The organism is Acinetobacter calcoaceticus (genome assembly GCF_900520355.1).
Taxonomy (GTDB): Bacteria; Pseudomonadota; Gammaproteobacteria; order Pseudomonadales; family Moraxellaceae; genus Acinetobacter; species Acinetobacter calcoaceticus_C.
In genome coordinates, this window is the sequence record NZ_LS999521.1 from 2132835 (window position 1) to 2248177 (window position 115343).

The following is a 115343-nucleotide window of genomic DNA, read 5'->3' on the forward strand; positions in this document are numbered from 1 at the left end:
AGATACTGAAACTAGACTTTTTGTTAACAGACAAAAAATTCCACTATCTTATTTTTCTAAAGCGTATTTAGTTATATCAAACTTTGCAGCGTGAAAAAGCACTATTTAACGAAATTTATCTATTTTTGTTGTAAAAAAAGCGCCCTATATAGAGCGCTTTTCATATCTATTTTTTATGCATTTTTAGCTTCATCAATATGACGATGCTCAGAATGCAAATATTCATCCGATTGCATTTCTAACAAACGTGAGCGAGTACGCTCAATTTCAAATGCTAACTTTTCGCCTTGATAAATATCAATAATACTATCTTGAGAAGTTAAAAGTAATTTTACGCCCCGGTCATAAAACTCATCGACTAGATAAATAAAACGACGTGTACCTTCAGACAAGAAATCTGTTAAATGAGGAACATTACTCACCAAAACCGTATTATAGATATTTGCAATTTCAATAAAATCTGCTGGGCTACGTGGTTTAAAGCAGAGTTCAGAAAACTCACACCACAATACATCCTCTGTATGCCCTAACGTCTCAACAATACGATTATTGATTACAATAGGCTCTTGAGAATGAGCTTGTGTATGAGTTAATGCACTAAAACGTTCCGACATCCAGTTTTGGACTTCATTACTTAATGGTGATTTAAATAATTGAGCTTGTTTTAATACGCGTAAACGATAATCCACACCTGCATCTACATTTAAAACAGCGCAATTCTTTTTAACCATTTCAATTGTTGGTAAAAAGCGATCACGGTGAATACCGTTTTTATATAAACCATCTGGTGCAATATTTGATGTTGCAATTAATGTCACGCCACGAACAAATAATTTTTGAAATAAATCACTTAGAATCATTGCATCCGTTACATTTGACACAAAGAACTCATCAAAACAAATAACGACTGCATCTTTATAAATTTGGTCAGCCACGATTTCAAGTGGATTACGTTGGCCTGAAAGCTTATTTAACTCTTTATGAACATGTTGCATGAAATGATGAAAATGCATACGTGTTTTACGGCGAAACGGCACTGACTCATAAAATTGATCCATCAGCCAAGTTTTTCCACGACCTACTCCACCCCACATATAGACACCTTTAGGTGAAGTTTGGCGGCGAAAACGACGGAAAGCCTTTTTAGAGGCTTTATAACGGTTTAAAAGTTCTTTCCATACACGATCTAATTCTTGCACTGCCTGTGCTTGCGCATCATCTGCCATAAACTGGCCTGAAGCTAAAGCCTCAGCATAGCGTTCTGCTGGGGAAGAAGGTGAGAATGCGGTACTATGAGAAGATTTTAAATTTAACATATCGTTTTATTTCAATTTTAACTGATAGGAGTATAGCGAACATTTTGTTCAACCACATTAGCTTTTAGCATCAAGAATTACGACGATGATTCTTTGCCATATTGTCGAGGACTTTGTCCAAACCATCGTTTAAATGCATGATTAAATGCTGCTGGTTCAGAATAACCGAGCAATTCAGCAATAACTTCTATTGAGTATTCCCTATATTCCATAAGCTTTAATGCCTTATTCTTGATAATTTGTTCACGAATTTGCTTATAACTCGTATTTAACTGTTGCAATTGATGCCTTAATGTCCTTTCAGGCATTTTCAATGCAAAAGCAGTTTCCGCCATGCTCGGGATAATTCCTTGCTGTAATTCAAGATAATCTTGCACACATTGTATGATATGTGGAGTTTGGTGATCTTGTTGATTTAATCTTGTTATTTCTGTAATACATTTTGATTCATAAATACGATGTGTAATGATATCCGCTGAAGGGATTTTGATTTCAAGCACATCCTTGCTTAGGCTAAATGCTGCATATTTACCATTAAAGTGCACATCATCGCCGTAATATGCAAAATAGCGAGATAAAGTATCTGAGTTAGTTGGTTTTTCAAATGGAAGTTCTATACGCATAGTGGGCATTTGTAATCCCATCATCGTATAAATATCTTGAATAAATTTATAAGTTCCTGAAACTTCACATTGCGCCCGTAACTGTCCCACTTGCGTTTTCAAATCAACAGGCAAATAACTTAAAATTGTACGCTCATCAGTCTCATATAGACCTAAAGCACCAAATAAATGAGTAAGTCTTTGATATTTTATTCCTTTATTTAATGCAGTTTGAACATCATTACTTGTTACAAGCAACATAAGCAATGGGCCGTAACCTGCTAAAGCATAATGCTGTCCAATAAATAAGCCCTTTTCAGGCTCAACATTTTCACTAATAATTTGTTGAATATCCCATTCTAAGCGATCATGAATTGTGGAACTCGGATCTAAAGCATCAACCTTAATTCCTATACCAGCCAAACGTGAGTCGACATCAATGCCTGCATTGCGCATTCCTTGAATTAAATACATTAAACCAAGTATCGACCGTTTCATTCTTCTATCAATTTCCCTAGACTCAAATGTTTTACTATAAAGACGAAAGAAAATTAATTGCCGAATCTATCAATTTTCACGTCGTTACAATCATGTTTAAACTGATCAAAAAACGTTAGTCTTGCATGCAATCCTCTTTTCAGCTTATGCAGGGTTTCCAATGCTAAACGCAAAGCAAGATACTATTCAAAAAACTAAAATCGCTATTATTGGTGCTGGATTTGGTGGCCTAGCAATGGCAATCCGTTTACTGCAAAATCAACAGCAAGACTTTATTATTTTAGAAAAATCAAATGATGTTGGTGGAACTTGGAGAGAAAATCGCTATCCCGGTGCGGCATGTGATGTTCAATCTCATATGTACTCCCTCTCTTTTGCACCCAAAACTGACTGGTCAAAACGTTACGCTGAAGCACCAGAGATTTTTCAATATATTCAAGATATTACAAAAAAATATAAGATTAAAGATTACTGTAAGTTTAACCATGATGTAACTCATGTCCAATATGATGAAGCACGTCACGTGTGGACTCTAGATTTTAAAAATCAACCTTCGATCGAAGCTCAATTTGTAGTTTTTGCATCAGGCCCGTTGCACATTCCGCAAATTCCCCATATTCAAGGCATCGAAAAATTTAAAGGTAAAGTTTTCCATTCATCACAATGGGAACATGACTATAACTTAAATGGTAAATCAGTCGCATCGATTGGTACAGGTGGTAGTGCAATCCAATATATTCCAGAAATAGCTGGAGATGTTAAGCAGCTCTATGTATTTCAAAGAACGGCAGCGTGGGTAATACCACGAGATGAACGCAAATACTCAGGTTTGAGTAAAGCATTATTCAAATCTTCTAATATTTATCGCCAAATTCATCGTAGTCGTCTTTATTGGAGTAATGAGTCACGCGTTGTTCCAATTGTTCAACCTCAAATTATGAAATATGGCCAAAAGTTGGCAGAAGCTTTCCTCCGCTTCCAAGTGAAAGACAAAGAAGTGGCCAAGAAACTCACCCCGGACTTTGTGATGGGATGTAAACGTATTCTTATTTCAAATAAATACTACCCTACATTTAACCGTAAAAATGTTGAGCTAATAACGGATAGCATTCAAGAAATTAAAGTAAACAGTATTATTACTAAAGATGGTAAAGAACGGCCTATTGACTGTTTAATTTACGGCACAGGTTTTATTACTGACCCGCGTATTTACTTAAAACATTTCACTTGTATTGGACGCAATCAAATCGAGTTAAAACAAGCATGGAAAGATGGCGCAGCAAGTTATTATGGCATTATGACTAAGAACTTTCCCAACCTATTTCAATTAGTCGGCCCTAATACAGTTTTAGGTCATAATTCGGTTATTTTTATGATTGAATCTCAAGTAAATTACATTTTACAACTGATTCAACTTGTAGAAAAGTCTGGTCAAAAAGCAATTGAGATCAAACCAGAAGTTCAAGATGCTTTTAACGAGCGGGTTCAAACTCAGCTTCAGGGGACTGTATGGCAAGCTGGAGGTTGTAGTAGTTGGTATCAATCTGCCGATGGGAAAAACTTTTCACTCTGGCCAACTTATACATGGAAATATTGGTTAGAAACACGCAAAGTTAATCCTAAAGATTACTTACTCTTAAATAAAAGCTCACAGAGCTATGCAGCTTAAAATGTTCAAGACATAATAGGTGGGTTAAAAACAATCCACCTATTATTATATGCAATCTTTTTATCTCATCATTCAAATTTTTTTAGCACTTGCTTCCGGCTATTTTCTAGCACCTAAATTATCTCTAAATATCCGACAGTTTATTTTCAAAATACTGCCCTATTTTTCTTATATTCTATTAGCAAGTGTCGCTTTAGAGTTAACACTAGCACTTGACCAAATTGAGAACCCTTCTGCCATACTTCCACCGGCTATAATCATTGCACTTACCACATCTTTTGGTTCTTTTTTTACGTGTTTATTGGCTTATACAATTTTTGATAAAGAAAGTGTAAAAGGAAAAATCTCACTTCAACTTTTTGTAAATGCTTTAAAGAATATTGCAAAAGCCTTTCTTTCCTTAGGCATCGGGGTTTTATTAGGAGCTATTGTCACTCAATTCAACTCACATATTGCATTTAATAGTTGGTATTTATTATTACTGTTTATTTTCTTAATTGGCATTGAGCTTGCCTTTACTCACTTTAATCGTACGTGGTTAAGCTGGAAAATTTTAATTGTACCTTTAGCTGCTTTTATAGGTTCATGTATTGCCGGTTTCTTCAACTACTTTTTGCTTAACAAGCATTTTGCACTAAATGAAACGTTAGCATTAGCGCAAGGTTATGGCTGGTACTCAATGTCAGGCATTTTATTTACGCAGTTACACTCGGCAGAACTAGGTGGCATCGCGTTATTAACTGATTTATTTAGAGAAATTGTTGCTATATTTTTAATGTATACAATGGGATGGCGTTTCCCACGCTCTGCTATCTCCAGTGCTGGCGCAACTTCAATGGACGTTACATTAGCAATGGTGAAACAGTCATGCGGTACACATTATGTACCACATGCCATGATGAGCGGCTTATTATTAAGCCTACTCGCCCCGCTATTAATTAGCTTATTCCTAAATTTTTAAGCAATTGAAGTAAGAATAGACTTCAACATTGCTGTTGGATCTTCTGCTTTAGTAATCGGTCGACCAATGACCAAATGTGTAGAACCATCAAGCATAGCTTGCTTCGGAGTTACAATACGTTTTTGGTCGTCCGCATTTGTTCCTTCTGGACGAATACCTGGTGTCACCAAAGAGAAGTCTTGTCCAATCAACTCGCGGAGAATTTTAGCTTCTTGTGCAGAACAAACCACACCATCCAAGCCACTTTCTTTAGTGAGTTTAGCTAAGCGCTTTACGTGCTCTACCGGTTCAACATCCAAACCAATATCTTTTAAATCTTCAAGCCCCATTGAAGTCAACACTGTGACCGCAATTAACTGAGTTTGATAGTTACCTGCTTTTAAACGCTCTACACAAGTTTCCATCATTTTACGACCACCTGAAGCATGGACATTTACCATCCACACTCCTAAGTCAGCTGCTGCACAAACAGCCTGAGCAGTAGTATTTGGAATATCATGAAATTTGAGATCAAGAAAAACCTCAAAATTTTGTTCTTGAAGTTTTTTTACAACAGATGGACCCTCATGAGTAAAAAGCTCTTTACCCACTTTTACACGGCATAAAGTAGGATCAAGTTGTTCAACAATTTTTAAAGCGTCATATTGGCTTTTTGCATCTAACGCAACAATGATACTCAAGAGACTTTCTTCCATCACATAAAATCAGCATCATTATAATAGACAAGTCATCAAGTAATAAAGGAATGTATAAGGAAGGCTTTCAAATTTAGAAACAATAATGTCAAGAGGGCTAATTTTTAGAAAAATAAAAAGAAGAATACACTGATAAATTAAGGAAGATACTACTCTTTATCGTAAATAAAGAGTAGTGTTCGAATTATAACGGAGTAGAGTTTTTATCTTGAGGATAAACATCTAAAACAGTTTTTTCATGTCTTACATTTGCAGCGGCTTCTGCTGCTGCTAATTGAGCACTTTGAATTTGTTCTTTTCTCAAATGGTCAATATCTTTACGAAGACGTTTAATTTCCCAGCTTTGTTGAAACACTCTGAAAACCTGTACACCTAGCAAAAGACCAACCACCGTTCCAAGTACTAATGTGAGTAGCAATAATAAGCCTAATCGCATAGCTGGAACTTGGGTAAATAACAAATCAACAGAAAGCTCTGTTGGATTTTGCAATACAAGTGCTAAAGAATAACCAAATACAACAATAAGCAATGCAATTAAAATATAACGCATAGGCACACCCACTTATAAATTTTTATTTATTTCCCGGATTCGTTGACTGCATCACGCAGTGCTTTCCCAGGTTTAAAATGTGGAACAGCTTTAGCTGCCACTTCCACTGATCTTCCCGTTTTAGGATTGCGACCAACTCTTGGGTCACGGTGGTGTAAAGCAAAGCTACCAAAACCACGGATTTCAATTCGATTATCAGTTGATAGGGCTTCTATCATTTGATCAATCATAATTTTAACCGCCTCTTCCACTAAAGGTTCAGCTAAGTGGGGGTTTTTTAGCGCAATGCGTTCAATTAAATCAGACTTATTAAGAGCTTCAGTAGTCATCTACGACCTCGTTATTTATTGCTACTCTATGTCGTCTGATAATAACCTGTTTAAATACAAAACGGTAGCGCAGTATGTTGAATACTAGGCTACCGTTTACAGTAATTTGTATAAAAAGTACAATTCCGTTACATGAAACTGTACTTTGTTAACTTATTACTTCATTTGTGCTTTGATCAAATCACCAATAGTCTTAGGACCATTTTCTTGATTTGTTGTTACTGTACGTAAAGTAGCAACTGCTTCTTTCTCTTCAGCTTCGTCTTTCGCTTTAACAGACAAGTTGATAGAGCGAGATTTACGATCAACGTTGATGATTTTCGCTTCAACTTCTTGACCAACTTCTAAGAATTTAGTTGCATCTTCAACGCGGTCACGGTTGATTTCAGAAGCTTTAAGAGTAGCTTCTACTTCGTCAGCTAACTTAACAGTTGCGCCACGAGCATCAACTGCAGTTACAGTACCTTTAACTAAAGTACCACGTTCGTTAGCAGCTAAGAAATCATTGAACGGATCGCTGTTCAATTGCTTGATACCAAGGCTGATACGGTTACCTTCAGCGTCTACAGACAAGATAACAGCTTCAACAGTGTCACCTTTCTTGTAACGACGAATAGCTTCTTCGCCTTGCTCGTTCCAAGAAATATCAGACAAGTGTACTAAACCGTCGATACCGCCATTCAAGCCGATGAAGATACCAAAGTCAGTGATAGACTTGATAGTACCAGATACTTTTTCGCCTTTCTCATGAGCTTTAGCAAACTCTTCCCATGGGTTAGCACGAGTTTGTTTGATACCAAGGCTGATACGACGACGTTCTTCGTCAACTTCAAGAACCATAACATCAACTTCATCACCAATCTGAACAACTTTAGATGGGTGGATGTTTTTGTTAGTGTGGTCCATTTCAGAAACGTGAACTAAACCTTCAACGCCTTCAGCGATTTCAGCAAAACAACCGTAGTCAGTTAAGTTAGTTACACGAGCTTTAACGATAGAACCTTTAGGGTAACGGTTCATGATCGCTAACCATGGATCTTCACCTAATTGTTTAAGGCCTAAAGATACACGGTTACGCTCACGGTCAAATTTAAGTACTTTAACAGTAACTTCTTGACCAACTTCAACAACTTCTGAAGGATGCTTGATACGTTTCCAAGCCATATCTGTGATATGGAGAAGACCATCAATACCGCCAAGATCAACGAATGCGCCGTAATCAGTAAGGTTCTTGATAGTACCTGTAACTGTTTGACCTTCTTCAAGTTGAGCAAGTAATGCTTCACGGTCAGCAGAAGATTCAGCTTCCATAACAGCACGACGAGATACAACAACGTTATTACGTTTAGCATCAAGTTTGATTACTTTAAACTCTAACTCTTTACCTTCAAGGTGAGTAGTGTCACGGATAGGACGAGTGTCAACTAATGAACCTGGTAAGAATGCACGAACAGGACCGATGTCAACAGTGAAACCGCCTTTAACTTTACCAGAGATAACACCAGTAACGATTTCGCCATCTTCAAAGATTTTTTCAAGTTTAGTCCAAGTTTCAGCACGCTTAGCTTTTTCACGTGATAAAACTGTTTGACCCATACCGTTGTCAAGAGCTTCAACAACTACGTCAACAGTATCACCAACCTGAACTTCAAGTTCACGTTGTTCATTTAAAAATTCAGCACGGTCAACAATGCCTTCAGACTTTAGGCCAGTGTCAACAGTTACCCAGTCGCTATCGATGTTTACAACAACACCTTGGATGACTGCACCCTTTTCAACGTTGAGGTTTAATTCACTTTCTTCAAAGAGGGCTGCAAAAGATTCGGTCATGATATACCTGATAAATTCCGCGGTCTTGGATCAGACAAGGCCGGTTTAGTTAAGTATCGACATAGTCTTTATAGACTGATCAAGCTATGCGTCAACTGATAATTCTAATTGCTAAATGGTACGGCTATCGACATACTCAACCATCAACTTAAATACCTGATCGATCGTTAATTCCGAACTATCAATGATATAAGCGTCTTTGGCTGGCTTGAGTGGAGCAACTTCTCGCTCCATATCTCTTTTGTCACGCGCCTGTATATTAGCTAAAATGTCGTTTATTTTAGCATCTAGGCCCATGCCCTGCAACTGTTTTACTCTTCGCTCGGCACGCGACTCAGCAGAAGCCGTTAGATAAATTTTCGCATTTGCTTCTGGAAAAATAGCTGTTGCCATGTCACGACCATCTGCAACCAAACCAGGATTTTGTGCAAAAGCTCTTTGTCGCTCAAATAATGCCTGTCTAAGTTCTGGAATTGCTGCAACTTTCGATGCATATTCACCAATCCGTTCTGTACGAATTGTTTGGGATACATCCTCGCCATCTAGAAAAACTAAAATTCCTGTTGTGGATGTTTCAAATTTGATATCTAGTTGACGTGCATATTGAATGCATTCATCGAGCTGACTGTCTAATTTCTCTAATAAATCATGTTTATGTAATGACAATCCTAATAAACGATATAAGGCACCCGAATCGAGTAAATGATATTGATAATGTGCTGCAAGTTTTGCGGCCAATGTTCCTTTACCCGAACCACTCGGACCATCAATAGTAATAATTTGAACTGTCATTGAACTCTCACTAAGAAGCAATTGCTTTAGCTAATCTCGAAAAGCCTAGTGTAATGGCTAGTTTTAGCTGTGCAAGGATTAATTTACTTACCACTGGAGCTTTTGCTGTTAACTCGATGCGGTATGTAACTAAAGTTATATATGGCGTAATTTCAGAAAACTCGATTCGACCTAAATGATGTTTAATCAAAGGATTGTCTATTAATTTATATTCAATACTTTTATTTTCTTCAAGTAATGTAATTTCTTCTTTAAGTGGCTTGATTGGACCAAATCCCATACGACGAACAGAGCCTAAACCATCAGGTCTTTTAGAATCTGCCGAGTCTTTCACACGTACAACTTGTAAAGGTGCAAAAGCAGTATTGTAAGTTGCATGTTTAGAGAGCAAGTTAAATACATCACTAAGAGGAGCATTAAATTCTTTTTTTACAGTAATTACATTACGCATTGAATATTTCCTATTAAATAGAATCATGGCAGTAAAATCGCGTTAGTTTGCCATAAGCTCGTGTTACTTTTTAATCATTTAAGGACGTTTTCTGTTGTTTTTCTTGTTTCTTTTGCTCACGTCTTTGTTTAAAAAAATGACTGAGTTGTTGGGCACATTTTTCTTGTAAACAACCTTGTTGAAAGGTAAATCTGTGATTGTAATAACCATGTTGTAGTAACTGACGAGCACTTACTAATGAACCTGCTTTAGGTTCTGTTGTACCAAAAACCACATGTTTGATTCTTGCATGTACTAATGCGCCTACACACATTGTGCATGGCTCAAGAGTGACATATAAAGTTGCATCTTCAGGCAATCGATAATTGTCTAATGATAAGCATGCTGCGCGGATAGCTTGAATTTCTGCATGTGCTGTTGGATCTAACAAACTAATTGGAGCATTATAGCCAGATCCAATTACTCGATTTTGGCTCACCACAACCGCACCAACAGGGATTTCACCCTGCTGTGCGGCTAATTCAGCTTGCTCGTATGCAAGCTGCATCCAATATTCATCACTATATTCAGTCATGTATTTTAGATGATCACACCATGTTGTCTAAGCAAAGCATTCCAGCTATCTATTGAAGTCACTGGCGGGCAATCAGCTAATATACCTCTTAAGCTTAGGTCTTCACATGGTTTCCATTCTGGTGATAAATCTTTATCAACTAAGCGCGCACGAACGCCTTCTACAAAGTCTGGATGACGAATTTTCCACTCAGAAATTTGAGCTTCTAAGTCAAAGACTTCATCCCAAGAATGTATTTGTTTACCCCATTGCCACAGCAACCAAGTAATTGCCGCAGTACTAGGAGATCCTTTTTGCAAGTTCTCACTTGCTTGGCGAAGCCAATCACTGCTCGCATCACGCAAACTAACAATAGCTTGATAATCTTGTTCAAAATTAAAGCCACGGCAAACGCTATGAATCACATCAAGTGAGTTTTGCAATGGACCTGCCGCAACAGGACGATGCAAGCTATTTAAAGTATCATCAATTGCGCGAAAATCCCCTGCAGGATAATGAGCCCAATTAATATTTAAAACTTTTTGCAAAACATTATCACGCTGTGCTTCACAAATATGAGTTGCCCAACCGATGCTATATGCTCCAGCGGCTGTCATGATTGAACCAGTTAAACCAGTAAACAAACCTATTGGACCACGATCTGCTAGGAAACGGCTCGCCCCGACATCTGGATATAAACCAATATTAATCTCAGGCATTGCCAAACGAGAATATGGGGTTACTAGACGGAATGGTGCTGCCATAAACAAACCCAAACCACCACCCATAACATAGCCTTCACCCCAAACAACCACAGGTTTAGCATAATTATGTAATAGTAAGTCTAAAGCATATTCTTGCTGGAAAAACTTATTTGCAGTATCTACTTCTTGATTTATAACAAGTTGACGCAATTTCCTAACATCACCACCAGCACAAAAAGCTTTTGGTGTAGTTGAATCTAACCAAATTGCTTTAACGCTCTCATCATCACGAAAATCTTCAAATACACGTAATAATGCCGTTACGATTGACTCATCTAAAGCATGCAATGATTTAGGGCGATTCAATCGTACTATACGCCAGCCGTTTTTTGCTTCTTCAACCACCAAGTCCGGGTGATAGTTATTTACATTGGGAGAGTTCATCATGCGTCCAATTGCCAGTCTATGGGCTCAATGCCATGTTGTTTCAAATATTGATTTGTTTTTGAGAACACTTTACATCCAAAAAAACCTCCTCTGTTTGCGGCAAGAGGTGATGGATGTGCGGCGGTTAAAACCAAGTGTCTATCTCTATTTATACGTTGTCCTTTGCGCTGTGCATAAGCACCCCACAAAATAAATACCACATGTTCTCTTTGCTCATTCAAAACATCAATGACTTCATCAGTAAATGCTTCCCAACCTTGCTTTTGATGTGAAGTTGGCTGTCCAGCCTCAACAGTAAGCACGCTGTTCAGTAAAAGCACCCCTTGTTTAGCCCATTTCGTTAAATCACCATGACGAGGAGCTGGAATACCCAAATCTGTATGTAATTCATGAAAAATATTACGTAAAGATGGTGGTAATGCAATACCTTTTTGAACAGAGAAACTTAACCCATTCGCTTGGTTCGGTCCATGATATGGATCTTGTCCCAGAATAACGACCTTCACATCAGCCAATGGTGTCGTATTTAAAGCACTAAAGATTTGTTTACTCGGTGGATATATTATTTTTTGTGCTTGTTTCTCTTGAAATAAGAAATCGCGCAAATTATCCATTTGAGGGCTTAACAAAAAAGGTGCTAAAGATATTTTCCAGCTTTCTTCTAATTGAACTTTACTGAGTTTATCTTGCTGTTGCTCAGTTAATTGCATTAATGTCATCCTAGATCAATTTTCAATTCTACAAATAGAGTAATTCGATTTACACTTCGACTTGCAAATCAACTTGAGGATTATTAAACTTCATCCCTTTTTTCAAGTCTTCATACATTTGCGGATTTGCCCACTCTATCTGAATTTGTTCTGAGAAAACAATTCCATCAAGACTTAAAATCCCCATTTGTTCGTTTTGAATATCCTCAATAAAGCTTTGAGCATATCCAGTATCGGTCTCATGAACAATAACTGAATAAACCTCAACATCACCTTCCCCATTTTGAGTGTTTGTTGATTGCAAAACTTGCTGAGCTAGATAAAAGAAAATACGAGAGAACTGTTCAGCGGATGGCGAAACAGGTAAAGAAATCCAACGAGCACTAAAAGTCTGACAAGCATCAATATATTGAGAATCATCTTTTTCCCAAAAACAGATTGCATGATCAAAGCTATCAATAAGGTCTTTTATTACTCCTTTTAAAAGCCCAAAATCATAAACCATTTGTCCATGATCTAATTTCGAAGCTTTAAGCAATAATTCGACTTTGTAGCTATGTCCATGAATTGATCGCTTACAACGATCCGATGTACAGTTACGTACAATATGTGCATTTTCAAACTTAAATAATTTACGAATTAACATGTGCCAAATCGATCATTCCTTCTAGGAATATTATTATAAAGCAAAAGACAAAAACTTCGCACCACTTTTCAATTAGAAACAATTAGCGAAAAGTATGATAAGACTTGTGAAGAAATATTGAAGATAAACATATAGAAAATTTATATTTATTCTATTATTTCCATTTGAGAAATTCCTAAAAATGGCTTTCCAATAATATGACAAAAACAAATAAATTACAATTTTTCAACTAGTTAAATGGCGACATATTTCTAGAATAAACATAAGCCTGCTTATCATTACGCATAAGTGCACTTGTAAATTGTCTTTTTCTATTATTAAGAATGACCTCAATTTGTGCTTGAAAAAAACTCGACTTTACATCCAACAGGCTATTCACCTCAGTTCTCTTTTGAGTATCGACTGTTGAAAAAGCATTCAATTGCCATAACTCATCAACATTTTGAAAGAATTTTAAATTTTGTTGGCGCATTTGAAGTTCTTTTTCTACCGCCCCTACATCCAATTTTTGATCAATACTCGCTAAGACTAATGGTGAAGCGGTATTAATATTCACTTTTGTATTTTCAGGTAATGCAGAAATATACGGTGCGATTAAATCATATTTCTTACCGTCAAAACCTCTTACTAATTTCAACTCTTCGATACGATGAAATTTAGCATTTGAAGCTAAATAGCTAGGATCAAGGCCTTCATAATAACTGCTTTCAGCACCCATAGGTCCAGATGGTTCTTCATCTGGATCTTGCCAATCGATAACTGCTTGACTTAACTCTGCTGGCAAGCCTACACGTACAAGTAAGCGCTCAAACCAGCTTTTGGCAGCTTCATTTACTTTACCTTCATTGGTCGTTAAATTGTTTAAGTTAAATTTCCCTGATTCGTCTATTAAACGCCCTGACACAGTTCCATCTTCTATTGGAAAAGGTGGCATTGGCTGTGCCCATGTTTCTTTTAAATGATCAACGCCACCAGCATTGTTTGTATCTTGAATTAATAACTCAGAAAAAAAAGCTTCTGCACTTTTTGCATAGAGTAATGACTGATTTTGACGCATTAAATAACCAGTGTTTTCCATCGTATTGGTTTGATGCTTTGCAATAGAGGCAGCTAAAATTGTAGCCAATGCAACCATAATCAAAATTGTGAGTAATGCTACACCTTGCTGGCTCTTTTTATTGTGCAACATTATGCCCCTCCTTCTTTGGAGAGCGATAAATTCCCTTGGTTTAAGCTATAAATCCACTCATAACTTACACCAGCAACCGTGAGTTGTATTTTTATTCCTTTCGGCAGTTTTCTAAACTCTTCAGGCTTTGTGGGATCAAGATTAATTTCTGGCCACTTTGTTACTTCTTGCGGTGTTAACACCATCATTTGAAACTGTTCGACCTGATTCAACAAAGTGCTAGATAAGGGCTGCTCTCTATTTGAAGTATTTAAATTGCTATATTTAAGACGATAAAGTTTTTTTTGATCAGGATCATACTGATATTCAATACGCTCAAAAGGTGATAAACCTTGTTTTAAAGGATCAGTAACACCAGCCTTACTAAAATAGAGCACTTGATTATCAAGCTCTAAGGCTGGATGAAGCTTCCCGCCTTGATTTGCCGATAAAGGTATAATTTGTAATGTATCTCGCAAAACTTGTTGATACGCATCTTGTAATTCAAATAGCTGCACTTCATGTTGAGCATTACGATCACGGACTTTTAATAAATAATCAAAAATCTTCCAACCCAACAAAGATAAAACAGCAAAAATTGCAATTGCGACTAAAAGCTCAACTAAAGTAAATCCTGAGGCACGAGTTAATCGAGCACTGCTCGATCGTGTCGCAAGATGAGAAACTGTGTTTCGAGTGTGAGAGTCTTTAAAGCGACGCTTTGTCCGAGCGCAAGACGAAGAGCTGTGCTCGGAGTAACCCCTCATCATCTGCTCCGATCGTGCCGCAAGACGTGAAGCTGTGCTTTGAAAGCGAAAATATTTATTTTTTATCATTATTTTGCTTTCATTGGATAATTAAAAAACACCAAATGGGTAATACCATTTTGAACTTTCCCTTTATCAGAATCATATAAGCTAACTTGCAAGTCTACTTTCTGAACATTCGGGCTGACTGTGGACTCAGCAGATTTATCAATTTGCCAAGTTTCACCTTGAGAAGTAACCTGCTTACTTTGAGTGCCTTGAAGCCATTCCTGATTAATCTCCATTAAAGCAACTTCATTCATTGCTACAAACTGTGCTTTTGTTCTAAGAATTGCATTCGAGGTAGATTGGGTATATTGCATGGCCACTTTAGTTAACGCGACAGCAGCTACTGCAAAAATTGCTAAAGCTACCATTACCTCTAATAGAGTAAAGCCTTTAGATTTCATTTATTTTACCCAAATGATCAATTTGTATTTCTGAACCAATTGTTTTTTGTTCAAAGTAAAACTGTATTTTAACTGTTTTAGCTTCACCATTTCCAAACCAAATTAACTGGGGAGCCTGTCCACCAACTAAATCTGTATTCGTAGCTTTTGAATAGGTTTGAACATCTAGAGGTTGTACTGTAAACGATACATGTTTAGGCAATTGGCGCGTAGTAAATTCTGGGTATTTCTGCCAGCGGTTTTTTAAATCTTGGACCTGTAATTTACTCTGATCGTGGTATTCATACAGTTCATAGGAAAATGGGGAAACATCAGTCTCACTCAGAGTAGATAAAGCTAAAACACGAGATTGATCAAGTGATTCTTTACCAATTTTATGTACATCAAGCAAAAATAATTCTCTTGCTTGCATCGCTTTCTTTTGGTCAACCCCACCTATGTTGAGTACAACGAGAGAGGTCATAATCGTCATAATAACAATCACCACCATCACTTCAATGAGCGTAAAACCTTTTTGTGATTTAGGCGGTGATTGAGATTTCATATCGACCTATTAAGCATATTGTTCAACAGCTTGTTTAGGTAAGGCTAATGCCTGATCAATATAAGCCACTCTTAACGTGTCCCTTGAACCTAAATACCGTTGGTAAAAACTTGAGTTGAGAATAGCTGCTGCGCCATGAGTTAATGACCAAATAGATGCAAGATAATCTCGGGTTGTCATATTGCTTTGAATCGATTCTAAATAGTGATCTGTCATACGAATGATAATTCGTAATCGCTGTTTACGCACTTGATAGAGTTCATTAAAAAGGTGATGTACACCTTGAGCCGTAATCGAAAGTTTTTCTTCAATTTGATGAAATAAAACTGTCCGCTCAGGATGATGTAAATGATGCAACATAAAAAAGGCCAAGTGTTCCGGAAAGGCCTTTTCCGTATCTTGAATCATTTCGAGTAACATACGTTCATTACGAATAATCAATAGCATGTACAATTCATCTTTACTCTGAAAGTGTTTGTACAAAGTTCCTTTTGCTAAATCAAGCTCAGCAGCCAAGACATCAAGTGTCATTCCAGCTTCGCCATTTTCTAGCAATAATTGCTCCGCAACCTGAAATATTAATACTTCTCTTGCTCGGAACTGAGCCTGACGATCCATCTTCACGCAATTACTCTCTTATATAGTTTCTATAACTTAAATCGCTTTTAGCAAGTTCTCAAAATTTTGTGAGGTAATCATTGCAATTTCCTCAACCGATTTATCATATACATCACTGAGCGCTTTGGCTACATAAGGCACATATTTTGGTTCATTTGTTTTACCGCGATATGGAACAGGTGCTAAATAAGGACTATCTGTTTCAATTAAAAGTCGATCTAGCGGAACTTGTTTAGCTACATCACGCAAGTCTTGTGCATTTTTAAATGACACAATACCTGAAAAAGAAATGTAATAACCACAATCCAGCACAGCCTTAGCAGTTTCCCAATCTTCAGTAAAACAATGCAAAATTCCATGCGTGGAGTTTTCTGCACGAATAATATCTACCGTGTCATGCTTTGCTGAACGCGTATGAACTACAACTGGTTTTTTTACAATTTTCGAAGCTTGGATATGCCTTGCAAAACATGCCTTTTGCGCTTCAACAAAATCTGTACTGTGATAGTAGTCCAGTCCAGTTTCACCCAGAGCCCACACCTTTTCTGATTGAGCTAACTCAATCAAATGTTCGGTTGTTGCACGTGCCATCGTATCTACATCCTCACAAGGATGCACACCTACCGTATAACCAACGTCTTCATGTCTATTTGCAATTTCTGCTAATGCAATATGGTCATCAAGATCAACGGAAATTGCCATAAATTTAGACACTCCTTCTGCTCGCGCTGCAGCGAGCGCAAGATCCAGGTCACCGTTATAAGGCGTTAAATCTAACATCGTTAAATGGCAATGCGTATCAACAAACACTTTTCTATCCTATTTGACTACATGGTATAACTTGGACGATCTAGAGACATACTACCAGCCAAAACTCTTTCTGCCTCAGCTTTATAGTAAATTCCCTTATCTCCACTTAATTGAATAGCGAAACCCTGAGGTTTAAATCCACTTTGCTTATGTGATATCCAAATTACTTTACCAGTGAGAGGAATTTTTTGAGATTGCTCAGGCAAAGTAGCTAAAATAAAAATTTCTTGTCCCATTTTTACTTTTTGTTTTGATGGTACAAATAGGCCTCCACCTTGCACATATCCCATATAGCTTGCTTGCAAAGTAGCTCTATCAGGAACATTTACCTGAATAATACCCCCCATTTGCGGCTGCATAATTTTCCCCTTAAATGTTCATTAACGTTATAAACAATTGATCTATAATAAGTTGACTTTGTACATTTTGCTCAACAAGTTTTTTTGCTTGTTGTAGTTCACTATAAATATTAAATAAGCTTTCTAAATCGTAATATGGCCTTAATTGATCAAAATCTAAATCCGTATTTTTCTGTGGCTGATTTAGCTTGACACAAATTAAATCTCCCAACAAGTACTCAAAAAGTACGATAAAATCGCTAAAACTTAATTCTTTTTGCCATTTTCCTGAGAAAAATAAAGGCATATTTTTTTGAGCTACAATTTTTAACCAGTCATTTAAGAAAATCTGTCGCTTTGTAAACCAATCACTTTTTGCAATTTCTATTGCTTGTAAAGGCATATCATTAGATAGACCAAGTAATAAATCAGGTTGTACTTCTGCAAGTTCAGATAAATGCTCATTCAAATATGAAGTAGCTTGTTCATATGAAACGCGATCTAAAGCAAAATGCTGCAATCGGCTACGAATAGTGGCGGGTAATTTAAGGTAGTGATCAGCCAATAAAATTAAAACAACGCGTTCACCAGGTTCTTCTAAAGTTTTTAATAGCGCATTTGAGGATGCCAAGTTAAGAGCTTCAGCAGGCTCAATAAGAATAACGCGCCAGCCCTCGCCGGTTTGTTGCACGAAAGGCAGTAAATCTCGAATCTTTTCAATTTTTATTTTTGCATTCTGCTTTTTATTTTCTTCATCTGTTGTGATATGAACATAATTCGGATGAGTGTCTGATTTTAACCATTGGCAGCTACTACACTCACCACAAGCGCCATGAGGCTGCTTATTGAGGCAAAGTACCCACGCCAAAAAATGCTTAGCAAAAGCATGTTTCCCACAGCCTTGCTTGCCATAAAATAATAGGCCATGTCCAATATTGGGGAACCTTGTTGTTAAGGTATCCCATGTTGTTTTTTGCCAAGGATAAACCTTTGAAGTTACATTCGGATTCATTAAAAATTAACGCTTATTCAAAAGATTCGACAGGCATTTTATTTAAGCGATCAAGATCAGCTTGAGTGTCCACACCAGGAGGTAAATTTGCTTGAGCGACAGCAATCGCAATACGATGTCCATTTTCTAAAACACGTAATTGTTCAAGACTTTCTAACTTTTCAAGCTTACCCATATCCCAGGTCACATATTCTTGCAACAAGCTCACTCGATACGCATATAAACCTAAATGGCGAAATGCTTGGTTATGTAAACTTGGCTCAGCTTGCCCAGCCCCATCACGGTCGTACGGAATAGTTGCCCTGCTAAAATATAACGCTTCATTTTGCTTAGACATAACTACTTTTACAATGCTATCACGTTGAAATTCATCTAAGGTATGAATAGACTCGCACAATGTAGACATTGAACAATTTGGTTTATCGACCAAGAGTTTTGCAACTTGTTGAACAAGTTGAGCTGGCAATAAAGGTTCATCTCCTTGAACATTTACAATAATATCATCTGCTGCCCACCCCTTAATACGAGCAACTTCGCTTAATCGGTCTGTTCCTGACGGATGATTAGGACTCGTAAGCACAACGTCCACACCATCTGCACGGCAAATCTCAGCAATACGCTCATCATCTGTTGCCACACATAGATCATCAAAACCTTCGACTTTTTTTGCTTGATCCACCACACGTAAAATCATAGGACGGTCATGAATAAACAACAATGGTTTACCTGGCAAACGCGAACTTGAGAAGCGTGCTGGAATGACGATGTGTTTCATTTTTTCTTCCTAAGATAATTGGATATCAAGTTTTTGCAGTTGCTGTTTTAAAACCTGATAACACTCTATAGACAGGATAGCTTTAACAGGAACAACCCAAATAGGCTGTTTAAATCCCGGATGTTTTTCAAGCAACGGTAATAATTTAACTGCATCTTTTTCAGTTGTAATAAGTGGCAGTTCATCATTAAAATTTAAATCATTAATTGAGTAATTATGATGGTCACGAAACGCATGTTCTTGAAATTGTTTCAAGCCTAAATCTTTAAGTGTTTGATAAAAACGCTGTGGAAAGCCAATACCCACTACAGCATGATAACTATTTTGAGAATTGAAATTATGGTCGGCCATTGAAGAGGGATTAAGTAAATATGGCTGTGCTGCCTCGAGATGCATATTTAATTCTGTAGCAGGTTTATAAGCATGCTCAATTACTGTTCCTGTTTTTAAACGCTCAACTGGCTCCCTGAGATATCCTTCAGGTAATAGTTTTTTATTTCCTAAGCCACGATTTTGGTCGAGTACAATCCACTCAATTTGTCTTCCCAATGCCCAATGCTGTAAACCATCATCACTAATAATTAAATCTAGTGGTGTTGATGCAACCAAGAGCTCTATTGCAGTCTGCCTATTAGGTCCCACCGCCATTGGTACGCTCGTCGATTGAACAATTAATGCAGGTTCATCTCCAACCTGATTCGCTTGAGTACCAGAAGTAACCAACATAGGAAAAGGACCAGTACCACCATACCCCCGACTAATTACTCCAACTTTGACATTATGCTGTTGTAGGTAATTCACCAATTGTATTAATAATGGAGTTTTCCCACTCCCACCCACCGTAATATTGCCAATCACCATGACGGGTACAGGTGCTTTATAGACTGTCTTCAACCCAGTAGTATAAAAATTACGATTTAATAGAAACCCAGCACGATACAAACAAGATAATGGACGTAAAGCAATCAACCAACTCGATTGCTTATTCCATGCATTCTGGATCAGCTGGGCCAATGACATGCTTAGTTATCCTCAAAATTACGCTGATGTAATTGATAATAAGCTCCATGTTTTTCAAGAAGTTCTTGATGAGTACCTTGCTCAACAATTTCCCCTTGATCCATCACTACAATACGATCAGCATTTTCAATTGTTGACAAACGGTGCGCAATAACAATTGTTGTTCGATCTTGATCTTGCATCGCTTCATCAAATGCTTGCTGAATAAAATGCTCAGATTCATTATCGAGAGCACTTGTAGCTTCATCTAAAATTAGAATTGGAGCATTCTTTAAAATTGCTCGAGCAATTGCAATTCGCTGACGCTGACCACCTGATAGGTTTAGACCTTGTGCCCCTAAAATAGTGTCATAACCGTTTGGTAAATTCATAATGAAGTCATGTGCATATGCTGCTTTTGCCGCTGCATAGATTTTTTCATCTGATGCACCTTCCAACTGACCATATGCGATGTTTTCACGAACAGTACGGTTAAACAATATAACTTGTTGATTTACCATTGCAATTTGTGTGCGTAGACTAGAAAGCTCAATATCATTAATTGGTAAATCATCTAAATAAATTTGCCCACTCGATACTTCTTGAAAACGTACCAACATATTGACTAATGAACTTTTACCCGCCCCTGAACGGCCAACCAATGCTACAGTTTGGCCTGGACGAATATCTAAAGAAAAATCTTTAATAGCTGCTACGCCATCAGCATAATTTAATGTTACATGATCAAAACGGATTGCCCCATTTAACTTAGGTTTCAATTGACCGTTATTTTGCTCTTCAGGTAAATCTAGCAGTTCAAAAACAGAATGTGCTGCGGCCAAACCACGTTGTAACTTTTCATTAACATCAGTCAAGCTTTTAACTGGTTTTGCTAACAGACCAGCTGCTGTAAGGTAAGCCACAAACTCACCTGCACTTGTAGTGCCTAAAATCTGAGGTCGTAAAGCTAACCATACAATAAGAGCCATAGCACAAGCCATTACCACCTGAACAACCGGGCTATTCAGATTTTGTACAATTACCATTTTTAAACCGCGTTTTAAGTTCTCTTCTGATGACTTATAGAAACGTTTTTGTTCATATTCCTCACCAGCAAAACTTTTTACTACAGCATTACCATTAATACTTTCCTGGACGACGTGGTTCACATCACCCATAGTATCTTGTACCTGTAATGAAAGTTTACGCATTCGTTTCGAAGCTTTACGTACTAAGACCCCAATTACAGGTAAAAATACAAAAATACATAAAGTAAGACGCCAATTGGTATAAAACAGATAGCCTAATAATCCGAGAGTAATCATCCCATCCCTAACGATGGTTCTCAATGACTCAGAAGAAGCAGCCGTAAGCTGTTCAACGTTATACATAATTTTGGCAGTAATATGACCAGATGAATTATCTAAGTAATATTGTGCTGGGAGTTTTAAAAGTTTCGCATAAACTTCCTGACGAATACTAAAAACCAAACTGCGTGAAATCACCGCAGTATAGTAGCCGCCCATAAATAGGCCTAAGCCGCGAAAAAATACTAATAAAATAATTAATAACGGGAACCAATCCAAATCTGCTCTACTGTTGTTTTGGATTGCATCAATAATAAATTTAATCAATTTAGCAACGGAAACTTCTGTTGCTGAGTTAATACCGAACCCGATAAGTACTAATAAGGCCACGCCCCAATAAGGTTTTAAATAGGCTATGAGACGCGTATAAACCTTAAAATCTTGATTCACTCAGAAAAACCTCTAGAAGGAACTTTGGTACTAATATTGATGTTAACAAAACCGAGTTGTCCTGCCACATCCATAACGCGAATTACATCCTGATGAGACGCTTTTGCATCAGCAGCAATGATGAACATAAAATCACGGTGCTCTTGAGCAACTTGCTTAATTGCAGTACTCAGATCAGCAACCTCTTTAGACGAAAGTGCTTGACCATTCACAGCATAATGACCAGCAGAGTCTACCACGACTTCAATTTTATGATCGTACTGTTTTGGTGGAACACCTTGTGCATCTGGTAATGTTAAATTGATGCGACTTGGCTGATTAAATGTGGTCGACAGCAATAAAAAAACCAAAATGAACAACAAACAATCAATCATAGGCGTTAAATTGATATGAATGTCTTCAACCTGAGAACGTTTAAATTTCATCTGGCTTTCACTTCCTAACCAACACGGCGGTGTTCAGCTACAGACGTAGAACGCCTATAGAACAATGAGGCATGAAATAAGGTCGATTGCTGTTCTAATTCGGCAATATAATTTTGCACCACTCTTTGAAAATAGCGATAAGCAATTAAAGCAGGAATTGCAATTAACATTCCCACAGCTGTGGTAATTAATGCTTTAGAGATACCAGGGATCATTAAACTTGGACTACCAGCCGATCCAAAATCAATAACAAGAAATGACTCAATAATTCCCAATACAGTTCCAAGCAACCCGAGCAGCGGCGCTATAGCACTCAGAGTGCCCAAAAAATTAATATTTTTTTCCAAATAAGAAATTTCTTGAGAAGCTGCCACTTCCATTTGCGCACGAGCAAATTGCTCACCATGCTCGCGATGCTCAAAACCTGCTTTTAAAATATGTCCCAAGGCGCTACTTTGCGCTTCTACATTTTGTTCTAAACTTTCCACGACATCTTCAGCTCTTAAAGAGCCCTTACCGCTTAATGCTTCGGGTAGAACTTGTGAACGTCTTAACCGAACAAAACGTTCAATACTGATCGCAACAGTTAAAATCGAGCATAGAATTAAAGGCAGCATCAACCAACCACCCGCTCTCACAAGTTCCCACATATGTTCTTCCCCAAGAATATAAAATTAGAAATACATGACCCAACTGCAAATTATTCTGGCAAACAAATATTTAAAATGCCATCTAACTCATCCAAGGTATGATAATGAATAACCAGTTTACCCTTACCTTTTTGGTTATGATCAATTTTTACATTAGCGCCAAAACGCTCTGATAGTTTTTGTGTCAATTGCTCAATATCTGGTGCTACAGGCGCTTTTTCCTTCTCCTGCTTAGGCTCACTTCTATCACGCACCAATTGCTCTGTTTGACGAACTGACAATCCTTTCTCAATTACAATTTTAGCAACTTCTAATTGATCTTTACCTTTCAATGTCAAAATTGCTCGAGCATGGCCCATATCAAGCTGGCCTTGCTGCATAAAATCTTTAATGTCATCAGCTAAACTCAATAAACGCAATAAATTACTGACAGTAGTACGCGCTTTGCCTACTGTGTCAGCAATTTCCTGATGACTTAAACCAAATTCATCATGAAAGCGCTGTAGAGCCATTGCCTGATCAATCGGATTTAAATCTTGACGCTGAATGTTTTCAATTAACGCTAATGCAATTGCAACCTGATCATTTAAATCACGAATAATTGCAGGAATTTCAGTTAAACCCGCAAGTTGTGCTGCACGCCAACGACGTTCACCCGCAATGATTTCATATGGATGAGTTTCATCATCAACTGGACGGATGACAATAGGTTGCATCACCCCATGTTTTTCAATGGAAGACGCCAACTCTTGTAAATCATGCTCATGAATAAAACGACGTGGTTGATATTCACCACGTTTCAGTAAATTCACATCAACTTGCTTTAATTGTCCGTGGTCTAACGCCTGTGCTTCGAGTTGTAATTTTTCTTTTTGAATTGAACCAAGTAATGCATCTAAACCACGCCCTTTAGCCAATCCGCGTTTTTTGATGCTCATACTTTACTTCCTTTCTTCACTTTACTTCTCTTTAACATCTCAGCTGCAAGATTTAAGTATGCAACCGCACCTTTAGAACTTTTTTCAAAATAGATAACAGGTAAGCCATGTGCTGGCGCTTCTGCTAAACGCACGTTACGTGGAACCACAGTATCATAAAGTTTTTTGCCGAAATATTGCTCTAACTCTGCAGAAACATCACGTGTTAAAGCATTACGTGCATCGTACATCGTACGTAATACACCAATAATTTCTAAATCAGGATTGAGTGCCTTTTGAATGCGATCAATGGTCTGAGTTAAATCAGCTAGACCCTCTAGCGCATAATATTCACATTGCATTGGAATAATTACACTATCTACAGCTGCCAAAGCATTGACGGTAATCAAACTCAAGCTTGGAGCACAATCCACAATGATATAGTCAAATGAGTTTCTGATTTCATTCAAAGCATTCTTTAGAATGAATTCACGACCTTCTTGCTCTGCGATAGCGAGCTCTACACCTGAAAGCTCACGGTTAGAGCCTAGAACTTTATATCCAACTTCTGCTTTTTGAATGGCTGTTTCAATTGGAACTTCGCCAAGAAGAACATCTGTAATTGAATACAAAAGATCGTTCTTTTGAATACCAGACCCCATCGTAGCATTACCTTGTGAGTCCATATCTACAAGTAATACACGTTTCTTTAATACAGCTAGAGACGCTGCAAGATTTACTGCAGTCGTTGTTTTACCAACACCACCCTTTTGGTTTGCAATCGCAATAATTTGAGCCATGGTAACCTTAATACTTTTTATTTAGATACGTTGAAGTAAAAGTAAATGACGTTGTTCATCAAGTCTTGGTACGCGCAGTTCAATTACTTTACATGAAAAGTCCTGCTTGAGCTGCTCAATTTCCTCAACTGGCACTACACCTTTCATCGCTGCAATTATACTGCTCTGATGAAGGTATGGCTGAGCTGCATCCACAAAGTCCGTTAAAGAAGCAAAAGCTCGACTTGTTATGACATCAAACTGGCCAAGCTCATCAATTGTATCTTGATTCTCAACGCGTGTTTGTACTGCCACAACGTTGCTCAATTTAAGATCAGCAATAAATTGCTTCAAAAAACGAATTTTTTTACCATTAGAATCTAAAAGAACACATTGGCGTTGAGGCTGACAAAGCGCAATAATCATGCCAGGCATACCACCACCTGTACCAACATCAAGCAGTCTACCTTCAGGCAAATCTTTCAAAATACTTAGACTATCCAACAAATGCTTCACTAACATTTCTTTCGGATCACGAATTGCTGTCAGATTATATGCTTTATTCCAAAGTACCAAAGCATCTTGATACTTTAACAATAATACCAAAGCTTCATCGCTAAGCGATAAACCTAATTTTTGACTACCCTGTTGTAACTCTTGAAAAAACGGATGCATAAACAGATAACATCTAAGTGAAATTTAAAACAAAGTATACCCATTTATGCATCGTGGAACACTAGTTAACGATTAGGGATTACGCACTTAATCGTAGAAGCCTTCACGAATTTGCAAATCTAGCTCCATTAAACGCTCAGGCGTCCCCACATCTACCCATGCACCTTTAAGTTTTTCACCAGATATTTTTTGGTTCTGCATCGCTTGCTTCAACAGTGGGGCTAAAGGACGCTTACCAGATTCCAATCCATCAAAAAGCTTAGGATGAATAACAGACACGCCACTAAAAGTGAGGTTCTCACCCATCACATCTTGATCGAATGTAAAAATGCGTCCATCGAACAATGTAAAGTCGCCTTCAGGATGCTGTTTAGGATTATCAACCAACACAAGATGTGCTAAATCATCATTTAGCTTAATTTGACATAGAGCTTCAAAATCCATCGTGGTCCATACATCTCCATTCACCAGAATAAACGGATCTGTTCCAAGCAGTGGCAAAGCATTAATAATTCCACCAGCTGTTTCTAGACCTTCATCCTCTCGTGTCCAACGGATATCCACGCCAAATTGAGAACCATCCCCTAAGCTACTGATGAGCTTATCAGCCAACCATGCAGAATTGATGACTATTTCGGTCACACCAATTTTCTTAAGTTTTTCAATATGCCACACAATAAGCGGCTTACCGCCTACCTCAAGCAGAGGCTTTGGTGTATATAGCGTGAGTGGGCGCATACGATTACCCAAGCCAGCAGCAAGTATCATTGCCTTCATTATGCTGCTACCTCGTAGTTACCATATTTCTCGATAAACTTTGGCATGACTATGTTATTTATAAATAACATAAACTCATCAAGCTCAGCATAACCGCGGCTTTCTTCAAGTAAATACCACATTACACGTGGTAAATCCTTTAAATACCCTGATTTACCATCGCGTTCAAACAGACGCACAAAAATGCCCAGAATTTTAATATGGCGCTGAATAGCCATTAAATCTGCATCACGTTTGAACTGTTCAAAACTACGGTTCTGTTTGGCAGACTCAGGTAATAAGTCATAAAAGAATCTAAACCATTGGTAAACACGCTCTGCATTCCACTGAACATATGCATCGCGAGTAATCGAGATTAAGTCATAAGTATCAGCACCAATCACGGCATCCTGAAAATCAATCACACCAAGCTCTGGTTCATCTGCAATTTTCATCAAATTACGACTGTGAAAATCACGATGTACAATCACTTGCGGCTGAGCCAATGCAGTTCTTGCCAATAGATCGAAAGCATCATCAATCACCTGTTGCTGTTCCACACTCGGAGTAATCTGCAAAGATGGCAGCATCCAGTCAGTCAACAGCTTCATTTCAATTAACAATTTTTCATAGGAATATGCAGGAAACTGCTCCTGACCATTCACAGACTGCAAATGAATCAGCTGTTTAAAGCTTTGCTCATAATATTTATCGACTGTTTCCTCATTTAATAATGTCGACAACAGCACATCACCAAAATCTTCCAATAACAGAAAACCTTGAGCTAAATCTTTCGCGACGATCTGAGGGACGCGTACACCATGGCCTGCAAAAAATTCGTCAATGGTCACAAACGGAACACAGTCTTCTTTTTCTGGAGGGGCATCCATGAGCATATACGTTTTATTTTGTAACTGGATACGCGCATAACGGCGGAAGCTTGCATCACCTGCTAAAAAAGCGATCTTAAATTGATCATTTTCAAGAACAGATGTAAGCCATGTATATATCAATTGTTCACGTTGTGTATTCATTTGCAATAAAATCTAAAACAAGCTGAGATTTTTGAAGGGTTAAGTGTAGCCACTTATAAACTTTTTCTCTATGATGCGACAATAATTAATTGTGAATTAGCATACTTGGTTAATGAGACAATGAAGCATCAGTTTAAATTTAATCCTTTAGCGACAGCTATTTTTACGCTCTTATGTGGCTCCATACAATCAAGTTATGCTGAGTCAGCTGATGTTGTCTCCAATATAGACAATAATCAACTTAAAGCGAACATCAAAGAAGCCTACCCGGGTCAAGAGTTCTTTCAACAGTATTATGTTGATAAATCTGCACCTGAAGCACAGCTTCGTGATAATAAATATTTAAGCTCGGCATTTTGCCAGGGTACATGGGTTACACCGATTAACCCAGAGACCAAAGCCCTAGATGCAGATAAGACGACTTCGGTCGTTACGGCTAATTATGGACATTATAATCCTGCCGGTGACTCTGTTTTAGAAGGCGACGTCGTTATTGATCAGGAAGGGCGCACAGTTCGTGCCGATAAAGTTACGATTGATAAAACTCAAACCATTGCACATGCACAGGGCCGAGTACAATTAGCTCAAGGTGGATTGCTTTCACAAAGTGATGAAATTAATTACAACCTAAAAACCCAAACCGGTGATTTAGACAATAGTTTTTATATTTCTGAACAGCAACATGCCCATGGTCATGCAGGAAAAATCGAAAGAACTTCTCCAAATGTCATGGTGCTTAATGATGCAACGTACACGACCTGCCCACCTGGCCAAAAACCGGGTTGGAAAATTCAGGCTAATAAAATTGAGTTGAACCAGGAAACTGGACGTGGTGTAACTCGTGGAACAAAACTCTACGTTAAAGATGTTCCAGTTCTAGCAGTTCCCTATTTTAACTTCCCGATTGATGACCGTCGTACCACTGGTATTCTCAACCCACAGTTTGGTTTCTCAAACGATGGTGGTGTTGAGCTTTCTGTTCCAGTTTATTTAAACCTTGCGCCTAACTATGATCTCACCCTTACTCCGCGTTATCTAGCAGACCGTGGTGCAATGTTAAAGGGCGATTTTCGATATTTAACTGATGGCTTTGGTGCCGGTGAAATGTGGGGTGGTTTCTTACCATCAGACAAAGGCTACAATGATAAAGATCGTAAAGATTTCCATTTTTTACATAACTGGGAAATCAATGATCAATGGTCAACCAATCTAGAATACAACTATGCTTCAGATAAAGACTATTTCTCAGATTTAGATAGCAGCCCCAACTCTAAAACAGACCTAAACTTACGTAGAGCATGGGAACTCAACTATCAACACGGCATTCCGGGTTTAAAAGCTCAGCTTAAAGTCGAAGATTTCCAGACACTTGATCCAGAAATTGCAGATGCAGATAAACCTTATGCACGTTTACCGCAATTCTTATTGAATTATGTGACTGGTAATCCATTAGGCTTACAATACGAATTCAATAACGATACTGCATACTTCAAGAAATCAATTACTGATGATTCTGCTCAGGAAAGTAGTGGTACACGTATCTACAACCAGTTTGCAACGCGCTACAACTACCGCACACCAGCAGCATTCGTAATACCTGAAGTTTCCGTACGTTCTATTCAAACATTCTATGATAAGGACAGTATCGCATCTCAAGGGTTAGATGGCGGTTCTGAAAATAAATCAGTCGTTGTACCTCAATTTACATTGGACACTGGACTGAATTTTGAACGTGAGGGCAAGTATTTACAAACACTTACTCCTCGAGCATTTTATGCATATGCTCCATACAAAAACCAAGACAGCTATCCAAACTTTGACTCAACTTCAGCATCAGTAAGTTATGATCAATTATTTAACCCTTACCGCTTCTACGGACATGACCGCCTTGAAGACAACAACTTTCTATCACTTGGCGTAAGTTATAGCCTCTTTGACACAGTAGGCTTAGAACGTTTACGTGCAAGTGTAGGTCAAAGTTATTATTTTGAAGATCGTCGTGTGACATTAAAGCCACAAGATGAGATTGATACCGAACGTAATACTGGACCAGTTGTAAGTTTAACAAGCCAGTTAAACCAAAACTTCACTATCGCAGCCAACTCAGCATGGATGTCTAATGGTGATAACGCTCAGCGCGATTTCCAAGTTTATTATACTGGAGATAAAGGAAATCTTTATAACTTAGGCTATTTCTATCGCAAAGATATTGCAGGACGTCAAGATACTTACGATCAGGTTGTTGCATCGTTTATACAACCAATTAAAGACAATTGGCGTATTATGGGCCACGTACAATACGACATGGATAACGATGTTGCGCGTGAACTTTTATTAGGCGTTAACTATGAATCATGTTGCTGGGGTATTTCAGTCTATGGCCGCTCATACTACAACGACCTAGATGATCCAAAATCTCCAGATGTTAGTGAAAAACGCGCCATTATGGCCGAAATTACACTAAAAGGTTTAGGTGGTTTAAACAATAAACTCGCGTCTTTACTTGAAAATCGCGTTTTAGGTTTTAACAAAATTAATCAATCTTGGACACAACGTTAATGAAGACAAAGCATCTTAAACAGTTTTTTAAAGCAACTACCCTTGCTGCCCTAATCTCTTCATCAATGCATAGTTTTGCCCAACCCGCTGATGAAGTTGTGGCAATTGTGGACAATAGCGTAATTTTAAAAAGCGATCTTCAACAAGGGATGACTGAAGCCGCTCACGAACTACAAGCACAAAAAAAAGAAGTTCCACCTCAGCAATATTTACAATTTCAAGTGTTAGATCAATTAATCTTGCGTCAGGCACAACTTGAGCAAGTTAAAAAATATGGCATTAAACCTGATGAAAAAAGCTTAAATGAAGCCGTATTAAAAGTAGCAAGTCAATCTGGAACTAAGAGCTTAGAAGCCTTCCAGCAAAAGTTAGATGCTATGGCACCAGGGACTTACGAGAGTTTACGTGGTCGAATCGCTGAAGATTTAGCAATTAGCCGTTTGCGCCAACAACAAGTCATGTCTCGTATTAAAATTAGTGATCAAGATGTAGAAAACTTCTTGAAATCACCTCAGGGACAGGCTGCTCTAGGAAACCAAGCACATGTAATACATATGCGTATTACTGGTGATAATCCACAGGAAGTTCAATCTGTAGCTCAAGAAGTACGTTCAAAACTTGCGCAAAGTAATGATATAAACGCATTGAAAAAACTTTCAACTGCAAATGCAAAAGTTGATGGTGCTGACATGGGATTCCGCCCACTTTCAGACATTCCCGCCGAACTGGCAGCACGTATTACTCCATTACAAGAAGGCCAAACGACTGACTTAATTTCAGTACGTGATGGTGTACATGTTTTAAAGCTTATTGAACGTAAACAAAATGAGCAAAAAGCATTAGTACCTCAATTTCAAACTCGCCACATTCTGATTCAACCTTCAGAAGTGGTTAGCATTGAAAATGCCAAGCAAATTATCGATAACATCTATAAACGCTTAAAAGCTCGTGATGATTTTGCAACACTTGCGGCTACTTATTCAAATGATACGGGTTCGGCACGTGATGGCGGCAGCTTAGGCTGGGTAACTCCGGGCATGATGGTGCCTGAATTTGACAAAAAAATGCAGGAAATTCCTGTAGGTGAAATCAGCGAACCATTCCAGACTCAATTTGGTTGGCATATCTTGCAAGTAACTGAAAAACGTGAAAAAGATATGACTCACGAATATCAAGAGCGTATGGCACGTCAAATTTTAGGTGAACGCCAATTTAACACTGAAATCGATAGCTGGTTACGCGAAGTGCGTGCAAATGCATATGTAGAAATCAAAGATCCTAGTCTAGACAAAAAGAACTTACAAAAATAAGTCTTTTTCCCTTCATTAAAACCTGTGTTTATCGCAGGTTTTTTTATGAATAAAATTTACTTAATAAAAAACCGGTTATATAAATAACCGGTTTATATAAATTAAACCCTAACGGGAATTATTTATAACGATCAACCATTTTCTCTAAAGAAATTGGACGGATCTTGTCAGCATTTCCAGCTGTACCAAATGCTTCATAACGATCGATACAAATTTGCTTCATTGTATCAACTGTTTTAGCAAAGTATTTGCGTGGATCAAACTCAGATGGATTCTCCGCCATAAACTGACGAATAGCACCAGTTGAAGCTAAGCGTAAATCAGTATCAATGTTGATTTTACGTACACCGTGTTTGATTGCTTCTACAAGTTGCTCAACAGGTACACCATAAGTTTCGCCGATATTACCGCCGAACTCATTGATTACCTTTAACCATTCTTGCGGAACAGAACTCGAACCATGCATTACAAGGTGAGTATTTGGTAATGCCGCATGAATTTCTTTAATGCGGTCAATTGCCAGAATATCGCCTGTAGGTGGACGCGTAAACTTATACGCACCGTGTGAAGTACCTACTGCAATTGCTAGTGCATCAACATTTGTATCAGCAACGAACTGAGTCGCTTCTTCAACAGAAGTTAGAAGTTGAGAATGGTCAAGTACACCTTCAGCACCTACGCCATCTTCTTCACCTGCCATCCCAGTTTCAAGGCTACCTAAACAGCCAATTTCACCTTCGACAGAAACACCACATGCATGTGCTAAAGCAACAACGTTACGAGTCACATCAACATTGTATTCGTAAGATGTAGGAGTTTTACCATCTACACCTAATGAACCGTCCATCATCACTGAGCTAAAGCCAAGCTGAATTGAACGCTGACAGATATCAGGGCTTGTACCATGGTCTTGGTGCATTACCACTGGAATATGTGGCCATTCTTCAATTGCAGCCAAAATAAGATGGCGTAAGAATGGAGCGCCTGCATATTTGCGAGCTCCAGCTGATGCTTGAACAATTACAGGTGAATTGGTTGCATCCGCGGCAAGCATGATTGCACGCATTTGTTCTAAGTTATTTACGTTAAATGCTGGTACGCCGTAGTTATGTTCAGCAGCGTGATCCAAGAGCTGGCGCATTGAAATGAGTGCCATAATATCCTCCCAGGTAGTGCGGGTTATTCTACCCTTTCATTTATTTCAATTCAGCAACAAATCACAGTATTTCAAAAAAAATCCCCGCATATGCAGGGATTTTTTAACAAAAAACAACAAATTAATGTGTTTCTGAAGCAGCAGCCTCACTTGGTGCACTACCTTCAACCACATCGGTATTCTTTTCATCTAAAACTGGCTTGTCAATCGCATCAATTGCTGCTTGTTGCTCAGGTGTTACTTTTTCAGAAACAGCAGTAGAAGCTGCCGATTCCTGTCCAGCCTGAGATGCTTCGTCTTTCTTAGCACAAGCAGTCAACATCATCGGTACAATTAACAGAGCAGCAAATGTAAGCTTTAAATTCATCACTATTGTCCACAGTTGGTGATTTAATGCTCGCTATTTTATTGCAGATATATGACAGTTTTATGACCTATCCATGAAAAAGGGACTGGTAACCCAATCCCTTCTTATTTTTAGATAACAGTATTAAGCACGCTCAAGTAAAACAGCCACCGCTGGCAAAGTCTTCCCTTCAACAAACTCAAGGAAAGCACCACCACCTGTAGAAATATAACCAATTTGATCAGCAACGTTATATTTATCAATCGCAGCTAAAGTATCTCCACCACCAGCGATCGAGAAACCAGCAGATTGTGCAACTGCAAGAGAAAGTGCTTTAGTACCTTCACCAAATTGATCAACTTCAAATACGCCTACAGGACCATTCCAAAGAATCGTTTTTGATGTTGTTAAAATATTTGCAAATGCTTTAGCTGTTTCCGGACCAACATCTAAAATCATATCGTTTGATGTTACATCTTCTACTTTCTTCACAACTGCTTCAGCTGCTGCCAAAGAGCCCAAGAAATCTTCAAAATTAATTTGTGATGCATCGGCAACTACTACATCTGTAGGAAGTGGAACACTTACTTTCGCAGCAATTTGTTTTGCAGTTTCAACCAAGTCAGCTTCGTATAATGATTTACCAACATTGAAACCAGCAGCTGCCAAGAATGTATTTGCAATACCGCCACCAACAATTAGTTGATCACAAATAGTAGAAAGTGAGTTTAGAACATCAAGTTTAGTTGAAACTTTAGAACCAGCAACAATTGCAACCATAGGCTTTTCAGGAGTTTGCATTGCACGGCCTAATGCATCTAATTCGGCAGCCAATAAAGGACCAGCTGCTGCAACAGGAGCAAAACGAGCTACACCTTCAGTAGATGCTTCTGCACGGTGAGCAGTACCAAATGCATCCATAACGAAGACATCACATAGTGCTGCATATTTTTGAGCAAGGTCTGGATTATTTTTCTTTTCACCATGGTTAAAGCGCACATTCTCAAGCAATACAACTTGACCAGCTTCAACTTCTACGCCATCTAGGTAGTCTGTTAACAATTTAACTTCTTGGCCCAATACTTCTGTTAAATAAGCAGCTACTGGTGCAAGTGATTGTTCTGGCTTTGGTTCACCTTCAACAGGACGACCCAGATGCGAAAACACCATCACAGCTGCACCTTTTTCTAAAGCAGCTTTAATAGTTGGTAATGCCGCGCGCAAACGAGCATCGCTAGTAATCACACCATTTTTGACAGGAACGTTTAAATCTTCACGAATAAGAACACGTTTACCTGTTAAGTTAAGGTCAGTCATGCGCTGAAAATTCATGTAAAGCTCTCTTTATGATTTTAAAAACGCGCCAATTTTAAATGATTACATCAAAAAAGGTTAGTTTTTTTGCATAAAAGCTGTAGAAAGCCCCAGTTTTGATTATGATAGAGATAGTCATTTGATATTTCGTCCATTATGTCTATTCATCCAGATCCACAAATCAATCGTTTAAATGTTTTAGGGGAACCTTTAGCAAGCTGTTGTTTCGACCCTATTACTGGCTATTTTAGAAATGGCTTTTGCCACACAGCAGTAACAGACCTTGGTCAGCATACCGTATGTGCGCAAATGACCTCCGATTTCTTAAATTTCTCACAAAAAATTGGTAATGATCTTATTACCCCTTTACCAGAAGTAGATTTCCCTGGTCTAAAGCCTGGTGATTTCTGGTGTATCTGTGTTACTCGTTGGGTAGAAGCTTATCAAGCGGGTCAAGCCCCTCCCATCAAAATACATGCATGTCATCAAGCTGTATTAAGCTATGTGCCTTTAGATGTTTTAATGGAATTTGCAGTGTAATGGTACAGCCACAAATTATTTTGGCATCAAGCAGTCAAACACGCAAAGCCTTAATGGATCGCTTAGGGATTGACTATATCTGTGTTAGTCCAGATATTGATGAAAGTCCACGGGATGAGGCCCATGCAGATGAACTTGCGAAAAGATTGGCTTTCACAAAAGCCCAAGTGATTGCTGCACAAAATCCACATGCAGTTGTTATTGGTTCCGATCAAGTCGCATGGCGAGAACACACCCCAAGTGACTTTATTGGTAAACCAATGACTATTGAAAATGCCCAAGCTCAGTTAGCAGAGAATTCTGGTCGAACTGTATTTTTTAGTACTGCACTCAGTGTGCAATGGCTTGAAAAGAATTTTGAGCAAACGCTTGTTGAACACTATCAAGTTAAATTCCGAACCTTAAATCAGGCCGAAATTGAACGATATATTGCATTAGATCAACCACTCCATTGTGCTGGTAGCTTTAAGTGTGAAAGTTTAGGAATTAGTTTGTTCGAGAAAATGACAGGCCAAGACCAAACGACTCTTATGGGTTTACCCATGATTCAACTTTGCCATATTTTAAGGCAGCTAGATCTCCAAATTCCTTAATTTTAGTTATTTTTACAAATAGGTTATTTCCATGACAGAACCTTTAGCAGTTTTAGGCGGTATTACTGCCGAACAATTTTTAGCAGAGTATTGGCAGAAAAAACCTTTACTTGTGCGCAATGGGCTTTCCGAAATTGTAGGTCTTTTAGAACCCCAAGATGTGCAGGAACTTGCTTTGGAAGAACATGCAAGTGCCCGACTCATTCGTCAAAAAGATAGAAATCCAAATGAATGGCACGTCAAGTCTTCACCTTTAACCAAGGGTGACTTTCAAAAGCTACCAAAACTGTGGACGCTTTTAGTACAAGCTGTAGACCACTACTCTTTTGATCTTTCTGAACTTTGGAAAAAATTTCCATTTATTCCTCAATGGCGCCGTGATGATATTATGGTGTCTTATGCATCTAAAGGCGGTTCAGTTGGAAAACATTTTGATTTTTATGATGTGTTTCTAGTTCAGGGTCATGGACACAGACGTTGGCAATTAGGACAAATGTGTGATGCAAACACTGCATTTGTACCTAATCAACCATTAAAACTTTTACCAGAAATAGACGTGCAATTTGACGAGGTCTTAGCGCCTGGTGATTTGCTATATGTTCCACCTGGAATGGCACATTATGGCGTGGCCGAAGATGATTGCCTAACGTTTTCATTTGGCTTTCGAATGCCAAACGTTGCTGGGATGATGGAACGTATTAGTGATCAATTTTCAGCTAATACTTTATTGCAAAATCCTGTTTTAGACATCGCACGTAAGCAGATGAGTCAAATTGGTGAAATTAACGAAACTGAACTGAATCACTTAAAAGATTTAGTTTTAGCTCAATTACAAGATTCAGCAGCACTTGATGCCGCTATCATGTCTTATATGAGTGAACCTAAATATCCAGATAATATTCCAGAAGCTGATGAAATCGAAGCCGATGACTTAAAAGAAATTTTACACGAAGGGTACGAAATTCTGTTAGAGCCAGCCTCTCGATTACTTTATACAGAACAAAACGGAACCTTAAACTTTTGGGGAAATGGTGAAGCCCTATTTATAGCTGAGTCTTTTGAGCAAAAATTAAAAGCGATTGCCAATGGAGAAAGCCTGCCTTTCGACAGCCAATTTAATGATGATGGAACACTAAAAAACGTTGCTCACTTATTAAATGAATCTATTTTGATGCTTTTACCCCCAGCAGAGTAAACATCTTAATAAAAGTAGATTTTTTCATGAAAGTGGAAAAATCTACTTTTTAAACTAGCATCTGAACTCAAATATATATTCCATTATTAAGCGTTAAATTTATCTACGACCCTTAAATAACGCGTAATTAAGCTTAGAAATTTTGAAACGAGAATTAAAAATAGAACACCTTATTATTAACAAAATGAGCTACCTCTTACTTACTTTTCCCTTAAAATTTAAACGATACCGTTTAAAAAAATAATATCTTTTTTCTATCAATAACAAACAATACCTTGTAAAATTAAAGATCCAGATTCTCATTAATACAGATCACAGTTCAAGCGAATAGCAATTCATTTGTGAGAGGCTAAAAAATATGTCGAAGAAAGATGACATTATTAACACCGCATTAAGACTTTTTAACTCATATAGCTATAATTCTATAGGTGTAGATCGCATCATTAATGAATCTGGCGTTGCAAAAATGACTTTCTATAAGCATTTTCCATCGAAAGAAAAATTAATTGAAGAATGCCTACTTCTACGGAATACGCTTTTACAAAACTCGCTTACTTCTGCCTTATCAAAACATGATGAGTTAGAGCCTCTTGCGAGAATTAAAGCAGTATTTTTATGGTATTCCGACTGGTTTAATAGTGAAGATTTTAATGGGTGTATGTTTCAAAAAGCTTTGGAAGAAGTTTTAAAACAATATCCGTCAACACATCAACCTGCCACTTTGTATAAAGCTTGGTTGACTCAACTCATGCAAAATCTTCTTAACCAATATGATGTAAAAGAACCAGGTCCTTTATCTTTACTACTCGTTAATATATTGGAAGGTATGACCATTCAAGCTCAGGTCGAGCATGGTTCAATAAAAATTTATGATTATTGGAATCGAGTTGAAAAGTTAATCGACTTTGAAAGAGCGGCTTAAAAAATAAAGCGTGACATTCTTCTTCTTATATTAATATTCTTCTTATCTATCACGCTGCGTCTGAAAGTCATTTTGGTTCAAAATTAGACGTTTTTTTCGATCTTACTAAACCAAAATATACAGACCTGTCTGTACAAAACAGATTATATATTTAAAAAATAAAAACTCAATCATTTTTTATGTTTCATTCAAAGATAAATTGGATTTAACTATTTATTGGAGTGGAAAAGCACTTATTTCATGCTGATTTCAATTCACTTATACTTAACAATTAAACTTATAACACAATGCAACACTTTAAACACAAAAGAAATACAAACAACTGTTTTTAATTAAAAATACCACTTATTTATCAATTCCACTTATATTGCTTTTCAACAAAAACAATTGGATTGATTAGTTTTGCTACATTCATTTCATTAAGATCAATCTATACTATGCCCGCTATATTGATATAGGTATAAAGTATGAAAGATGGACTCCAAATTGAAGAAATGAAAAATGCGGCTGATTCAGTCGTTGGAATTCTCAAATCTCTGGCTAATACAGATCGTTTATTAATTTTATGTCATTTAGCTTATGAAGAGCTAAATGTCTCACAAATTGAAGAGAAGACCCAAATTACACAGCCCACTCTTTCACAACAGCTTATGATGTTACGTAAAAGTGATGTTGTATCAACTCGTCGTGATGGTAAGCAAATTTTTTATTCTATTAAGGATGACAATATGCATTCAATTTTAAATACGCTTCACCAGCTGTACTGTGCAAGTAAATAATATCTTTAAATTATAATTTTATAAAAATATTAGTAATTTCCTGAAATATGCGATTTTTCAGCTTGAAAGCTTAGAGTTTAGTATAAGCACAAAGTTTTGAAAATTCGCGTAGCTTTTCCAAAGTCTTATTTACCCCGTTTTCCGTTGCATCAATTCATATCTTTGTAGTTCACGTGGTACTTTCATAGCTTTTTGATATAATTCGTTTTCTTAACGAACAATTAACAAGCAAAACCTCCAATAGAAAAAATTAAAGTTAAATAATAAATAAAATTAAAACAACACTTTAATATTACCAACCCTTATAAAAAGCTCTAGTTGGTATAAAAAAGCTTAAGATTCACATCACTTACGTATAAAATACTCCGCTTGTTCAACCTTTAGCCATGATTAGGTTAATAAGGCCTTTATATGCTTGCATTCTTTTCTCGATTAAGCTTAGTCACTAAGATTATTATCGCCATTATTTTAGGAATAGGCGTTGCATTACTATTTCCGAACGTTACGCCTTACTTAAGTTTATTTGGTGAGCTTTTCATTAAAGCCTTAAAATCGGTTGCCCCTATTTTAGTTTTTGTATTGGTGCTTTCTTCTATTGCCAACTTTCAAGTGGGTCATAGTGCAAATTTACGCCCAGTTCTACTTCTATATGTAATAGGAATGCTATTAGCCGCTTTTAGTGCTGTTATTGCAAGTTTATCTTTTCCAAGCACCTTATTCCTCAATACGATTTCACATAATGATTTACAAGCGCCTGGTAGTCTCGCAGATATATTAAAAAATTTGCTTTTAAGCTTTATTGCAAACCCTGTTCAAGCCATTAGTGAAGCTAACTTTATCGGTATTTTAGCTTGGGCAATTGGCCTTGGTTTAGCTATGCGCCATAGCTCAGATACGACAAAACAAGTAATGCAAGATGTTGCACATGCTGTCAGTGCTATTATTCATAAAGTAATTGCTTTCGCACCTGTCGGTATTTTCGGTCTAGTTGCTGTAACATTTGCTGATGCGGGTCTTGCGACACTTGAGAGCTATGCACACTTATTAGTCGTATTACTAGGGACAATGCTATTTGTTGCCCTCATAGTCAACCCTATTCTGGTAGGCTTAACTATCCGTGGTAATCCATATCCTTTAGTTTTTAAATGTTTAAAAGAAAGCGGTATTACTGCTTTCTTCACACGAAGTTCAGCAGCCAACATTCCAGTTAACTTAGATTTAGCAGAGCGTTTAGGTGTTAATCCATCTACGGCAAGTGTGTCTATTCCATTAGGTGCAACAGTAAATATGGCTGGCGCAGCAGTGACAATTACTGTACTCACGCTAGCCACTGTACATACACTTGGAATTCATGTTGATTTCGCAACAATGCTTATTTTATCAGTTGTTGCTACAGTTTCAGCATGCGGTGCTTCTGGTGTAGCTGGTGGTTCTTTACTTCTTATTCCCGTAGCTTGTAGTTTATTTGGTGTTTCAACTGAAATTGCTATGCAAGTCGTGGCTATTGGTATGATTATTAGTGTATTGCAAGACTCTACAGAAACAGCGCTTAACTCTTCTACGGATGTTTTATTTACCGCAGCTGTAGATATTCGTTCCAAACAAGCTTCCTAATCGAAATGCCATTTCAACGTCTACCAAACTGGTTCCAACTTGGGGCCTTTTTACTGGCATTTAATGCCGGAATGATTAATGTATTAGGGTTAATTACCCTTTTACATCAATCTATTTCACATATGACTGGCAACGTTAGTATGCTAGCTATGAGTTTGGTAGAGTGGCAACCAGAACATATCATTTTCTTATTTCTGGTAATTATTTGTTATGTTTGCGGTTCATTTTATAGTGGTTTTATTTTAGGCAGCAGCCATTTTCGACTAGGTCGTCGCTATGGCTTACCTTTAAGCCTTGTTGCTTTATTCATTTTTCTTTGTTGGCTATTACTTCCTTATTTTCCACGCTATGGATTATTATGGGCTTGTACAGCAATGGGCCTACAAAATGCAATGGTGAGCCATTATAAAGGAACCATTATTCGAACTACCCATCTATCTGGCGTTTTAACAGATATTGGTTTAGCTCTGGGATATAAAGCTAGAGGCTTACCGGTAGAAAACCGACGTATTGTTTTACACTTACTTATTTTTGCAGGTTTTCTGCTGGGTGGAATTCTCGCTGCGCTAGTACATCCACATTTAAAGTTACAAGCATTTTTATTGCCAGCAACTTTAAGCTTAGTCTTAAGTATTTCTTACTGGGTAGTTTACTTCTATAGCCCTTCAACTTCACATAAGGATTAAGTCATGGTTAAAAATGCCTTACAAGCACAGTTATTAAAAGCTGGGTTAGTGGATAATAAAAAAGCAAAAAAACTAACAAAACAAGCTCATCATGAACAACGTATCGGTCAAAGTGATGAGCCTGAAATCAAAGCGAATATTGAAAAAGCTCAACAAGAAAAGTTAGCTAAAGATCAGGCTTTAAACTTAGAAAAACAACAACAACTTGAGGAGAAAGCCCTCAAAGCATCAATCATTCAAATGATTAAACATCATAAAATTTCAAATACTGATGGTGATAGTGTTTATCAATTTATTGATGAAGGTAAGATCAAGAAGGTATATATTTCTCAGCAAGTATACAATGCCCTTGTTTCAGGCAGTTTGCTCATTGCTAAAGATCAAAATCAATATGCTTACCTACCTAAAGCATTAGCTGAAAAAATTGATCAGAAGATGAAAGGTTTTATTTTATTGAACAATGCTGAGTCCAATGAACAGACCACAGATGAAGAAGATCCTTATGCAGCCTATGTGATTCCTGATGATTTAATGTGGTAACACATACAATGGCCTTTATGATGTAAATATAAAGGCCTTTTCCCAATTAGTTTAAAAAGTATTAATTTAACAAATGATCAAAATATTAAGAAAAAATACTTAAAGAATAAATTCCTTCACCACTTTATCTATTAATCCCGATATAATAAATCATAATTTTTTAAGTCCTCGCGACATTCTTGAAGATTTCTTCAGGTATCCAAATTTTACGTCATGTACTCATGAATGACGTACAACATAATCAGTTCATGTGTATTTGCACATATTCAAAAGATCGGAAACTTAAGTGATCTTGATCTAACTGACTTTTTATAAATTTAATTGCAAAGACTTAATTAAGTGGCTTTTGTCTTAAAGGTAGTAATTCATGCTGAAGTGGTTTGAAAAACTTGTAGATCCCTACCCAACAAAAGGTCTGGATGAACCTTTACCAACTCGTTTTTTTCCATTTGTATGGCAAGCAACGGAAGGCTTACGCCCTTACTTATTCTTACTTATTCTTTTTACAGCAGGTGCGGCAAGCTTTGAAGCCTTACTTTTTTCAAAGATTGGACAACTCGTAGATTGGTTAAGTAAAAGTCATCCTGAAAGTTTTTTAAGTCAGCACACGACTGATTTACTCCTTCTAATTGGTGTTTTATTTACCAACATCTTTTTTGTAAATATTCAATCTATTGTTAAACATCAGATTTTATATAGCACTTTTCCAATGCGTTTACGTTGGCGTTTCCATAATCTTTTATTAAAACAAAGCTTAGATTTTTTCCATAACGACTTCGCTGGAAGACTTTCTGCAAAAGTGATGCAAACGGCTCTGGCAATCCGTGAATTCTGGATTATTTTGGGCGATATGTTGGCTTACGTCGCTATTTACTTTATTACCATTAGCATTGTTCTTGGGGCAATTTCACCAATTTTGTTAATACCACTTTTGGTTTGGTTAACTTTATTTTTATTAAGCGCATGGTTCTTTATCCCCCGTTTAAGTAAAGTTTCGCAACAGCAAGCCGATGCTAGATCAGTTATGACTGGCCGTATCACCGATGCTTATACCAACATTCAAACTGTTAAATTGTTTGCTCATGCGGGACGTGAAAGCCAATATGCAAAAGCATCAATGAAAGAGTTTATGACAACAGTCTATGCTCAGATGCGTTTAGGCACTCTTTTTGAAATAAGTATCAACATGCTATCCGCCGTTTTATTTATTGGCGTTATTGGTACTTCAGTTTGGCTATGGACTCAAGGTCTAGCAGCATTAGGCGTAATTGCAGCGACTACTGCCATGATTTTAAAGCTGAATAGTATGGCTGAATTTATGATGTGGCATATGTCCGCGTTATTTGAAAATGTTGGAACCATTCAAGATGGTATGCAAACATTAGGTAAAAAAATCAATATTCAAGACAAACCAGATGCAAAAACGCTTAACGTTACCCAAGGCGAGATTGTATTTAAAGATGTAAGCTTTGCTTATAACAATAAAAATGTGATTGATCACTTCAACTTACATATTAAAGCAGGTGAAAAGATAGGAATTGTTGGACGCTCTGGAGCCGGAAAGTCTACGCTTATTCAATTGCTTTTACATTTTTATCATCTTAAGCAAGGTGCAATTTTAATTGATGGGCAAAATATTGAAGATGTGACTCAAGATAGTCTAAGAGCGAATATTGCCTTAGTGACACAAGATACTTCTTTATTACATCGCTCAGTGGCTGAAAATATTAAATATGGACGTCCAGATGCATCTGATGCCGACATGGAAAATGCTGTAAACAAAGCAAAAGCCACTGAATTTATACCTCAACTGGTAGATTTAAAAGGTCGTAATGGATATGACGCCCAAGTAGGTGAACGTGGTGTAAAACTTTCTGGTGGTCAAAGACAGCGTATTGCTATTGCACGCGTATTTTTAAAAGATGCACCTATTCTGATTTTAGATGAAGCCACTAGTGCATTAGATTCAGAAGTTGAAGCGGCTATCCAGTCAAGTTTAAATGACCTTATGGTTGATAAAACTGTTATTGCAATTGCACACCGATTATCTACTATTGCACAAATGGACCGTTTAATTGTTCTTGATGAAGGAAAAATTGCTGAGCAAGGAACACATGAAGAGTTAATTGCTCAAAATGGAATATATGCACAATTATGGAAACGTCAAACAGGCGGCTTCCTGTTTGAACAAAAAGTTTTACAGGGTCAAGATTAATGCTTTATTTAGAAGATTTGAAAATTGGTGACCGTTTCATTAGCCGTGAATATGAAATCACCTTAGATGAAATCAAAAAATTTGCAAATTCTTATGATCCTCAACCATTTCACACAGATGAAGAACAGGCTAAGCATGATCCTATTTTTCAGGGGATTGCTGCCAGTGGTTGGCACACTTCTGCCATCACTATGCGTTTATGGACAGAATGCATGCCTATTCATGGCGGTTTGATCGGTTCAGAGTCGAGTTTGCGGTGGCCACGCCCCACCCGACCGGGTGATAGAATTCATGTTGAAACTGAAATTTCAGCTATTACCCCATCCAAAACAAAATTAGATCGTGGTATTGTAAGTTACGTTACACAAGCCTTAAATCAACATGGGGATGTCTTACTTATTTCAACAACAAAAATTGTTGTCTTTAAAAAAATGTTTAAAAATGGTTGATATGATTGTCTAACAGTTTTTATAAACTCAGATTATATTTCATGACAAAATGTGTAAGAAATGCATGTAAAAAATTGATGAGAGCAATGGAACGCATATGAAAATTACCTCAGCTCGTCAAGATCAGGGTATTCCGGGTGTCTATGGCCTATTGCTATTAGATGTCGTTTCACGTTGGGGATACAACGATGAAACATTATTTGCTCCATTTCATCTTACCAGCGAGCAACTAGCTGACCCTGACTATCGTATTTCTACACCATTAGCGAATGAACTGGTTAAACACGCGCTTAATCTAACTGGTGAAACTACTTTGGGTTACCATCTTGGTACTCAAATGCGTATTTCAATTCATGGTTTTATTGGCTATGCAATTATGACAGCCAAAGATATTACCGAAGCAATTGCTCTCGCAGCACGCTTTATTCAACTACGCTTACCCTTTTTACAATTATATTTCTCAACTTTTGGGCCCAAGGCGACCTTACAATTACAATGTGATATTGAACTAGAACCTTTGCGAACAGAAATTGTTTTAGGTCTAACTATTGGCATTATGAGCATGGCGAAAGCCATGACTGGTATTGAAGATTTAGCTGGTGATGTAGATTTAGATTTCGCAGAGCCAGAAGGTTTCGAGAAATATAGAAGTAAGTTAAGTAGTACGATTCGCTTTAACCAACCCCATTTAATTTCAAGTTTTGATAAAAAATATTTAGGACTTAAATTAATTAATTCAGATCCAATCGCCAGTCAAGTTGCCATTAATCAGTGTGAATCTGAACTTTCTGCTTTGGGTGAGCGCCGTCGTTTAGCAATGCGAGTTCGCGATATTTTAACTAACTCGGAACAACATTACTTAAGCATTGAAAATGTAGCAGAATACCTACATATGTCGGATCGCACCCTCAAACGTCAATTGGCAGCAGAAGGAACTTCATTTTCTACATTAGTTGATGAAGTACGCTATCGGCATGCAACATCTCTGCTTTCCCGTACAGATTATAGTCTTGAACAGATTGCAGACGAACTTGGCTATTCGGACGTTGCAAATTTTAGCCGTGCTTTTAAACGCTGGAGCGGCCGCAGTCCGAGCAACTGGCGTAAAGACCCATACTTATAATGTTTAAAACTATTGGACACAAGCTTAAGGAGTTATCATGAATCATCCTTCGGAACTGAAGTATGCACGTACACATGAGTGGGTAAAAATTGAAGGTGATCTTGTTATTACAGGGATTACTGACCACGCACAAGATGAACTGGGCGATTTGGTATACGTCGAAACTCCTGAAGTTGGTCGTCAAGTTACAGCTGGCGAACAAGCTGGAGTTGTTGAATCAGTGAAAACTGCTTCGGACATTCATGCTCCTGTTTCAGGCACTGTAGTAGAAGTAAATACCGACCTTGAAGATGATCCTGATTTTGTAAATGACGATCCATATGGTAAAGGCTGGATTTATAAAATCAAACCAGACAATATTGCAGATGTTGAAAAACTTTTAACAAATGCAGAATATGAAGCTGGCCTATAAGATAGGTATTGTTTTCAAGATTTAATAAAAACCAGTTTAGATTTAAGCTGGTTTTTTTTCTTTGTTTATGCAGCTAATTTAAAGTCAGCTATCTGATTCGGTGACGTATATGACAAAACTTGTTGTGTTCTCTGGCGCGGGTATGAGTGCCGAAAGTGGAATTAGCACTTTTCGTGACAGTAATGGTCTATGGGAAAATTATGATATTCAACAAGTTGCTACACCAGAGGCGTGGGAAAAGAACCCTGCTTTAGTTCAACGTTTTTATAATGAACGACGTAAAAATATTTTAGAATCTCAACCCAATAAAGCTCATCAATATATTGCCAAACTACAAGATTATTTTGACGTACAGGTTATTACTCAAAATATTGATGATTTGCATGAGCGTGCGGGAAGTCTCAACGTTTTACATTTGCATGGAAACATTCGTTTATCAAAAAGTTCAGGGCCAGATGCACAATTCACAACTCGATTTTATGACATTAATGGTTGGGAATTAGATTTAGATCGTGACATTTGCCCAGATGGCTACCCCCTTCGTCCACACGTTGTTTGGTTTGGAGAGGCTGTACCTGCTTATGAAGACGCAATTAGATTAGTGCAAAGTGCAGATGTTTTTATTGTAATCGGCTCAACATTAAGCGTATATCCTGTTGCTGGTTTAGTGCATGAAATTTCAGCTCAATGTAAAGCTTATTATATAGATCCAAAAGCAGATTATGTACGTGTTCCTCAACAATACGAATTGTTAAAGTTGTCAGCCACTCAAGGCATGCATCAACTTTTTGAAAATTTAACCAAATGACTGCAATTTTTAAGGACTAAATAAATTTAATTTGAATAAAAATTATTATTTTTTGGATAAAATTTTGTCGAATTCTCTAATTTTGTTTTAATTTTCGGCAATAAAATTTTGCCTACCACCCTTTTTATAAATAAAAATGGATTTATTTTTTATAAAACTTATTTTTCTTAGAATAATTTAAAAAAATAAAATATTAAAAAATTTATAACCAAATGATAAATAATATATTTTTTAAGTTTGTAATCTAAATTACACTAACTTACACAAAGATACAAAAATACAATACAAAGATAACAGAGCAAAAAAATTCTTTTGTGGTTGAATCTCAACCTCTTGAATGCCGTACAAGAAAACAGCGACCTGGATTAGGTTACAATCACGGATTATGGATATAAGGACACACATCCATCATGAGTTATTTTGATCCCACCCTCATCATGTTTATGGTGTACATTTTAGCAATGGTACTTATTGGCTTATTTGCCTACCGTGCTACAAGCGACTTCTCAGATTATATTCTTGGTGGTCGTAGTTTAGGCAGTTTCGTTACTGCATTATCCGCAGGCGCATCAGACATGAGTGGCTGGCTACTCATGGGTTTACCAGGAGCGATTTATCTTTCTGGTCTATCTGAAGCTTGGATTGCAATTGGTCTAATTATCGGTGCTTGGCTTAACTGGCTACTGGTTGCTGGTCGATTACGCGTTCATACTGAAATACAAAATAATGCATTAACTCTGCCAGATTATTTTACCAGCCGTTTTGATGACCAGAAAAAAATACTTCGTATCTTTTCGGCGGTTATTATTTTAGTTTTCTTCGCAATTTACTGTGCTTCAGGCATGGTAGCTGGCGCACGTTTGTTTGAAAATTTATTCGGAATGTCCTACAACACTGCAATTTGGCTCAGTGCTATTGCGACCATCAGTTATGTTTGTGTTGGCGGATTCTTAGCAATTAGCTGGACGGATACTTTTCAAGCTGGCCTGATGATTTTTGCTCTGTTGTTAACTCCAATCGTGACCTACCTTGCGATCGGTGACACAACTCATTTCGTTACCCTCATTGAAACTGCTCGTCCGCATGCGTTTAATCTCATCTCGGATTTTGGTGTAGTAGCAGTTTTATCCTCCATGGCTTGGGGTCTCGGTTACTTTGGTCAACCGCACATCCTTGTACGTTTCATGGCGGCTGATTCAGTAAAATCTATTCCTGCTGCTCGTCGTATCGGTATGACATGGATGATTTTATGCTTAATCGGTGCTGTAGGTGCTGGCTTCTTCGGTATTGCTTATTTTGAACAACACCCTGAGTTAGCAGCAGTTGTAAGCAAAAACCCTGAAACTGTATTTATGGAATTGACTAAAATTTTATTCAATCCATGGATTGTTGGTATCATTTTGGCTGCAATTTTAGCTGCTGTTATGAGCACATTAAGCTGTCAACTTTTGGTATGTTCAAGTGCTTTAACTGAGGATTTATACAAAGGCTTCCTTCGTAAAAATGCATCTCAAAAAGAACTTGTATGGGTTGGTCGTCTCATGGTTCTTGCAATTGCAGTTCTTGCAATTTTTCTTGCAGGCAACCCAGACAGTAAGGTTCTTGGTCTTGTTGCTTATGCATGGGCCGGCTTCGGCGCAGCATTTGGTCCACTTATCATCTTGTCATTGTTCTGGAAACGTATGAATTTACAAGGTGCTTTAGCGGGTATGATCGTTGGTGCAGTTGTGGTTATTGGCTGGAAAAATCTTTTCGCAGACACTGGTGTTTACGAAATTATTCCTGGCTTTATCCTTGCATTTATCAGCATCATTGTTGTTAGTCTTTTAACTAAAGCGCCAAATTCAACAGTAACTGGACGCTTTGAAAAAGCAGATGAACTCTACAAAGAAAGCGTATAAAACCATCTAAATAAATAAAGGGGCTTCGGCCCCTTTATTTATTTTTAGTTTTGATTTTAATTTTTGAAGTATCTTTCACTGCCTGCATCACTGGGTAACTCCGGGTTTCTTTTACCCCAGGTAACTGCCATAGCACTTGTCCTGCAATACGTCTAAATTCTTCCATACTTCCACTTCGTAATTTAATTAAAAAATCGAAGCCTCCACTTACCATGTGGCATTCCACAATTTCTGGATAGTGCACCACAGCATCAATAAACTCATCCAAAACATTAGGTGTCGTTTTATCCAGTAATATCTCAACAAATACCAGAAAATTAGCATTTAATTTGACAGGGTTTAACTTAGCCTCATATCCCAAGATGAATTCATCTTTCGTTAATTTTTGCACTCGAGCCATAACAGCGGTTGGTGATAAGTTCACAAGTTCGGCTAATTTACTGTTAGAAATTCGCCCATCTGTTTGAAGAATATCCAAAATTTTTAAATCAGTGCGATCAAGGCTTAATAATGGGCCATTCATCTGAATTTTCCTCTAAAAAATGGGCTAAATATAGTGAGTTATTCGGTGTTTCTTCTGTAATGATAAATTATCTAAACCTCTCTACTCAAGATAAATAGTATGAGAGCTAGTTGGCGGACACAGATATGAACACAATGGATACTTTTCATCAAATGGATAAATCTCACCAAGGCTATATCACCGAATTCAACGATAAAAGTGAGTTTGAACAACGCATTAATACAGCTTGGCGACGTGCGGAACCAGAAGCTGTAGAAGAATTATTACAAGCTGCGGCTGTATCTGACGATTTAGATCATAAAATTTATGATCTTGCTTTTAATCTTGCCCATAATTTACGTGAACGTAAAACTTCTTCGGGTAAAGCTGGAATTGTTCAAGGGTTATTACAAGAATTCTCTCTTTCTTCTCAAGAAGGCGTGGCGTTAATGTGTCTTGCTGAAGCTTTGCTTCGTATTCCAGACTCAGCAACACGTGATTTGCTTATTCGAGATAAAATCAATCAAGGTAACTGGAAAGAACACGTTGGCCAAAGCAGCTTAATGTTTGTAAATGCTGCTGCATGGGGCCTTATGCTGACTGGCAAACTCATGGAAACGCCAAAGCAAACTAGTCTATCAAGTGTACTTACTGGCTTATTAGCGCGTAGTGGCCGTGGCATTATTCGTAAAGCAGTCGATGTTGCAATGCGTATGATGGGTGAACAATTTGTTACTGGTGAAACCATTGAAGAAGCCGTTGACCATGCAAAAATATTGGAAGACAAAGGTTTCCGCTATTCTTACGACATGTTGGGTGAAGCTGCTTTAACCGAACATGATGCTGAACGTTATTTTAACGATTATACGCAAGCCATTCATGCAATTGGCAAAGCATCTAACGGTAAAGGCGTTTACGATGGCCCAGGTATTTCCATTAAGCTTTCTGCTTTACATCCTCGTTACCAACGTGCGCAAATTGAACGTGTTCATCAAGAGCTTTACGGCAAAGTTTTTGAGTTAGCGCGTTTGGCTAAACAATACAACATTGGCTTAAATATTGATGCCGAAGAATCAGAGCGCTTAGAGATTTCTCTTGAGTTGCTTGAGCGTCTTTGTTTTGAGCCGGAACTTGCAGACTGGAAAGGCATCGGTTTTGTCATTCAAGCTTATCAAAAACGCTGTTTCTTCGTAGTTGATTATATTATTGACCTTGCGAAACGTAGCCAAAAACGTCTCATGATTCGCCTCGTGAAAGGTGCATATTGGGATAGCGAAATCAAGAAAGCTCAAATCGATGGTATGGATGACTACCCTGTCTTTACCCGTAAAGTACATACAGATTTATCTTATATTGCTTGTGCTAAAAAGCTACTTGCTGCACCTGACTATATCTATCCGCAATTTGCAACTCATAATGCACAGACATTGGCAACGATCTATCATTTAGCTGACCCAAGCAAATATTATGCTGGTCAATATGAGTTCCAATGCTTGCATGGTATGGGTGAACCACTTTATGAACAAGTCGTTGGCCCACGTGAGCAAAATAAATTAGGCGTGCCATGCCGTATTTATGCTCCGGTTGGTAACCATGAAACTTTGTTGGCTTACTTAGTTCGTCGTTTACTTGAAAATGGTGCGAATACTTCATTTGTTAACCGCATTGCAGACAAGACGCTTAAAGTTGAAGATCTCATTCGATCTCCAATTTATGATATTCGTAACGCAGCTAAACTTGAAGGTTTGGTCGGTTTAAAGCATCCATCAATTCCTTTACCTTTAGACATGTATGGATCACTCCGTAAAAACTCTAAAGGCTATGATTTAGCAAATGACGAACCGCTTTCAGCACTCGACAATACAGCTCAACAACTCCGTAATCGTATCTGGCAAAGTCATCCATTATTGGCAACGACAGAAACATTAGAGCAAGGTCATTCCATTGCAATTACAAACCCAGCACAAAATGATGAAATTGTTGGGCATGTGCAAGAAGCTGATCTTAAGCATGTTGAAATTGCACTTAATGCAGCTGAGCAAGCTCAATCTGAGTGGTCCACTACGTCTAAAGATCAGCGCGCTCAGTACTTAAAACGTGCAGCAGAGCTTATGGAAGGTCGTATGCAAGAACTTATGGTTCTGCTAAGTCGTGAAAGTGGTAAAACATATGCAAATGCGATTGCAGAAGTTCGCGAAGCTGTAGATTTCTTACGTTACTATGCAACTCAAGTTGAGAACCTTCCTACAAATACAAAAATTCAGTCTTTAGGTACTGTACTTTGTATTAGTCCATGGAACTTCCCTCTTGCAATTTTCTCGGGTCAAATTGCAGCTGCATTAGGCAGTGGTAACTGTGTTATTGCTAAACCCGCTGAACAAACACCATTAATCGCAGCTCAAGCAGTTCAAATTTTATGGGAAGCTGGTATTCCACATGGTGCTGTACAGCTACTTCCTGGTCGTGGTGAAACAGTTGGTGCTCAGCTTAGCCAAGATAATCGTATCGATGGCATCATGTTTACTGGCTCAACTGAAGTTGCCAAGATTTTACAGAAAACCGTTGCAAAACGCTTATCTGAAAATGGCCAATCCATTCCTCTCATTGCGGAAACTGGTGGTCAAAATGCAATGATTGTGGACTCATCAGCTTTAACTGAACAAGTTGTACTTGATGTTGTTAGTTCAGCTTTTGATAGCGCTGGTCAACGTTGCTCTGCTTTACGTATTTTATGTGTGCAAGAAGATAGTGCCGCAAGTGTCGTAAAAATGCTTAAAGGTGCAATGCAACAGTTGATCGTAGGTAACCCTGCGATTTTGAAAACTGACATTGGACCTGTTATTGATGATGAAGCAAAACAGACAATTGATCAGCACATCCAAAAAATGAAGTCTAAGGGCTATCCAGTACATCAGCTAATGTTTGGTGCAACGAGCAAAAATGAATTAGATAAAGGAACTTTTGTTGTACCAACAGCAATTGAGTTACCTAACCTTGATGACTTACAACGTGAAGTCTTTGGTCCAGTTTTACACATCATTACCTATAAGTATGGTGAACTGGAACAGCTCATCTCGCGAATTAATGCCAAAGGTTATGGTTTAACAATGGGTCTTCATACGCGTATTGATGAAACGATCCAAACAGTAATTCGACATGCGGAAGTTGGTAACCTTTATATCAACCGAAATATTGTTGGTGCTGTTGTTGGTGTTCAACCATTCGGTGGTGAAGGTTTATCGGGTACAGGTCCGAAAGCTGGTGGTCCGCTTTACATGTATCGTTTAATGCAGCAGTGTTCAAACAAAGTATTGGCAACACCATTTGCCATGAAGACTGAGCAAACTGCTTTTGAAGGCTTTAACCGTGAGGTTTATCAGAGCTTACAAAATTGGGCGAAACAGCATTTACCGCAGGCAAATCGCGACATTGAACCATTTGGTGTTGGTAAGTTTTATGAGTTACAAGGTCCTACTGGGGAAAGTAACCAATATATTATTTTGCCGCGTCATCGAGTTCTTTCTATTGCTGACACAGAAGAAAACCAACTACATCAATTGCTCGCAATTTTTGCAGTTGGTAGTCAAGCGGCGGTAATGCCGAACAGCCCACTCTTGGCAAAATATAAACAAACTTTACCAAAAGATGTGCTTGCTGCAATTACTACGGTCAAAAACATCGCATCAGATGCTTTTGATGCAGTTTTACATCACGGTAACCGTGAAGAAATCTTCTCATTACAGCAAGAAGTGGCTACTCGTTCTGGAGCAATTGTAGGTATTACACATGTTGAGCCAAATGAGAATATTCCACTTGAGCGTTTAGTAATTGAACGTGCAATTAGTGTGAATACAGCTGCGGCTGGTGGTAACGCAAGCTTAATGACAATGACTGATTAACGCATAACTTTTTCAAAAAAAGCCCAAATCTTAGTATTTGGGCTTTTTTATATACTGAAGTATATCTATTCTTAAATATATAAATTTTATCTCTTAGAGAATCTAATCATGATTTTTTAGAACCCGAACAATATCAACAAAAATGCGCCCAACTTTTTAATTCCTATCAAAAAGATATCTCTACTCTTTTACCTCTTGCAAGAATTGAGCATATTGGTTCATCTGCAATTCCTAATGCAATTTCAAAGGGTGATCTCGATATTTATATTGAAGTTATGCCTGAGCAATGCGACTTTGCAATTGAACAGTTAAAAACACTTAACTTTATCGAAAAGCAAAATACGCTAAGAACACATGAACTTTGTATGCTTGAATCACTCAACAATGATGAAGTTGCTTTTCAAATAGTGACATCTCATTCGGAGTTCATATTTTTCTTAACCTTTAGAGATAAGCTTATGGTCTCTCCAACCTTGGTCAACGAATATAATCAATTAAAATTACAATGTAGTCATTTAGATCCCGATCAATATAGAACAATAAAATCAGATTTTATTAGCCATGTTCTAAAAAGCTCTTCATTTTAGATTATGCTCGCTCCTTAATAATATCGGGCTAAAATTGGCTCCTGTAACCCCGTTTTTTTTGATACCATTCACTATTTGATTCTGTCCAATTTTTCTTTGTCTATGACCTCTTCTTATCGTCAACAACTTCAAACTAAAATTGATCGCATTACTGCGCAATTTTCTGAATATACACCACCTGCATTAGAAGTGTTTAAGTCACCTGAACAACATTTCCGGATGCGTGCTGAGTTCCGAATCTGGCATACAGATCATGATATGTTCTATGCAATGTTTGAACGTAATGATGATGACAAGCAAAAAACTGTTGTCCGCATAGACGAATTCCCTATTGCTGATAAAAGCATTAATGATTTAATGCCAAGGCTTTTAGAAGAACTTAAAGCAGAGCCTAAACTTTCCGCACGTTTATTTGAAGCTGATTTTTTAGCAACTCTTAGCGGTGAAATGTTAGTTACATTAATCTATCATCGTAAGCTTGATCAGGAATGGGAACAAGCAGCTAAAGCGCTTGCTGAGAAGTTAGATATTAAAATTATGGGTCGTAGTCGTGGCCAGAAAATTATTATTGGTGATGACTTTGTTGTTGAAGAGTTCGAACTATTAGGCCGTTCATTTAAATATAAGCAAATTGAAAGTAGCTTTACTCAGCCTAATGCAGAGGTTTGCAAAAAAATGCTGCAATGGGCCTGTGATGCTGCTGAAGGATCTAAAAAGCATTTATTAGAACTCTATTGTGGCAATGGGAACTTTACCCTTCCACTTTCATTAAAGTTCGAACGTGTTTTAGCAACCGAACTTGCCAAGTCTTCTGTTTATGCAGCTCAATGGAATATTGAGCAAAACCAGATTGATAATATTCAGGTTGCTCGTCTTTCAGCCGAAGAATTTACTCAAGCCTACCAAGGTGAACGTGAATTCCGCCGCTTACAAGAAGCGAATATTGATATTCAAAGTTATGACTTTGATACCGTATTTGTTGATCCCCCACGCGCAGGGATTGATGATGAAACCTTAAAATTGCTACAAGGTTTTGAGCGTATTATTTATATCTCGTGCAACCCAGATACACTGTATGAGAACTTAAAAATATTAGGTTTAACTCATCGTATTAGCAAGTTCGCTTTGTTTGATCAGTTCCCCTATACCCATCATGTTGAATCAGGTGTATTACTTGAGAAGATTTAAACAAAATCTTTCATTGTAAATGCTAAAAATAAGAAGGTTATATACCTCCTTATTTTTTATAGCCTTTTCATCTAAGTAATTAAATTTTCAAAAAATATCAAGTCATCTATTCGTCATAATTTCGTTTAACTCGAGCATTCCTATCGAAAATTCTTGAGTTCAATTGGTCGATTTATCACTTATAGAGACTTGTATTTTATTTTAGATTGGCTATATTTCGAGCTATGTTAGATTGTATATGAAGGCTCTATGAGTTTTTGGCAAAAGCTGTTCTTGGCAGATCAACAGCATAACGAGCATAAGAACCAAACTGCTTGTGTTGAAAATGACTGCTCATGTAAAACAAATGAACAACTTCTAAGTGCTCTTGCACTAGCAACAGATGAAGATGTCATTAAGGGAATAAAGAAAGTTCTTATTTCCCGTGGTTATAGCCGAAAAGAGTTGAATGAACTCACTCAAAAACCATCTATTCACTAATAAAAAAAGCCAGTCTTGTACTGGCTTTTTTATATTTCACTTCAAGCGACAATCTGTCTGATCTACCCAACCAACAATTGGCCCCATTGCAAATTGTTGATCATTACGTTTGTCTTTTTGAACGTATAAACTAGAAATAGAACCATCCAGATATAAAGCCTGCTCCACCCTAAGATTTCTTTGAAAAAAATGAGCAAACTTGTAAAAACTCACGCTATTCTTTGATATTACAAAGTAGAGTTTATTATTCCGAATTCCGACCCCATTACGAATTTTATTTGATTGAGAATCTGGTAAAAAAAGGGAGTTTATCTTTCCATCAATAATTAACATCGGTCCAGATTGCGTCGCATAATCAACGTTAAAATCTCGTCGACTATATTGCTGCGTTGTTAAAATAAATGCCTGTTTTTTATTCCAACCTAGCACGCCATTAGGCTGTAAAAAGAAATTCCCCAATCCTTTACTTTTATTTAGTGGCTGAATCACCTTAGTTCGTTCAACATACAGCCCTACTGGAGAAAATCCCGGATGGAACATTCCTGCATTCATTGCAAAAGAAAGTCGCTCACATTGCTTTAAATGTTCCTGCACACTATTAAAGCTTTTGTAATACTGTTGATTATTAGAATTCTTAAGAAACAAACGTAACTGTTTTAAATTGCTAATTGCAACCACATCATATTGGTCGCCTTCCGCTGTTTTAACTTGCTGGTGTTCTATTGCATAGACAGACTGAATCAGAAGCCCATATATAGTTAAGCACCACATCAACTATTTCATTTACTACCACCATACATGACATTTTTTCTTCATATTAAATCTTTAAATTAGATACAATAAACACAATTATAATTGGATATGTACCAAACTCATCCATTCGACGTAATCAATACACTCGAAAATGTCTATCTTGGTTATAATGATGAGCAGCTTTTCAATAAAAGCCATTTACACTTTATTGGATCAGCGTAAGCATGCAACAACCAAATAAGCTCTACCCTTTAGGGGCTCACCTCATTGTAAAGCATCTCGGCTATAGCCATCATGGTATCTATGCAGGGAGAGGTCGAGTTATCCATTATTCAGGCTTAGCGCATTTCATCAAAAAACGACCGATTGAAATCACTTCAATAGATACATTCTCGCATGGCAAAAAAATACATGTTCGCTCTTATGACACGCCACGTTATAAAGGAAAAGCTGTCGTGCGCCGAATGCGTTCACGCATGAATGAAAACCACTATCATCTGATTATTAATAACTGTGAACATTTATGTAGTTGGGCAATTACCGGCGTTGAAAGTAGCACCCAAGTCGAACGTATGATGCATCGATTAACGACCATTGGTTATGTAAGCTCAATTATGAGCTATATGAATGGTATGATGCTCACTGTTGCAACGACATGTTTTGCTCTTGTACTTTACATTAAAAAGAAACTACGCGAGCAGGCAAAAATGAAAGTCCCTACTTACCAATTCCTTAGAGAAAAATCTGAAAAAAGGAATATTGACCCTTCAGTACCGTTAGTATTTATAGATCCAGATAAAGAAGAACCAATTTAATAAAAAAGCCCTCAAATATGAGGGCTTTTAGAAAACTTAAAACTTATTTTTTATCAACTGTTGCTTCAGTTGTAATATTTACAGTGATTTTATCACCCACGTTTGGAACGTAATTACCTAAACCAAAGTCAGAACGTTTGAACGAAGTTGTAGCATTAAAACCAATTGCTGGAACTTTTGCCATTGGGTGTTCGCCTTGCTTGTTTAAAACAGCGTCAAGTACCACAGGCTTAGTTACGCCTTTAACCGTTAAGTCACCAGTAATTTTAAAGTGTTTTTTGTCTTTTGTTTCAACTTTAGTACTTTTAAACGTGATATTTGGATATTTAGCAGCATTAAACCAAGCTTCTTCTTGGAACTCTTTATCTAAAGCAGGAACGTTTGTATTTACGCTGCTTAAAGGAATAGTCACATTTACAGATGAATTTGCTGGTTTAGCATTATCAACTTTAATTACACCTTGGATATCCGAGAAGTTAGCGCTTGGAGTAGAGAAACCAAAGTGATTCCACGAGAAAACAGTAGCTGTATGTGTTGGATCAATTTTGTAGTCCACTGGCGCAGCTAAAGTAACTGAACTAGCCAATGCTACTGCCAAACCGAAGCTTAATGTTTTAAGATGCATTTTTCGTATCCTTTATTGATATAGTCGTTAGTGTATACATCAAGTAATTTAATTCACTATTCTTTATAAAACGATATGTTTCATCCATGCAACAATAAAAGCGTTACAGTTATTATTTAAAAACAATATTATAAAATATCGGTATTGTCATACCGTTTCCGAATTTTCAAATTAATTCGTTTTTATTTCGACTTTATTGATCAATAAAAAGGTAAAACATGGCTAATACTGCTCAAGCACAAAGTACTTCCACTCCATATCGAGTAACTCTTACCGACCCTTCGGGCCACCAATGGTTTGCTGATGAACCTACAGACAAAGGTGGTCTAGATACTGCTCCAAACCCAGTTCAAATCTTACTGTCTGCTTTAGGCGCTTGTACCACCATCACATTAGAGATGTATGCGAATCTTAAAGGTATTAAGCTTGATCATGTTCAAGTTGATTTAGTATTAAACCCAAATGGTGAACCGGAGAAAGGTCAAAATAATATTGAACGCAAAATCACGCTCAAAGGTGAATTCAGTGAAGATCAACACAAGCGTTTATTAAAAGTTGCTGAGAACTGTCCTATTCATAAGTTACTCACTTCACAAATCAATATTCAAACCGAACTTAGCATTTAACCTTTCAGATATAAAAAAGCGCTCCCTATGGAGCGCTTTTTTACACTAATTTGATATTTAAGCAGTTAATTCTTTTACTGCTGCAACAACAGCTTCAGTTGTAATACCAAAGAATTGGAACAAATCTTTTGCTGGTGCAGATTCACCATAAGTTGTCATACCAATTACTTTGCCATCAAGTCCAACAAACTTCCACCAGTAGTCAACATGAGCAGCTTCAACAGCAACACGCGCACGGATATGAGCTGGTAATACAGCTTCACGATATGCAGCGTCTTGTTTCATAAATTCTTCTGCACATGGCATAGAAACTACACGTACACCGTCAAGTTGAGCATAAGCTTCCATTGCTAAAGAAATTTCAGAACCAGTTGCAATAATAATTGCTTTTAATTCGCCTTTTTCTTGAGCAAGAACATAACCACCTTTTGCAACATTTTGAATTTGCTCTTCAGAACGTGTTTGGAATGGTAAGTTTTGACGAGAGAAAATGAGTGCTGTAGGGCCATCTTTACGCTCTAAAGCAGATTTCCACGCAGTAGCAGTTTCTACAGTATCAGCAGGACGCCATGTATTTAGGTTAGGCGTACCACGTAAAGAAGCAATTTGTTCGATTGGTTGGTGAGTTGGACCATCTTCACCCAAACCAATTGAGTCATGTGTATAAACATGAATTACACGTTGTTTCATCAATGCAGACATACGTACTGCATTACGCGCATATTCCATAAACATTAAGAATGTTGCAACGTAAGGAACAAAACCACCATGCAATGCAACGCCATTGGCAATTGCAGTCATACCAAACTCACGTACGCCATAATATACGTAGTTACCAGCTGGGTTTTCTTGAATGCCTTGGCAACCTTTCCAAAGCGTTAAGTTAGAACCCGCTAAGTCAGCAGAACCACCTAGCAATTCAGGCAATAAAGGACCAAATGCTTGTAATGTGTTTTGGCTCGCTTTACGTGTTGCGATTGTTTCGCCTTTCGCATTTGTTTCACGAATGAATGCATCTGCTTGCGCTGCAAATTCTGCTGGCAAGTCACCGCTAATACGACGAAGTAACTCAGCTGCTTCAGTTGGATATTTTGCTTGATACTGTGCAAATACTGCATTCCAAGCTGCTTCAGATTCAGTACCTTTTGCTTTCGCATCCCATGCAGCATATACGTCAGAAGGAATAACAAATGCTTCTTCTTTCCAGCCTAATGCTTCACGAGTTAAAGTAATTTCATCTTTACCTAATGGTGCACCATGACAGTCTTCTTTACCCTGCTTATTTGGTGAACCTAAACCAATAATGGTTTTACACATAATAATGGTTGGTTTTTGAGTTTCAGCTTTTGCTTCGATTGTTGCTTGACGAATCGCATCAGCATCATGACCATCTACACGAAGAACTTGCCAACCATAGGCTTTGAAACGCTCTTCTGTATCATCGCTGAACCAGCCTTCTACTTCACCATCAATTGAAATGCCATTATCATCATAATAAGCAATCAATTTACCAAGTTGTAAAGTACCTGCTAAAGAACATACTTCATGAGAAATACCTTCCATTAAACAGCCATCACCTAAGAAACAGTAAGTGAAATGGTCTACAACTTTTAAATCATCTTTATTGAACTGGGCAGCTAAAGTCTTTTCTGCCAATGCAAAACCAACAGCATTAGCAATACCTTGACCTAAAGGACCAGTCGTTGTTTCTATACCCGGCGCATAACCATATTCAGGATGGCCCGGAGTTCTAGAATGCAATTGACGGAACTGTTTTAAATCTTCAATTGAAAGATCATAACCTGTTAAATGAAGCAAAGCGTATTGCAACATTGAACCATGGCCGTTTGATAAAACGAAACGGTCGCGGTTTGCCCATTGTGGGTTAGTTGGGTTGTGATTTAAAAACTCGCGCCAGACGACGTCAGCAATATCTGCCATCCCCATTGGAGCACCAGGATGCCCTGAGTTTGCCTGTTGCACAGCATCCATTGCCAATACACGAATTGCATTTGCAATACGACGTTCGTTTAAAGGGGTCGTCATAAGATCAGAATCCAATTTTAATAGATTGATGAAAAGAAGAAGATGAATAACAATTCAATGCCGCTATATTGTCTTAAAAAAAGGGCTGAGGGTAAACCCCAACACGGTATATTTCTTTATTTTTAATCGTTTCTTGGTTACACAAAAAACATTTAGATCTTTAAGTTATATAAAACAGTGATTATTTTCTTAAATACTACTCAAATATGCGAGCAGGCAGTTCTATTAGACTTTGATATATAGGTAAAATATTTTGAAATATCTATCTAGCTCAATCATGTTTCTTTTCTTTAGAGTCTAGCTTGTAGGACATAATCTTTTTGTTAAGTCATATGTCTAAAAAATGCACTAATAACAACTTATTAAAATACCAATACTTTAACTAAACACTCTTTATATCAATTTTACTAATACACTTATCAATTAAAACACAGTATAAATGAAACAAATTCATGCTTTTTGGTCAGTATGAACTGGTCCTCAAGCTCAAGTCGATGTAACATATTATGTCTTTTGAAATAACCAAGATAGGACTTTCATGCGCGAGTACGCTGTTTTTACCTCGGAATCTGTAAGCGAAGGTCATCCCGATAAAATGGCCGACCAAATTAGCGACGCTATTTTGGATGCAATCTTAAAAGAAGACCCATACGCACGTGTTGCTTGTGAAACACTGGTAAAAACAGGCGCTGTTGTACTTGCTGGTGAAGTAACAACGACTGCTAATATTGATGTTGAAGCTGTTGTTCGTAATACCGTTAACGGTATTGGATATCACCACTCTGATCTTGGCTTTGATGGATCGACATGTGCTGTAATCAATATGATTGGTAAACAATCACCTGAGATTGCACAAGGTGTAGATCGTCAAAAACCTGAAGATCAAGGTGCCGGTGACCAAGGTTTGATGTTCGGTTACGCAAGCCGTGAAACAGATGTGTTAATGCCTGCTCCGATTTCTTATGCTCACCGTTTAATGGAACGTCAGGCTGAACTTCGTCGCTCAGGCGCACTTCCATGGTTACGCCCAGATGCAAAAAGCCAAGTTACTTTTGCATATGAGAATGGCAAGCCTGTACGTTTAGATGCAGTCGTTTTGTCTACTCAACATGATCCTGAAATTACTCAAAGCCAGCTTAAAGAAGCGATCATTGAGGAAATTATCAAGCCGATCATTCCTGCTGAAATGTTCCATGCTGCTACTAAATTCCATATTAACCCAACTGGCATGTTCGTTATTGGCGGACCTGTGGGTGACTGTGGTTTAACAGGTCGTAAAATTATTGTTGATACATACGGTGGTATGGCTCGTCACGGCGGTGGTGCTTTCTCTGGTAAAGATCCATCTAAAGTTGACCGTTCTGCTGCATATGCAGGTCGTTATGTTGCAAAAAATATTGTAGCTGCGGGTCTAGCTGACAAATGTGAAATTCAGGTGAGTTACGCAATTGGTGTAGCAGAACCTACTTCAATTTCAATTAATACCTTTGGTACAGCAAAAGTTTCTGATGAGTTAATTATTCAACTTGTACGTGATCATTTCGATTTAAGACCGTTTGGTATTACTCGTATGTTGGATCTTATTCAGCCAATGTATAAACAAACTGCGGCTTATGGCCACTTTGGTCGCGAAGGATCAGACACTGCATTTACATGGGAAAAAACTGATAAAGTTGAAGCTCTTAAAGATGCTGCTGGCCTCTAATAGAATTTCATAAAAAAGCCCGCCAATGAGCGGGTTTTTTTATAGTTAAAATTTTCTAGTATGTAGGGTTTACTCTTCTAGCAACCATCCTTGATGCCATATCATTTGTAACTTTGAACAAAATTATTGCCTTGTCGTTTTATCATCCTGATTTAGCACATCAAGTAATGTTGACTGCATTGGCGTATCTTGATGGTTCTGGACATAAATATGGACAACTTTAAATACGACGACAACCGCTAGACAGGCCATCACACAAAACATCCACAAACCATATGGGCTTCGAATATGTTGCGAACCGCAATATGGACATGATTTATCAGTTGATGCCACAACTTTGTCACAACACGCACAATGGTATTGATATAGCATAGGTAACCCTCCTTCCCTCATTTCAACCGTTGTTGTTTTAATAGGTTTGCTACATTTTTAATTTATACATCCTTTATATTTATCCTATGTGAAATGAAAAGATAATTCAATCTGAATGAACAATTGAGTCAATTTAAAAATTTCATTAAAATACAAAAAGATAAGTTAAATATTATTTTTTTAGCACTATTTTTCTTATTTTGATATTTTACCGAATTTGTTAAAATAAGCGAATAATCTCACATTCTAGGCAAATGCATGTCACATACAAAGCTTATTAATAAAGGTGGCTTTCGCGAAAGAGCGAACCGAAGTCGAGGTTATCAACAATCTGAAAACAAGCAAACTGCTCTACCCTCAAATAAATATCAACCGCAGTCGAAATCACAAGAAGAAAATAAATCAGAAATAGAAAATATTGATTCATCTACTTCAGTTTGCCAGAATAAACAATAATTTTAAAAATAAAAAAAAGCTTAAACCCATGAGGTTTAAGCTTTTTCACAACACATTTATTAGTCTTTATTCTTATGTTCTATTTTTTTGTGGTCTGGAGTAATGTCTCGTGCTTCACCGTCAATAATGTTTGAATCATGGTATTGACCTTGACTACTACCCTGATGATTCTGCATATCTTGCATTTGACGCATTAAATCAGCAAATGGGTTTTGTCCCGAAGCATTACCGCCCATGCCACCCATCATTTTATTCATCATAGCTTGCTGACGTTTTGCAAGAGTTCTCATCGCTATATTACGAAATGCAGTTTGAACACCAGGAATCAAAATTAAAACAGCCAAAATATCAGATACAAGACCTGGTAGCATTAATAAGAAACCTGCAAAAGCATAAGCAAGTTTTTTAGTTACTGTTGGATCACTACCTAGCTGGCCTGTCATTTGCATTTGCTGTAATTGAGGCATAATACCCGCAGTACTTCTACGAATAAGCCCAAAACCAATAAAGAAAGCAATAATGAACCAAAAGAACACATACCAGCCACTGATGAACTGTGCTACGCCAATCCATACGGCAATTTCAACAATCGCACCCAGAACTACAATAAGAAGTAAATTCATTTAAAACTTTATCTATCTCAAAAAGAAAATTCATTGCAGTTTTATTCGACCTAACCTTATCTAAGTTACAAATAAGGACTAAGCATTCCTCTTCGCTCCGATTGTTCCATCTAATTTGTAAAAATTAACATAAGCAATCGTAACAACAAGAGTCTGCAATACTAGAGTACATTTGATTTTAACTCGATAAAAACAAACATGCTTTATTATTAATGAGTGCTGTATCAACTTTATCAAGTGCCACTTCAAGCAGATTTGAATTTTTTTACTCTATTTAAGTAAAAACTCATTCAAAAAAGGGCTCTTTATTCAAATAAAGTCTTATCTGCTGAGCGAAATTAGAAGCATTTCTTTGTTTATGTTCTACTTTTAGAGAACTTTAAAAGTAATACCTAATATAAAATTTCCTAGATAGCTTACATTTCTACTATCTAAGGCTGTTCTATTCAAGTTAAATTAATTAGTAATATTTCAAATTAAACTTAGTCAAACTTATGTATAAAAAAGTCCTTATCGTTGCAACAAGCATCCTATTTTTATCTGCCTGTTCTTCTAATACGGTGGAACAACATCAAATATATTCTATTTCTGCCAATAAAAATTCAGAAGAAATTAAATCACTGTTTGATCAAGCGCAGACCACAGGCGTTTTGGTTATTAAGCGAGAGCAAAAAGAAGAAATTTATGGCAATGACCTTAAAAGAGCATCAACTGAATATGTTCCAGCTTCTACCTTTAAAATGTTAAATGCTTTAATTGGACTTGAACACCATAAGGCAACTGCAACTGAAGTGTTTAAATGGGATGGGCAAAAACGTTTATTTCCTGACTGGGAAAAAGATATGACTCTGGGCAATGCCATGAAAGCTTCTGCTATTCCAGTTTATCAAGAATTAGCCCGACGAATTGGTCTAGACCTTATGTCTAAAGAGGTGAAACGAATTGGTTTCGGTAATGCCAATATTGGTTCAAAAGTAGATAATTTTTGGCTTGTTGGTCCACTAAAAATCACACCTCAACAAGAAGCCCAGTTTGCTTATCAATTGGCCCATAAAACACTTCCATTCAGCAAAGATGTACAAGAACAAGTTCAATCAATGGTGTTCATCGAGGAAAAGAATGGACGTAGAATTTATGCCAAAAGTGGTTGGGGATGGGATGTTGAACCACAAGTTGGTTGGTTAACAGGCTGGGTCGTTCAACCACAAGGAGAAATTGTGGCATTCTCACTTAATTTAGAAATGAAAAAAGGAACTCCTAGCTCTATTCGCAAAGAAATTGCTTATAAAGGCTTAGAACAATTAGGGATTCTATAACCTATAGCCCAGTTTAGATTTTGAATTTTATGCTGGGCTATTTCTTTGATTTTAAAAGTTGAATCTTAATGTATTAGCCATCAACTGGATGTAATGGTGTGCTCAAATTTAACTGATAAAAGGCTGCATCGAGCCATTCCCCAAACTTAAAACCGACTTGTTTAAAAGTGCCTGCATGAGTAAAGCCCATTTTTTCATGTAAACCGATGCTTGCCTGATTGGTCGCATCAATACAACCAATCAATACATGGAGCTCGGCCTCTTGAGCTCGCCGAATCAACTCTTGCATTAAAATTTTGCTTAATCCGCTACCACGGTGCTCATAATGAATATAAATACTGTGTTCAACGGTATATTTATAGGCAGGAAAAGCCCTAAAGGTTCCCCAGCTCGCAAAACCCAATAACTTGTCAGTCTCATCAACAACCCCTATCACGGGAAAGCCATTTTCTTTTTTAACTGAGAACCAATTTTTCATCGACTCTTCGGAACGCGGTACATAATCATATAGAGCGGTAGAATTGATAATTGCTTCATTCAGAATCTCTAATATAGCCACTGAATGTTCTGCTTCATTACAATCAATTAAGCGAAAATTAGAATCGAGGGCATAGGTCATAAAGATTCCTTAACGGCAGAGACGAGTTGACTAGAGACGACTAAAATATAGCGAGCGACTTGAGATGAATTATTACTGTATATAACGGGCTGGTTTAGTTGCATTGCCAAACAATCCCCTGTGCTTAAAGCATAAGAAGATTTACCTAATTGAATATCAATTTTCCCTTCCACTACCCAAAGTTGCTGTTGTACGACCTTGGAAGTTTCGCTAATTTCATAAGTAATTCGTGACTGAGCTGGAAACTCAATTTCAACAATCTGAAATGGAGACTTCCAATTTGGAGGTGAAATTTGACGGCGAATATAACCTGTTTCTGGGTCTTTCCATTCTGATTGTTGACTACGCCGAACAATGGGCTCAGGTGATTGATTGCCTTGTTGGTTAGCGAAGAGTTGAGTCAAAGGCACATCTAAACCATTTGCTAGCTTTTCAAGGACAACCGCTGTCGGACTCGCCTCACCTCTTTCAATTAAAGAAATTGCAGAGCGGCTTACTTGACATCGTGTAGCAAGAACATCAAGGGTATATCCACGAGCTAAACGCAGTTCACGTACTTGCTGTGCAATGCGAATATTAATATCTTCCATACAACCACAAACTTCACTTCCAAAATTCAAGATAAATATTCCACTAAACTAGAATCTTGTCAATTATCAAAGATTTTTTCTTTTTTAGAAATCTTGAAAAACTATACTTTGTAATAATCCCAAAAAATCTATTTAAAAAACGAAAAATAACCATTCATAAATGACTTGCTTAAATAACTCATGCAGATCATATTTTGGTATGTAACAATACCTTTAAATTATTTATGTAAGCCTTCGCATGTCTTTGATTATTGGGATTGACCCTGGTTCACGCTTAACAGGTTATGGAATCATTGAAAAAGATGGTAGCAAATTACGTTTTATCGATGCAGGAACTATTCGAACAGAAACTAAGGAAATGCCCGAACGCTTAAAACGTATCTTTGCTGGTATTGAACGTATTGTTAAATTTCATGGTCCAACTGAAGCTGCTGTTGAGCAAGTGTTTATGGCCCAAAACCCAGACTCGGCTCTAAAACTTGGGCAAGCACGGGGCGCAGCAATAGCCGCTTTGGTCAATTTAGATTTACAAGTTGCAGAATATACTGCCCGTCAAATTAAACAATCTGTTGTTGGTTATGGAGCCGCGGATAAAGAACAAGTACAAATGATGGTCATGCGACTACTTAACCTGACCATTAAACCTCAGGCGGATGCGGCAGATGCACTAGCAGCAGCAATTTGCCATGCTCATGCATCTGGAAGTATGAGTAAACTGTCTGTCCTTAATGCCTTAGGTGGTATGGCACGTGGACGAAGTCGCTCTAGCAGTCGTAGACGTTAAAGTTTTATTGGTTCACGACTTGAGTAATGGCCTGATTCATCTCAAAAGCCTGTAAACCCCGCATACCTTGTTTTGCAAGTCGGTCGCCAGCTTGAGCGTGAAGGGTAACAATTTCATGTAATGCAATTGCCTTATGGAATTGTGCTTTTAGACTTGCAATCATTCCCGCTAGCACATCTCCCATCCCTCCAGTTCCCATACCAGCATTCCCTTGGGTACAAATATAAAGAGTATCTTCTAAAATCAAACTACCCGCTCCTTTAAGCACCCACAGCCCTGCATATTTTTGTTGTAAGGCATAAATCGCGGAGATTCGGTCATTCTCAATCTGAGTAATGGAACACTCAAGTAATGTTGCAGCTTCTCCTGGATGAGGCGTTAAAGAAATATGTGCATTCAATTTTTGGGGTTGTTTTGCTAAAAACCATAAAGCATCCGCATCTAAAACAATTTCTAGGTGTGTACTCTGATTTAACAAATTAAACCATTGTTGATAGATCTGCTTTGCCCAATCATCACGCCCCAACCCCATTCCAAAACATACTGCATCAACCTGAGATAAAATATCTTTAATAGACTTTTCAGTTAAGTCATTAATATTACGGAGCATAATATTAGGAGCCCGTGACAAAATAGCCTGATGATGCTTTTGATGACAAACCACCGTGACTTTACCCGCTCCCGCATGAAAAGCAGCTTCGGCAGCCATAATTACAGCACCGCCCATTTGTTCATGCCCGCCAACGACTAAAACATGTCCATAACTCCCTTTATGACCAAATGCTAATCGCTTAGGAAGTTTAATATTTGTTGATGTTAAATAGGCTAACGGTTTCAGCTCTTGGTCTATAGGAATTAAATCAATTAAATGAAGCTCTCCTGTATATTCTTTGCCTTGACCTGTAAATAATCCGGCTTTAAGTCCTAAAACTGTAAATGTATGATCAGCTCGTATTGCACAAGGTAAGGTACAGCCTGTATTTGCCTGTAAACCACTTGGAATATCAACAGAAACTTTTAGGCCCGTTTGTTCATTAAATTGTTGAATAGCCTGTTCCCAATCGGCATTCAACTCACGATTCAAGCCAATACCAAATAAAGCATCAATATGGCAATCAAAAATTCTTTCAACATTAAAATTTTGATGAATCGGGACTTTCTTTTCTATAGCGAATTGCACAGCACAATGTAGATTAACTGACTGGCCTAATTCAGCCGCAAATATTTCAACGTGGAATCCTGCTCGTTTTAGATAACTTGCTATAAAGTAGCCATCGCCAGCATTGTTGCCCTGTCCACACCAAACAGCAATATTTTTAATAGACTGCTCTTTAAAAAGTTTAATTAACTGTTGAGCAATTGACCAAGCCGCTTGTTGCATTAAACCTAATGATGAGTTTTGTGCAGCAAACCAGCGTTGCTCCCATGCTTGAATATCATCGCTATGGTAAACTACCGTCTGCATATTATTATCCTCTTCTGTTTTGGTTTATGACATCTTCCGATACATCACGCATTACGGTGCAACAACTTGATCTTCATGAATTAAAAGCGTGGATCAAGGCTCAAGCATTAGACTTGGGTTTTGCTGATTGTGTCATTGCAAAACCAGATGCTCAAGAGCAAATGCCTCGTTTTTTAGAGTATCTTGAACGTGGCTATCATGCAGATATGACCTATTTAGAAGAAAATCTAGAAAAGCGGGCTGACCCCAAGTTATTAGTTCCCGGCACAAAAAGTATTATTTGCGTTCGTATGAACTATTTGGTTGAGTCACCAAAGCCGCGTTATGTACCTTTCGAACCGAACTCTGCAATTATTGCCCGATATGCACGTGGTCGAGACTATCACAAGGTCATGCGTGGTAGATTGAAAACTTTAGCCACACGCATTCGTGAAAAAGTTGGTGATTTTGAATCACGTCCTTTTGCCGATTCAGCCCCTATTTTTGAAAAATCACTAGCTGAAAGTGCCGGAATGGGCTGGACGGGTAAACATACATTGCTCATTCACAAAAAGTCAGGTTCTTTTTTTGTCTTGGGTGAACTATTTACATCACTCGATTTACCTTTTGATGGCCCAACGACCTCTCATTGTGGTTCATGTAGTGCTTGTATTGATATTTGTCCAACTCAAGCCATTGTAGAACCATATATGCTTGATGCACGGCGTTGTATTGCATATTTAACCATCGAATATAAAGGAATCATTCCAGAAGAATTACGTGCTGGTATTGGTAACCGAGTTTTTGGTTGTGATGACTGTCAATTAATCTGTCCATGGAATAGTTTTGCCAAAACTGCGTCCATTAGCGATTTCAATCCTAGAAATGGATTAGACAGCATCAGTCTTTTAGACATCTGGCAATGGGATGAAGCTATTTTTTTAGCTAATACAGAAGGTAGTCCAATTCGCCGAACAGGTTATCAATCATTTAAACGTAATATTGCTATTGGTTTAGGAAATGCTCCCTATTCAACGGAAATTGTAGCTCAACTACAAAATGGCAAAATTTTGCATGATGATATTGTGAATGTGCATATTGATTGGGCAATTGAGCAACAACTCAACCAACTTCAATGATCAAATTAAAAAAATGATGTTTTTTGCCCTATAGCTTTAATACGAATTCTGTATGATTATGTGTAGTGAATTAATGCCATCATCATGGATATGACAATGACTCTACGTAATGATTGGAATCGTGAAGAAATCCAAGCTTTATATGAACAACCCTTCTTGGATTTAGTTTTCAAGGCTCAGCAAGTACATCGCGAGCACTTCACTGCCAATGCGATTCAGGTCAGCACCCTTTTATCGATTAAAACGGGTAAATGCCCTGAAGATTGCAAGTACTGCTCACAATCTGCACATTACGAATCAAAATTAGAAGCAGAAAAACGTATTGCTGTAGAAAAAGTGATTAGCGAAGCAAAAGCTGCAAAAGATTCAGGTTCTTCACGTTTTTGTATGGGCGCAGCTTGGCGTAACCCGCATGAACGCGATATGCCTTATGTGTTAGAAATGGTACGTGAAGTAAAAGCATTAGGTATGGAAACCTGTATGACTTTAGGCATGCTTAACCAATCTCAAGCAGAGCGCCTACAAGTTGCTGGTTTAGATTATTATAACCACAACCTAGATACATCTCGTGAGTACTACTCTCACATTATTAGCACGCGTACTTTTGATGATCGTTTAAATACCCTAGATTATGTTCGCCAAGCTGGAATGAAAGTTTGTAGTGGCGGCATTGTGGGTCTAGGCGAAAGTCGTGAAGACCGTGTTGGTTTATTACATGAATTAGCTACCCTACCAATTCATCCTGAATCTGTACCAATTAACATGCTTGTTCCAATTGAAGGAACGCCTTTAGCAGATGTTGAAAAACTTGATGTAATTGAATGGATCCGTACTATTGCGGTTGCACGTATTATTATGCCGCATAGCTATATTCGACTATCTGCTGGCCGTGAATCATTAAGTGATTCAGATCAAGCATTAGCATTTATGGCAGGTGCAAACTCATTATTCTCTGGTGATAAGTTACTCACCACACCAAATGCAGGTGAAGGTAAAGACCAAGCGTTGTTTAACAAACTCGGCTTAACTGCAGAAAAACCAAAACCAACAGTTGCTGACTTATCAGTAAATGCCATGAGTGCGTAACTCAAGGCATTAAAATAAAAAAAAGCCCTGATTATTCAGGGCTTTTTTTTATTTAGACAGAAGTAACTAAAATTCCATAAGTGGCATTAAGAAATGTCCCTACTCGAATAATGTCTTTTCCTGCTGCATGCGTTACAGACAACTCTTGGCTCAACACATCAAAATTAAAAGCATCAAAAACATCTTGATGATGTAAAAGCCAAGACACTGTATCTGCTATATTATCATCCGCAATATAAGTTAAGGCCTTAAAGTCTTTACTCATAAACAACTCTTAAAATTAAATTTTATGAATTTTATATGAGTTAACTCTACCTTAAAAGCAAATCTAAGCTGCTTTAGGGTTTACTAAAGAACGACCTGACAATAAGCTTGTCAAAGCTTGTGGTGAAAATTCCAAAGAAAGCACATGATTTTTGAGATTAACAGAGTGCTTACTGATCAATGGAAGTAACCCTTCTTCTGTTTCAAAGACATATTCATCTGCAATATTTAAGATACCTTCAAGATTAGTTGTACTTGAAGCAAGATCATGGCTAAAGATGTCATAAATCGTTTGTAAGTTAAACGAAGTCTGCTGCTCCGTTGGGTGCTTAATGAGATAATCCTTCAAAAACAAAACTAGTTTATGAGCAAAGAAAAAGTAATTAGGTTTATAGCTATACTTCATACTATTCATGGAACGGAACTCCAGATTATCTTTTATTGAATTACAACTAAGACAGTAGGAATTGAATCTTAAAAAATTCTTAAAAAATAAATATATTTACAAGATAAATTAAAAAATATTTTTTATATATAAAACAACATCTTAAACAAAAATAACAAGTAATTCTTATCTTAAATATTTCAAAAATAAATTAATTTAATAAAATACAAATACTTAAATATTACTAATTTTTTAATTTTATTTTAAAAATGAATAAAAAGATTTTTTACCAAATGATAAAAAATATATTTCCAAAATATTCATTAATAAAAATAACTGATCAAAATATATATAAATATAATGTTTTTCTTGTTTTTTGATTGAAAAGTGATATATTTCCTTCGCCTTACTTAAGCAGAATAAACTTGCTAAAAAGTAATGGATTTTATTTTAAAAGGCTATTCTGGGGATTTTATGAAAAAGTTTATTTTTATAGCGGCAGTTTCTCTCTTAAATATAACAAATGCACAAGCTGCAGATGGCACAATTACTATTAATGGTCTTGTCACGGATAATACTTGTACAATTGATACTGGAGATAAAAATCTAACAATTAACCTGCCTACAGTTTCATCTCAAACCTTAAAAAATGCAGGTGATGTAGCTGGCCGTACCCCATTTCAAATTAATTTAACGAACTGTGCTTCGGCTGGTAAAGTAGCCACCTATTTTGAACCGGGTGCTACCGTTGACTTTAATACTGGTCGTTTATTAAACCAAGCAACTTCAGGCGGCGCAACAAACGTGAATATCCAGTTGCTAGGCAGTAATAATGCTGTAATCCCTGTACTCGCTACAGGCACGAATGCGGCTCAGACCAACTCACAATGGGTGAATGTTTCGGCAGGTGGTGATGCTGACCTTAACTATTATGCTGAATACTATGCTACAGGTGCTTCTACTGCGGGTACGGTAACATCGCAAGTAAAATACACCATTATTTATCAATAAAATTAAAATTGAAGCTTCTATTTAAAGGTAGAAGCTATCTCCTATCTATTATTCATGATTGAGAATATGACTCATGCTTTTTCGTGGTCGTAAGTTTTTTTGGGGATTAGTTTGCCTACAGGTAGCACTGACTACCACAGGTCATACTGAAATTGTTTTACATGGAACTCGTGTCGTTTATCCTTCAAATGCACGTGAGATCACATTACAACTAAGCAATAATGGGACAGCTCCGTCTCTTGTTCAGGCTTGGATTGATGATGGAAATGCAAAATTAACTCCTGATGAAGCAAATGTGCCTTTCATTATTACTCCACCGATTTCACGAGTAGAAGCAACTAAGGGCCAAACTTTAAGAATTACAGCTCTACCTCATACTTCTCAATTAAGTCAGCAACAAGAATCAATTTTTTGGCTTAATGTTTTAGATATACCTCCTAAACCTGAAGGTAAAACTCAACAAGACCAGACCACTTCTATTTCTAATAATTTTTTACAGCTTGCTGTTCGTTCGCGCATTAAATTTTTTTATCGCCCTATAAATCTAAAAGAAAATATTGAACAACTAAATGAGAAAGTTCAATGGAAAATGAATGATCAATATCTAGTAGTAAAGAACCCGACACCCTTTTTCCTGACTATTAGCTCCATTTTTCAAGGAAGTGAAGGCCATAAAATAGACTTATTACAACAAGGTTTAATGGTTGTCCCTTTTTCCGAAGATAAAATAAAACTAAAAAATAAAAATTTAGCAGATATGAGCTTTGTATATATCAATGATTATGGTGGAAGAGTTGAGCACCCAATAAAGTTCTAACCTTACTGTATTACTTAAAAAACCTAAATACCTATCATGAATAGGCTCTAAAACTATGTCTAAATGGTTTATACCTTATATATGTTTAAAAAGCCCTTTTACTTGTTATGTGGCCTCAAGTATTGCGGTATGTATGCCTTTGGCTGCATATGCCGAAAATAGTACCGATGTTTCAGGTTTCTCAAAAGCAGAGTTTGATAGTAATTTTTTAGTAGGTAATGCGCAAAAAATTGATATTGGTCGTTTCAAATATGGAAACCCCATCTTAGCTGGTGAATATAGCTTAGATGTCTATATTAATGGTCAATGGCTGGGTAAGCGGCGCATGCGCTTTAATGCCAGCTCTCCTAACCTAAATGCCGAAACCTGTTTTACAGAAGCCATGTTACTAGAATATGGCGTAAAAGCTGATGTGCTTAACAAACATTCTCATACATCGTCTCTTTCTTGTGACGCACTCGGAACTTGGATAGATAATGCTTTTTATTTATTTGATAGCTCCCGTTTAAGAATTGATATTTCTATCCCCCAAGTCACATTAGAAAAAAATGCACAGGGCTATATCGACCCACATTTGTGGGATCGAGGTATTAATGCAGCTTTTTTGACATATAACGCGACTGCTTATCGGATAGTTAACGAACAACATGAAAGTACATATGCCTTTATGGGGACTAATCTTGGAGCAAATTTAGCGAGTTGGCAATTTCGCCATAATGGACAATGGAAATGGCAAGACCATACTGATTTTCAAACTGATCATTCTTCTTATACTTCAACAAATACATATATACAAAAAGCATTTCCAAAAATTCATGGGGTTCTGACTTTAGGCGATTATTTTACTAATAGTGATTTTATTGATTCGTTACCGTTTCGCGGCGTAAATATTTCAAGTGATGACCGAATGCTTCCCAACAGTATGCTTGGTTATGCTCCCAGAGTAAGAGGTTATGCAAAAACCAATGCGAAAGTCGAGGTTAGGCAACAAGGCAATTTAATTTATCAGACAACGGTCCCCCCCGGAAACTTTGAAATTAATGATCTTTACCCAACAGGATTTGGAGGCGAGCTACAAGTTTCTGTAATTGAGTCTAATGGAGTAATTCAAAAATTCTCTATTCCATATGCCTCTGTCGTCGAAATGCTACGCCCTCAAATGAGTCGATACTCTTTTACTTTAGGGCAGTTTCGAGATTCAAACCTTAGCCTAAATCCATGGCTGATACAGGGTAAATATCAACGAGGAATTAATAACTACCTCACAACTTACAGTGCGGTTCAAGCAACCCAGCAGTATCTCTCGTTATTAGTAGGCACAGCTTTTTCAACACCCATTGGAGCTGTCTCTTTTGATGCCACTCAATCAAAAGCTGAGTTTGATCATCAATCTAAAATGACAGGTCAAAGTTATCGCTTAAGTTACAGTAGACTATTTTCTCCAACAAATACTAATTTAACATTAGCTACTTACCGCTATTCAACAGAGAACTACCTCAAATTACGTAATGCAATTTTAATTCAAGATTTACAACAACAAAATATTGATAGCTTTTCCGTAGGAAAACAAAAAAGTGAATTCCAGATTACTTTAAATCAAGTTCTTCCAAAGCAATGGGGAAATTTTTATTTAGTGGGTTCATGGATAAACTATTGGAATCAACCCACGACCAATAAACAGTTTCAATTAGGTTATAGCAATCAATTTAAAGATTTAACTTATAGTTTATCCGCAATGAGCAGCGAAGTTGATGAAGGTGGTACTCGCACAGGTCAAGATACGCAGTTCCTAGCTTCTTTATCTTTTCCACTCGATTTTAAGAAAAATTCTTTAACTTTTAATAGTGTTATTGGTGAGGATAGTCAGACTTTAAGCTTCAGTGGCTTTACAGGAAGTCGCTTAAACTACGGCGCATCAATTTCTAATCAGGACCATGGTCAAACCAACCTAAATATTAATGGTACCTATAAAACAAACTATACAACACTAGGTGCTTCATTCAGCCACGCAGATTCATACCAACAAGAAATGCTTAACTTAAGTGGCAATGTTGTTGCACATTCCCAAGGAATTCTGTTTGGGCCAGATCAGGCTCAAACTATGGTACTGGTCTATGCACCGGATGCTGCTGGAGCACAGGTTGGTAACACACCAGGGCTCAGTATTAACAAAAAGGGATATGCCGTTATTCCCTATGTTACGCCTTATCGTATGAATGACATCACCCTTGATCCACAAAACATGTCCACACAAGTTGAACTTGGTGAGAGCAGTTTACGGATTGCCCCTTATGCAGGTTCGATCACTAAAGTTCAATTCTCAACAAAAAAAGGTTATGCACTTTTTATTAGTACAACAACATTAGATGGCTCACATCTACCTTTTGCCGCACAGGTATACAACCAGAATAACGAAGTAATAGGCATTGTCGCGCAAGGCAGTCGCATTTATTTACGAACACCCTTAACCCATGACCGTTTATATGTGAAATGGGGAAATACAAGTACTGAAAAATGCGAGATTGAATACGATATAGCGGATCAAATAAAGCATAACAACCAACCAATTATTATGACAAAGGCAGTCTGTAAATGAATAATATTTTAAAAAAAATTGGATTTTTGGCAGTGAGTCTATTTGCTTATAGCCATACAAATGCAAATTGTAATTTAAGTAAAGGATTTACTACCGTCGATATTCCAATGAATATAGGTAAAATCGTAGTAAAACCAAATGATCCCATAGGAACAATCTTACAAAAGAATACTTTTACAATATCTCCCAATAATTCAACCGCGACTTGTAATCGTGCGAGTGATCAAATTATTGCAGCTCTCCCCTTAAATTATCCAATTAGCCCAATAGGTAATAATGTTTATGCAACCAATATTCCCGGTATCGGTATCCGTCTTTATCGCGAAGCAGCCGATGCTTCAGATTTTTCAGGATATTATCCCTATAGACGCACATTAACACCAAATAAAGCATATACGCTTTCCCCAGGGTATTTTGTTATGGAGGTGATTAAAACTGCCATGACAACAGGTTCTGGAGCACTAGTCGCAGGTCGTTACAGCACCTATTATGTATCAGGACAACAAAATCGCCCATTTTTAACTACTACTGTATTAAGTAATGCCCCTATTCTTATTGCGTCTTCATCTTGTGAAATTCAAAATGGTGTAGATTCACCAGTTCAACTTCCAACCGTGATGAAATCAGGCTTTAGAGCGATTGGGTCAACCCAAGGAGAACAGAATTTTAATCTGTCAATCTTATGTAATGGCGGCGAAAACAACTCTGGGATCGCTACGAGCAATACGATCAGCTTAAGTTTTGATTATAATTCTGATAACTCAAATAATCAGGTGATTAACAACAGTGCCGCGAATTCAATCAAAGCCAACGGTGTGGGTGTCGAACTGTTATGGAATATGAATGGAGCAAATCAGCCGATTCAAAAAGCAAGCAAACTAAATATAGGTATGGTGAGTTCCAACCAAACTGTTGAATATGATATTCCTTTAACTGCTCGTTACTATCAGACTGCCACCAATGTAACCGCAGGTGAGGTTAAAGCCACAGTGACGGTGACGATTCAATATGATTAACAACTATCTATAAAATTACTAAAAAATAAGCTCAATGCTACCAAGAGAACTCAAAAACTCATAATTTTCAAACTTTGTAGTTCTATTAAAAAATCACATAAAAAAATGCTCATAAGCAAAAATAGCAAATGAGCATTAGTGATAACCACTTAACCTGAAATACAAATTGTGGGAAATAGATCACAATTTGCATGAGTATAATTTCAAAAATCAGCTTAAAGATCAAGTCTTTTTTTTAACAAAAATTCTAAAAGACAACATAAGACATTGTTCTAAATAAATTAAATAAATAAATTTTATTTATAAAAGCTATTTTATAGTGTTTCTAAAGAATTATCATTCTATTAATTAATAAAAACTTAATTTTAAGAAAAATTAAAAGATAGCCCTCAAGTCACCCAAATAAAAATTTATTTTTAATTTCAAAGATTTAAGTCAAAACCATAAAAATTTAAATTTCAGAGAATTACATAATTTATAATAAAAAAAACATAAATAAATTTAGAAATCCCCTTCAATTGCCAATAATATCTTTAGACTTTTTATCAGAACGTAACATGCTCATTTTTTGGAAAATATTATGTATCTTATTACTAAGTCTAGGTGCTACAAGTATAGGTTTTGCGATTAGTAACATTGATCTTTTTCTTTTTTTTATAGGTTTACTTTTATTAACCTCCTTTATCTTAGCTTTAAAACAAGCACGTGAAGATGCGGGTTTCTTTCCTGATAATTAAACTAATATAAGTTTCTTAGATATAGAATCAGCAATAAAATCATGGTTGAATATGCGCTATAGTTTATAGGGTGGTCATCAAATTATGTCTAAAAATTCTTCAGACGCTGGAATTTTTTTATGGATGACTTACCAGACTATGCAAAAGATGGGCTTAGATGCAGCATCTATTTTTGCAAGTGTAAATTTGCCTAATCAACCACCCGATAAAAATATTCGCAGAGATAATTCTACCCAACAACGATTTTGGACAGCCGCTGAAGAAATTAGCCAAGATACAGACATTGGTCTACATGTAGGTAAGCAAATGCCCCCTTTCAGAGGGTTGGTCATTGAATATTTATTTTTGAGCAGCTCTACATTTGGTGAAGGATTGCAGCGCGCACTAAGATATCAAACTCTACTTACAGATGTATTTAGCCTTTACTTAACCATTAATGAAGATAAAGCTATATTATCGGGTTTTGAGCATCCCGTAAGACATTATCTAGAATGTGGAATTGGTATTTTTCTTAATTTTTTTAAATATATTACGAATAATGAATTCAGACCTACTCACATTACTCTACCTTATCAACAAGGTGCCTCGCCTGAAACTTATCAAGAGATGTGGGAATGCCCCGTCATTCTAGACCAAACAAAAGGTACTATTGTTTTTCCTAGTGTACTATTAAATAAGACCTCGCCAGCTGCTGAACCAGAATTATTAAAAATCCATGAAACTCTTGCGGAACAACAGTTATTAAATTTAGAAAAGCACCAGCTCATTCATGCGATTGAACGTTTGCTTAGTAATGGATTACTTGAATCTGGGCAATTTGATCAAAAATTGATTGCAGAACAATTAAACCGCAATCCTCGGACTCTTCGCGCTGATTTACAAGCTATTAATACAAATTATGAAAAGATTCTAAATCAACATAGAGAAAAACTTGCCAGACGGTTGCTTGCTAATACACAAGAAACTATTGATCAAATTGTTTATTTAACCGGTTTTTCAGAGCCCTCTGCATTCACACGCGCATTCAAACGATGGACCAATGAAACTCCAAGTGCTTATCGACACCGCAAACAAAAACAATCAAATTGATTCTAAAGGCAATTGGTCTACTGCCTATTAGGTCAAAGGGATAAAACGTTCTTCTTTTACAATGAATTTAAATTGTGATTAAGAAGAAGTACTCAATATGTTTGGATTTCCTGTAGGTGTTTTTGTTGCCAATGGTCTTGAATGGTACTTTCATAAAGTCTGGTTACATGAATTTCCAAGCAAGTATCGCAATAGTCCACTTTTCACCCATATCGCACATCATAAGCGTGCCCGTTTAAATGGCTTTCATGATGAAGGCTATGCCGAATCTATGCTTAAAAATGCTGAAATTTATAATGAAAAAACAGCCTTAATTGGATTAGCAGGTGCTGCTACCATTTTTTTACCTGTAGCTCCTTTTTTTGCAGCGGGCCTTTATTATGGTATATGGAATTATTGGCGTGTGCATGCTAAGTCTCATTTAGATCCAGAATATGCAAAAAAGCGTATTCCTTGGCATTATGATCACCATATGACAAGTAATCAGAATGCTAATTGGTGCGTTACTAAACCTTGGTTTGACTATATTATGGGAACAAGAGTAACTACCGAAGTATCTCAGACCGAAACTAATCCTTTAGGGATAAAATTACCTAAATGGGTAGAAAAACCTATTAATTCAGCTGCTAGACGTTTACTTGCTAAGTCTTTTGCCAAAATTGATTTAAACTCTCGTCAAGATGAATCTAATTTACGTGAAGGCATAGAAGTTAGTCTGACCTAGTGTATTGATCTAACTAAATTCAAAAGAAGCTGCGGAAAAATGGCAGCTTCTTTAAACAGACGTCTAAGATTTAGCATTTATTAGCCAAGTTTATATTCTAAAAGGCTCGAAACAACTCACCAGGAAATCCATTACTACACGTATTGCAGGGCTATGCCGCAAATCTTCATGGGTTACCAACCAGATTTCAGCACTCATAGGATGATCGTCTTGCAATCTTATCAAGTTACTCAGTGTTCCTAAAAAATCAGGTAAGACAGCTAACCCAGCTTCACCACATGCTGCTCTCCACTGAAGTTCAGGATGGTTTGTGACCATTATAGGTTCTTTATGGCCTAATTTTTCTTTTAATTTCTGCTGTTTTTGGCCATGTACTCCACCTACCTCTACGCTAATCCACTCATAATTTTCAGGTTCTGTTGAAGCCAAATAATTTGAAGCAGCATATATTCCAAAAGGAATTTCACCTACTTTACGAGCAACTAAATTTTCATCCTTAGGACGTCCAAATCGTACAGCAATATCAGCTTCACTATGCTGTAAAGATACATAATGAACATCACCGAGCACACGTAATTTTAATTGTGGATAATGACGATAAAATCTTCCCAGATGAGGCATGATAAGATGCGCCGCCGTTAAAGGAGGCATACTAATAGAAACACTCCCCATTACTTCTTGCTGACCTGCCTGAGTTAAACGTTCAATAGAAAAAGTTTCTTCCATCATACGACCGACGACTTGTGCAAGACGTTCCCCATCTGGGGTAAGTATGTATGTGCGTGGTCTACGATCCACTAATTTAAGTTTTAAGTTTTGTTCTAGCTGCGCAATTCTTCTGGATACAGTTGCATGATCTACGCCCAATTTTCTTGCGGCAGCAGACAGTGACTTCTCTTCAGTAAAAACTGAAAAGTAATGTAAATTTTCCCAATCTATCATTGTGCAAATTTTCACATCAGAAGTGTATTAATACGGAATTGTACACCTTTATATAATTGCCCAGAATAAAACCTTTCTTAAGGGAGCCTGTCGATGAACAGAACGGTGGCTTATGCCTATGCTGGTGTTGTAATAACGATGTTTTTTTGGGGATCAGCATTTAATGCAATGTCTTATATTATTCAACATATGCCTCCGCTATCTGCCGCATCTGAACGGTTTTCAATTGCAAGCCTAGGCTTACTCCTGATCTTTTCAATAACAGGCAAACTAAGATGGGCAGCCTTAAGTCAGAATTTATTTATCTATCTTATTATTGGGGTTGTCGGCATTGCGGGATTCAACATAGGTTGCTTTTATGGTTTACAGACTACATCTGCGGTGAATGGGGCCTTAATTATGGCAACTACACCGTTGATGACCTTATTAATGACAATTGTATTGGACGGTGAAAAACTTACCCCTAGTAAGTTTTTAGGCGTTTTATTCGGCTTAAGTGGCGTATTACTCGTCATTAGTCAAGGACATATAACAACGTTACTTCACCTAAAAATAGATATTGGAGACCTATTTATATTGTTAGGGGCTTTTGGATTTTGCTTAGCTAATGTTTTATCTCGCCGCTATGTAAAAAATGCCACTCCGCTAGAAACAACGACTTTTTCTATGATGTTCGGGGCAATAACACTTGGCGTGTTGAGTATGATATTTGAAGATCCTCTTACAGCCATCACTTCTGCGCCTGTAAATGCCCATTTAGCCATGGGATATGTAATTATCTGCTCTACAATGATTGCTTATTTATTCTGGTTTAATGGCATACAAAAGTTAGGCGCTGGACGTGCTTCCGTCTTTTTTAACTTTGTACCAGTGTTCAGTATGCTGATCGCCCTCCTTACAGGACAGTCTCTCAATATCTGGCAATTGGTAGGTACAGCTTTAGTCATGCTTGGTGTAATAAGTAGCGGAGGTCTTTTAAAAATTAAAGGAACTCCTCTTATAGTTAAACATTGTACAAAATAGGAAATATGCTGCTACATTAAAAATTCTATATTTATCATGTAGCAGTATTTTCAAATATAAAAAACTATTTATTTAATAACTTCTTTAATTTTATAAGTTTTATTTTTAAAATATATTTTTACATTTTTGATTATTTATCACAAAAGCTCATCTTAATTATTCCGTTGTAACAAATAATATATGTTTCTTTAAAACTTAATCAAAGATTGCCATATATAGTTTTAAAACAACCAATGGAGATATTAAAATGAAGCTGGATTTTACAACCATTGAAAAGCAAGCTAAATTGCTACAAGAAGAGCAAGAAAAAATAGAGCAACAAGATCATGACTTTCAAGTTGCTTTAGATAAACACAGAGAATCTTTAAAGAATTTATTTAAAGATCTTTTCTCTGACCATGAAATTAAAACAGAAAATGGAGGTCATTTTTGTGTGAATTTTGGAAATTTTAAAATTTCTTTATTAATTGAAACTGCTAAATTTGAGAACGGTGTTCCTGTAAAATTAAATTCGGTGAACCCTGTTATTGTTAAATTTAAAAAAGACAAGCCAGTTGCAAAAGCACAATTTACCGATGCAACTCAATATTTAGATAATTATTCAGAAACTCCAAACTATCAATATTATTATAAACAAGAAGATAAAACTCAACTCGTCCAATTCTCTGAACTTCCAACTTTTTTTCAAGCTATATTAGACACGAATGTATAAAGTCAGGCCCTCAATAGAGGGCTTTTTTATATATTATTTTTTTATCTTTTAAATCTATTAAAAACAAAATCAATCTAATTAATTTTTTATTTATCTATGAAATATTTAAGCCACTTTTAGGTTCTACAGCCTCAAAAAGTATTTGATTCTTTCCAAAATTACTTGTATATACATGTTTGTATTTGTTTGTACAAATGCGGACTTAATAAAAATAGAGTGGACTCTTAAAGGACAGGGAGAGTGTAATGGACTCATCGGCTGAGAAACCAAATAGTAGTTTTATTGAAAACCGAAGTATTGATTTTATTCCAGAGAATGAAAGACATGGCAGAGTGTTTGCTCAATTCACTCTCTGGTTTGGTGCCAATTTGCAAATCACGGCCATTGTGACGGGTGCACTAGCAGTTGTATTAGGTGGAGATGTTTTTTGGTCGATTATTGGTTTATTTGTGGGACAGTGTTTTGGTGCTGCTGTCATGGCTCTACATGCTGCTCAAGGTCCAAAACTTGGCCTTCCGCAAATGATTTCAAGTCGTGTTCAATTTGGGGTATATGGTGCGTGTATTCCAATCATACTCGTCTGTCTCATGTATATTGGATTTACAGCAACTGGAGAAGTACTCGCAGGTAAAGCAATAGCGCACCTAGCACATGTCAGCAATACAACTGGCATCTTAATTTATGCTTGCTTTATTATCTTATTTGCAACGATTGGATATCGTTTAATTCATGTGGTAGGCAAAGTAGCCAGTATTATTGGCTTGATTGCTTTTGTTATCATTTTGACTCAAATTTTAGCTCTTTCTCATTTCTCAGAACTCTTAGCAGTACGTCATTTCAGTTGGTCTTCATTTTTACTAGCAGTTTCACTTTCTGCTTCTTGGCAAATCTCTTTTGGACCATATGTTGCAGACTACTCTCGTTATCTTCCAACCAAAACATCTTCATCTCGCGTTTTCTGGGCGGTTGGCTTAGGTTCTTTATTAGGTTCACAAATTTCAATGACCTTAGGCGTTTTGATTGCTCAGGTTGCAAACGGGAATTTTGTTGGAAATGAGGTTCAATATGTGGTTGGAATGAACCCTATTGCCCTAGCCGTGACCTTTTTATATTTTAGTATTGCTTTCGGGAAAGTTACTCTGACGACCTTAAATGCCTACGGTAGTTTTATGTGTGTTGCTACGATTTGGAATAGTTTTAAATCGACAAATCAAATTTCAAAAATAACAAGATTATTCATTGTTCTTGCTATGGTGGTCATTTCTACCTTTATAGCAATTATTGGCGAGCACACTTTCTTAAGTGCTTTTAAAGCATTTATTTTGTTTTTACTTACCTTTTTTATTCCATGGAGTGCAATTAATCTGGTTGATTACTACTTTATCTCTAAAGAAGAATGTGATGTAGATGCGCTCTATGATCCAAATGGCAAGTATGGCCGTTGGAATCGAATCGGTATTACTTGCTACTTTTTAGGTATTTTGATTCAACTGCCATTTATTGATAGTAAATTCTATACGGGGCAAATTGCTGCCATGTTAGGAGGAATCGATTTATCATGGCTTGTTGGACTGATCACTACAGCACTGATTTATTATATTTTCGCAAAAAAGGCTCAACTCAAATTTTCTAAACAGTTAGTCATTGACCAAATTAAATAGTAAAACTCAATAAGCTATCAAAGTCGAATACTTTGATAGCTTATTGCAATAATTTGAGGGCTATTCTTGTAGGGCTTTACCCTGTGCTGAAATAGGTAGCCCAAATAATTTATCGAAGCTCCAATTAAAAATAAAAGTGTAGATGGGAATAATGATAATAAAGGCCACGTCTAACCAAAAAGCAGCAATCAGAGAGATATCCATCCACCATGCAATAAGAGGAATTAAAAACAGGACTAAAGTAAGCTGAAAACCAATTGCATGCCCAACTCTACGTTTGACTGTACGGATATTACTGCTTTGCCTTGCCTCCCACTTCTCATATAAAATATTGTAGATAAAATTCCAAGTTACAGCGATGGTCGTAATCATGACAGAAAGTGGTCCTGTATGTTCCACACTATCACCTGCCAAAAAAGCTAACCCTACTGATGAAATAATCATTCCAATCACTTCATAAGAAGAAACATATACGATTCGACGCTTTACACCTTGCATAATCAACAAACTCTGCTTAATTTTTTATATTTTAATTTCAGTTAAAATCATATATAAAGTTAATAGTTTTCAGTTTTGCTGACATCAAAATGAATTTTAACAGTGAAAATATTGAACTCTTTATCACCGTACTCGATGCGGGATCTTTCTCTGCGGCCGCTCGTAAATTAAATCGGGTACCTTCGGCAGTCAGCATGGCCATTGCTAATTTGGAAGCAGAATTGGGGTACACCTTATTTGAACGAACTCCTCGAAAGGTCATTCCAACCTCTACGGCATTAGCTTTAGAGCCTCAAGCTCGCATTATTTCCGAACAGCTTAGGCTATTTAGTACGCATGCCCATGAACTTTCTTTAGGGCTTGAAACTAAATTACGCATTGGCGTTGTTTCAGATGTAAATACCAAATTATTATTTTATTCAATAAAAAAACTAGCCGATAAATTCCCATTACTTAATATAGAAGTTATTACTGCCCCTCAAGATGACATCGTCAATTTACTTTATACGGAAGAAATTAGTCTCTGCTTAGCCGGCTCAGACCTAAATATAAAAATGCGTGAAAATTTGCAATTGGTAATGACGGAAACAGTAGTTGCCACGATTTCGTCTAGTCATAGTCTTCTACAAGAGAAAACAAAGCAGTTTTCTATTGAAGAGTTAATCAATATTAGACAAATTGTAGTAGCGAGTAGTGACCATGAAGTGACAGATTCTCGTTCAATTATTGGTGCAATGTACTGGAAAACGAATAGTTTACAAACAGCAATTAATATGGTTGAAGCAGGACTCGGCTGGGGAAATTTTCCATTATCATTAGTACAAGAAAAAATCGATCAAGGTCAGTTAGTTCTTTTAGATTTTAAAAATACCAAAAATCATTTACCCCTATCCATTTATTTAATTTGGCTTCAAGACCGTCCATTATCTAAAGCGGCTCGAGAACTCATCCAAATGATTCAAGAAAATTTATAACTTTTATATTTTAGTTCTGAGCAAGCATAAGTCTCTCTTTATGGTTTTATTTCTGGTTATATATATTTATTTTAAAAATTTAGAATATTGTTCTGCCCTATTTTCTCAATATTACAAAAAGCAAGAAGCCTACTTAAAAAAGCAGGCTTCTTACTGTATTTCAGGACTAAGCAATAGTTTTTTATTTTGGAATAATACATTTATACTTTATTAAAACCTAGCATTTTAGTCAAGAATAAAATCAATAAAATACAATCATTTGACTTCAGCGTGAAAACAGTCACATTTTAAGTTTTATATAGAAAACATATTAGAAAAAGAAAGAAATTTCAATGAAAAAAATCTCATTTTCTCTACCAAAAAGCACTAATTTTTTAATAAAATGAGATAAATCGCTTAATTTTAAGATGACCTCACTTTCATTCATTATTTTTTTATTTCACCCTTAAAGCTTTACTTATCAACTTTAGATACTTTGCTTCTTAATATTCTATGAGTAATTTAAGATCATATCCTATATTTAAAAGCATGAAAAAAATTATTCACATATTCTGAAACAAAATTAATTTTATAAATATTATTTTTATTCTTAGTTTTAGAATGTTAATTAGGGGCTCTGATTCAAATCAATTAGAAAAAATTTAATTATCTTTAATATATTTATTACAATTTCTATAAATTCACAGAAAAATCCATATTAAAAATAATAAATCATCAATTCTATAAATATAATTTCCTGATTTAATTTTATTCAAAATATTTTTATAGTTATTATTAAAATAATTTTCGATCAAAAATTTATAAATTGTGCACAATACATATATATACAAATCAGCTTGTGCTCTACTACTTTTCATTAAACTGATCTAACTTTATTTTGTCAGCATTATCCAAACAACCTCCCACAACTTGGTTAAATTTCAAACGATATGTATTTTAAAAGCATTAATAATTCGAATCGAAAAGACAATGAGGACTCTATCGCTATAAACTGCTGGCTGGAATAAGTTCTAATTGATCGATAAATAACTTAGTACACTTTACTCGTGAAGTACTCATACGCTAGAATCCATATCGCTTGTAATACTTAACCAAAATAACACAATTTTTTTTGAGTCTGCTATGCACCTACTTTAGAAAATGACTTGTGTTTAATTAAAAAATTGATTAGTATTGCACGCACTGAAAAGCCTTGAGATTAAAAGCTTTTCTTGTATATAGGGCCTATAGCTCAGTTGGTTAGAGCAGCGGACTCATAATCCGTTGGTCCACAGTTCAAGTCTGTGTGGGCCCACCAAATACGAACCTCATAAACCAAAAAGTTTATGGGGTTTTTTAATATGCATTCGAACAGAATATGGCTCACCGTTATAAACAATACTTAAAATTTAATTATCAAATTTTAAAATATATTTTTATTTCCAAATTTTAACTTTTTTAAAATAAATTTTCTTCTTGTGCTGAATATTTCTATTGCATCAATTAGGCTAAGATTTGTTTCCGCATAGTTTCCGAATGCTCTAATTGAGTATCCCAGAACTTTTCCCATAAATCACAATACTCTAAGCATATCTTTTCAATATAGTTATAATCTTCTTCTGTACAAGCTTGCATCAAGACATACCACAAGTCTTCTTCATGATCATCATCCGCGGCTTCGGCACTCTCATCTTCAGAAATACCATGTACATGATAATAACCACCACCCTCCACCTCCAAACCTACGGCTTTAGTTGCTTTACGTAAAGGTGGACTGTAAAGGATGACCTCTTCTTCCGCGACTGCTAATAAGGCTGAAACAGCTTTATAGTCATGATAAGCATTTTCTAAAAACACTCTAACTTGATCTGCAATATCACTTGGTTGATAAGTCAAACGATCTTCTTCTGTAATACCAAAATCATTTAATACATCTTCAAATAAAGGATAATGGGCATATTCTGGGTTTCCCTGATAATAACCATCTTTGTCTAAACCTGGTCGAAACCCAAACTCATCAAAGATATTTAGACTTAAAAGAAAACGTGGAAACATTTTTGCGCCAGCATGCAACCTTGGCTCTAATTGTTTAGTTTGAAATTGGGCCATGAGCAGTGCATCAGTAAAAGTTTGTACAATTGCATGACGATATTCTAAGTGAATTTTTTTTAAATTTTCTTTATTAATTTTTCCGTTATTTAAAATATCAATTGCAGGATGATGTGACACAGCATGTTTAGCAATTTTTGTTCTTAATTGGGTCAAAAAGTCTGAATTTTTTTCCCATAGTTCGGCTGAAATGCTTTGCTTCATCCCTGCGAGAGCTTTCTTTCTAGGATTATTAAAATTCTCAAATTTCTTAGGCATATCTACTCTCATTAAACTTATTGAAGCCTGATCGATTTTTACATATTTTATTATAAAAACAATGACTTAAATTAATATTTAAATATGTTCCCTCATTAATCAATATTAGAATTAAAATCATACGAAATCAAATAGAAATTTAAAAAAAACTTAAGCTAATGATAATCATTATCACAATATAAACTTGTATCCAAGCCCTTTTTTTACTATGATAATTGATATTAAAATTTTAATTTTTTAGATTAAGTTATAATTAGTTCTAACTATATGGAATAGTAATGTCAAAAAAAGAAGATATTATAAATACTGCTTTAAATTTATTTAATCAGATTGGCTACAATGCAACAGGTGTTGATCGTATTATTGCTGAATCTAACGTTGCAAAAATGACATTTTATAAATATTTCCCTTCAAAGGAAAAATTAATTATGGAGTGTTTGCAGCATCGAAATTTAAATATTCAAAATTCAATTAATGAACAACTAAATTTACGTCAAGATGCTAACCCACTTGAGAAAATTCAAATTATCTTTAATTGGTATATTGAATGGATCAATAGTGAAACATTTAATGGATGTTTATTTAAAAAAGCATTTATTGAAGTATCTAAACAATATACTTCAATTCGTGAACCATTTTACGAGTATACGAAGTGGTTAACTCATTTACTGCAAGAACAGCTCACTAAATTAGGTATAGAAAACCCTACTCCACTTACTCACATCATTATTTCTATTATTGATGGGATGATTATTGATGGAACAACAGATAAAACGCTTATTAACCCTGAAAAAATTTGGCAATATATTGAATATTTAATTCATGAAGAGATACCTCAGCAGGTCTCTTAATTTTAAAATTATCTAGGTTTATTAAGTTTAAAAGAAAAATAAAAAAGAACTTTTTAAATCTTCTATAGCTTAGATAAGCTTAATTCTTAATGCGCTACTTTAGCTTTCATAATTTTTCTAGGCTTTTTTACAAACTCATATTAGAATCCTGAAAATTTATCACCTTGCACTGATCTATGAAAAAATTTCTAGGTAACTCTATCTTTAAAGCTGCTGGTTGGACCTATAATGTAGATCCCAAAATTCTTGAAAAAAAACAAGTTATTATTGGCTTTGAACATACCTCAAATCTAGACGCAGTGCTATCTATTGCTCTCTTCCAAATTTTAGATATTAAGATTCATACTTTAATAAAGAAAGAACTTTTTAAAGGTCCCCTTAAGCCAATTTTAGAAAAACTTGGTGGCATTCCCGTTGACCGTAAAGCAAGTAAAGATATTGTTTCTCAAATGGTTGAACAATTTCAAAATCATGAAACATTTAACTTGGTGATTGCTCCGGAAGCTACTCGTGCGAAAGATGGTTCTGAACGTAAAGCTATCCGTACAGGTTTTTGGCATATTGCTAAAGCAGCTAATGTTCCTATTGTACTTATGTATGCCAACGCACGAAGCAAACAAGGCGGAATTCTAGGCAAAATTTACCCAACAGACTTACAAAAAGATTTGGAAACCATTAAAGAGCTATATGCGCAATTTGACATAGACGTCAAAATTAACTAAATCAAATTAGACTTGATTCAGCCTAATCTCACTCATTAGGCCTTAAGCTTATTATTCTTATTCAATTGGCTAACAAAACGCAGGACAACAGTTTTCAACAAAACTAAGCCTATGCTAATATTCCAGCACTTTTGCATTTTCTTTTTTGGAGTTCACGTCCATGGCGGGTCATTCTAAATGGGCCAATATTAAGCATCGTAAAGCGAAACAAGATGCAAGTCGCGGTAAAGTTTTTACTAAATATATTCGTGAAATTGTGACTGCTGCCAGACTTGGTGGTGGAGATGCTGCTAGCAACCCTCGTCTGCGTGCAGTAGTTGAAAAAGCTCTTTCAGTTAATATGACACGTGACACCATCAACCGTGCAATCCAACGTGGTGCCGGTGGTGAAGATAATGATGATTTAAAAGAAGTAACTTACGAAGGTTATGGTGTTGGCGGTGTTGCTGTTCTTGTTGAAACAATGACAGACAACTTAAACCGTACAGTACCAGATGTACGTCACTGTTTTAGTAAAACAAATGGTAACTTAGGTACAGCAGGTTCTGTCGCTTATCTATTTACTAAACGTGGTGAAATTACTTTTGAAGATGTTTCTTTAGAAGACAAAATCATGGAAGTTGCTTTAGAAGCTGGCGCTGAAGATATTGAAATTTCTGAAGATGAAATTTTGGTCATTACGTCGCCAGAAACTTTTGGTGAAGTTCAAGATGCTCTTACTGCTGCTGGTTTGAAATCTGACAACGCAGAAGTAGTCATGAGCCCATCAACAAAAGCCGAAATTACTGATGTCGACCAAGCAAAACAAATTCTTAAAATGATTGATATGTTTGAAGATCTCGATGATGTGCAAAACGTTTATACCAACGTTGAATTCACAGATGAGGTTTTGGCTCAACTTGATGCCTAAATCAAACATTTGAATTAAAAAAAGCGCACCATTAGGTGCGTTTTTTATAGTTTATTTAATAAGTTATAGCAGTTAAAAACATTATATTTTTTAATAACAAAGCTGGAATGCAACGCAACCACATTGTCAATTTTTCCAATACGTCTTAATAAAATTTCACTGTAATCATCCATGTTACGTGCTACAAGTTCCAAAATAAAATCGGCACTTTGCCCTGTCACTAGAAATGCATTGGTCACTTCAGGAATTGCTTCTATTTCGGAAAGGAACTTATCAAATGTTTCAGTGTCATGCTTACTCAATGAAACTTGCAATAAGATGTGCAAGGTAAAGCCGAGTTTACTAAAATTAATTTCCCTTTTGAGCTGTCCCATAACGTTGGCTTCAATCAGGTGCTTAATCCGGCGATGCACAGAACTGACTGACAGATTGATCCGTTCTGAAAGTTCATTCAAATTTAAGTCTTCATGAGACAAAATTTCTAGAATTTGTTTATCAAAACGATCCAACTCCATTGTTATCTCCAGCCAGCATTTTACAGTGAGGACAGTATACCCTATACAACTCCTCTGCATTTAAAATAGGAAGATTTAAAAATAGCTAAAACGTTTATTTCTTTTATATATTTTATTGCAGCTATGCATTTTAACCGTGCAAATAGCGAAGCATATGAGTCATTTTAGAGAGAACATTTCATGTTCTCATTTAATTTTTTCAATATAAAGTCTTATTCCCACTACTATTCGGACGTAGACCGATGATAATCATAGAAATTTGATTATTTTTCTAAATTCTTAAAGTTGGCATTATTATTGTTATGTATTTGCAGGAAAATTTTTATCCATGTCGGGGAATTCCTGTGAATAAGATCAAAACATTAGTATTGGCAATGAGTACTTTAGGCGTAACTAGCATAACAATGCCTTTGCATGCCGCCACAGATGCTGAAGTTAATGCATTACGTAATGAAGTAAATGATTTAAAACAACTGGTCCAGAAACTATCTGATCAACAAAAAGCAGCTTTGTCAGTCAGTGCTCCACCAGCACCTCCTGCAACACCAGCTACGTCTACCTCTCCTCTATCAAAACCGGGTTGGATGGCAATGGCAGATGGGCAAACCCAAGTTAAGCTTTATGGGAATGTCCGTGTAGATGCAACCTATGACTTTAAAGGATCAAATGGTAGCATTTCAAATGGCGCCAACTACCCTTTAAATAAAGATGACCCAAGACAAGATTCTTTAAATGTATCTGCGGCAACCTCACGAATTGGCTTAGATATTACTCGACCTACTCAATACGGAGATTTAACGGGTAAAATTGAAGCCGATTTCATGGGTGGAAATGGAGATAATGGCAATGGAACCTTCCGTGTTCGCCATGCCTATATGTCTTTAGGTAAATGGTTAGCAGGTCAAACCACTTCACCTTTTGTAAATACAGATACATCGCCAGAAACTCTAGATTTCACTGGAGCTGTTGGTACAGGCACTACGCGTACAGTACAAGTTCGTTACACTCAGCCAATTAATGCACAACAGAAAATATTAGTTGCTTTAGAAGGTGGTGATGTTGAAAAAGTGAGTAATGCTGCTGGTGGAAGTCGCTTCCCTGCTCTCACAACCCGATATGATTTCAAAACTGGAGATAATAAAGGCCTATTACAATTACATGGTCTTGCACATGAAAACCGAGTAGCACCGAAAGATGGCACTTCTGAAGAAAAATTTGGTTGGGGTGTAGGCGTTGGCGGTAAATATGATTTAACTCCTCAAGATAGCTTGGTGGCTAATTATTATCATGTTAAAGGAGATGGCCGTTATTTATCTTATAGTAATTCTGCTTATGCCTATGACACAACAACACAGGATATTAATTTAGGTGAATTTGATAGTGCCGTGATTGGATATCAACGAAAATGGAGTCCTATTCTTCGTTCTACTTTTGCAATAGGCGGTATCCAATATAAAGATGATAGCGTTTACGCAAATAGCAATTTAACCAGTACCAGTTATAACAAAGAAATTTATAATGCCTTAGTCAATTTAATCTGGAATCCAGTTAAAAATATTGATTTAGGTGCAGAATATACTTATGGTCAGCGAGAAACTTTCGCAGGCGATAAGGGTGATTACTCGCGTGTCAATTTATTAGCAAAATATAATTTCTAAAAATTCGATGTAATAAAAAAGAGCCTTTAAAAGGCTCTTTTTTATTAACACTATTAGTGCATGGCTTGAATTTTTTCTAAGAAAAGTTTAGCGCGCTCGTGACGAGCATCTAAATTATCAAAAAACTCATGCGTTGGGCAATCTTCTAAAATCTTACCTTCATCCATAAAAATTAAACGGTTAGATACTCTTTTAGCGAAGCCCATTTCATGTGTAACACACATCATGGTCATACCTTCATGTGCAAGCTGCACCATTACTTCGAGTACTTCACCGACCATTTCTGGGTCAAGTGCAGAAGTTGGTTCATCAAACAACATACAGATTGGGTCCATGGACAAGCCACGTGCAATCGCTACACGTTGCTGCTGTCCACCAGACAATTGCCCCGGAAACTTATCTTTATGTGCAAGCAAACCTACACGCTCTAGATATTTCAGACCTTTTGCACGAGCATCGGCAACTGAACGCTTTAACACTTTAACTTGAGCAATTGTTAAATTTTCCAAAACGGTCATGTGTGGAAAAAGTTCAAAGTGTTGAAAGACCATTCCCACTCGTGAACGGAATTTAGCAAGATCCGTTTTTGGATCCTTCAGAGAAACGCCATCAACAATAATATCGCCTTGTTGAAATGGTTCTAACGCATTTACTGTTTTAATGAGTGTTGATTTTCCTGAACCAGACGGCCCGCAAACAACAACGACATCACCTTTTTCAATACTCGTCGTGCAATCTGTTAAAACCTGAAAATCACCATACCATTTAGAGATATGTTGGATGTCTATCATTGGCATTTAAAATCTCCAATTAGCGAATGATGGCAATTTTTTGCTGTAAGCGTTTGACTAATTGCGACAGCACAAACGAGCTACAGAAGTACACTACAGCGACGATTAAATAGAATGTTGCTTTCGTTTCAGGACCATAAGTATTAGCCAATGTATCTGCACGACCTAAAAAGTCTGGGGCACTAATTACATAAACTAATGAGATATCCTGAAATAAAATAATTGTTTGAGTTAATAATACTGGGAGCATGTTACGAAAAGCTTGAGGTAAAACCACGTAGCGCATTGATTGACCATAGGTAAAACCTAACGCGTAACCTGCATTTACCTGACCTCTTGAAATAGACTGAATGCCTGAACGTACAATTTCCGAGAAAAATGCAGCCTCAAAAATAGCAAAAGTCACAACACTCGAAAACAATGGTCCCCAATATGTATCAGATTGAAACTCAAATATTTTCGGCAACAAAAAGTAGAAAATAAAGATGACCTGAATCAATGGAATACCACGAAACAGATCGACATAAAATTTTGCGAAATTACTTGCGATGGCATTGCTAGACAAACGCATCATTGCCAATGGGGTTCCGATCAGGATACCACCCATCATCGCCAATACAGTCACAGTAAGGGTAAAAACGAAACCTTCTTTGAGTGCCGCGATCACATCAGGATTCTGTAATAAAGAAAAATCCATAATTACTTCCCTCCCGAACCTAAGCCAGGTACAGCCATTCGTTTCTCAATCCATGCCATGATAAATTTAATGCTATAAGTAATAATTAAATAAACAGGTGTAGAGAGAATAAGAATAATGATGTCCTGAGAAGTTTCTTCCCGCATAGTTTTTGTATAAGCGAAGAAGTTCAAGACACTCAGAGCATATAAAACAGCCGAGTTTTTGAAAACGTTCATTGCTTCAGAAGTAATCGTTGGCCACACAGTACGATATGCAACAGGTAAAATGACATAACGATAGCTTTGTGCAGTGGTAAAGCCTACTGCGGAAGCAGCAAATTTTTGTCCTGTTGAAACGGTATTAATTCCGGCACGTATATGTTCAGATACACGTGCAGCAGTGTAGAGACCTAATGCAAAAACACCAATAACAGCGGGTTGCTGATTCAGAATGTTTTTCCACCATCCACCTGCAACTACATCCCCACTACCAGCGCTTAAGCTATCTGGTAAAAATTCCGGAAAAACAAAAGCCCAGAAAAATAGCTGCACAATAAGCGGAATATTACGGAAGATTTCAACGTAACAATTGCCAATAAATGCGAGAGGTTTGTTGGGTAACGTACGAATTACCCCAAGGAGAGAACCTAATAAAAATGCGATAAGAAAGGCTATAACCGCTGTCCAAACCATAGTAAAGACGCCTGAGCCTAACATTTGTAACCATGTGGGCGCTTCTGAATAAGCATTGTAGCTTGTGCTACCAATCGCTTTACAGACTGATTCTGCCCATGCGGCTTTATCGACACCATATTCATTAGACTCCGCACAGAATATAGTCCAGTTTAGTGAGCCGACTGACATGTTTGCCCCTTAATGAATATCTTTAGAAAAATAGACCACTTGTGCAAGTAAGCTTTAACTTGCACAAGTAAATTTAGGACAAAAAGACCTTATTAGATCCCTGCATCTGTTGGACGAGCTTTTAATTTTTTATAAGATGAACTTTGTGGCATGTTCAAATTTGTATTTTTTGGTGGAATTGGTGACAAGAACCACTTTTTATATAAAGCGTCCATTTGTCCGGTTTTCCATAAATTATTTACAGTGCGGTCAGCGATAGCTTTAAATTTCGGATCATCTTTAGCAACCATAATTCCGTATGGTTCTGATGAAAGTACTGGACCAACAATTGCAAAAGATTTAGGGGTTGAAGACTTGGCAACTAAGCCCGCTAAAATATTATCATCCATTACAAATGCAGCCGCACGACCTGATGCCATCATGGCAAAAGAATCTGCATGATCTTTACCATAGATATTTTGAACATTGATCGCTTGACCTTTTTCATTCATCTTAATGTATTTATCAGATGTTGTACCTTGAGTTGTAACAACGGCCTTACCGTTTAAATCTCCCAAACCTTTAATGCCAGAAGTCGCTTTAACTGCCATACGTACTTCAGTTGCATAGTAGTTCGTTGAAAAGCCAACTTGTTGCTGACGTTGTTTAGAGTTAGTAGTTGTACCGCACTCCATATCAATATTACCTGCTAAAAGTTCAGGAATACGTGTTGATGAAGTTACTGCCTTGTATTCAACTTTTAGCCCAGGCATTTTCAATTCTTTTTTAATGTCATTTGCAAACTGGTTACAGATATCGACTGCATAACCTACTGGTTTACCTGCAACAACATATGAAATTGGGTCAGAGGATTCTCGGTGGCCAATTACGATTTTTCCGGTACTTTTAATTTTAGCTAATGTATCTGCTGCCTGAATTTGAGAAGTAGCACCAACCGTACAAAGCATGAATGTTGAAACAATGAGAGAGGTTGCAGAACGTTTCATAAGAACTCCTTGATGATCATTCTCTCTATTTATCTATAGAATCATTCATATAGAGCAATAGAGTGATTTATTATTAAATTGCAATTATCGCGCCAACTTTTCCAAGTAGGACACATCCATTTGCTTCACTTATTTTATTCAGTCTGTTTTACAGAGTTAATACCTTTAAAACTGCTAACATGTTTCTACTTTAATCTATGTTTTAATCTTCTGTCTATTATTAAGCTCATCTATTTACACTTAAATGTGGCAATTATTGATTACAATGTAAACACATGCACAATAAAGTGGCTTAACTTCAGCTAAAAACTGTTTTTAGAAAAATTTTATTTTATGAAGAACCATAAAAATTAATTTTATTAAAGATTTAGCAATACAATAAATTCACTTTGTAAAAAGCAACTTAAACATCAAAATAATATATACAAATGGTTTAATAAAAATCATTTAGTAAATTGATAGTAATATTTAGTTAAATGAGTGAACTTAGAAATATTACAAAAATGCCCCGAGAAAATCAGGGCATTTTATAAAGTTTAAATTCCTCGCCAATCTACGCGAGCATTTCTTTCAGTTTGATATATTCTTAAAACATATTGCCCTAGAGGTAAATCAAGTAAATATTTTTGATAATTACCCCATTCTGTAGAAACTTCTTCTGCCTCTTCTCGCTCCCACGGCGTACCTTTTACCTCTAAAAGTGGTGCAAGCATTGAACAGACAGAAATATCGGCAAGACTTAATCGATCTCCGACCATATAGCGTGCTTGATTTTCTATTAGATATTGGTTTAGTTCATTTATAAGTTCGTCCATACGCTCTTTGGACTGGCTCACTAACTCCTCTTCAAGCTTATAGTTCTTCTTAACTAAAGTCTTAAGGAAAGGTTTTGATATTTTTTCAAATTGCCGTAAATAACCTTGTTCACCCATCATAATTTCTAAAGCATGGTCCCCTTGGGCTAAATTATGTGCTAATGCCCAACGGCGCACATGTATACCTAGCTCATCAGCCAAACTATCAATTTTAAGGGTTTGTTGTCTAAGTTGCTCATCACGGCGTAAAAGCACGTGTTCTGGGTAGGTATCATCCAGATAAAGTGCAATTTTGGTTGATTCAGCGATCCATTGATGATCATCTTTCAAAATTGGCAGTAAATTTTGTCCCGTTTTGAGTTGTGCGAAAGCACGATGAAACCCAGGAATCAAGTTATGAGCCACATAATCAAGTTCTTTATGGTCTAACAACCAGCGAGCTTTTTCACAATAATGGGACAAAGGAAACTGATACAAAACCCGCATAAAATCTCCACGTTTATTTTTATTTGACTATTTGTACAAAAATGGTCGATGGTAAGTAGATACTTTAAAAGCTATTTTTATTTAAAACAATGGATATTGTGCTCATTTTTGCTGACAGTTAAGTCTATTGTTTTTATATCTTTTTTTACCGTACTTATTGCTCTTTTTCATATTAAAATTAATTTTATTATTAATTTTTTGCATAAAAACAATAACTAATTGATTTAAAATATTTTTTAATATATTTATTTCTTCATTAAAAATCAAAAAAAATGCTTTGCACTTTATTTCATAAGCTGAGCATAAGTCCTCGTTTAGTGGAAAAATATTTCTTTTGTAAGGTAGTGACAGCAATACAAGGTGTCATTATGTCTAATTCTCTATCTAAAACGACGGCATACGTCCAAGTCATTCAAAATGATCAACAAGCCATTAATGCCGCTTATCAAGTGGCGGATTATGCTTTAGAGGGTCGGAATACACGTGATCAACAACGCTTATTACCTCATGAGCAAATCGAAAGCTTTAGCCAAAAAGGCTTAGGCGGAATCCGAATTGCAAAAAAATATGGCGGAGCTTTTGTTTCAAATAAAACCTTGGCACAAGTTTTCCGTATTTTAAGTAAAGGCGATGCGAATGTTGGTCAGATTCCACAAAATCAGATTAGCCTTTTAAACCTGATCGAAATTATGGGTACAGAACAACAAAAACAATTTATCTTTTCAGAAATATTAGCAGGAAAACGTCTTGCTAACGGTGGCCCAGAACGTAATACACATGACTCAAAAACTTTAGAAACCACACTTAAAATTGAAAATGGCAAATATATTTTAAATGGCGAAAAATTTTATTCGACTGGAACAAGTTTTGCTCACTGGCTTGCAATTAAGGCTGTTCATCCTGAAGGCCATGTCGTTTTAGTGATTGTGAATCGAGATACTCAAGGCATTGAAGTTATTAATGACTGGAATGGCTTTGGCCAACGTACAACTGCGAGCGGTACAGTTAAATTAAATGATGTTGAAGTTAATCCTGAACTTATTTTTGATGAACGCTTATTAACACAAGCCCCAACCTATCGCGGTGCTTACTCACAATTATTACAGGTTGCCATTGATGTAGGCATTGCAGAAGCCGCTTTTGAAGATACTTTATCAACCATTCATAAAGCACGCCCGATTATTGATGCAAAAGTTGAAAAAGCCAGTTTTGAACATTACACCCTGCAAGAGGTGGGTAAGTTAAATATTCTGCTCGATGCTGCAATTTTATTGCTTGACGAAGCTGCTGAATATTTAGATGAACTTGACCAACTTCAAAATGTGACTGATGAACAAACAGCAAAAGCATCTATTTTAGTTGCTGAAGCGAAAGTCTATGCCAATGATGCTGCTCTACAAATCTCTGAAAAATTACTGGAACTTGGGGGAAGTCGCTCAAGTTTAAGCCAGCACAATTTAGATCAACATTGGCGAAATGCCCGTGTGCATACGTTACACGACCCTGTTCGCTGGAAATTACATGCCATTGGCAATTATTACCTGAATGGTCATTTCCCTGCCCGACACGCGTGGATTTAAGGAGAAATTGTCATGACTTCATATCAATCGGTTCAAACTAAACAAACATCGGCATCAAACCAAGCATACATTATTCAAAATGATGCTGAAGCTTTAGAAGTTGCAAAACAATTTGCTGAGCAATTTAAAAAAACCTCAATAGAACGGGATACAAAACGAATTTTACCGTATACCGAAATTGATGCCTTAAGCCAGTCTGGGCTCTGGGCAATTACAGTACCCAAGCAATATGGTGGTGCCGAAGTTTCAAGCCATACTGTTGCTAAGGTTATTGCTCTTTTAAGCGGTGCAGATGGTTCAATCGGACAAATTCCACAAAACCATTTCTATGCATTAGAAGTGTTACGTAACACGGGAACAGAAGCTCAAAAACAACGCTTATATGGCGAAGTGTTAAATGGTACGCGCTTTGGTAATGCTCTAGCCGAATTCAAAACAAAAACCTCTACCCATAAACAAACCAATATCCGTCCTCACGAAAATGGATATTTGATTCAGGGCGAAAAGTTTTACTGCACAGGAAGCTTATTTGCTCACCGTATTCCAACTCTAGTTTTAGACGATGCAGGCCGAGAATATCTGGCATTTGTTAAAAGTGGTTCGCAAGGGCTAAAACTTGTAGATGACTGGTCTGGTTTTGGGCAGAAAACCACAGGCAGCGGTACAGTCAAATTCGATCAGGTTTTTGTAGATGCAGATGATGTCATTCCTTTTGATACTGCATTTTTACAACCGACCTTAGTGGGTCCATTTGCCCAAATTATGCATGCGTCTATTGAGGTAGGCATTGCACGTGCAGCTTTTGAAGAAAGCTTGCAAAGAGTACATCAAGCTCGCCCGTGGATTGATTCACAAGTTGCAACGGCAAACCTAGATCCTTTAACGATTTATGAATTAGGACGCATTGCTGTAGATGTACGAGCAAGTGAAGTTTTATTAAAACAAGCTGCTCAATCAATTGATGCCGCAAAAATTGAAACTACACCTGAAAGTATTGCGAAAGCATCCATCGATGTTGCCAAAGTACGTGCTCATAGTAGCGATATCGCACTAAAAGCATCTTCAAAGCTGATTGAACTTGCTGGAAGCCGTGGTAGTCAAGCACAAGATGGTCTAGACCGTTTTTGGCGAAATGCACGCGTACATACGTTGCATGATGCTGCACGATGGAAATATTACTTTATTGGGAACTATGTCCTGAATGGTGTTCTACCACCTCGTCGGGGGACATTGTGATGACTGATTTTAAAGCTAAAGAAATTTTGCTGAATGCCTTTGATATGAACTGTGTTGGACATATCAATCATGGCTTATGGACACATCCACGTGATGAGTCACACCGTTTTAATGAACTCAGCTATTGGACTGAACAAGCCAAAACCTTAGAAAGTGGCCTGTTCGATGGTCTATTTATTGCCGATATTACCGGCGTATATGACGTCTATCAAAACGGTATTGATCTCACTTTAAAAGAGTCAATTCAACTTCCGAGCCATGACCCTTCCACACTCATTTCAGCTATGGCAACAGTCACTCAAAACTTGAGTTTTGGGGTCACTGTTAACTTAAGCTATGAGCATCCGTATCAATTTGCTCGTCGCTTTGCGAGTCTTGACCATTTAACTCAAGGTCGTATTGGCTGGAATATCGTGACAGGTTATCTAGATAGTGCAGAACGTTTGATTGGTCAAAAAGGTTTAAAAGACCACGATGCACGTTATGAACAAGCCGAAGAATTTTTAGAGCTTTGCTATAAATATTGGGAAGGTTCATGGGAAAATGACGCAGTCAAAAAAGATAAAACAAATCGTGTTTTTACAGACCCAACTAAAGTTCACACCATCCACCATCACGGAAAATATTACCAGAGTGAAGGCGTATTTCAGGTGTCGCCTTCGGTGCAACGCACCCCAACATTGTTTCAAGCGGGTGCGTCACCAAAAGGTATGCAGTTTGCGACTCGTCATGCTGAATGTGTATTTATTGGTGGTGACAAACCTGAAAAAATCCGCGAACAAGTGAAAAAGATTCGTACTCTTGCCGAACAACAAGGGCGTGCAGGTGATGACATTAAAGTCTTTGTCGGCATAACTGTTGTTGTTGCCGAAACACATGACTTAGCTGTACAGAAACTTAATGAATATCGTCAGTACGCAAGCCCTGAAGCAGGCTTAGCTCATTATGCGAGTTCAACAGGTATTGACCTAAGTAAATTTGCCGACAATGAAGCGATTCCTTACCAGAAAAGTAACAGCATTGTTTCCATTACCGAAAAATTTAAAGAACAGCAAATCACTAAAAACGACTTAAAAGCTCAACATGTTTTGGGTGGTCGTTATCCACTCATTGTCGGTAGTGGCGAAGAAGTTGCAGAATACTTAATTCATCTTTTAGATGAGACTGATATTGATGGCTTTAATTTGACGCGTACTGTTGCACCTGAGTCTCACCACGACTTTATTCGTTTAGTTATTCCTGAACTACAACAACGTGGCCGCTATAAAACTGCATATAAAACGGGTTCACTACGGAACAAAATCTTTAATCGGGGTGATCAACTGCCAAAACAACACCCTGCTCAAGCGTTCCGATGTAGTCCCTATAACAACAGCAAAAACTTAACAACAATTGAAGAAATAACTGCTTAAATTTGGAGATAGACATGGCTCAAACAGCCTCTAAAAAATGGCTAGGCATAGGCTTAGTCGTTGTAGTCCTTTTTGTTGCTTTATTCTTTTGGAATAAACACCGTCAAAGTGGCTCAAATGAACTTGTAATTGGCATTAGCCCACCATTTGCTAAAACTTTACAAGCTGCTGCCGATGAGGCAAAGCAACAGGGTTTAAATGTAAAACTGGTTGAGTTTTCTGACTGGAATACACCAAACATTACCTTAAATCATGGGGATATTGATGCGAACTTTTTCCAGCATCAACCTTTCTTAGACAATGCAATTAAAGAAACAGGCTTTAAATTAAAGGCATTTGCAGTCGGTGCAGCATCACATGTCGGACTTTATTCAAAGAAATATAAAAGCTTTGATGAATTGCCACAAAACGCACGTGTAGTCATTCCAAATGACCCAGTGAACCAAGGTCGTGCCCTACTACTCTTACAGCAAGCTAAATTAATTACGCTTAAAGATTCAAACAATCACTTATCTGCACTCAAAGATGTTGTTTCAAACCCTAAAAATTTGCAATTCGTAGAGGTTGAAGGACCACAAACTGCACGTGCAATTGATGATGCTGACTTGGCTTTTGGCTATCCACATTACTTACGTTTAGCAAAAACAGCTGACCCTGAAAGTGCACTTTTACTTGATGACAATACGAATAAACGTTATGCCATTTTGTTTGTAGTGCGTGATAACTATCAGGACAAGGGAGATAAGTTGAAGAAATTTGTTGATATTTATCAGAATTCACCAAAAGTTAAAGCCGTCTTAGATGCTGAGATTGGGCCAACACTCTGGTTCCCTGGCTGGAAGTAATAACGGAAAAATTATGGCTATTCAGTTCAAACAGCATAAGCCTTGGTTACTTGGAATTACGATTTTAATCGTGATTCTGGGTCTCGTCGGTTATCGCTATATTAAAAATAAGCAAGCTGATGATGTCTTAACAATTGGCATTAGCCCGCCTTATGCTGAGCTATTACAAAGCGTTGCCAATGAAGTAGAAAAGCAAGGTGTTCATGTCAAACTCGTTGAGTTTTCTGACTGGCGAGCACCAAATGTTGCCGTACAAAACGGCGATATTGACGCAAACTTTTTCCAGCAGAGCGTATTTTTAGGCAATGCTGTTAAAGAAACAGGTTATGACTTACATGCTTTTGCTGTCGGTACTGGAAGTCATGTGGGTTTATATTCAAAAAAATATAAATCGCTTGAAGACTTACCTGCAAAAGCACGCGTTGCTATTCCAAACGATCCAGTCAATTTAGCTCGCGCTTTAATTCTGTTGCATCGCGCCAGCTTAATTCAGCTAAAGGACAGCAACAATGAACTTTCAACGATCCAAGACATTATTGCTAATCCTAAACAGTTGAGTTTTATTGAAGTTGAAGGTCCCCAAACAGCACATGCATATAACGATGTCGATTTAATTTTCGGCTTCCCTCACTACTTAAAAATGGCAAAGGTAACCGACCCGCATAGTGCATTATTTTTAGATCCAATCGATAAAAAATATGCAATTTTGTTTGTCACCCGTCGCGATTACCAAGATAAAAACCAAAAACTTGCAACCTTTGTTAAAGCTTTCCAGAACTCAAAACAAGCACAGAATATTCTGGATAAAGACTTTGGCCAAGGTATGTGGTTTCAAGGCTGGAAATAAGGAGAATGACGATGGTGAGTTTTGGATCACAAGTTGATTTTTCTCTACCCCATATTAAAATTCGTGGTTTAAATAAGTTTTACCAATCGCAAGGTCAAAAACTGCATGCTTTAAAAGAGATTAACCTTGATGTTCCTCAAGGTAAAATCCTAGGCATTATTGGGAAAAGTGGCGCAGGAAAATCGTCTTTGCTCCGCACCTTAAATGGCTTAGAGCAAGTGAATACTGGCAGTATTCATATTCATCAACAAAACATTGCTGAATTGAGTCATGCCGAGCTCATTCAAACCCGTCAACGAATTGGAATGATTTTTCAGCATTTCAATTTGATGTCTGCAAAAACAGTTTGGGAAAATGTGGCATTGCCCTTAAAAGTTTCCAATTACAACAAAGCAGATATCGACCAACGTGTAAATGAAGTTTTGGCGTTAGTTGGACTGTCTGATAAGTCTGGCTATTATCCGTCACAACTTTCTGGTGGGCAAAAGCAACGTGTTGGTATTGCACGTGCACTGGTTCACCACCCTGAAATTTTACTGTGTGATGAAGCCACCTCAGCACTTGACCCAGAAAGTACCGCCACTATTTTGGCTTTACTTAAAAAGATTAATCAGGAATTGGGCTTAACGATTGTACTAATTACTCATGAAATGCAGGTCATTCGAGAAATTTGTGATCAAGTCGTGGTCATTGATCAAGGGGAAATTGTTGAGGCTGGACAGGTTTGGTCCGTGTTTTCACGACCAGAGCAACCCATTACTCAAGAGCTACTTAATCTTGAACAAATCACGCTACCTTTTAAAATCAGTCCTCTACCCGATGAAAATTCAACCCATATTATTGTAAAACTTAAATATGAGGCTGAAGCACATCAAGTTCCAGATATTCAAGAATTACTTTCTAGATTTAAGGCACCCGTCAATTTATATCAAAGTCAGGTCGACACGATTCAAGGCCATATTATTGGCTCACTTTTAGTCGGTATCCCTAACGTGGAAATTGATATTTCATCTATACAACAAGATGCATTAACAGCAATTGCACAATTTGAGGTACTTGGCTATGCCCGACCAGCTCATTGATCTATTAATTACTGGAACTGTAGATACCTTACTAATGGTGGGTGCATCTGCTCTGATTGCATTTTTAATTGGCTTACCTATTGCTGTTGTTTTAGTGAGTACTTCTGAGCATGGCATTCACCCATCACAAAAGATTAATCAGGCATTGGGTTGGGTCATCAACATTACCCGCTCTGTACCTTTTCTTATTTTAATGGTGGCCCTTATTCCATTGACTCGCTGGATTGTGGGTACCAGTTATGGCGTTTGGGCAGCCGTTGTTCCACTGACGATTGCGGCAATTCCCTTCTTTGCCCGTATTGCAGAAGTCAGCTTACGTGAGGTCGATCAAGGCTTAATTGAAGCGGCACAAGCAATGGGGTGTAACCGCAAACAAATTATTTGGCATGTGCTCTTACCAGAAGCTCTACCAGGTATTGTGGCAGGCTTTACTGTGACTATTGTGACCATGATTAACTCCTCTGCCATTGCTGGTGCTATTGGTGCTGGTGGCTTAGGAGATATAGCTTATCGTTATGGCTATCAACGTTTTGATATGCAAATTATGTTAGCAGTGATTTTTGTACTAATTGTTTTGGTGATGTTAATACAAGCGACAGGCGATGCATTAGCTCAGCAACTTGATAAACGTAAAGTTTAAACTCAACAGAACCCTGCTCTAGCCATGACTTTGTCATGGCTTTCATGTAAAATCAGCGACAATTTTTAATTTACACATTTGTGAGTGGCTTTCATGGGTTTTAATTGCGGTATTGTTGGTCTGCCAAACGTAGGTAAATCTACCCTTTTCAATGCATTAACGAAAGCAGCAATTGCAGCGGAAAACTTCCCTTTCTGTACCATTGAACCGAACACAGGTATTGTTCCTGTACCAGATCCACGTCTAGACAAACTTGCTGCGATTGTTAAACCGCAACGTATTTTGCCAACTACAATGGAATTTGTAGATATTGCAGGTCTTGTTGCTGGTGCATCAAAAGGTGAAGGCTTGGGTAACCAATTCCTTGCTAACATCCGTGAAACTGATGCAATTGCTCATGTTGTACGTTGTTTCGAAGATGAGAATGTTATCCACGTAAATGGCAAAATTGATCCGTTAGATGACATCGCAACCATCAATACTGAACTTGCACTTGCAGACCTTGAAACTGTTGCTAAAGCAATTTTACGTTTAACTAAAGTCGCTAAAGGCGGTGACAAAGAAGCTGTTGCAACTAAAGCAGTTTTAGAAAAAATCCAACCATTACTAGACGAAGGTAAACCAGCTCGTGCGGCTGATTTGTCTGATGACGAACGTAAATTAGTTCGTGGTTTTGGTTTAATGACTTTAAAACCAACAATGTATATTGCAAACGTTGCTGAAGACGGTTTTGAAAATAATCCGCATTTAGATGCAGTAAAAAAACTTGCTGCTGAAGAAAATGCAATTGTTGTTCCTCTTTGCAACCAGATCGAAGCAGAAATTTCATTATTAGAAGATGAAGACCGTGCTGAGTTCCTTGAAGCAATGGGCATGGAAGAACCTGGTTTAAATGTGGTTATCCGTGCAGGTTATGCGCTTTTAGGTTTACAGACTTATTTCACTGCTGGTGTACAAGAAGTACGTGCATGGACTGTAAAAGTTGGTGCAACCGCTCCTCAAGCAGCTGGTGTGATTCATACTGACTTCGAAAAAGGCTTTATCCGTGCTGAAGTTGTTGCATATGATGACTTTGTACAATTCAACGGTGAAAATGGCGCTAAAGAAGCTGGTAAATGGCGTTTAGAAGGTAAAACTTACATCGTTCAAGATGGCGATGTAATGCACTTCCGTTTTAACGTTTAAGTTAAAGCTTAAAAAAAAGCCCCATAATATTGGGGCTTTTTTTATATCTATAAGGAATGATTCAATCCATCATCTCTCGTTTACTACGTGCTTCTTTCAAAATTCGCTCATGCAATGGCTTTCTAAAACCCAGCATAAATATAAATTCTGCCAACACAAATAACGGCCCTATCGCAAGTCCAATTACATCATCCACAAAAGCTGGTTTTTTCTTTTCGAAATAATGTCCAACAAACTGAAAGACCCACCCTACCACAAAGAAACCAACGCTTGCTGCTAACCATTCTCCCCAAGATAATTGGGCAATCTGGCTCGCCAGTGGATACACAGCGGCTAAAAGAACCAGCATAAGCAAACCAAATATTTTATCTAAAATAAAATAATAAATTGAACTCGCTGCAATCAACACAATAGCTAAAGTCATTTTAAAACTACCAATATCGATTCCTGCTCTTGCTGTTAAACATAAAATTGAAAACACGATGAGTGGAATACCAATAAAATGCGTCAAAATATTTTTATGATTTAAATGATAAGCCGCATATTTGCTAAGCTGTTGCTCCAGATTCGACATGAGTTATTCCCTATTCATCAACATATAGTCATACTGTACAAATAAGGAAAACTTAAAGTTGTCAGCTATTTGACAAAGTAATGATTTTTTTCATGGATGGCCGAATATTGGACCTTATTTATATTAATCGATTGAAAGAAAACACATGGTTCAGTGCCCTTCCAGAAGCATTCCAAAACTTTATTCTAGAGCATGGCAAGCAAATAATCTTTGAAAAAAACAGCTATGTTTTTCGTGCCCAAGATGTGTTCGATGGCATTTATACTGTACTCGAAGGCTCAATCAGTTTAGGTTATGTCGATGTAAATGGGAATGAAGCACTCGCTGCAATTGCAGAACCTATTATGTGGTTTGGTGAAATATCCCTCATTGACCATGAACCGCGCTCACACGATGCAATTGCTTTGAAAAAAAGTACGGTTCTGCATATTCCTGCGAAGCCCTTAAATGAGCTACTCAAAGAAAATCCTTATTACTGGTACTATTTTGCGCGTTTAACCAGCCAAAAACTTAGATACGTTTTTTTAGAACAGATTGCTATCCAAACACGCAGTATTTCTCAAAGACTTGCTCAGCGTCTTCTATTTATTTTAGAGGGTTATGGCAATCATATTCTCATTCAAGATCATCATATTCATATTTCTCAAGAACAATTGGCAAATATGCTGACCACATCTAGACAGACAATCAATCATGAACTGAGCCTGCTTGAAAAACAAAAAATCATCAAAATTGCTTTTAGAAAAATTGAGATTTTAGATATTGAGCAATTGAAAGTAATTGCTCAAGCCCATGCGTAATTTTTGTAAAGGCGACTATATAACAAAAACTTAAAACTAAATTAAAAAAATAGATAACACTGCAAAACAACACATTGTTCAAACTCTATTTCACAAAATAAATGTTTTAAAGCAGATATTTTCATCTTACACTCAAGCTGAGCAATAATACTCAACAAGGCACTGATTAACATGAAAAAATTATCAAAAATTCTTACAGCCGGCGTATTGGCTATGTTAAGTGTTTCGGCATTTGCATGTCCAAAAGGAACTCAATTACAAGGTGGTACAGGACCAAATCATAAAGGCGGAAAATGTGTGGCTGCACACGGCAAAGCAACTGCTAAAAAAGAAGTAGTAAAAGCAAAACAAGATGTTAAAAAAGATATGACTGAACAAAAGCATGAAGCCATGACGAAATCTATGCATGCTCAGCATGATGCAAATCAAATGAAACATGACGCGATGAAACCAGCAACAAAACCTTAATTAACATTCACTCATTATCATTTAAAAGTAAAAAAGCGAGATTGATCATCTCGCTTTTTATATTTACAAGTTTTTATTTTGGAGAGGTATTGCCAAGATTAGGGTTATCAATTGCATCCTTACACTGGGCTTTATCACGCTCATAATCAGCTTGCTTCTGAGCAACTGAATTATTATTTTCTAATGTTTCACGCGCCCATACATCTAAACTGGTTAATGCTTTACGGCAAAGCGCATATTTCCCTTCCGTAACCGAGTCAGTCATTTTCACATTAATACGCCAGTCCGTACTTAATTGACGTAGAGGTTTACGAACGTTGTCATTAATTTGACTGAGCTGCTTTTCATAAACCAAATGCTCAACCGTATTAATTAGCGTCCATGCTTTTTGAGCATAAACAGTTGCATCATTAGTTAGTTTCGGTGCTGGCTTAATTTCTACTTTTTTTTCTGCATCTTGATGACCATTGTCACAGCCCTGCAATGTAAAAATACCTGCACTCAACATGGCGATATAAACTAAACGAATCTTAGCGTTGAACATAGCAAACTGCCGATTAAACATTTCGGCACTATGCTATTAAATTCGGCTACAATACTCAATCTTTCAAGTATTTTTATCATTTGGTTTATTGCCAAGGTGTATCGTGTCCAAACAACAATTGATGGCTGATCAAACGGCAACTTTTTGGCAAGGCGCTAAAGATAGTCAAGCTATCGTACTTACCTATTTGCCCGTTTCTTTTGCCTTCGGTGTTTCTGCATCTCAGTTTGGTTTTACACCATGGGAAGCTTTTTTCCTATCTTGTTCAATGTATGCCGGAGCCAGCCAGTTCTTGGTTGTAGCCCTTTTAGCCAGCGGTTCATCGATTTGGTTAACTGCATTAACAGTCATTGCACTTGATATTCGTCATGTGCTTTATGGGCCAGCGCTATATAACCTTATTCCGAACAAATTAAATCTTAAAAAAACGGCGGTTTGGGCTTGGGGCTTAACCGATGAAGTTTTTGCGAGTGGGATGATCCAACTTTCGCAACGTCGTCAACAATGGTCCGAGTCTTGGATGTTAGGTCTAAGCCTATTTAGCTGGATAGCTTGGGCAAGCGGCTCTTTACTAGGCGGATTATTTGCAGATCAGGTCACTCATCTGCCAAAATTTTTACAAGCAGCATTAGACTTCTTACTTCCAGCTTTATTTTTGAGTTTTTTATTAGCTGCGTTTGAACGCAAACATAGCCTTGTAGTCGCTGTATCTTTAGTCGTTTCAGCTTTAGCCTGCTATTGGATTAACTTATCTGCGGCTATTTTTATTGGTATTCTTTCAGGCATTTTAGCAGGCTTGTTTAAACATTATGTATTAAGACAGCAAGAAGAGGTCGAAGTTTAAAATGAACTTAGAGATTATTCTGGTAGGTATAATTGTCGGTATTGCTAATTTCACCTCACGTTTTGGACCATTCTTTGTTATACAAAAGCTACAAGGTACACAGCAAAGACGCGGTTCAGTCTGGTTAAAAATTGCTTTGGGTTGTATTGGTATATCTGCAATTAGCGCCATGCTTGTGGTAGCAACACTTCCACCGCTGCTTGAAAATCCAGATAAAAGTTTAGCAATGCTTATCGGCTTTTTGGTTTTAGCAGGTCTTTATTTTAAATTTAAAAAAATTGTTCCCGCAACATTAACCGCCGCAATTGTGTATGGCCTGATCTATACTTACTTACCTTTATAAATAGATAAACCTGTCTTCCTTATATAAAATAACTCACAGCCAGAGGGGTTGAGACTTCTGGTGTAAAAACTAATTTTTGAATTGATTAAAAAGATAACTTCATCTACTTAATAGAGATAAAAATGTCACAAGTTAAAATTTACGCAAATGAACGAACCATTATGCAGTATCGAGAACTACTTTCTCATGCTATTCATCAAGCCCTCATTGAAGAGTTGAAATATCCGGTTGAGAAAAGATTTCAGCGTTTTATCAGTCTTAAACCTGGAAATTTCATCTATCCTTCTGATCGTAGCCAACACTACATTATTCTTGAACTTTCAATGTTTGCGGGACGTAGCCCAGCTACTAAGAAACAACTCATTCAAACTTTATTTCGCAATATTGAAGAACAATGCAAAATAGCGCCTCAAGATATTGAAATTACGATTTTTGAAACCCCTAAAGAGAATTGGGGTATACGCGGTAAAAATGCAGATGAACTACTTTTAAACTATCAGGTTAATATCTAAAAAGTACATTTTTAATTGTCCGACAAAATTACTTTTTTTATGCATGATAAGGCTTAACTCCACCATAAGTTCTGCTATGCTTAAAAAAATAATTTTGTCAGGATGATTCGCATGAGCGTGACACTCGGTACCCCACTTCAATCTTCTGCATTCAAAGTTTTATTGTTAGGTTCAGGAGAGCTTGGCAAAGAAGTTGTAATTTCCTTACAACGCCTTGGTGTAGAAGTACATGCAGCCGACCGTTATGATCATGCGCCAGCCATGCAAGTTGCACATTTTTCTTATGTGTTAAATATGGCTGATCCTATTCAATTAAAACAGCTCATCGAAAAAATTAAACCGAATTTAATTGTTCCCGAAATCGAAGCCATCGCTACAGAAGTTCTCATTGAAATTGAAGCGAGCCAAACTGCAACGGTTATTCCTTCTGCTAAAGCGGTAAACCTGACAATGAATCGTGAAGGTATTCGTCGTCTTGCTGCTGAAGAGCTTGGTTTACCTACCTCTGCTTACCGATTTGCCGACTCACTAGAAAGCTTCCGTGCTGCTTCTGATGATATTGGTTATCCAAACTTTGTAAAACCAGTAATGTCATCGTCAGGTAAAGGCCAATCTCGTGTAAAAAGCTTCGATGAAGTCGATGCTGCTTGGGAATATGCGATGCAAGGTGGCCGTGTTAACCAAGGTACGGTCATCATTGAATCTCAAATTGATTTTGATTTTGAAATTACATTACTTACCGTTCGCGCTAAAAATCCTGAAACTGGTGAAATCGAAACTCACTACTGCGACCCAATTGGTCACCGTCAAGATGCAGGTGATTATGTAGAAAGCTGGCAGCCTCAACCTATGACAGCTGCTGCACTTGAAGAAGCAAAACGTATTGCGAATAAAGTTACAACAGCACTAGGTGGCTGTGGTATTTTTGGTGTAGAGCTGTTTATTAAAGGCGACAAAGTCTGGTTCAGTGAAGTATCACCTCGCCCACATGATACAGGTCTAGTGACTCTAGCATCGCAATTTCAAAGCGAATTTGAACTGCATGCTCGTGCAATTTTAGGATTACCAGTGAGCACAGCTCGCCATAGTGTTGCTGCTAGCGCAGTTATTTATGCTGGTGTAGATGCCAACAACTTAAGCTATAGCGGCTTAAATACGGCATTAACTAATCCAAATACCGACCTACGCCTGTTTGGCAAACCAGAAGGTTTCAAACGACGTCGTATGGGTGTGGCGACTGCTCGTGCAGAAAATACTGATCTTGCCCGCACTTTAGCGAAAGAAACCGCTGATCAAGTAAGCGTAAAAACCAACTCTTAATATTTACTTATTGGTAGACCCATTTTCATGATCAATACATCGCCATTGCTGAACTACGTTACAAGCCATCATGATATTAAAGCCATTAATCAATGGCGAACAGATGTAGAAAAGCAATTGCAGGATTCATATGAAAATGGGCAATCTATTCGGGAAGTCATTAAAGCACGCTCAGATTTAGTTGACGAAGCACTGATCTTTTTATGGAGACATGCTGAACTCGACCAGACTGATCTAGGTCTTTTTGCTGTAGGTGGTTATGGGCGCCGTGAAATGCTGCCCTATTCCGATGTTGATATCATGATTTTGTCAGAACATGAAATTAACGAAGAAAATGAAAAGCGTATTTCTACATTTATTTCCTCTTTATGGGATGTTGGCAATTTCAAACCCGGAATTAGCGTTCGTACTATTCAAAGCTGTGTTGAACAGGCAGCGACAGATCTAACCGTCGCAACTACACTCATTGAAGCGCGTCTAATTACAGGTAATAGTCAACTTGCAAAATGGCCGCGTCGTATTGTTTCGCAAACGTGGACAGACAAAACCTTTTATGATGCAAAAATGGCTGAACAAGCTAAGCGTTACCACCAACACAACAATACTGAAAGCAATTTAGAACCCGATATTAAAAATGCACCGGGTGGCATTCGTGATATTAACCAGATTGGCTGGATTGCCAAGCGTCATTTCCGCGTAAACCGTATTTATGACTTAGTGCATTTAGGTTTTATTTCAGAGTTTGAATTAACAGTTTTAGAAGAAGCTGAAAGTTTTCTTTGGGAAATTCGTCACCATTTACATCGCTTAGCGAAACGTGATGAAAACCGTCTTCTGTTCGATCATCAAAGAGAAATCGCGGCTCAATTTGGCTATGTCCGTCAAGAAGGTCAACCTGTAAATTACGGTGTCGAGCAGTTCATGAAACGCTACTACCGTACTGCTCAGCAGGTTTCAACACTCAATGAAATGTTGTTGGCGTATTTTAGCGAATCGGTCATTACTCCGCGCTTACCCAATTACGAACGTAAAATTGAAGAAGTTAATAATCATTTTAAAATCGTTGATAACAAGCTTGCCGTACAGCACCACAAAATATTTGCAGAGCATCCAAGTGCCATTTTAGAATTATTCTATATTTTGGCTAATCGACCAGATATTGAAGGGATCCGCGCTCGTACTTTACGCTTACTTATTCTTGCTGCAAAACGTATTAATCAAAATTATCGAGATAACCCCGATCATCAAGCGCTGTTTATGTCGATTATTCGCTCACCCTATCGTCTATACGATACTTTGGTGGCGATGAAGCGCTATGGTGTTTTAGGAAACTATATTCCGGCATTTGGTCAAATTATGGGCCTTATGCAATATGACCTATTCCACATCTATACAGTCGATGCACACACATTATTATTGCTGCGCAACTTAAACCGTTTTAAAGAACCTGAGTTTGCGAAAGAGTTCCCAGTTGTAAGCTCTGTTTTCCAACGTCTTGCACGTCAAGATATCGTATTTATCGCTGCATTATTTCATGACATTGCTAAAGGCCGCGGTGGAGACCATAGTGAACTCGGTGCAGAAGATGCAATCGAATTTGGACGTGCGCACGGCTTTACAGAGCGTGAATGCAAATTAATTGCATGGCTCATCCACAACCATTTACTCATGTCACTGACTGCTCAGAAAAAGGATATTTCAGATCCGGATGTTGTTAAAGATTTTGCCGAAAAACTTGGCGATATGGAACATCTCGATTATCTATATACCTTAACGGTTGCAGATATTAATGCGACAAATCCAAAACTATGGAACACATGGCGTGCCTCACTTATGCGTCAACTTTATACGCATGCCCGTGATGTCATTCGTACAGGTTTAAGTCGTCCTGTTGACTATCAAATGCTGATTGAAGACACCAAATTTGCAGCAAGTGAATTACTGGTGAATAACTTCTCATTAGCAGACGTCGAAAAAGTATGGCAAGAACTTGGTGATGAATACTTCATTAAAGAATCAGCAGATGAAATTGCATGGCACACTCAAGCAATTTTGAAACACGGTGATAATCCAGAGCCATTAGTACTGTTGCGTGCTCACCGTAAAGCTGCCCAAGATGCAGTACAAATCTTTATATATACACGTGACCAACCCAACCTTTTTGCCACCACCGTTGCAGTTTTGGACAAAATGAATTTAGATGTTCAGGATGCAAAAATTATCACGGCAAGTACAGCATTTAGCTTAGACACCTATGTTGTACTTGATCGTTTCGGGACATTACTGACCGACCCTGAACGCGAAGAAACCGTTAAAACTGCATTAGTGAAAGCGCTTAGTCAGCCAGATCAATACCCAGGACTTATGCAACGCCGAATTCCACGTCAACTACGTCACTTTGATATTGAAAATACAGTCGATGTTACATTGAATGAAGCCTTACAGCAAAACATGGTCGAAATTTCAACACTTGATCACCCTGGCCTACTTGCACGTGTGGGTGGTTTATTTATGATGCAAGGTTTAGACATCCATTCAGCTAGAATTGCAACTTTAGGTGAACGTGCAGAAGATATTTTCTTTGTCACGAAAAAAGATGGAAAGCCGTTAAATAACGAAGAGGTCAAACTCTTCTCGGAAAAGCTTAAAGCTGCATTAGATGAAGCATCTAATCAAATTTGTCAGCACTGAAACTCAACTAATTGGTAACTGTTTAATGAACTCTAGCTTGTCGTTATTGCACCCGTATCCATTTGAAAAGTTAAACCAGCTTTTTAAGGATATCACTCCTGCTCATCTTCCATTGATTCCACTATCAATTGGTGAACCTAAGCATCCAGCACCAGAGTTTGTTAAACAGGCAATTATTGATAACTTTAACCATCTATCAACTTATCCAAATAGTAAGGGTTTACCAGAGCTTCGCCAAAGTATTGCAGAGTGGTTAACTCAACGCTTCAAACTGAATAGCATTAGCGCAGAAAACCATATTTTGCCAGTGTCTGGTACTCGTGAAGGAATTTTCTCATTTGTTCAGGCGCTCATTAACCGTGAAGACGCACCGTATGTGGTCATGCCGAATCCGTTTTATCAAATTTATGAAGGTGCAGCTCTACTGGCTGGTGCAAAACCCTATTTCATAAATTGCACAGAAGAAAATGGCTATTTAGGTGATTTTGATGCTGTGCCCGCAGAAGTATGGGAAAAAACAGCCCTTCTTTTTGTATGTACACCGGGCAACCCAACAGGTACTGTGCTTTCTAAAGAGCAATTCAAAAAGTTAATTGCCTTATCTGATCAATATAATTTTGTTATTGCTTCTGACGAATGCTATTCAGAGCTTTGGTTCGATCAAGCACCTACAGGCTTATTAGAAGTTTGTGCAGAACTTGGTCGTGATGACTATAAAAACTGTGTCGTATTCCATTCACTTTCTAAACGCTCAAACTTACCGGGTTTACGCTCAGGTTTTGTAGCGGGTGATGCAGAATTATTAAAACCATATTTGCAGTACCGTACTTATCATGGTGCAGCAATGCCTGTTCAACATCAGCTTGCATCAATTGCAGCATGGAATGACGAAAGCCATGTTGAAGAAAATCGTAAGCAATATCGTGCAAAATTTGATTTATTCCAAACCGAACTCGGTCACTTATTACCTCTGCAAAAACCAGATGCTGGTTTTTATTATTGGTTAAAAGTTGATAACGACGAAACTTTTGCCAAGATGTTAATGGAAAAAGCACATATTAAAGTTTTACCGGGACGTTACCTATCTCGTGATACCGAACAAGGTAACCCTGGGGAAAATCATGTACGTATGGCTTTAGTCGCCGATTTAGCACAATGCGAAGAAGTGGTTAAGCGTTTAAAAGCAATTCTCTAAGCATAAGTAAATTGTACAGCCTTTAATATTGCTAAAGGCTGTAACACTACATTAACTATAAACAACCAGTAGTACTGCGAAAAATATAAAAGCCAAACTAGAACAATAATATAGGCCCTTAGCAGAACGCTTAATCTGTTCTAGAACCCGATTTTGAAGCAATAAGCGAACCAACAGTAAGTTCCAAACAAGTACCACCGCAGTCATCCACGTGCTGATTAGCAATTTTTGAACCAGACTAAATTGATACTGAATAAGCAACATCAAGCTACTATAAAACATAATATTTTTGGGATTAAGAAGACTAGATTGTATTCCTAACATTAAACTTTTAATTTTAATCTGGTGTTGTGGTTCTTGATCTATTAAACCATTTTCTTCAACCGCAAAATTTAAGGTGCCAGACCGAGCCGCACTAAAACAAAGGTAACTCAAATAAACCAAATACCCAGCCCCAAACCATTTAAGTACTAAAAGGATGTTCGTACTCAAATTTCCAAGTAACATAAATCCAAACATACAGGCCATCAAAATCAAGGCATTACCCAAAGTAATTCCTACAATGACGCCATACGTATAACGCGAACCTTTTTGCAAAAGACTGGTGAGAATCAGAAAGAAGTCTGGTCCGGGAGATAACAAAGCTAAAAAGTGAGTAAAGGCAATAACTAAAAAAACTTCCATAAGGGTTTCATCTGTAAAACAATATGGAATAGCTTAAAAATAGAGAAAAATAATTTCTTGTAAATTATTGCGCGGCAGCAAGTTGGAACTGTCGAGGAGTGATTCCTGTATGGGCTTTGAAAGCTTTATGAAAATGGCTCTGATCACTAAAGCCTAAATTTACAGCCAGCTCTGCGAGTGGAATGCCTTGCTTTAATTGTGCTCTGGCCTGATTAATCTTTAAATTAATTTGAAATGCATGCGGTGTTAAACCAACATTGGCTTTAAACAGACGAATGATTGCATATCGACTAAGGCCCACCTGTTGGGCAAGCTCTTCTAAAGAAATAAATCGTTCGGATGATTTAATAATATGAATTAAGTCCAAAAAGCTTTCATACAAATATTGAGTTTTCTGTATTTCTTCTAAAATAAAATTGGGTAATAACAGCTGTGTAAGGCAATAGATAAGCGACTGTTCTTTTTCAAAAATCAACTTTTTTGAATCAAATAAAGTCTCATTCATATCAGAAAAAGTCTGATATAAATTTTCATCTTTAATAATGAGAGGTCTATGCTGGGGCAAATTTAAATCAAAGCCCTCTTTTTGAAATTCGGCGTACCATTGATTAAGCCAAGATATATCCAGATGCAGCATCTGGTAACTCCAAGCTTGATCAGGCAGCGGGTTACAAGAATGTTCAATGTGAGCTGGCACAATGACTAACGTACCAGCAGAAATCTTTTGTGCTGTACCAAATGAGCTTTGGAAAACGCTATTCCCTTCATCTATAGCTCCAATTGAAAATGTTGGATGACTATGAGATTTATAACATGTTCTGCTAAAACAAGTTCTTCTGGTTTCAACATAAGGCATTCGCTCATCTTGCCAAAACTCAAAATCTTGGGGAATAGCGTTCATTGAATTTATTAACTTGCTAATGCTTTTTCAATATCAGCTTCTAAAGCTTCTGGTTTAGTCGTAGGTGCATAGCGGTTTAGCACAGCGCCATCTCTTCCCACCAAAAATTTGGTAAAGTTCCATTTAATCGTGCTACTGCCTAAAATACCTTTAGCTTCACGTGTTAAATATCTAAAAATCACGTGGGCTTCCGGTCCTTTTACATCCACTTTTGCAAACATCGGGA

Annotated in this window: 119 protein-coding genes and 1 tRNA gene (1 of these 120 only partly in view); 62 read left to right on the forward strand and 58 right to left on the reverse strand. The window is 37.2% G+C overall.

What is annotated here, in order from left to right; translation table 11 throughout:
- Nucleotides 1–173 precede the first annotated feature (173 nt).
- Complete coding sequence (gene zapE, locus AC2117_RS10180) at nt 174–1316, reverse strand: cell division protein ZapE (protein ID WP_133973845.1); 1143 nt, start codon at nt 1314–1316, stop codon at nt 174–176.
- A 77-nt stretch (nt 1317–1393) separates the two neighbouring features.
- On the reverse strand, nt 1394–2416 hold the full coding sequence (locus tag AC2117_RS10185) for an AraC family transcriptional regulator (RefSeq protein WP_227549191.1): 1023 nt from the start codon (nt 2414–2416) through the stop codon (nt 1394–1396).
- Between the two features lie 121 nt (nt 2417–2537).
- Here AC2117_RS10185 and AC2117_RS10190 point away from each other — a divergent pair, with 121 nt between their 5' ends.
- Both AC2117_RS10190 and AC2117_RS10195 read left to right on the forward strand, forming a co-directional pair.
- Entirely contained in the window at nt 2538–4085 is a 1548-nt protein-coding gene (locus AC2117_RS10190) for a flavin-containing monooxygenase (protein WP_133973847.1), read from the forward strand.
- A 49-nt stretch (nt 4086–4134) separates the two neighbouring features.
- Nucleotides 4135–5046 (forward strand): lysine exporter LysO family protein, encoded by a 912-nt coding sequence (locus AC2117_RS10195; protein ID WP_133973849.1) that lies wholly within the window; start codon nt 4135–4137, stop codon nt 5044–5046.
- Here the strand turns inward: AC2117_RS10195 and pyrF are convergent.
- The 28 genes from pyrF to AC2117_RS10335 form a co-directional block, all read right to left on the reverse strand.
- On the reverse strand, nt 5043–5741 hold the full coding sequence (gene pyrF, locus AC2117_RS10200) for an orotidine-5'-phosphate decarboxylase (protein ID WP_133973851.1): 699 nt from the start codon (nt 5739–5741) through the stop codon (nt 5043–5045). The genes AC2117_RS10195 and pyrF overlap by 4 nt on opposite strands.
- 184 nt (nt 5742–5925) lie before the next feature.
- Nucleotides 5926–6291, reverse strand: coding sequence for a lipopolysaccharide assembly protein LapA domain-containing protein (locus tag AC2117_RS10205; RefSeq protein WP_005041071.1), 366 nt, complete (start codon nt 6289–6291; stop codon nt 5926–5928).
- 26 nt (nt 6292–6317) lie between these two features.
- A complete protein-coding gene (locus AC2117_RS10210) occupies nt 6318–6620 on the reverse strand; it encodes an integration host factor subunit beta (RefSeq protein ID WP_003651488.1) in 303 nt (100 codons plus the stop codon).
- Between the two features lie 156 nt (nt 6621–6776).
- A complete protein-coding gene (gene rpsA, locus AC2117_RS10215) occupies nt 6777–8450 on the reverse strand; it encodes a 30S ribosomal protein S1 (protein WP_042896511.1) in 1674 nt (557 codons plus the stop codon).
- Between the two features lie 111 nt (nt 8451–8561).
- On the reverse strand, nt 8562–9242 hold the full coding sequence (cmk, locus tag AC2117_RS10220; protein ID WP_133973853.1) for a (d)CMP kinase: 681 nt from the start codon (nt 9240–9242) through the stop codon (nt 8562–8564).
- 10 nt (nt 9243–9252) lie between these two features.
- Nucleotides 9253–9693 carry an SRPBCC family protein gene (locus tag AC2117_RS10225; RefSeq protein ID WP_042896513.1) on the reverse strand — a complete coding sequence of 147 codons (441 nt, stop codon included), beginning with the start codon at nt 9691–9693 and terminating at the stop codon, nt 9253–9255.
- 70 nt (nt 9694–9763) lie between these two features.
- Nucleotides 9764–10267 (reverse strand): tRNA adenosine(34) deaminase TadA, encoded by a 504-nt coding sequence (tadA, locus tag AC2117_RS10230; protein ID WP_075431386.1) that lies wholly within the window; start codon nt 10265–10267, stop codon nt 9764–9766.
- 5 nt (nt 10268–10272) lie between these two features.
- A complete protein-coding gene (locus AC2117_RS10235; protein ID WP_081399972.1) occupies nt 10273–11397 on the reverse strand; it encodes an enoyl-CoA hydratase/isomerase family protein in 1125 nt (374 codons plus the stop codon).
- Nucleotides 11394–12107, reverse strand: coding sequence for a uracil-DNA glycosylase (gene ung, locus AC2117_RS10240; protein WP_005041081.1), 714 nt, complete (start codon nt 12105–12107; stop codon nt 11394–11396). Before ung ends, AC2117_RS10235 begins: the two co-directional genes overlap by 4 nt.
- A gap of 49 nt (nt 12108–12156) precedes the next feature.
- Nucleotides 12157–12753, reverse strand: coding sequence for a 6-pyruvoyl trahydropterin synthase family protein (locus tag AC2117_RS10245; protein WP_042896517.1), 597 nt, complete (start codon nt 12751–12753; stop codon nt 12157–12159).
- Between the two features lie 229 nt (nt 12754–12982).
- The gene (gene gspK / locus AC2117_RS10250; protein WP_133973855.1) at nt 12983–13942 is read right to left on the reverse strand and encodes a type II secretion system minor pseudopilin GspK; all 960 of its coding nucleotides are present in this window, start codon (nt 13940–13942) and stop codon (nt 12983–12985) included.
- Nucleotides 13942–14757 (reverse strand): type II secretion system minor pseudopilin GspJ, encoded by an 816-nt coding sequence (gene gspJ / locus AC2117_RS10255; RefSeq protein WP_133973857.1) that lies wholly within the window; start codon nt 14755–14757, stop codon nt 13942–13944. The genes gspK and gspJ overlap by 1 nt, the downstream gene beginning before the upstream one ends.
- Entirely contained in the window at nt 14757–15137 is a 381-nt protein-coding gene (gspI, locus tag AC2117_RS10260) for a type II secretion system minor pseudopilin GspI (protein ID WP_133973859.1), read from the reverse strand. Before gspI ends, gspJ begins: the two co-directional genes overlap by 1 nt.
- Nucleotides 15127–15681 (reverse strand): type II secretion system protein, encoded by a 555-nt coding sequence (locus AC2117_RS10265; RefSeq protein WP_133973861.1) that lies wholly within the window; start codon nt 15679–15681, stop codon nt 15127–15129. The genes gspI and AC2117_RS10265 overlap by 11 nt, the downstream gene beginning before the upstream one ends.
- Before the next feature lie 9 nt (nt 15682–15690).
- A complete protein-coding gene (locus AC2117_RS10270) occupies nt 15691–16299 on the reverse strand; it encodes a TetR/AcrR family transcriptional regulator (RefSeq protein WP_042896519.1) in 609 nt (202 codons plus the stop codon).
- 36 nt (nt 16300–16335) lie between these two features.
- Nucleotides 16336–17109 (reverse strand): TatD family hydrolase, encoded by a 774-nt coding sequence (locus AC2117_RS10275; RefSeq protein WP_133973863.1) that lies wholly within the window; start codon nt 17107–17109, stop codon nt 16336–16338.
- 17 nt (nt 17110–17126) lie between these two features.
- Nucleotides 17127–17468 carry a PilZ domain-containing protein gene (locus AC2117_RS10280; RefSeq protein WP_042896523.1) on the reverse strand — a complete coding sequence of 114 codons (342 nt, stop codon included), beginning with the start codon at nt 17466–17468 and terminating at the stop codon, nt 17127–17129.
- A 10-nt stretch (nt 17469–17478) separates the two neighbouring features.
- Nucleotides 17479–18459, reverse strand: coding sequence for a DNA polymerase III subunit delta' (locus tag AC2117_RS10285; RefSeq protein ID WP_133973865.1), 981 nt, complete (start codon nt 18457–18459; stop codon nt 17479–17481).
- Nucleotides 18460–18472: 13 nt separating this feature from the next.
- On the reverse strand, nt 18473–19234 hold the full coding sequence (kdsB, locus tag AC2117_RS10290) for a 3-deoxy-manno-octulosonate cytidylyltransferase (protein WP_133973867.1): 762 nt from the start codon (nt 19232–19234) through the stop codon (nt 18473–18475).
- Nucleotides 19235–19243: 9 nt separating this feature from the next.
- Nucleotides 19244–20254 carry a tetraacyldisaccharide 4'-kinase gene (gene lpxK, locus AC2117_RS10295; protein WP_133973869.1) on the reverse strand — a complete coding sequence of 337 codons (1011 nt, stop codon included), beginning with the start codon at nt 20252–20254 and terminating at the stop codon, nt 19244–19246.
- A 2-nt stretch (nt 20255–20256) separates the two neighbouring features.
- Nucleotides 20257–21990, reverse strand: coding sequence for a lipid A export permease/ATP-binding protein MsbA (gene msbA, locus AC2117_RS10300; protein ID WP_133973871.1), 1734 nt, complete (start codon nt 21988–21990; stop codon nt 20257–20259).
- A complete protein-coding gene (locus tag AC2117_RS10305) occupies nt 21987–22415 on the reverse strand; it encodes an ExbD/TolR family protein (protein ID WP_004642621.1) in 429 nt (142 codons plus the stop codon). The genes msbA and AC2117_RS10305 overlap by 4 nt, the downstream gene beginning before the upstream one ends.
- A gap of 14 nt (nt 22416–22429) precedes the next feature.
- Complete coding sequence (locus AC2117_RS10310; RefSeq protein WP_133973873.1) at nt 22430–23065, reverse strand: MotA/TolQ/ExbB proton channel family protein; 636 nt, start codon at nt 23063–23065, stop codon at nt 22430–22432.
- Between the two features lie 50 nt (nt 23066–23115).
- Nucleotides 23116–24003: a ParB/RepB/Spo0J family partition protein gene (locus tag AC2117_RS10315; protein WP_075431381.1), complete on the reverse strand. Its 888-nt coding sequence runs from the start codon at nt 24001–24003 to the stop codon at nt 23116–23118.
- A complete protein-coding gene (locus tag AC2117_RS10320; protein WP_003651453.1) occupies nt 24000–24782 on the reverse strand; it encodes a ParA family protein in 783 nt (260 codons plus the stop codon). The genes AC2117_RS10315 and AC2117_RS10320 overlap by 4 nt, the downstream gene beginning before the upstream one ends.
- A 21-nt stretch (nt 24783–24803) precedes the next feature.
- Nucleotides 24804–25436, reverse strand: coding sequence for a 16S rRNA (guanine(527)-N(7))-methyltransferase RsmG (rsmG, locus tag AC2117_RS10325; RefSeq protein WP_133973875.1), 633 nt, complete (start codon nt 25434–25436; stop codon nt 24804–24806).
- 87 nt (nt 25437–25523) lie between these two features.
- On the reverse strand, nt 25524–26213 hold the full coding sequence (murU, locus tag AC2117_RS10330) for an N-acetylmuramate alpha-1-phosphate uridylyltransferase MurU (protein WP_133973877.1): 690 nt from the start codon (nt 26211–26213) through the stop codon (nt 25524–25526).
- Nucleotides 26213–27226 (reverse strand): aminoglycoside phosphotransferase family protein, encoded by a 1014-nt coding sequence (locus tag AC2117_RS10335; protein ID WP_133973879.1) that lies wholly within the window; start codon nt 27224–27226, stop codon nt 26213–26215. The genes murU and AC2117_RS10335 overlap by 1 nt, the downstream gene beginning before the upstream one ends.
- A 120-nt stretch (nt 27227–27346) precedes the next feature.
- Between AC2117_RS10335 and AC2117_RS10340 the strand changes: the two genes are divergently transcribed.
- A complete protein-coding gene (locus AC2117_RS10340) occupies nt 27347–29785 on the forward strand; it encodes an LPS-assembly protein LptD (RefSeq protein ID WP_133973881.1) in 2439 nt (812 codons plus the stop codon).
- Nucleotides 29785–31095 (forward strand): peptidylprolyl isomerase, encoded by a 1311-nt coding sequence (locus tag AC2117_RS10345; RefSeq protein WP_133973883.1) that lies wholly within the window; start codon nt 29785–29787, stop codon nt 31093–31095. Before AC2117_RS10340 ends, AC2117_RS10345 begins: the two co-directional genes overlap by 1 nt.
- Nucleotides 31096–31213: 118 nt before the next feature.
- On the opposite strand, the gene fba is transcribed toward AC2117_RS10345, so the two are convergent.
- From fba to AC2117_RS10360, 3 genes are all read right to left on the reverse strand, one after another.
- Entirely contained in the window at nt 31214–32251 is a 1038-nt protein-coding gene (gene fba, locus AC2117_RS10350; protein WP_003651441.1) for a class II fructose-bisphosphate aldolase, read from the reverse strand.
- Between the two features lie 121 nt (nt 32252–32372).
- Complete coding sequence (locus tag AC2117_RS10355; RefSeq protein ID WP_005041128.1) at nt 32373–32618, reverse strand: hypothetical protein; 246 nt, start codon at nt 32616–32618, stop codon at nt 32373–32375.
- 123 nt (nt 32619–32741) lie between these two features.
- The gene (locus AC2117_RS10360) at nt 32742–33929 is read right to left on the reverse strand and encodes a phosphoglycerate kinase (protein WP_133973885.1); all 1188 of its coding nucleotides are present in this window, start codon (nt 33927–33929) and stop codon (nt 32742–32744) included.
- 138 nt (nt 33930–34067) lie between these two features.
- On the opposite strand from AC2117_RS10360, the gene AC2117_RS10365 reads away from it, so the two are divergent.
- From AC2117_RS10365 to putP, 14 genes are all read left to right on the forward strand, one after another.
- A complete protein-coding gene (locus AC2117_RS10365) occupies nt 34068–34451 on the forward strand; it encodes a DUF2237 family protein (RefSeq protein WP_003651438.1) in 384 nt (127 codons plus the stop codon).
- Nucleotides 34451–35044, forward strand: a complete 594-nt coding sequence (locus AC2117_RS10370; RefSeq protein ID WP_133973887.1) for a Maf family protein — start codon at nt 34451–34453, stop codon at nt 35042–35044. Before AC2117_RS10365 ends, AC2117_RS10370 begins: the two co-directional genes overlap by 1 nt.
- A 31-nt stretch (nt 35045–35075) precedes the next feature.
- Nucleotides 35076–36239, forward strand: coding sequence for a cupin domain-containing protein (locus AC2117_RS10375; protein WP_133973889.1), 1164 nt, complete (start codon nt 35076–35078; stop codon nt 36237–36239).
- A 358-nt stretch (nt 36240–36597) separates the two neighbouring features.
- Nucleotides 36598–37161, forward strand: a complete 564-nt coding sequence (locus AC2117_RS10380; protein ID WP_042896539.1) for a TetR/AcrR family transcriptional regulator — start codon at nt 36598–36600, stop codon at nt 37159–37161.
- Nucleotides 37162–37628: 467 nt separating this feature from the next.
- Nucleotides 37629–37940 (forward strand): ArsR/SmtB family transcription factor, encoded by a 312-nt coding sequence (locus tag AC2117_RS10385; RefSeq protein ID WP_002121379.1) that lies wholly within the window; start codon nt 37629–37631, stop codon nt 37938–37940.
- Between the two features lie 411 nt (nt 37941–38351).
- Nucleotides 38352–39554 (forward strand): serine/threonine transporter SstT, encoded by a 1203-nt coding sequence (sstT, locus tag AC2117_RS10390; protein ID WP_133973891.1) that lies wholly within the window; start codon nt 38352–38354, stop codon nt 39552–39554.
- Nucleotides 39555–39559: 5 nt separating this feature from the next.
- Nucleotides 39560–40240, forward strand: coding sequence for a YoaK family protein (locus AC2117_RS10395; protein WP_133973893.1), 681 nt, complete (start codon nt 39560–39562; stop codon nt 40238–40240).
- Nucleotides 40241–40243: 3 nt separating this feature from the next.
- Nucleotides 40244–40780 (forward strand): DUF2058 domain-containing protein, encoded by a 537-nt coding sequence (locus AC2117_RS10400; RefSeq protein WP_075431380.1) that lies wholly within the window; start codon nt 40244–40246, stop codon nt 40778–40780.
- Nucleotides 40781–41147: 367 nt separating this feature from the next.
- On the forward strand, nt 41148–42995 hold the full coding sequence (locus AC2117_RS10405; protein ID WP_042896542.1) for an ABC transporter ATP-binding protein: 1848 nt from the start codon (nt 41148–41150) through the stop codon (nt 42993–42995).
- The gene (locus AC2117_RS10410; RefSeq protein WP_133973895.1) at nt 42995–43444 is read left to right on the forward strand and encodes a MaoC family dehydratase; all 450 of its coding nucleotides are present in this window, start codon (nt 42995–42997) and stop codon (nt 43442–43444) included. The genes AC2117_RS10405 and AC2117_RS10410 overlap by 1 nt, the downstream gene beginning before the upstream one ends.
- 97 nt (nt 43445–43541) lie before the next feature.
- Entirely contained in the window at nt 43542–44567 is a 1026-nt protein-coding gene (locus AC2117_RS10415; RefSeq protein WP_133973897.1) for an AraC family transcriptional regulator, read from the forward strand.
- Between the two features lie 37 nt (nt 44568–44604).
- Nucleotides 44605–44979: a glycine cleavage system protein GcvH gene (gene gcvH / locus AC2117_RS10420; RefSeq protein WP_042896546.1), complete on the forward strand. Its 375-nt coding sequence runs from the start codon at nt 44605–44607 to the stop codon at nt 44977–44979.
- Between the two features lie 100 nt (nt 44980–45079).
- Nucleotides 45080–45787: an SIR2 family NAD-dependent protein deacylase gene (locus tag AC2117_RS10425; RefSeq protein WP_133973899.1), complete on the forward strand. Its 708-nt coding sequence runs from the start codon at nt 45080–45082 to the stop codon at nt 45785–45787.
- Nucleotides 45788–46197: 410 nt separating this feature from the next.
- Nucleotides 46198–47688: a sodium/proline symporter PutP gene (putP, locus tag AC2117_RS10430; RefSeq protein WP_133973901.1), complete on the forward strand. Its 1491-nt coding sequence runs from the start codon at nt 46198–46200 to the stop codon at nt 47686–47688.
- 34 nt (nt 47689–47722) lie between these two features.
- Here the strand turns inward: putP and AC2117_RS10435 are convergent, their stop codons facing one another.
- On the reverse strand, nt 47723–48211 hold the full coding sequence (locus tag AC2117_RS10435) for an Lrp/AsnC ligand binding domain-containing protein (RefSeq protein ID WP_042896550.1): 489 nt from the start codon (nt 48209–48211) through the stop codon (nt 47723–47725).
- A gap of 125 nt (nt 48212–48336) precedes the next feature.
- Here AC2117_RS10435 and putA point away from each other — a divergent pair, with 125 nt between their 5' ends.
- The 4 genes from putA (at nt 48337) to AC2117_RS10455 (ending at nt 54344) form a co-directional block, all read left to right on the forward strand.
- Nucleotides 48337–52089, forward strand: a complete 3753-nt coding sequence (putA, locus tag AC2117_RS10440) for a trifunctional transcriptional regulator/proline dehydrogenase/L-glutamate gamma-semialdehyde dehydrogenase (protein ID WP_197730902.1) — start codon at nt 48337–48339, stop codon at nt 52087–52089.
- Between the two features lie 83 nt (nt 52090–52172).
- Nucleotides 52173–52676, forward strand: a complete 504-nt coding sequence (locus AC2117_RS10445) for a GrpB family protein (RefSeq protein WP_133976312.1) — start codon at nt 52173–52175, stop codon at nt 52674–52676.
- A gap of 102 nt (nt 52677–52778) precedes the next feature.
- Nucleotides 52779–53864 (forward strand): tRNA (uridine(54)-C5)-methyltransferase TrmA, encoded by a 1086-nt coding sequence (trmA, locus tag AC2117_RS10450; RefSeq protein ID WP_133973904.1) that lies wholly within the window; start codon nt 52779–52781, stop codon nt 53862–53864.
- Between the two features lie 249 nt (nt 53865–54113).
- The gene (locus tag AC2117_RS10455; protein WP_003651412.1) at nt 54114–54344 is read left to right on the forward strand and encodes a hypothetical protein; all 231 of its coding nucleotides are present in this window, start codon (nt 54114–54116) and stop codon (nt 54342–54344) included.
- A gap of 36 nt (nt 54345–54380) precedes the next feature.
- On the opposite strand, the gene AC2117_RS10460 is transcribed toward AC2117_RS10455, so the two are convergent.
- Complete coding sequence (locus AC2117_RS10460; protein WP_133973906.1) at nt 54381–55115, reverse strand: phosphodiester glycosidase family protein; 735 nt, start codon at nt 55113–55115, stop codon at nt 54381–54383.
- A gap of 206 nt (nt 55116–55321) precedes the next feature.
- Between AC2117_RS10460 and AC2117_RS10465 the strand changes: the two genes are divergently transcribed.
- Nucleotides 55322–55912, forward strand: coding sequence for a lecithin retinol acyltransferase family protein (locus AC2117_RS10465; protein ID WP_133973908.1), 591 nt, complete (start codon nt 55322–55324; stop codon nt 55910–55912).
- A gap of 43 nt (nt 55913–55955) precedes the next feature.
- Here the strand turns inward: AC2117_RS10465 and AC2117_RS10470 are convergent, their stop codons facing one another.
- Nucleotides 55956–56537 (reverse strand): YceI family protein, encoded by a 582-nt coding sequence (locus AC2117_RS10470; protein ID WP_133973910.1) that lies wholly within the window; start codon nt 56535–56537, stop codon nt 55956–55958.
- A gap of 218 nt (nt 56538–56755) precedes the next feature.
- Between AC2117_RS10470 and AC2117_RS10475 the strand changes: the two genes are divergently transcribed.
- On the forward strand, nt 56756–57163 hold the full coding sequence (locus AC2117_RS10475) for an OsmC family protein (protein ID WP_045432773.1): 408 nt from the start codon (nt 56756–56758) through the stop codon (nt 57161–57163).
- Nucleotides 57164–57220: 57 nt separating this feature from the next.
- Here the strand turns inward: AC2117_RS10475 and tkt are convergent, their stop codons facing one another.
- Entirely contained in the window at nt 57221–59209 is a 1989-nt protein-coding gene (gene tkt / locus AC2117_RS10480; RefSeq protein ID WP_133973912.1) for a transketolase, read from the reverse strand.
- Between the two features lie 538 nt (nt 59210–59747).
- On the opposite strand from tkt, the gene metK reads away from it, so the two are divergent.
- The gene (gene metK, locus AC2117_RS10485; RefSeq protein WP_016138342.1) at nt 59748–60914 is read left to right on the forward strand and encodes a methionine adenosyltransferase; all 1167 of its coding nucleotides are present in this window, start codon (nt 59748–59750) and stop codon (nt 60912–60914) included.
- 123 nt (nt 60915–61037) lie between these two features.
- On the opposite strand, the gene AC2117_RS18920 is transcribed toward metK, so the two are convergent.
- The gene (locus tag AC2117_RS18920; RefSeq protein ID WP_016138343.1) at nt 61038–61286 is read right to left on the reverse strand and encodes a hypothetical protein; all 249 of its coding nucleotides are present in this window, start codon (nt 61284–61286) and stop codon (nt 61038–61040) included.
- 258 nt (nt 61287–61544) lie between these two features.
- On the opposite strand from AC2117_RS18920, the gene AC2117_RS10495 reads away from it, so the two are divergent.
- Nucleotides 61545–61742 carry a hypothetical protein gene (locus AC2117_RS10495; protein ID WP_133973914.1) on the forward strand — a complete coding sequence of 66 codons (198 nt, stop codon included), beginning with the start codon at nt 61545–61547 and terminating at the stop codon, nt 61740–61742.
- A 59-nt stretch (nt 61743–61801) separates the two neighbouring features.
- On the opposite strand, the gene AC2117_RS10500 is transcribed toward AC2117_RS10495, so the two are convergent.
- Nucleotides 61802–62365 carry an FxsA family protein gene (locus AC2117_RS10500; RefSeq protein ID WP_133973916.1) on the reverse strand — a complete coding sequence of 188 codons (564 nt, stop codon included), beginning with the start codon at nt 62363–62365 and terminating at the stop codon, nt 61802–61804.
- Between the two features lie 494 nt (nt 62366–62859).
- Here AC2117_RS10500 and AC2117_RS10505 point away from each other — a divergent pair, with 494 nt between their 5' ends.
- Nucleotides 62860–63681, forward strand: a complete 822-nt coding sequence (locus AC2117_RS10505) for an OXA-213 family carbapenem-hydrolyzing class D beta-lactamase OXA-822 (protein ID WP_133973918.1) — start codon at nt 62860–62862, stop codon at nt 63679–63681.
- A gap of 73 nt (nt 63682–63754) precedes the next feature.
- On the opposite strand, the gene AC2117_RS10510 is transcribed toward AC2117_RS10505, so the two are convergent.
- Together AC2117_RS10510 and AC2117_RS10515 are read right to left on the reverse strand one after the other, a co-directional pair.
- Nucleotides 63755–64300 (reverse strand): GNAT family N-acetyltransferase, encoded by a 546-nt coding sequence (locus AC2117_RS10510; protein ID WP_133973920.1) that lies wholly within the window; start codon nt 64298–64300, stop codon nt 63755–63757.
- Nucleotides 64297–64890, reverse strand: a complete 594-nt coding sequence (locus AC2117_RS10515) for a helix-turn-helix domain-containing protein (RefSeq protein WP_133976314.1) — start codon at nt 64888–64890, stop codon at nt 64297–64299. Before AC2117_RS10515 ends, AC2117_RS10510 begins: the two co-directional genes overlap by 4 nt.
- Nucleotides 64891–65128: 238 nt before the next feature.
- Between AC2117_RS10515 and ruvC the strand changes: the two genes are divergently transcribed.
- A complete protein-coding gene (gene ruvC, locus AC2117_RS10520) occupies nt 65129–65674 on the forward strand; it encodes a crossover junction endodeoxyribonuclease RuvC (protein WP_003651385.1) in 546 nt (181 codons plus the stop codon).
- Between the two features lie 4 nt (nt 65675–65678).
- Here ruvC and AC2117_RS10525 read toward each other — a convergent pair whose 3' ends face one another.
- Complete coding sequence (locus AC2117_RS10525) at nt 65679–67139, reverse strand: NAD(P)H-hydrate dehydratase (RefSeq protein WP_133973922.1); 1461 nt, start codon at nt 67137–67139, stop codon at nt 65679–65681.
- Nucleotides 67140–67165: 26 nt separating this feature from the next.
- Here AC2117_RS10525 and queG point away from each other — a divergent pair, with 26 nt between their 5' ends.
- Together queG and bioB are read left to right on the forward strand one after the other, a co-directional pair.
- Nucleotides 67166–68257, forward strand: coding sequence for a tRNA epoxyqueuosine(34) reductase QueG (gene queG / locus AC2117_RS10530; protein ID WP_227549192.1), 1092 nt, complete (start codon nt 67166–67168; stop codon nt 68255–68257).
- Between the two features lie 96 nt (nt 68258–68353).
- Nucleotides 68354–69343, forward strand: coding sequence for a biotin synthase BioB (gene bioB / locus AC2117_RS10535; protein ID WP_042896568.1), 990 nt, complete (start codon nt 68354–68356; stop codon nt 69341–69343).
- A gap of 52 nt (nt 69344–69395) precedes the next feature.
- Here bioB and AC2117_RS10540 read toward each other — a convergent pair whose 3' ends face one another.
- The gene (locus AC2117_RS10540) at nt 69396–69608 is read right to left on the reverse strand and encodes a hypothetical protein (protein ID WP_042896569.1); all 213 of its coding nucleotides are present in this window, start codon (nt 69606–69608) and stop codon (nt 69396–69398) included.
- Nucleotides 69609–69671: 63 nt separating this feature from the next.
- Nucleotides 69672–70022, reverse strand: coding sequence for a hypothetical protein (locus tag AC2117_RS10545; protein WP_133973924.1), 351 nt, complete (start codon nt 70020–70022; stop codon nt 69672–69674).
- Nucleotides 70023–70430: 408 nt separating this feature from the next.
- Between AC2117_RS10545 and AC2117_RS10550 the strand changes: the two genes are divergently transcribed.
- The 7 genes from AC2117_RS10550 to AC2117_RS10580 all read left to right on the forward strand — a co-directional run bounded on the left by AC2117_RS10550 (nt 70431) and on the right by AC2117_RS10580 (nt 77982).
- Nucleotides 70431–71003 carry a fimbrial protein gene (locus AC2117_RS10550; RefSeq protein WP_133973926.1) on the forward strand — a complete coding sequence of 191 codons (573 nt, stop codon included), beginning with the start codon at nt 70431–70433 and terminating at the stop codon, nt 71001–71003.
- Between the two features lie 73 nt (nt 71004–71076).
- Nucleotides 71077–71820 carry a molecular chaperone gene (locus AC2117_RS10555; RefSeq protein ID WP_133973928.1) on the forward strand — a complete coding sequence of 248 codons (744 nt, stop codon included), beginning with the start codon at nt 71077–71079 and terminating at the stop codon, nt 71818–71820.
- Between the two features lie 139 nt (nt 71821–71959).
- The gene (locus tag AC2117_RS10560; RefSeq protein ID WP_133976316.1) at nt 71960–74416 is read left to right on the forward strand and encodes a fimbria/pilus outer membrane usher protein; all 2457 of its coding nucleotides are present in this window, start codon (nt 71960–71962) and stop codon (nt 74414–74416) included.
- Entirely contained in the window at nt 74413–75432 is a 1020-nt protein-coding gene (locus AC2117_RS10565) for a fimbrial protein (RefSeq protein WP_133973930.1), read from the forward strand. The genes AC2117_RS10560 and AC2117_RS10565 overlap by 4 nt, the downstream gene beginning before the upstream one ends.
- A 557-nt stretch (nt 75433–75989) precedes the next feature.
- Complete coding sequence (locus tag AC2117_RS10570; RefSeq protein ID WP_017390526.1) at nt 75990–76169, forward strand: hypothetical protein; 180 nt, start codon at nt 75990–75992, stop codon at nt 76167–76169.
- 84 nt (nt 76170–76253) lie between these two features.
- Complete coding sequence (locus AC2117_RS10575; RefSeq protein WP_133973932.1) at nt 76254–77258, forward strand: AraC family transcriptional regulator; 1005 nt, start codon at nt 76254–76256, stop codon at nt 77256–77258.
- Between the two features lie 97 nt (nt 77259–77355).
- The gene (locus AC2117_RS10580; protein ID WP_133973934.1) at nt 77356–77982 is read left to right on the forward strand and encodes a sterol desaturase family protein; all 627 of its coding nucleotides are present in this window, start codon (nt 77356–77358) and stop codon (nt 77980–77982) included.
- 90 nt (nt 77983–78072) lie between these two features.
- Here the strand turns inward: AC2117_RS10580 and AC2117_RS10585 are convergent, their stop codons facing one another.
- Entirely contained in the window at nt 78073–78924 is an 852-nt protein-coding gene (locus tag AC2117_RS10585) for a LysR family transcriptional regulator (RefSeq protein WP_133973936.1), read from the reverse strand.
- A gap of 93 nt (nt 78925–79017) precedes the next feature.
- Here AC2117_RS10585 and AC2117_RS10590 point away from each other — a divergent pair, with 93 nt between their 5' ends.
- From AC2117_RS10590 to AC2117_RS10600, 3 genes are all read left to right on the forward strand, one after another.
- Nucleotides 79018–79947: a DMT family transporter gene (locus AC2117_RS10590; protein ID WP_202742293.1), complete on the forward strand. Its 930-nt coding sequence runs from the start codon at nt 79018–79020 to the stop codon at nt 79945–79947.
- 247 nt (nt 79948–80194) lie between these two features.
- Entirely contained in the window at nt 80195–80659 is a 465-nt protein-coding gene (locus AC2117_RS10595) for a hypothetical protein (RefSeq protein WP_133973938.1), read from the forward strand.
- A 245-nt stretch (nt 80660–80904) separates the two neighbouring features.
- Complete coding sequence (locus AC2117_RS10600; protein ID WP_133973940.1) at nt 80905–82320, forward strand: purine-cytosine permease family protein; 1416 nt, start codon at nt 80905–80907, stop codon at nt 82318–82320.
- Between the two features lie 60 nt (nt 82321–82380).
- On the opposite strand, the gene AC2117_RS10605 is transcribed toward AC2117_RS10600, so the two are convergent.
- Nucleotides 82381–82818 carry a PACE efflux transporter gene (locus AC2117_RS10605; protein ID WP_133973942.1) on the reverse strand — a complete coding sequence of 146 codons (438 nt, stop codon included), beginning with the start codon at nt 82816–82818 and terminating at the stop codon, nt 82381–82383.
- An 89-nt stretch (nt 82819–82907) separates the two neighbouring features.
- Between AC2117_RS10605 and AC2117_RS10610 the strand changes: the two genes are divergently transcribed.
- Complete coding sequence (locus AC2117_RS10610; RefSeq protein ID WP_133973944.1) at nt 82908–83792, forward strand: LysR family transcriptional regulator; 885 nt, start codon at nt 82908–82910, stop codon at nt 83790–83792.
- Between the two features lie 1220 nt (nt 83793–85012).
- A tRNA-Ile gene (locus tag AC2117_RS10615) sits at nt 85013–85089 on the forward strand.
- 185 nt (nt 85090–85274) lie between these two features.
- Here the strand turns inward: AC2117_RS10615 and AC2117_RS10620 are convergent.
- Nucleotides 85275–86138 carry an iron-containing redox enzyme family protein gene (locus AC2117_RS10620; RefSeq protein WP_197730903.1) on the reverse strand — a complete coding sequence of 288 codons (864 nt, stop codon included), beginning with the start codon at nt 86136–86138 and terminating at the stop codon, nt 85275–85277.
- A gap of 278 nt (nt 86139–86416) precedes the next feature.
- Between AC2117_RS10620 and AC2117_RS10625 the strand changes: the two genes are divergently transcribed.
- From AC2117_RS10625 to AC2117_RS10635, 3 genes are all read left to right on the forward strand, one after another.
- A complete protein-coding gene (locus AC2117_RS10625) occupies nt 86417–86989 on the forward strand; it encodes a TetR/AcrR family transcriptional regulator (protein ID WP_133973948.1) in 573 nt (190 codons plus the stop codon).
- 176 nt (nt 86990–87165) lie between these two features.
- Nucleotides 87166–87711, forward strand: a complete 546-nt coding sequence (locus tag AC2117_RS10630) for a 1-acyl-sn-glycerol-3-phosphate acyltransferase (RefSeq protein WP_042896580.1) — start codon at nt 87166–87168, stop codon at nt 87709–87711.
- 160 nt (nt 87712–87871) lie between these two features.
- Nucleotides 87872–88621 carry a YebC/PmpR family DNA-binding transcriptional regulator gene (locus AC2117_RS10635; RefSeq protein WP_003651352.1) on the forward strand — a complete coding sequence of 250 codons (750 nt, stop codon included), beginning with the start codon at nt 87872–87874 and terminating at the stop codon, nt 88619–88621.
- A gap of 44 nt (nt 88622–88665) precedes the next feature.
- On the opposite strand, the gene AC2117_RS10640 is transcribed toward AC2117_RS10635, so the two are convergent.
- Nucleotides 88666–89136 carry an Lrp/AsnC family transcriptional regulator gene (locus AC2117_RS10640; protein WP_004642558.1) on the reverse strand — a complete coding sequence of 157 codons (471 nt, stop codon included), beginning with the start codon at nt 89134–89136 and terminating at the stop codon, nt 88666–88668.
- Between the two features lie 344 nt (nt 89137–89480).
- Here AC2117_RS10640 and AC2117_RS10645 point away from each other — a divergent pair, with 344 nt between their 5' ends.
- Complete coding sequence (locus AC2117_RS10645; RefSeq protein ID WP_197730904.1) at nt 89481–90794, forward strand: DcaP family trimeric outer membrane transporter; 1314 nt, start codon at nt 89481–89483, stop codon at nt 90792–90794.
- Nucleotides 90795–90847: 53 nt separating this feature from the next.
- Here AC2117_RS10645 and AC2117_RS10650 read toward each other — a convergent pair whose 3' ends face one another.
- The 5 genes from AC2117_RS10650 to AC2117_RS10670 all read right to left on the reverse strand — a co-directional run bounded on the left by AC2117_RS10650 (nt 90848) and on the right by AC2117_RS10670 (nt 95414).
- Nucleotides 90848–91591: an amino acid ABC transporter ATP-binding protein gene (locus AC2117_RS10650; RefSeq protein WP_042896581.1), complete on the reverse strand. Its 744-nt coding sequence runs from the start codon at nt 91589–91591 to the stop codon at nt 90848–90850.
- 13 nt (nt 91592–91604) lie between these two features.
- On the reverse strand, nt 91605–92282 hold the full coding sequence (locus AC2117_RS10655) for an amino acid ABC transporter permease (protein ID WP_133973950.1): 678 nt from the start codon (nt 92280–92282) through the stop codon (nt 91605–91607).
- A 2-nt stretch (nt 92283–92284) separates the two neighbouring features.
- Nucleotides 92285–93127 (reverse strand): amino acid ABC transporter permease, encoded by an 843-nt coding sequence (locus AC2117_RS10660; protein ID WP_133973952.1) that lies wholly within the window; start codon nt 93125–93127, stop codon nt 92285–92287.
- 92 nt (nt 93128–93219) lie between these two features.
- On the reverse strand, nt 93220–94113 hold the full coding sequence (locus tag AC2117_RS10665; RefSeq protein WP_133973954.1) for an amino acid ABC transporter substrate-binding protein: 894 nt from the start codon (nt 94111–94113) through the stop codon (nt 93220–93222).
- Between the two features lie 536 nt (nt 94114–94649).
- On the reverse strand, nt 94650–95414 hold the full coding sequence (locus AC2117_RS10670; RefSeq protein ID WP_042896583.1) for a glutathione S-transferase family protein: 765 nt from the start codon (nt 95412–95414) through the stop codon (nt 94650–94652).
- A 344-nt stretch (nt 95415–95758) separates the two neighbouring features.
- Here AC2117_RS10670 and AC2117_RS10675 point away from each other — a divergent pair, with 344 nt between their 5' ends.
- From AC2117_RS10675 to ychF, 8 genes are all read left to right on the forward strand, one after another.
- Nucleotides 95759–96994, forward strand: a complete 1236-nt coding sequence (locus AC2117_RS10675; RefSeq protein WP_133973956.1) for an SfnB family sulfur acquisition oxidoreductase — start codon at nt 95759–95761, stop codon at nt 96992–96994.
- 12 nt (nt 96995–97006) lie between these two features.
- Entirely contained in the window at nt 97007–98230 is a 1224-nt protein-coding gene (locus tag AC2117_RS10680) for an SfnB family sulfur acquisition oxidoreductase (protein WP_133973958.1), read from the forward strand.
- Nucleotides 98230–99642 carry an LLM class flavin-dependent oxidoreductase gene (locus AC2117_RS10685; protein WP_133973960.1) on the forward strand — a complete coding sequence of 471 codons (1413 nt, stop codon included), beginning with the start codon at nt 98230–98232 and terminating at the stop codon, nt 99640–99642. The genes AC2117_RS10680 and AC2117_RS10685 overlap by 1 nt, the downstream gene beginning before the upstream one ends.
- A gap of 14 nt (nt 99643–99656) precedes the next feature.
- Nucleotides 99657–100487, forward strand: a complete 831-nt coding sequence (locus tag AC2117_RS10690) for a MetQ/NlpA family ABC transporter substrate-binding protein (protein WP_133973962.1) — start codon at nt 99657–99659, stop codon at nt 100485–100487.
- A gap of 13 nt (nt 100488–100500) precedes the next feature.
- Nucleotides 100501–101334, forward strand: a complete 834-nt coding sequence (locus tag AC2117_RS10695; protein ID WP_133973964.1) for a MetQ/NlpA family ABC transporter substrate-binding protein — start codon at nt 100501–100503, stop codon at nt 101332–101334.
- Nucleotides 101335–101339: 5 nt separating this feature from the next.
- A complete protein-coding gene (locus AC2117_RS10700) occupies nt 101340–102416 on the forward strand; it encodes a methionine ABC transporter ATP-binding protein (protein WP_133973966.1) in 1077 nt (358 codons plus the stop codon).
- Nucleotides 102397–103056, forward strand: coding sequence for a methionine ABC transporter permease (locus AC2117_RS10705; protein WP_133973968.1), 660 nt, complete (start codon nt 102397–102399; stop codon nt 103054–103056). Before AC2117_RS10700 ends, AC2117_RS10705 begins: the two co-directional genes overlap by 20 nt.
- A 93-nt stretch (nt 103057–103149) precedes the next feature.
- Nucleotides 103150–104241, forward strand: a complete 1092-nt coding sequence (gene ychF, locus AC2117_RS10710) for a redox-regulated ATPase YchF (RefSeq protein WP_005047532.1) — start codon at nt 103150–103152, stop codon at nt 104239–104241.
- 61 nt (nt 104242–104302) lie between these two features.
- Here ychF and AC2117_RS10715 read toward each other — a convergent pair whose 3' ends face one another.
- A complete protein-coding gene (locus tag AC2117_RS10715; protein WP_133973970.1) occupies nt 104303–104815 on the reverse strand; it encodes a DUF962 domain-containing protein in 513 nt (170 codons plus the stop codon).
- A 92-nt stretch (nt 104816–104907) separates the two neighbouring features.
- On the opposite strand from AC2117_RS10715, the gene AC2117_RS10720 reads away from it, so the two are divergent.
- On the forward strand, nt 104908–105615 hold the full coding sequence (locus AC2117_RS10720; protein WP_133973972.1) for a Crp/Fnr family transcriptional regulator: 708 nt from the start codon (nt 104908–104910) through the stop codon (nt 105613–105615).
- A 171-nt stretch (nt 105616–105786) separates the two neighbouring features.
- On the forward strand, nt 105787–106083 hold the full coding sequence (locus AC2117_RS10725; RefSeq protein ID WP_133973974.1) for a hypothetical protein: 297 nt from the start codon (nt 105787–105789) through the stop codon (nt 106081–106083).
- A gap of 73 nt (nt 106084–106156) precedes the next feature.
- On the opposite strand, the gene AC2117_RS10730 is transcribed toward AC2117_RS10725, so the two are convergent.
- Entirely contained in the window at nt 106157–106627 is a 471-nt protein-coding gene (locus AC2117_RS10730) for a hypothetical protein (RefSeq protein ID WP_197730905.1), read from the reverse strand.
- A gap of 121 nt (nt 106628–106748) precedes the next feature.
- On the opposite strand from AC2117_RS10730, the gene AC2117_RS10735 reads away from it, so the two are divergent.
- The 6 genes from AC2117_RS10735 (at nt 106749) to dapC (ending at nt 113532) form a co-directional block, all read left to right on the forward strand.
- Nucleotides 106749–107471, forward strand: coding sequence for an AzlC family ABC transporter permease (locus AC2117_RS10735; RefSeq protein ID WP_133976322.1), 723 nt, complete (start codon nt 106749–106751; stop codon nt 107469–107471).
- Nucleotide 107472: 1 nt separating this feature from the next.
- Entirely contained in the window at nt 107473–107814 is a 342-nt protein-coding gene (ygaH, locus tag AC2117_RS10740; RefSeq protein WP_133973976.1) for an L-valine transporter subunit YgaH, read from the forward strand.
- 122 nt (nt 107815–107936) lie between these two features.
- Entirely contained in the window at nt 107937–108326 is a 390-nt protein-coding gene (locus AC2117_RS10745) for a tautomerase family protein (protein WP_133973978.1), read from the forward strand.
- 102 nt (nt 108327–108428) lie between these two features.
- Nucleotides 108429–109646 carry a formate-dependent phosphoribosylglycinamide formyltransferase gene (gene purT, locus AC2117_RS10750; RefSeq protein WP_133973980.1) on the forward strand — a complete coding sequence of 406 codons (1218 nt, stop codon included), beginning with the start codon at nt 108429–108431 and terminating at the stop codon, nt 109644–109646.
- 27 nt (nt 109647–109673) lie between these two features.
- Nucleotides 109674–112337, forward strand: coding sequence for a [protein-PII] uridylyltransferase (glnD, locus tag AC2117_RS10755; RefSeq protein ID WP_133973982.1), 2664 nt, complete (start codon nt 109674–109676; stop codon nt 112335–112337).
- A gap of 25 nt (nt 112338–112362) precedes the next feature.
- Complete coding sequence (gene dapC, locus AC2117_RS10760; protein ID WP_133976324.1) at nt 112363–113532, forward strand: succinyldiaminopimelate transaminase; 1170 nt, start codon at nt 112363–112365, stop codon at nt 113530–113532.
- A gap of 51 nt (nt 113533–113583) precedes the next feature.
- Here the strand turns inward: dapC and AC2117_RS10765 are convergent, their stop codons facing one another.
- The 3 genes from AC2117_RS10765 to AC2117_RS10775 all read right to left on the reverse strand — a co-directional run.
- Complete coding sequence (locus AC2117_RS10765; RefSeq protein WP_133973984.1) at nt 113584–114216, reverse strand: LysE family translocator; 633 nt, start codon at nt 114214–114216, stop codon at nt 113584–113586.
- 64 nt (nt 114217–114280) lie between these two features.
- On the reverse strand, nt 114281–115126 hold the full coding sequence (locus AC2117_RS10770) for a helix-turn-helix domain-containing protein (RefSeq protein WP_133973986.1): 846 nt from the start codon (nt 115124–115126) through the stop codon (nt 114281–114283).
- A protein-coding gene (locus tag AC2117_RS10775; protein WP_003651303.1) for a glutathione peroxidase crosses the window boundary here: on the reverse strand, nt 115126–115343 show its 3' portion. The gene runs 268 nt beyond the window's last position; the window shows 218 of its 486 coding nt (coding positions 269–486); its start codon lies beyond the right edge, outside the window; the stop codon is at nt 115126–115128. The genes AC2117_RS10770 and AC2117_RS10775 overlap by 1 nt, the downstream gene beginning before the upstream one ends.

Bases quoted from the DNA above. Each gene is read 5' to 3' on its own strand.
- AC2117_RS10340 (WP_133973881.1), top strand. From the start codon at position 27,347: ATGAAGCATCAGTTTAAATTTAATCCTTTAGCGACAGCTATTTTTACG.
- AC2117_RS10460 (WP_133973906.1), bottom strand. From the start codon at position 55,115: ATGTGGTGCTTAACTATATATGGGCTTCTGATTCAGTCTGTCTATGCA.
- bioB (WP_042896568.1), top strand. From the start codon at position 68,354: ATGACTCTACGTAATGATTGGAATCGTGAAGAAATCCAAGCTTTATAT.
- lpxK (WP_133973869.1), bottom strand. From the start codon at position 20,254: ATGTCATTGGCCCAGCTGATCCAGAATGCATGGAATAAGCAATCGAGT.
- AC2117_RS10725 (WP_133973974.1), top strand. From the start codon at position 105,787: ATGAAAAAATTATCAAAAATTCTTACAGCCGGCGTATTGGCTATGTTA.
- AC2117_RS10640 (WP_004642558.1), bottom strand. From the start codon at position 89,136: ATGGAGTTGGATCGTTTTGATAAACAAATTCTAGAAATTTTGTCTCAT.
- AC2117_RS10500 (WP_133973916.1), bottom strand. From the start codon at position 62,365: ATGAATTTACTTCTTATTGTAGTTCTGGGTGCGATTGTTGAAATTGCC.
- AC2117_RS10405 (WP_042896542.1), top strand. From the start codon at position 41,148: ATGCTGAAGTGGTTTGAAAAACTTGTAGATCCCTACCCAACAAAAGGT.
- AC2117_RS10400 (WP_075431380.1), top strand. From the start codon at position 40,244: ATGGTTAAAAATGCCTTACAAGCACAGTTATTAAAAGCTGGGTTAGTG.
- AC2117_RS10495 (WP_133973914.1), top strand. From the start codon at position 61,545: ATGTCACATACAAAGCTTATTAATAAAGGTGGCTTTCGCGAAAGAGCG.
- AC2117_RS10465 (WP_133973908.1), top strand. From the start codon at position 55,322: ATGCAACAACCAAATAAGCTCTACCCTTTAGGGGCTCACCTCATTGTA.
- AC2117_RS10610 (WP_133973944.1), top strand. From the start codon at position 82,908: ATGAATTTTAACAGTGAAAATATTGAACTCTTTATCACCGTACTCGAT.
- purT (WP_133973980.1), top strand. From the start codon at position 108,429: ATGATTCGCATGAGCGTGACACTCGGTACCCCACTTCAATCTTCTGCA.
- AC2117_RS10305 (WP_004642621.1), bottom strand. From the start codon at position 22,415: ATGAAATTTAAACGTTCTCAGGTTGAAGACATTCATATCAATTTAACG.
- zapE (WP_133973845.1), bottom strand. From the start codon at position 1,316: ATGTTAAATTTAAAATCTTCTCATAGTACCGCATTCTCACCTTCTTCC.
- AC2117_RS10380 (WP_042896539.1), top strand. From the start codon at position 36,598: ATGTCGAAGAAAGATGACATTATTAACACCGCATTAAGACTTTTTAAC.
- AC2117_RS10470 (WP_133973910.1), bottom strand. From the start codon at position 56,537: ATGCATCTTAAAACATTAAGCTTCGGTTTGGCAGTAGCATTGGCTAGT.
- AC2117_RS10705 (WP_133973968.1), top strand. From the start codon at position 102,397: ATGCCCGACCAGCTCATTGATCTATTAATTACTGGAACTGTAGATACC.
- AC2117_RS10545 (WP_133973924.1), bottom strand. From the start codon at position 70,022: ATGAATAGTATGAAGTATAGCTATAAACCTAATTACTTTTTCTTTGCT.
- AC2117_RS10735 (WP_133976322.1), top strand. From the start codon at position 106,749: ATGGCTGATCAAACGGCAACTTTTTGGCAAGGCGCTAAAGATAGTCAA.
- AC2117_RS10360 (WP_133973885.1), bottom strand. From the start codon at position 33,929: ATGAATTTTCAGCGCATGACTGACCTTAACTTAACAGGTAAACGTGTT.
- rsmG (WP_133973875.1), bottom strand. From the start codon at position 25,436: ATGCATCCGTTTTTTCAAGAGTTACAACAGGGTAGTCAAAAATTAGGT.
- AC2117_RS10345 (WP_133973883.1), top strand. From the start codon at position 29,785: ATGAAGACAAAGCATCTTAAACAGTTTTTTAAAGCAACTACCCTTGCT.
- AC2117_RS10410 (WP_133973895.1), top strand. From the start codon at position 42,995: ATGCTTTATTTAGAAGATTTGAAAATTGGTGACCGTTTCATTAGCCGT.
- sstT (WP_133973891.1), top strand. From the start codon at position 38,352: ATGCTTGCATTCTTTTCTCGATTAAGCTTAGTCACTAAGATTATTATC.
- putA (WP_197730902.1), top strand. From the start codon at position 48,337: ATGAACACAATGGATACTTTTCATCAAATGGATAAATCTCACCAAGGC.
- fba (WP_003651441.1), bottom strand. From the start codon at position 32,251: ATGGCACTCATTTCAATGCGCCAGCTCTTGGATCACGCTGCTGAACAT.
- AC2117_RS10650 (WP_042896581.1), bottom strand. From the start codon at position 91,591: ATGCCAATGATAGACATCCAACATATCTCTAAATGGTATGGTGATTTT.
- ychF (WP_005047532.1), top strand. From the start codon at position 103,150: ATGGGTTTTAATTGCGGTATTGTTGGTCTGCCAAACGTAGGTAAATCT.
- AC2117_RS10310 (WP_133973873.1), bottom strand. From the start codon at position 23,065: ATGTGGGAACTTGTGAGAGCGGGTGGTTGGTTGATGCTGCCTTTAATT.
- AC2117_RS10565 (WP_133973930.1), top strand. From the start codon at position 74,413: ATGAATAATATTTTAAAAAAAATTGGATTTTTGGCAGTGAGTCTATTT.
- AC2117_RS10205 (WP_005041071.1), bottom strand. From the start codon at position 6,291: ATGCGTTATATTTTAATTGCATTGCTTATTGTTGTATTTGGTTATTCT.
- AC2117_RS10435 (WP_042896550.1), bottom strand. From the start codon at position 48,211: ATGAATGGCCCATTATTAAGCCTTGATCGCACTGATTTAAAAATTTTG.
- gspJ (WP_133973857.1), bottom strand. From the start codon at position 14,757: ATGATAAAAAATAAATATTTTCGCTTTCAAAGCACAGCTTCACGTCTT.
- AC2117_RS10395 (WP_133973893.1), top strand. From the start codon at position 39,560: ATGCCATTTCAACGTCTACCAAACTGGTTCCAACTTGGGGCCTTTTTA.
- tkt (WP_133973912.1), bottom strand. From the start codon at position 59,209: ATGACGACCCCTTTAAACGAACGTCGTATTGCAAATGCAATTCGTGTA.
- putP (WP_133973901.1), top strand. From the start codon at position 46,198: ATGAGTTATTTTGATCCCACCCTCATCATGTTTATGGTGTACATTTTA.
- AC2117_RS10285 (WP_133973865.1), bottom strand. From the start codon at position 18,459: ATGAATCCGAATGTAACTTCAAAGGTTTATCCTTGGCAAAAAACAACA.
- ruvC (WP_003651385.1), top strand. From the start codon at position 65,129: ATGTCTTTGATTATTGGGATTGACCCTGGTTCACGCTTAACAGGTTAT.
- AC2117_RS10555 (WP_133973928.1), top strand. From the start codon at position 71,077: ATGCTTTTTCGTGGTCGTAAGTTTTTTTGGGGATTAGTTTGCCTACAG.
- cmk (WP_133973853.1), bottom strand. From the start codon at position 9,242: ATGACAGTTCAAATTATTACTATTGATGGTCCGAGTGGTTCGGGTAAA.
- gspI (WP_133973859.1), bottom strand. From the start codon at position 15,137: ATGAAATCTAAAGGCTTTACTCTATTAGAGGTAATGGTAGCTTTAGCA.
- AC2117_RS10585 (WP_133973936.1), bottom strand. From the start codon at position 78,924: ATGATAGATTGGGAAAATTTACATTACTTTTCAGTTTTTACTGAAGAG.
- AC2117_RS10270 (WP_042896519.1), bottom strand. From the start codon at position 16,299: ATGGATCGTCAGGCTCAGTTCCGAGCAAGAGAAGTATTAATATTTCAG.
- AC2117_RS10385 (WP_002121379.1), top strand. From the start codon at position 37,629: ATGAAAGATGGACTCCAAATTGAAGAAATGAAAAATGCGGCTGATTCA.
- AC2117_RS10625 (WP_133973948.1), top strand. From the start codon at position 86,417: ATGTCAAAAAAAGAAGATATTATAAATACTGCTTTAAATTTATTTAAT.
- AC2117_RS10670 (WP_042896583.1), bottom strand. From the start codon at position 95,414: ATGCGGGTTTTGTATCAGTTTCCTTTGTCCCATTATTGTGAAAAAGCT.
- AC2117_RS10665 (WP_133973954.1), bottom strand. From the start codon at position 94,113: ATGAAACGTTCTGCAACCTCTCTCATTGTTTCAACATTCATGCTTTGT.
- AC2117_RS10620 (WP_197730903.1), bottom strand. From the start codon at position 86,138: ATGCCTAAGAAATTTGAGAATTTTAATAATCCTAGAAAGAAAGCTCTC.
- AC2117_RS10235 (WP_081399972.1), bottom strand. From the start codon at position 11,397: ATGATGAACTCTCCCAATGTAAATAACTATCACCCGGACTTGGTGGTT.
- AC2117_RS10570 (WP_017390526.1), top strand. From the start codon at position 75,990: ATGCTCATTTTTTGGAAAATATTATGTATCTTATTACTAAGTCTAGGT.
- AC2117_RS10745 (WP_133973978.1), top strand. From the start codon at position 107,937: ATGTCACAAGTTAAAATTTACGCAAATGAACGAACCATTATGCAGTAT.
- AC2117_RS10210 (WP_003651488.1), bottom strand. From the start codon at position 6,620: ATGACTACTGAAGCTCTTAATAAGTCTGATTTAATTGAACGCATTGCG.
- AC2117_RS18920 (WP_016138343.1), bottom strand. From the start codon at position 61,286: ATGCTATATCAATACCATTGTGCGTGTTGTGACAAAGTTGTGGCATCA.
- tadA (WP_075431386.1), bottom strand. From the start codon at position 10,267: ATGACTGAATATAGTGATGAATATTGGATGCAGCTTGCATACGAGCAA.
- AC2117_RS10505 (WP_133973918.1), top strand. From the start codon at position 62,860: ATGTATAAAAAAGTCCTTATCGTTGCAACAAGCATCCTATTTTTATCT.
- trmA (WP_133973904.1), top strand. From the start codon at position 52,779: ATGACCTCTTCTTATCGTCAACAACTTCAAACTAAAATTGATCGCATT.
- AC2117_RS10245 (WP_042896517.1), bottom strand. From the start codon at position 12,753: ATGTTAATTCGTAAATTATTTAAGTTTGAAAATGCACATATTGTACGT.
- murU (WP_133973877.1), bottom strand. From the start codon at position 26,213: ATGAAGGCAATGATACTTGCTGCTGGCTTGGGTAATCGTATGCGCCCA.
- dapC (WP_133976324.1), top strand. From the start codon at position 112,363: ATGAACTCTAGCTTGTCGTTATTGCACCCGTATCCATTTGAAAAGTTA.
- gcvH (WP_042896546.1), top strand. From the start codon at position 44,605: ATGAATCATCCTTCGGAACTGAAGTATGCACGTACACATGAGTGGGTA.
- AC2117_RS10690 (WP_133973962.1), top strand. From the start codon at position 99,657: ATGGCTCAAACAGCCTCTAAAAAATGGCTAGGCATAGGCTTAGTCGTT.
- AC2117_RS10550 (WP_133973926.1), top strand. From the start codon at position 70,431: ATGGATTTTATTTTAAAAGGCTATTCTGGGGATTTTATGAAAAAGTTT.
- ung (WP_005041081.1), bottom strand. From the start codon at position 12,107: ATGCAATTAACTGAGCAACAGCAAGATAAACTCAGTAAAGTTCAATTA.
- AC2117_RS10225 (WP_042896513.1), bottom strand. From the start codon at position 9,693: ATGCGTAATGTAATTACTGTAAAAAAAGAATTTAATGCTCCTCTTAGT.
- AC2117_RS10720 (WP_133973972.1), top strand. From the start codon at position 104,908: ATGGATGGCCGAATATTGGACCTTATTTATATTAATCGATTGAAAGAA.
- AC2117_RS10595 (WP_133973938.1), top strand. From the start codon at position 80,195: ATGAAGCTGGATTTTACAACCATTGAAAAGCAAGCTAAATTGCTACAA.
- queG (WP_227549192.1), top strand. From the start codon at position 67,166: ATGACATCTTCCGATACATCACGCATTACGGTGCAACAACTTGATCTT.
- pyrF (WP_133973851.1), bottom strand. From the start codon at position 5,741: ATGGAAGAAAGTCTCTTGAGTATCATTGTTGCGTTAGATGCAAAAAGC.
- metK (WP_016138342.1), top strand. From the start codon at position 59,748: ATGCGCGAGTACGCTGTTTTTACCTCGGAATCTGTAAGCGAAGGTCAT.
- AC2117_RS10590 (WP_202742293.1), top strand. From the start codon at position 79,018: ATGAACAGAACGGTGGCTTATGCCTATGCTGGTGTTGTAATAACGATG.
- AC2117_RS10715 (WP_133973970.1), bottom strand. From the start codon at position 104,815: ATGTCGAATCTGGAGCAACAGCTTAGCAAATATGCGGCTTATCATTTA.
- AC2117_RS10575 (WP_133973932.1), top strand. From the start codon at position 76,254: ATGTCTAAAAATTCTTCAGACGCTGGAATTTTTTTATGGATGACTTAC.
- AC2117_RS10700 (WP_133973966.1), top strand. From the start codon at position 101,340: ATGACGATGGTGAGTTTTGGATCACAAGTTGATTTTTCTCTACCCCAT.
- AC2117_RS10600 (WP_133973940.1), top strand. From the start codon at position 80,905: ATGGACTCATCGGCTGAGAAACCAAATAGTAGTTTTATTGAAAACCGA.
- AC2117_RS10630 (WP_042896580.1), top strand. From the start codon at position 87,166: ATGAAAAAATTTCTAGGTAACTCTATCTTTAAAGCTGCTGGTTGGACC.
- gspK (WP_133973855.1), bottom strand. From the start codon at position 13,942: ATGTTGCACAATAAAAAGAGCCAGCAAGGTGTAGCATTACTCACAATT.
- AC2117_RS10415 (WP_133973897.1), top strand. From the start codon at position 43,542: ATGAAAATTACCTCAGCTCGTCAAGATCAGGGTATTCCGGGTGTCTAT.
- AC2117_RS10265 (WP_133973861.1), bottom strand. From the start codon at position 15,681: ATGAAATCTCAATCACCGCCTAAATCACAAAAAGGTTTTACGCTCATT.
- AC2117_RS10695 (WP_133973964.1), top strand. From the start codon at position 100,501: ATGGCTATTCAGTTCAAACAGCATAAGCCTTGGTTACTTGGAATTACG.
- AC2117_RS10455 (WP_003651412.1), top strand. From the start codon at position 54,114: ATGAGTTTTTGGCAAAAGCTGTTCTTGGCAGATCAACAGCATAACGAG.
- AC2117_RS10580 (WP_133973934.1), top strand. From the start codon at position 77,356: ATGTTTGGATTTCCTGTAGGTGTTTTTGTTGCCAATGGTCTTGAATGG.
- AC2117_RS10195 (WP_133973849.1), top strand. From the start codon at position 4,135: ATGCAATCTTTTTATCTCATCATTCAAATTTTTTTAGCACTTGCTTCC.
- AC2117_RS10320 (WP_003651453.1), bottom strand. From the start codon at position 24,782: ATGGCTCAAATTATTGCGATTGCAAACCAAAAGGGTGGTGTTGGTAAA.
- AC2117_RS10660 (WP_133973952.1), bottom strand. From the start codon at position 93,127: ATGTCAGTCGGCTCACTAAACTGGACTATATTCTGTGCGGAGTCTAAT.
- AC2117_RS10525 (WP_133973922.1), bottom strand. From the start codon at position 67,139: ATGCAGACGGTAGTTTACCATAGCGATGATATTCAAGCATGGGAGCAA.
- glnD (WP_133973982.1), top strand. From the start codon at position 109,674: ATGATCAATACATCGCCATTGCTGAACTACGTTACAAGCCATCATGAT.
- AC2117_RS10335 (WP_133973879.1), bottom strand. From the start codon at position 27,226: ATGAATACACAACGTGAACAATTGATATATACATGGCTTACATCTGTT.
- rpsA (WP_042896511.1), bottom strand. From the start codon at position 8,450: ATGACCGAATCTTTTGCAGCCCTCTTTGAAGAAAGTGAATTAAACCTC.
- AC2117_RS10680 (WP_133973958.1), top strand. From the start codon at position 97,007: ATGACTTCATATCAATCGGTTCAAACTAAACAAACATCGGCATCAAAC.
- kdsB (WP_133973867.1), bottom strand. From the start codon at position 19,234: ATGAAACACATCGTCATTCCAGCACGCTTCTCAAGTTCGCGTTTGCCA.
- AC2117_RS10730 (WP_197730905.1), bottom strand. From the start codon at position 106,627: ATGTTCAACGCTAAGATTCGTTTAGTTTATATCGCCATGTTGAGTGCA.
- AC2117_RS10315 (WP_075431381.1), bottom strand. From the start codon at position 24,003: ATGAGCATCAAAAAACGCGGATTGGCTAAAGGGCGTGGTTTAGATGCA.
- AC2117_RS10185 (WP_227549191.1), bottom strand. From the start codon at position 2,416: ATGAAACGGTCGATACTTGGTTTAATGTATTTAATTCAAGGAATGCGC.
- AC2117_RS10655 (WP_133973950.1), bottom strand. From the start codon at position 92,282: ATGGATTTTTCTTTATTACAGAATCCTGATGTGATCGCGGCACTCAAA.
- AC2117_RS10635 (WP_003651352.1), top strand. From the start codon at position 87,872: ATGGCGGGTCATTCTAAATGGGCCAATATTAAGCATCGTAAAGCGAAA.
- AC2117_RS10355 (WP_005041128.1), bottom strand. From the start codon at position 32,618: ATGAATTTAAAGCTTACATTTGCTGCTCTGTTAATTGTACCGATGATG.
- AC2117_RS10365 (WP_003651438.1), top strand. From the start codon at position 34,068: ATGTCTATTCATCCAGATCCACAAATCAATCGTTTAAATGTTTTAGGG.
- AC2117_RS10475 (WP_045432773.1), top strand. From the start codon at position 56,756: ATGGCTAATACTGCTCAAGCACAAAGTACTTCCACTCCATATCGAGTA.
- AC2117_RS10370 (WP_133973887.1), top strand. From the start codon at position 34,451: ATGGTACAGCCACAAATTATTTTGGCATCAAGCAGTCAAACACGCAAA.
- AC2117_RS10280 (WP_042896523.1), bottom strand. From the start codon at position 17,468: ATGCAGCCGCAAATGGGGGGTATTATTCAGGTAAATGTTCCTGATAGA.
- ygaH (WP_133973976.1), top strand. From the start codon at position 107,473: ATGAACTTAGAGATTATTCTGGTAGGTATAATTGTCGGTATTGCTAAT.
- AC2117_RS10540 (WP_042896569.1), bottom strand. From the start codon at position 69,608: ATGAGTAAAGACTTTAAGGCCTTAACTTATATTGCGGATGATAATATA.
- AC2117_RS10375 (WP_133973889.1), top strand. From the start codon at position 35,076: ATGACAGAACCTTTAGCAGTTTTAGGCGGTATTACTGCCGAACAATTT.
- AC2117_RS10510 (WP_133973920.1), bottom strand. From the start codon at position 64,300: ATGACCTATGCCCTCGATTCTAATTTTCGCTTAATTGATTGTAATGAA.
- AC2117_RS10605 (WP_133973942.1), bottom strand. From the start codon at position 82,818: ATGCAAGGTGTAAAGCGTCGAATCGTATATGTTTCTTCTTATGAAGTG.
- AC2117_RS10685 (WP_133973960.1), top strand. From the start codon at position 98,230: ATGACTGATTTTAAAGCTAAAGAAATTTTGCTGAATGCCTTTGATATG.
- AC2117_RS10515 (WP_133976314.1), bottom strand. From the start codon at position 64,890: ATGGAAGATATTAATATTCGCATTGCACAGCAAGTACGTGAACTGCGT.
- AC2117_RS10765 (WP_133973984.1), bottom strand. From the start codon at position 114,216: ATGGAAGTTTTTTTAGTTATTGCCTTTACTCACTTTTTAGCTTTGTTA.